At 65.1% G+C, this 115,343-nt stretch carries 107 protein-coding genes and 4 tRNA genes (1 of these 111 running past the window's edge); 44 read left to right on the top strand and 67 right to left on the bottom strand.

Going from position 1 to position 115,343, the window contains the following annotated elements; all coding sequences use genetic code 11:
• The 13 genes from aroB to ACFI9K_RS13500 all read right to left on the bottom strand — a co-directional run.
• Positions 1-673: the 5' portion of a 3-dehydroquinate synthase gene (gene aroB / locus ACFI9K_RS13560; protein ID WP_462663967.1), read on the bottom strand. The gene continues 440 nt to the left of window position 1, outside the view; 673 of the gene's 1,113 nt are visible here — the first part of the coding sequence; its start codon is at positions 671-673; its stop codon lies off the left edge, out of view.
• Positions 674-687: 14 nt separating this feature from the next.
• Positions 688-1,239, bottom strand: coding sequence for a shikimate kinase (locus tag ACFI9K_RS13555; RefSeq protein WP_462663966.1), 552 nt, complete (start codon positions 1,237-1,239; stop codon positions 688-690).
• A complete protein-coding gene (gene aroC, locus ACFI9K_RS13550) occupies positions 1,236-2,423 on the bottom strand; it encodes a chorismate synthase (protein WP_462663965.1) in 1,188 nt (395 codons plus the stop codon). Before aroC ends, ACFI9K_RS13555 begins: the two co-directional genes overlap by 4 nt.
• A gap of 12 nt (positions 2,424-2,435) precedes the next feature.
• Positions 2,436-3,008 carry a prepilin peptidase gene (locus ACFI9K_RS13545; RefSeq protein WP_462663964.1) on the bottom strand — a complete coding sequence of 191 codons (573 nt, stop codon included), beginning with the start codon at positions 3,006-3,008 and terminating at the stop codon, positions 2,436-2,438.
• A 171-nt stretch (positions 3,009-3,179) separates the two neighbouring features.
• Positions 3,180-3,992 (bottom strand): shikimate dehydrogenase, encoded by an 813-nt coding sequence (locus ACFI9K_RS13540; RefSeq protein WP_462663963.1) that lies wholly within the window; start codon positions 3,990-3,992, stop codon positions 3,180-3,182.
• A gap of 1 nt (position 3,993) precedes the next feature.
• On the bottom strand, positions 3,994-5,430 hold the full coding sequence (locus tag ACFI9K_RS13535) for an endolytic transglycosylase MltG (protein WP_462663962.1): 1,437 nt from the start codon (positions 5,428-5,430) through the stop codon (positions 3,994-3,996).
• Positions 5,427-6,002 (bottom strand): Holliday junction resolvase RuvX, encoded by a 576-nt coding sequence (gene ruvX / locus ACFI9K_RS13530; protein ID WP_462663961.1) that lies wholly within the window; start codon positions 6,000-6,002, stop codon positions 5,427-5,429. Before ruvX ends, ACFI9K_RS13535 begins: the two co-directional genes overlap by 4 nt.
• Positions 6,003-6,007: 5 nt before the next feature.
• Entirely contained in the window at positions 6,008-8,677 is a 2,670-nt protein-coding gene (gene alaS, locus ACFI9K_RS13525; protein WP_462663960.1) for an alanine--tRNA ligase, read from the bottom strand.
• A gap of 42 nt (positions 8,678-8,719) precedes the next feature.
• Entirely contained in the window at positions 8,720-10,132 is a 1,413-nt protein-coding gene (locus tag ACFI9K_RS13520) for a replication-associated recombination protein A (RefSeq protein WP_462664069.1), read from the bottom strand.
• Between the two features lie 73 nt (positions 10,133-10,205).
• Positions 10,206-11,375, bottom strand: a complete 1,170-nt coding sequence (locus ACFI9K_RS13515; RefSeq protein ID WP_462663959.1) for a kinase — start codon at positions 11,373-11,375, stop codon at positions 10,206-10,208.
• Positions 11,376-11,532: 157 nt separating this feature from the next.
• Complete coding sequence (locus tag ACFI9K_RS13510) at positions 11,533-12,432, bottom strand: transglutaminase family protein (RefSeq protein ID WP_462663958.1); 900 nt, start codon at positions 12,430-12,432, stop codon at positions 11,533-11,535.
• Positions 12,432-15,185, bottom strand: a complete 2,754-nt coding sequence (locus ACFI9K_RS13505) for a circularly permuted type 2 ATP-grasp protein (RefSeq protein ID WP_462663957.1) — start codon at positions 15,183-15,185, stop codon at positions 12,432-12,434. Before ACFI9K_RS13505 ends, ACFI9K_RS13510 begins: the two co-directional genes overlap by 1 nt.
• Before the next feature lie 126 nt (positions 15,186-15,311).
• A complete protein-coding gene (locus ACFI9K_RS13500; RefSeq protein ID WP_462663956.1) occupies positions 15,312-18,701 on the bottom strand; it encodes a transglutaminase family protein in 3,390 nt (1,129 codons plus the stop codon).
• Between the two features lie 229 nt (positions 18,702-18,930).
• On the opposite strand from ACFI9K_RS13500, the gene ACFI9K_RS13495 reads away from it, so the two are divergent.
• Positions 18,931-20,016, top strand: a complete 1,086-nt coding sequence (locus tag ACFI9K_RS13495) for a hypothetical protein (protein ID WP_462663955.1) — start codon at positions 18,931-18,933, stop codon at positions 20,014-20,016.
• A gap of 75 nt (positions 20,017-20,091) precedes the next feature.
• On the opposite strand, the gene aspS is transcribed toward ACFI9K_RS13495, so the two are convergent.
• Positions 20,092-21,897, bottom strand: a complete 1,806-nt coding sequence (gene aspS, locus ACFI9K_RS13490; RefSeq protein WP_462663954.1) for an aspartate--tRNA ligase — start codon at positions 21,895-21,897, stop codon at positions 20,092-20,094.
• Between the two features lie 169 nt (positions 21,898-22,066).
• Between aspS and ypfJ the strand changes: the two genes are divergently transcribed.
• On the top strand, positions 22,067-22,984 hold the full coding sequence (gene ypfJ / locus ACFI9K_RS13485) for a KPN_02809 family neutral zinc metallopeptidase (protein ID WP_462663953.1): 918 nt from the start codon (positions 22,067-22,069) through the stop codon (positions 22,982-22,984).
• Between the two features lie 9 nt (positions 22,985-22,993).
• On the opposite strand, the gene ACFI9K_RS13480 is transcribed toward ypfJ, so the two are convergent.
• Positions 22,994-24,022: an Rv2578c family radical SAM protein gene (locus tag ACFI9K_RS13480; RefSeq protein ID WP_462664068.1), complete on the bottom strand. Its 1,029-nt coding sequence runs from the start codon at positions 24,020-24,022 to the stop codon at positions 22,994-22,996.
• Between the two features lie 127 nt (positions 24,023-24,149).
• Here ACFI9K_RS13480 and ACFI9K_RS13475 point away from each other — a divergent pair, with 127 nt between their 5' ends.
• Positions 24,150-24,620 carry a DUF3237 domain-containing protein gene (locus ACFI9K_RS13475; protein ID WP_222094889.1) on the top strand — a complete coding sequence of 157 codons (471 nt, stop codon included), beginning with the start codon at positions 24,150-24,152 and terminating at the stop codon, positions 24,618-24,620.
• Positions 24,621-24,630: 10 nt separating this feature from the next.
• Here the strand turns inward: ACFI9K_RS13475 and ACFI9K_RS13470 are convergent, their stop codons facing one another.
• The 3 genes from ACFI9K_RS13470 to ACFI9K_RS13460 are packed head-to-tail and all read right to left on the bottom strand — an operon-like array spanning position 24,631 to position 27,225.
• Positions 24,631-25,287, bottom strand: coding sequence for a hypothetical protein (locus tag ACFI9K_RS13470; protein ID WP_462663952.1), 657 nt, complete (start codon positions 25,285-25,287; stop codon positions 24,631-24,633).
• On the bottom strand, positions 25,259-26,530 hold the full coding sequence (gene hisS, locus ACFI9K_RS13465; protein WP_462663951.1) for a histidine--tRNA ligase: 1,272 nt from the start codon (positions 26,528-26,530) through the stop codon (positions 25,259-25,261). Before hisS ends, ACFI9K_RS13470 begins: the two co-directional genes overlap by 29 nt.
• Before the next feature lie 2 nt (positions 26,531-26,532).
• Positions 26,533-27,225, bottom strand: a complete 693-nt coding sequence (locus ACFI9K_RS13460; protein ID WP_462663950.1) for an MBL fold metallo-hydrolase — start codon at positions 27,223-27,225, stop codon at positions 26,533-26,535.
• A 191-nt stretch (positions 27,226-27,416) separates the two neighbouring features.
• Here ACFI9K_RS13460 and ACFI9K_RS13455 point away from each other — a divergent pair, with 191 nt between their 5' ends.
• Positions 27,417-28,280, top strand: a complete 864-nt coding sequence (locus tag ACFI9K_RS13455) for a peptidylprolyl isomerase (protein ID WP_462663949.1) — start codon at positions 27,417-27,419, stop codon at positions 28,278-28,280.
• Positions 28,277-29,074, top strand: coding sequence for a peptidylprolyl isomerase (locus ACFI9K_RS13450; RefSeq protein ID WP_462663948.1), 798 nt, complete (start codon positions 28,277-28,279; stop codon positions 29,072-29,074). The genes ACFI9K_RS13455 and ACFI9K_RS13450 overlap by 4 nt, the downstream gene beginning before the upstream one ends.
• Positions 29,075-29,143: 69 nt before the next feature.
• On the opposite strand, the gene ACFI9K_RS13445 is transcribed toward ACFI9K_RS13450, so the two are convergent.
• The 12 genes from ACFI9K_RS13445 to ACFI9K_RS13390 all read right to left on the bottom strand — a co-directional run bounded on the left by ACFI9K_RS13445 (position 29,144) and on the right by ACFI9K_RS13390 (position 42,359).
• Positions 29,144-31,465, bottom strand: a complete 2,322-nt coding sequence (locus tag ACFI9K_RS13445; RefSeq protein ID WP_462664067.1) for a RelA/SpoT family protein — start codon at positions 31,463-31,465, stop codon at positions 29,144-29,146.
• Between the two features lie 233 nt (positions 31,466-31,698).
• Positions 31,699-32,256, bottom strand: coding sequence for an adenine phosphoribosyltransferase (locus ACFI9K_RS13440; protein ID WP_462663947.1), 558 nt, complete (start codon positions 32,254-32,256; stop codon positions 31,699-31,701).
• Positions 32,253-33,923: an ABC transporter substrate-binding protein gene (locus ACFI9K_RS13435; protein ID WP_462664066.1), complete on the bottom strand. Its 1,671-nt coding sequence runs from the start codon at positions 33,921-33,923 to the stop codon at positions 32,253-32,255. The genes ACFI9K_RS13440 and ACFI9K_RS13435 overlap by 4 nt, the downstream gene beginning before the upstream one ends.
• 58 nt (positions 33,924-33,981) lie before the next feature.
• Positions 33,982-35,163, bottom strand: coding sequence for a protein translocase subunit SecF (gene secF / locus ACFI9K_RS13430; RefSeq protein WP_462663946.1), 1,182 nt, complete (start codon positions 35,161-35,163; stop codon positions 33,982-33,984).
• Between the two features lies 1 nt (position 35,164).
• Positions 35,165-36,940, bottom strand: a complete 1,776-nt coding sequence (gene secD, locus ACFI9K_RS13425; protein ID WP_462663945.1) for a protein translocase subunit SecD — start codon at positions 36,938-36,940, stop codon at positions 35,165-35,167.
• A gap of 162 nt (positions 36,941-37,102) precedes the next feature.
• Positions 37,103-37,513 (bottom strand): preprotein translocase subunit YajC, encoded by a 411-nt coding sequence (gene yajC / locus ACFI9K_RS13420; protein ID WP_462663944.1) that lies wholly within the window; start codon positions 37,511-37,513, stop codon positions 37,103-37,105.
• A 139-nt stretch (positions 37,514-37,652) separates the two neighbouring features.
• Positions 37,653-38,681, bottom strand: coding sequence for a Holliday junction branch migration DNA helicase RuvB (gene ruvB / locus ACFI9K_RS13415; protein WP_462664065.1), 1,029 nt, complete (start codon positions 38,679-38,681; stop codon positions 37,653-37,655).
• 54 nt (positions 38,682-38,735) lie between these two features.
• Positions 38,736-39,341: a Holliday junction branch migration protein RuvA gene (gene ruvA / locus ACFI9K_RS13410; protein WP_462663943.1), complete on the bottom strand. Its 606-nt coding sequence runs from the start codon at positions 39,339-39,341 to the stop codon at positions 38,736-38,738.
• Entirely contained in the window at positions 39,338-39,955 is a 618-nt protein-coding gene (gene ruvC, locus ACFI9K_RS13405) for a crossover junction endodeoxyribonuclease RuvC (RefSeq protein ID WP_037189428.1), read from the bottom strand. The genes ruvA and ruvC overlap by 4 nt, the downstream gene beginning before the upstream one ends.
• A gap of 106 nt (positions 39,956-40,061) precedes the next feature.
• Positions 40,062-40,820, bottom strand: coding sequence for a YebC/PmpR family DNA-binding transcriptional regulator (locus ACFI9K_RS13400; RefSeq protein ID WP_222094903.1), 759 nt, complete (start codon positions 40,818-40,820; stop codon positions 40,062-40,064).
• Between the two features lie 88 nt (positions 40,821-40,908).
• Complete coding sequence (gene pdxT, locus ACFI9K_RS13395; RefSeq protein ID WP_222094904.1) at positions 40,909-41,511, bottom strand: pyridoxal 5'-phosphate synthase glutaminase subunit PdxT; 603 nt, start codon at positions 41,509-41,511, stop codon at positions 40,909-40,911.
• Positions 41,508-42,359, bottom strand: a complete 852-nt coding sequence (locus tag ACFI9K_RS13390) for an acyl-CoA thioesterase (RefSeq protein ID WP_222094905.1) — start codon at positions 42,357-42,359, stop codon at positions 41,508-41,510. Before ACFI9K_RS13390 ends, pdxT begins: the two co-directional genes overlap by 4 nt.
• A gap of 59 nt (positions 42,360-42,418) precedes the next feature.
• Here ACFI9K_RS13390 and ACFI9K_RS13385 point away from each other — a divergent pair, with 59 nt between their 5' ends.
• Complete coding sequence (locus ACFI9K_RS13385; RefSeq protein ID WP_462663942.1) at positions 42,419-43,063, top strand: nucleoside/nucleotide kinase family protein; 645 nt, start codon at positions 42,419-42,421, stop codon at positions 43,061-43,063.
• A gap of 7 nt (positions 43,064-43,070) precedes the next feature.
• Here the strand turns inward: ACFI9K_RS13385 and pdxS are convergent, their stop codons facing one another.
• From pdxS to ACFI9K_RS13340, 9 genes are all read right to left on the bottom strand, one after another.
• Complete coding sequence (pdxS, locus tag ACFI9K_RS13380) at positions 43,071-44,012, bottom strand: pyridoxal 5'-phosphate synthase lyase subunit PdxS (RefSeq protein WP_462663941.1); 942 nt, start codon at positions 44,010-44,012, stop codon at positions 43,071-43,073.
• Between the two features lie 156 nt (positions 44,013-44,168).
• Positions 44,169-45,194, bottom strand: a complete 1,026-nt coding sequence (locus ACFI9K_RS13375; protein ID WP_462663940.1) for an NUDIX hydrolase — start codon at positions 45,192-45,194, stop codon at positions 44,169-44,171.
• Positions 45,194-46,318: a glycosyltransferase family 4 protein gene (locus ACFI9K_RS13370; protein ID WP_462663939.1), complete on the bottom strand. Its 1,125-nt coding sequence runs from the start codon at positions 46,316-46,318 to the stop codon at positions 45,194-45,196. The genes ACFI9K_RS13375 and ACFI9K_RS13370 overlap by 1 nt, the downstream gene beginning before the upstream one ends.
• Positions 46,315-47,220 (bottom strand): phosphatidylinositol mannoside acyltransferase, encoded by a 906-nt coding sequence (locus ACFI9K_RS13365; protein ID WP_462663938.1) that lies wholly within the window; start codon positions 47,218-47,220, stop codon positions 46,315-46,317. Before ACFI9K_RS13365 ends, ACFI9K_RS13370 begins: the two co-directional genes overlap by 4 nt.
• Positions 47,217-47,900: a phosphatidylinositol phosphate synthase gene (gene pgsA / locus ACFI9K_RS13360; protein WP_462663937.1), complete on the bottom strand. Its 684-nt coding sequence runs from the start codon at positions 47,898-47,900 to the stop codon at positions 47,217-47,219. Before pgsA ends, ACFI9K_RS13365 begins: the two co-directional genes overlap by 4 nt.
• Positions 47,901-47,925: 25 nt before the next feature.
• Positions 47,926-48,468 (bottom strand): ATP adenylyltransferase, encoded by a 543-nt coding sequence (locus tag ACFI9K_RS13355; protein ID WP_222094910.1) that lies wholly within the window; start codon positions 48,466-48,468, stop codon positions 47,926-47,928.
• A 1-nt stretch (position 48,469) separates the two neighbouring features.
• Complete coding sequence (gene thrS, locus ACFI9K_RS13350) at positions 48,470-50,524, bottom strand: threonine--tRNA ligase (RefSeq protein ID WP_462664064.1); 2,055 nt, start codon at positions 50,522-50,524, stop codon at positions 48,470-48,472.
• 101 nt (positions 50,525-50,625) lie between these two features.
• The gene (locus ACFI9K_RS13345; RefSeq protein WP_462664063.1) at positions 50,626-51,057 is read right to left on the bottom strand and encodes a TIGR02611 family protein; all 432 of its coding nucleotides are present in this window, start codon (positions 51,055-51,057) and stop codon (positions 50,626-50,628) included.
• Positions 51,058-51,186: 129 nt separating this feature from the next.
• A tRNA-Val gene (locus ACFI9K_RS13340) sits at positions 51,187-51,258 on the bottom strand.
• 242 nt (positions 51,259-51,500) lie between these two features.
• On the opposite strand from ACFI9K_RS13340, the gene ACFI9K_RS13335 reads away from it, so the two are divergent.
• The 7 genes from ACFI9K_RS13335 (at position 51,501) to ACFI9K_RS13305 (ending at position 53,972) form a co-directional block, all read left to right on the top strand.
• A tRNA-Gly gene (locus ACFI9K_RS13335) sits at positions 51,501-51,572 on the top strand.
• A gap of 17 nt (positions 51,573-51,589) precedes the next feature.
• Positions 51,590-51,660, top strand: a tRNA-Cys gene (locus tag ACFI9K_RS13330).
• Between the two features lie 37 nt (positions 51,661-51,697).
• A tRNA-Val gene (locus ACFI9K_RS13325) sits at positions 51,698-51,772 on the top strand.
• 128 nt (positions 51,773-51,900) lie between these two features.
• Positions 51,901-52,278 carry a hypothetical protein gene (locus ACFI9K_RS13320; protein ID WP_462663936.1) on the top strand — a complete coding sequence of 126 codons (378 nt, stop codon included), beginning with the start codon at positions 51,901-51,903 and terminating at the stop codon, positions 52,276-52,278.
• The gene (locus ACFI9K_RS13315; RefSeq protein ID WP_462663935.1) at positions 52,271-52,978 is read left to right on the top strand and encodes an alpha/beta hydrolase family protein; all 708 of its coding nucleotides are present in this window, start codon (positions 52,271-52,273) and stop codon (positions 52,976-52,978) included. Before ACFI9K_RS13320 ends, ACFI9K_RS13315 begins: the two co-directional genes overlap by 8 nt.
• A 17-nt stretch (positions 52,979-52,995) precedes the next feature.
• Positions 52,996-53,448, top strand: coding sequence for a hypothetical protein (locus ACFI9K_RS13310; protein WP_462663934.1), 453 nt, complete (start codon positions 52,996-52,998; stop codon positions 53,446-53,448).
• Complete coding sequence (locus ACFI9K_RS13305) at positions 53,445-53,972, top strand: N-acetyltransferase family protein (RefSeq protein WP_462663933.1); 528 nt, start codon at positions 53,445-53,447, stop codon at positions 53,970-53,972. The genes ACFI9K_RS13310 and ACFI9K_RS13305 overlap by 4 nt, the downstream gene beginning before the upstream one ends.
• Positions 53,973-53,979: 7 nt before the next feature.
• On the opposite strand, the gene zapE is transcribed toward ACFI9K_RS13305, so the two are convergent.
• Positions 53,980-54,993: a cell division protein ZapE gene (zapE, locus tag ACFI9K_RS13300; RefSeq protein ID WP_222094913.1), complete on the bottom strand. Its 1,014-nt coding sequence runs from the start codon at positions 54,991-54,993 to the stop codon at positions 53,980-53,982.
• Between the two features lie 34 nt (positions 54,994-55,027).
• On the opposite strand from zapE, the gene ACFI9K_RS13295 reads away from it, so the two are divergent.
• The 5 genes from ACFI9K_RS13295 to ACFI9K_RS13275 all read left to right on the top strand — a co-directional run bounded on the left by ACFI9K_RS13295 (position 55,028) and on the right by ACFI9K_RS13275 (position 59,711).
• Positions 55,028-55,816, top strand: coding sequence for a pyrimidine reductase family protein (locus ACFI9K_RS13295; RefSeq protein WP_462663932.1), 789 nt, complete (start codon positions 55,028-55,030; stop codon positions 55,814-55,816).
• A 69-nt stretch (positions 55,817-55,885) separates the two neighbouring features.
• Positions 55,886-57,460: an alpha/beta hydrolase gene (locus tag ACFI9K_RS13290; protein WP_462663931.1), complete on the top strand. Its 1,575-nt coding sequence runs from the start codon at positions 55,886-55,888 to the stop codon at positions 57,458-57,460.
• Between the two features lie 69 nt (positions 57,461-57,529).
• The gene (locus ACFI9K_RS13285) at positions 57,530-58,768 is read left to right on the top strand and encodes a glycosyltransferase family 87 protein (RefSeq protein ID WP_462663930.1); all 1,239 of its coding nucleotides are present in this window, start codon (positions 57,530-57,532) and stop codon (positions 58,766-58,768) included.
• Between the two features lie 27 nt (positions 58,769-58,795).
• The gene (msrB, locus tag ACFI9K_RS13280) at positions 58,796-59,224 is read left to right on the top strand and encodes a peptide-methionine (R)-S-oxide reductase MsrB (protein WP_032403312.1); all 429 of its coding nucleotides are present in this window, start codon (positions 58,796-58,798) and stop codon (positions 59,222-59,224) included.
• 28 nt (positions 59,225-59,252) lie between these two features.
• Positions 59,253-59,711 carry a MaoC family dehydratase gene (locus tag ACFI9K_RS13275; RefSeq protein ID WP_462663929.1) on the top strand — a complete coding sequence of 153 codons (459 nt, stop codon included), beginning with the start codon at positions 59,253-59,255 and terminating at the stop codon, positions 59,709-59,711.
• Here ACFI9K_RS13275 and ACFI9K_RS13270 read toward each other — a convergent pair.
• Genes ACFI9K_RS13270 through hemE form a run of 5 tightly spaced genes read right to left on the bottom strand, consistent with a single transcriptional unit; the run spans position 59,689 to position 65,830 of the window.
• On the bottom strand, positions 59,689-61,983 hold the full coding sequence (locus ACFI9K_RS13270) for a molybdopterin-dependent oxidoreductase (protein ID WP_462664062.1): 2,295 nt from the start codon (positions 61,981-61,983) through the stop codon (positions 59,689-59,691). The genes ACFI9K_RS13275 and ACFI9K_RS13270 overlap by 23 nt on opposite strands.
• Positions 61,984-62,006: 23 nt before the next feature.
• Positions 62,007-62,708, bottom strand: coding sequence for an HAD family hydrolase (locus ACFI9K_RS13265; protein WP_462663928.1), 702 nt, complete (start codon positions 62,706-62,708; stop codon positions 62,007-62,009).
• Positions 62,705-63,400, bottom strand: a complete 696-nt coding sequence (gene hemQ, locus ACFI9K_RS13260; RefSeq protein ID WP_462663927.1) for a hydrogen peroxide-dependent heme synthase — start codon at positions 63,398-63,400, stop codon at positions 62,705-62,707. The genes ACFI9K_RS13265 and hemQ overlap by 4 nt, the downstream gene beginning before the upstream one ends.
• Before the next feature lie 4 nt (positions 63,401-63,404).
• Positions 63,405-64,760 carry a protoporphyrinogen oxidase gene (locus ACFI9K_RS13255; protein WP_462663926.1) on the bottom strand — a complete coding sequence of 452 codons (1,356 nt, stop codon included), beginning with the start codon at positions 64,758-64,760 and terminating at the stop codon, positions 63,405-63,407.
• Positions 64,757-65,830: a uroporphyrinogen decarboxylase gene (gene hemE / locus ACFI9K_RS13250; protein WP_462663925.1), complete on the bottom strand. Its 1,074-nt coding sequence runs from the start codon at positions 65,828-65,830 to the stop codon at positions 64,757-64,759. Before hemE ends, ACFI9K_RS13255 begins: the two co-directional genes overlap by 4 nt.
• A 125-nt stretch (positions 65,831-65,955) precedes the next feature.
• On the opposite strand from hemE, the gene ACFI9K_RS13245 reads away from it, so the two are divergent.
• From ACFI9K_RS13245 to ACFI9K_RS13215, 7 genes are all read left to right on the top strand, one after another.
• Positions 65,956-66,555, top strand: a complete 600-nt coding sequence (locus tag ACFI9K_RS13245; RefSeq protein WP_462663924.1) for a DUF3000 domain-containing protein — start codon at positions 65,956-65,958, stop codon at positions 66,553-66,555.
• A gap of 40 nt (positions 66,556-66,595) precedes the next feature.
• Positions 66,596-67,888, top strand: coding sequence for a ribonuclease D (locus tag ACFI9K_RS13240; protein ID WP_204856508.1), 1,293 nt, complete (start codon positions 66,596-66,598; stop codon positions 67,886-67,888).
• Positions 67,889-67,960: 72 nt separating this feature from the next.
• Complete coding sequence (locus ACFI9K_RS13235) at positions 67,961-69,187, top strand: thiolase family protein (protein ID WP_462663923.1); 1,227 nt, start codon at positions 67,961-67,963, stop codon at positions 69,185-69,187.
• Complete coding sequence (locus tag ACFI9K_RS13230; protein ID WP_462663922.1) at positions 69,184-71,289, top strand: 3-hydroxyacyl-CoA dehydrogenase NAD-binding domain-containing protein; 2,106 nt, start codon at positions 69,184-69,186, stop codon at positions 71,287-71,289. The genes ACFI9K_RS13235 and ACFI9K_RS13230 overlap by 4 nt, the downstream gene beginning before the upstream one ends.
• Positions 71,290-71,401: 112 nt before the next feature.
• Positions 71,402-72,283: an RNA polymerase sigma factor SigJ gene (gene sigJ / locus ACFI9K_RS13225; protein WP_462663921.1), complete on the top strand. Its 882-nt coding sequence runs from the start codon at positions 71,402-71,404 to the stop codon at positions 72,281-72,283.
• Positions 72,284-72,322: 39 nt separating this feature from the next.
• The gene (locus tag ACFI9K_RS13220; protein WP_462663920.1) at positions 72,323-72,826 is read left to right on the top strand and encodes a flavodoxin family protein; all 504 of its coding nucleotides are present in this window, start codon (positions 72,323-72,325) and stop codon (positions 72,824-72,826) included.
• A complete protein-coding gene (locus tag ACFI9K_RS13215; protein WP_462663919.1) occupies positions 72,823-73,572 on the top strand; it encodes an SDR family oxidoreductase in 750 nt (249 codons plus the stop codon). The genes ACFI9K_RS13220 and ACFI9K_RS13215 overlap by 4 nt, the downstream gene beginning before the upstream one ends.
• Here the strand turns inward: ACFI9K_RS13215 and ACFI9K_RS13210 are convergent.
• Positions 73,554-74,213, bottom strand: coding sequence for a DUF998 domain-containing protein (locus ACFI9K_RS13210; RefSeq protein WP_462663918.1), 660 nt, complete (start codon positions 74,211-74,213; stop codon positions 73,554-73,556). The two genes, ACFI9K_RS13215 and ACFI9K_RS13210, sit on opposite strands and share 19 nt — an antisense overlap.
• A 135-nt stretch (positions 74,214-74,348) precedes the next feature.
• On the opposite strand from ACFI9K_RS13210, the gene ACFI9K_RS13205 reads away from it, so the two are divergent.
• Positions 74,349-75,746 (top strand): sugar porter family MFS transporter, encoded by a 1,398-nt coding sequence (locus ACFI9K_RS13205; RefSeq protein WP_462663917.1) that lies wholly within the window; start codon positions 74,349-74,351, stop codon positions 75,744-75,746.
• A 75-nt stretch (positions 75,747-75,821) separates the two neighbouring features.
• Here the strand turns inward: ACFI9K_RS13205 and dxs are convergent, their stop codons facing one another.
• Positions 75,822-77,702, bottom strand: coding sequence for a 1-deoxy-D-xylulose-5-phosphate synthase (gene dxs, locus ACFI9K_RS13200; protein ID WP_462663916.1), 1,881 nt, complete (start codon positions 77,700-77,702; stop codon positions 75,822-75,824).
• A 177-nt stretch (positions 77,703-77,879) separates the two neighbouring features.
• Between dxs and glsA the strand changes: the two genes are divergently transcribed.
• Positions 77,880-79,706: a glutaminase A gene (glsA, locus tag ACFI9K_RS13195; protein WP_462663915.1), complete on the top strand. Its 1,827-nt coding sequence runs from the start codon at positions 77,880-77,882 to the stop codon at positions 79,704-79,706.
• A gap of 37 nt (positions 79,707-79,743) precedes the next feature.
• Here glsA and ACFI9K_RS13190 read toward each other — a convergent pair whose 3' ends face one another.
• Positions 79,744-80,502 (bottom strand): anti-sigma factor, encoded by a 759-nt coding sequence (locus ACFI9K_RS13190; protein WP_462663914.1) that lies wholly within the window; start codon positions 80,500-80,502, stop codon positions 79,744-79,746.
• Positions 80,499-81,134, bottom strand: a complete 636-nt coding sequence (locus ACFI9K_RS13185) for a sigma-70 family RNA polymerase sigma factor (RefSeq protein WP_462664061.1) — start codon at positions 81,132-81,134, stop codon at positions 80,499-80,501. Before ACFI9K_RS13185 ends, ACFI9K_RS13190 begins: the two co-directional genes overlap by 4 nt.
• Positions 81,135-81,423: 289 nt before the next feature.
• On the opposite strand from ACFI9K_RS13185, the gene ACFI9K_RS13180 reads away from it, so the two are divergent.
• Entirely contained in the window at positions 81,424-82,458 is a 1,035-nt protein-coding gene (locus ACFI9K_RS13180) for an ATP-binding cassette domain-containing protein (protein ID WP_462663913.1), read from the top strand.
• The gene (locus tag ACFI9K_RS13175; protein ID WP_462663912.1) at positions 82,455-83,294 is read left to right on the top strand and encodes an ABC transporter permease; all 840 of its coding nucleotides are present in this window, start codon (positions 82,455-82,457) and stop codon (positions 83,292-83,294) included. Before ACFI9K_RS13180 ends, ACFI9K_RS13175 begins: the two co-directional genes overlap by 4 nt.
• A gap of 49 nt (positions 83,295-83,343) precedes the next feature.
• On the opposite strand, the gene ACFI9K_RS13170 is transcribed toward ACFI9K_RS13175, so the two are convergent.
• On the bottom strand, positions 83,344-83,865 hold the full coding sequence (locus ACFI9K_RS13170; protein ID WP_462663911.1) for a CGNR zinc finger domain-containing protein: 522 nt from the start codon (positions 83,863-83,865) through the stop codon (positions 83,344-83,346).
• A gap of 25 nt (positions 83,866-83,890) precedes the next feature.
• On the opposite strand from ACFI9K_RS13170, the gene ACFI9K_RS13165 reads away from it, so the two are divergent.
• Entirely contained in the window at positions 83,891-84,052 is a 162-nt protein-coding gene (locus ACFI9K_RS13165; protein WP_462663910.1) for a hypothetical protein, read from the top strand.
• Between the two features lie 3 nt (positions 84,053-84,055).
• Here ACFI9K_RS13165 and ACFI9K_RS13160 read toward each other — a convergent pair whose 3' ends face one another.
• Genes ACFI9K_RS13160 through ACFI9K_RS13150 form a run of 3 tightly spaced genes read right to left on the bottom strand, consistent with a single transcriptional unit; the run spans position 84,056 to position 88,358 of the window.
• On the bottom strand, positions 84,056-85,042 hold the full coding sequence (locus tag ACFI9K_RS13160) for an iron-siderophore ABC transporter substrate-binding protein (RefSeq protein ID WP_462664060.1): 987 nt from the start codon (positions 85,040-85,042) through the stop codon (positions 84,056-84,058).
• Positions 85,043-85,092: 50 nt separating this feature from the next.
• Complete coding sequence (locus ACFI9K_RS13155) at positions 85,093-86,364, bottom strand: class I SAM-dependent RNA methyltransferase (protein ID WP_462663909.1); 1,272 nt, start codon at positions 86,362-86,364, stop codon at positions 85,093-85,095.
• Complete coding sequence (locus ACFI9K_RS13150) at positions 86,361-88,358, bottom strand: APC family permease (protein ID WP_462663908.1); 1,998 nt, start codon at positions 88,356-88,358, stop codon at positions 86,361-86,363. The genes ACFI9K_RS13155 and ACFI9K_RS13150 overlap by 4 nt, the downstream gene beginning before the upstream one ends.
• Before the next feature lie 177 nt (positions 88,359-88,535).
• Between ACFI9K_RS13150 and ACFI9K_RS13145 the strand changes: the two genes are divergently transcribed.
• Both ACFI9K_RS13145 and ACFI9K_RS13140 read left to right on the top strand, forming a co-directional pair.
• Positions 88,536-89,201 carry a potassium channel family protein gene (locus tag ACFI9K_RS13145; RefSeq protein WP_462663907.1) on the top strand — a complete coding sequence of 222 codons (666 nt, stop codon included), beginning with the start codon at positions 88,536-88,538 and terminating at the stop codon, positions 89,199-89,201.
• Between the two features lie 49 nt (positions 89,202-89,250).
• Positions 89,251-89,910, top strand: coding sequence for a potassium channel family protein (locus tag ACFI9K_RS13140; RefSeq protein ID WP_462663906.1), 660 nt, complete (start codon positions 89,251-89,253; stop codon positions 89,908-89,910).
• On the opposite strand, the gene ACFI9K_RS13135 is transcribed toward ACFI9K_RS13140, so the two are convergent.
• Together ACFI9K_RS13135 and ACFI9K_RS13130 are read right to left on the bottom strand one after the other, a co-directional pair.
• The gene (locus ACFI9K_RS13135) at positions 89,884-90,537 is read right to left on the bottom strand and encodes a DUF3159 domain-containing protein (protein ID WP_462664059.1); all 654 of its coding nucleotides are present in this window, start codon (positions 90,535-90,537) and stop codon (positions 89,884-89,886) included. The genes ACFI9K_RS13140 and ACFI9K_RS13135 overlap by 27 nt on opposite strands.
• 112 nt (positions 90,538-90,649) lie before the next feature.
• Positions 90,650-91,027: an OB-fold nucleic acid binding domain-containing protein gene (locus tag ACFI9K_RS13130; protein WP_094680400.1), complete on the bottom strand. Its 378-nt coding sequence runs from the start codon at positions 91,025-91,027 to the stop codon at positions 90,650-90,652.
• A gap of 177 nt (positions 91,028-91,204) precedes the next feature.
• Here ACFI9K_RS13130 and ACFI9K_RS13125 point away from each other — a divergent pair, with 177 nt between their 5' ends.
• Complete coding sequence (locus tag ACFI9K_RS13125; protein ID WP_462663905.1) at positions 91,205-91,927, top strand: alpha/beta fold hydrolase; 723 nt, start codon at positions 91,205-91,207, stop codon at positions 91,925-91,927.
• On the opposite strand, the gene ACFI9K_RS13120 is transcribed toward ACFI9K_RS13125, so the two are convergent.
• Together ACFI9K_RS13120 and dut are read right to left on the bottom strand one after the other, a co-directional pair.
• A complete protein-coding gene (locus tag ACFI9K_RS13120; protein ID WP_462663904.1) occupies positions 91,909-92,748 on the bottom strand; it encodes a DUF3710 domain-containing protein in 840 nt (279 codons plus the stop codon). The two genes, ACFI9K_RS13125 and ACFI9K_RS13120, sit on opposite strands and share 19 nt — an antisense overlap.
• Before the next feature lie 64 nt (positions 92,749-92,812).
• Positions 92,813-93,274, bottom strand: a complete 462-nt coding sequence (dut, locus tag ACFI9K_RS13115) for a dUTP diphosphatase (RefSeq protein WP_462664058.1) — start codon at positions 93,272-93,274, stop codon at positions 92,813-92,815.
• A gap of 208 nt (positions 93,275-93,482) precedes the next feature.
• On the opposite strand from dut, the gene ACFI9K_RS13110 reads away from it, so the two are divergent.
• Positions 93,483-93,950, top strand: coding sequence for a DUF3093 domain-containing protein (locus tag ACFI9K_RS13110; protein ID WP_462664057.1), 468 nt, complete (start codon positions 93,483-93,485; stop codon positions 93,948-93,950).
• 71 nt (positions 93,951-94,021) lie between these two features.
• Here the strand turns inward: ACFI9K_RS13110 and ACFI9K_RS13105 are convergent, their stop codons facing one another.
• Positions 94,022-94,324 (bottom strand): DUF4193 domain-containing protein, encoded by a 303-nt coding sequence (locus tag ACFI9K_RS13105; protein ID WP_027496891.1) that lies wholly within the window; start codon positions 94,322-94,324, stop codon positions 94,022-94,024.
• Between the two features lie 544 nt (positions 94,325-94,868).
• Between ACFI9K_RS13105 and cei the strand changes: the two genes are divergently transcribed.
• Positions 94,869-95,549, top strand: coding sequence for an envelope integrity protein Cei (gene cei / locus ACFI9K_RS13100; protein ID WP_462663903.1), 681 nt, complete (start codon positions 94,869-94,871; stop codon positions 95,547-95,549).
• A 15-nt stretch (positions 95,550-95,564) separates the two neighbouring features.
• On the opposite strand, the gene ACFI9K_RS13095 is transcribed toward cei, so the two are convergent.
• The gene (locus ACFI9K_RS13095; protein ID WP_462664056.1) at positions 95,565-96,410 is read right to left on the bottom strand and encodes an inositol monophosphatase family protein; all 846 of its coding nucleotides are present in this window, start codon (positions 96,408-96,410) and stop codon (positions 95,565-95,567) included.
• 256 nt (positions 96,411-96,666) lie between these two features.
• Here ACFI9K_RS13095 and ppgK point away from each other — a divergent pair, with 256 nt between their 5' ends.
• Both ppgK and ACFI9K_RS13085 read left to right on the top strand, forming a co-directional pair.
• Positions 96,667-97,488: a polyphosphate--glucose phosphotransferase gene (gene ppgK / locus ACFI9K_RS13090; RefSeq protein WP_462663902.1), complete on the top strand. Its 822-nt coding sequence runs from the start codon at positions 96,667-96,669 to the stop codon at positions 97,486-97,488.
• A gap of 161 nt (positions 97,489-97,649) precedes the next feature.
• On the top strand, positions 97,650-98,978 hold the full coding sequence (locus ACFI9K_RS13085; protein WP_462663901.1) for an RNA polymerase sigma factor: 1,329 nt from the start codon (positions 97,650-97,652) through the stop codon (positions 98,976-98,978).
• Positions 98,979-99,084: 106 nt separating this feature from the next.
• Here the strand turns inward: ACFI9K_RS13085 and ACFI9K_RS13080 are convergent, their stop codons facing one another.
• Together ACFI9K_RS13080 and ACFI9K_RS13075 are read right to left on the bottom strand one after the other, a co-directional pair.
• Positions 99,085-99,444 carry a DUF952 domain-containing protein gene (locus ACFI9K_RS13080; protein WP_462663900.1) on the bottom strand — a complete coding sequence of 120 codons (360 nt, stop codon included), beginning with the start codon at positions 99,442-99,444 and terminating at the stop codon, positions 99,085-99,087.
• Positions 99,445-99,472: 28 nt separating this feature from the next.
• Positions 99,473-100,402: an EamA family transporter gene (locus ACFI9K_RS13075; protein WP_462663899.1), complete on the bottom strand. Its 930-nt coding sequence runs from the start codon at positions 100,400-100,402 to the stop codon at positions 99,473-99,475.
• Positions 100,403-100,635: 233 nt separating this feature from the next.
• On the opposite strand from ACFI9K_RS13075, the gene ACFI9K_RS13070 reads away from it, so the two are divergent.
• On the top strand, positions 100,636-100,830 hold the full coding sequence (locus tag ACFI9K_RS13070; protein WP_032377734.1) for a DUF7455 domain-containing protein: 195 nt from the start codon (positions 100,636-100,638) through the stop codon (positions 100,828-100,830).
• 92 nt (positions 100,831-100,922) lie between these two features.
• Here the strand turns inward: ACFI9K_RS13070 and ACFI9K_RS13065 are convergent, their stop codons facing one another.
• Positions 100,923-102,659, bottom strand: coding sequence for a DEAD/DEAH box helicase (locus ACFI9K_RS13065; RefSeq protein WP_462664055.1), 1,737 nt, complete (start codon positions 102,657-102,659; stop codon positions 100,923-100,925).
• 189 nt (positions 102,660-102,848) lie between these two features.
• Between ACFI9K_RS13065 and ACFI9K_RS13060 the strand changes: the two genes are divergently transcribed.
• Entirely contained in the window at positions 102,849-103,916 is a 1,068-nt protein-coding gene (locus tag ACFI9K_RS13060) for a YihY/virulence factor BrkB family protein (RefSeq protein WP_462663898.1), read from the top strand.
• A 4-nt stretch (positions 103,917-103,920) separates the two neighbouring features.
• Here the strand turns inward: ACFI9K_RS13060 and ACFI9K_RS13055 are convergent, their stop codons facing one another.
• Entirely contained in the window at positions 103,921-104,157 is a 237-nt protein-coding gene (locus ACFI9K_RS13055) for a DUF3039 domain-containing protein (protein ID WP_462663897.1), read from the bottom strand.
• Positions 104,158-104,250: 93 nt separating this feature from the next.
• On the opposite strand from ACFI9K_RS13055, the gene ACFI9K_RS13050 reads away from it, so the two are divergent.
• From ACFI9K_RS13050 to ACFI9K_RS13040, 3 genes are all read left to right on the top strand, one after another.
• A complete protein-coding gene (locus ACFI9K_RS13050) occupies positions 104,251-104,622 on the top strand; it encodes a DUF3099 domain-containing protein (protein ID WP_222094952.1) in 372 nt (123 codons plus the stop codon).
• A 34-nt stretch (positions 104,623-104,656) separates the two neighbouring features.
• A complete protein-coding gene (locus tag ACFI9K_RS13045) occupies positions 104,657-106,150 on the top strand; it encodes a DUF7782 domain-containing protein (protein WP_462663896.1) in 1,494 nt (497 codons plus the stop codon).
• A 192-nt stretch (positions 106,151-106,342) separates the two neighbouring features.
• Positions 106,343-107,314, top strand: coding sequence for a sigma-70 family RNA polymerase sigma factor (locus ACFI9K_RS13040; protein ID WP_032377730.1), 972 nt, complete (start codon positions 106,343-106,345; stop codon positions 107,312-107,314).
• 125 nt (positions 107,315-107,439) lie between these two features.
• Here ACFI9K_RS13040 and ACFI9K_RS13035 read toward each other — a convergent pair whose 3' ends face one another.
• Entirely contained in the window at positions 107,440-110,172 is a 2,733-nt protein-coding gene (locus ACFI9K_RS13035) for a bifunctional acetate--CoA ligase family protein/GNAT family N-acetyltransferase (protein ID WP_462663895.1), read from the bottom strand.
• Complete coding sequence (locus ACFI9K_RS13030; RefSeq protein ID WP_462663894.1) at positions 110,165-111,433, bottom strand: acetoin utilization protein AcuC; 1,269 nt, start codon at positions 111,431-111,433, stop codon at positions 110,165-110,167. The genes ACFI9K_RS13035 and ACFI9K_RS13030 overlap by 8 nt, the downstream gene beginning before the upstream one ends.
• Positions 111,434-111,618: 185 nt before the next feature.
• On the opposite strand from ACFI9K_RS13030, the gene ACFI9K_RS13025 reads away from it, so the two are divergent.
• Both ACFI9K_RS13025 and galE read left to right on the top strand, forming a co-directional pair.
• On the top strand, positions 111,619-112,305 hold the full coding sequence (locus ACFI9K_RS13025) for a metal-dependent transcriptional regulator (RefSeq protein ID WP_032377729.1): 687 nt from the start codon (positions 111,619-111,621) through the stop codon (positions 112,303-112,305).
• A 46-nt stretch (positions 112,306-112,351) separates the two neighbouring features.
• Entirely contained in the window at positions 112,352-113,344 is a 993-nt protein-coding gene (gene galE, locus ACFI9K_RS13020; protein WP_462663893.1) for a UDP-glucose 4-epimerase GalE, read from the top strand.
• 5 nt (positions 113,345-113,349) lie between these two features.
• On the opposite strand, the gene ACFI9K_RS13015 is transcribed toward galE, so the two are convergent.
• Complete coding sequence (locus ACFI9K_RS13015; protein WP_462663892.1) at positions 113,350-114,465, bottom strand: DUF4192 domain-containing protein; 1,116 nt, start codon at positions 114,463-114,465, stop codon at positions 113,350-113,352.
• 150 nt (positions 114,466-114,615) lie between these two features.
• Entirely contained in the window at positions 114,616-115,296 is a 681-nt protein-coding gene (locus tag ACFI9K_RS13010) for a DUF5642 family protein (protein WP_462664054.1), read from the bottom strand.
• Between the last annotated feature and the right edge of the window lie 47 nt (positions 115,297-115,343).

Here is a 115,343-nt window from a genome sequence, read left to right as displayed (position 1 = left end):
TGACCTCGACCGATCGCTTGATCAGCTCGGGAAGAACGTCACCGGTCGGATCCAGAGCCGCCGCCGGATCGGCCTCGATGATGTCCAAGATCGTCGGATCGGCGATGAAACCGGTCTTGATGACCTCGGCCAGGCCCGAGACGATCTCGTTCTTGGGCACGGTTTCGAGGGTGGCGAGGTCGATCAGAACGGCAGCCGGTTCGTGGAAGGACCCGACCAGGTTCTTTCCGGCGTCGGTGTTGATGCCGGTCTTGCCGCCGACGGCCGCGTCGACCATGGCGAGCAACGTCGTCGGGACGTGCACGATCCGCACCCCGCGCATCCACGTCGCCGCCACGAATCCGGCCAGGTCGGTTGCAGCTCCGCCGCCGAGGCTGACGATGGCATCGCTTCGGGTGAGACCGATTCGGCCCAATACTTCCCAGCAGAAACCCGCCACGGCGAGGTCCTTACCGTCCTCTGCATCGGGAATCTCGATGCGGTGTGCGTCGATTCCCTTCTCCGCCAGGGCTGCTCGTACGGCCTCGGCCGTCTCGGCAAGCGGTGGCTGATGGAAAATCGCCACCGTGGTGGTTCCGGCGAGCTCGTCGACGAGATCCATCAACAGACCTCGACCGATGATCACCGGATACGGATCGGCGCTCTCGACCTGGACGCGCACTGGCTCTGTCATCGAATCACCTTCATCTACTGGGGGTTTTTCTCGTTCACGTCGCGTGCGGGCACGGGCGCGATCGCAGTCAGCCTCGAGACCAGCTGGCCCACCACGCGGGCGGGGCTGCGACTGTCGGTTCGTACTCGCACCGTGGCCACCGACCGGTAGAGAGGTCGGCGGTGGCGCATCAGTTCCTGATACTTGGCGCGGGGATCGGGGCCGGCAAGGAGCGGCCTGCTCGTATTGGCCCCCGTACGCCGAAGCCCTTCTGCCACACTGATTTCCAGGTAGACCACCCGGTGCTGCGCCAGCAGGGCCCGAGTGGATGCAGACAGCACAGCGCCACCTCCGAGTGAGACGATGCCCTCGTGCGAGGCGAGAGCATCCGCCACTATGCGCTCCTCGATCTGCCGAAAAGTCGGCTCGCCGTCGCGGGAAAAAATGTCGGTGATAGTGCGCCCGGTCTCTCTCTCGATGGCGACGTCGGTATCGAGAAGGTCCAAGTGCAGCGCCTGCGCGAGTCTCCTGCCGATGGTCGACTTACCTGCTCCCGGCGGTCCGACGAGGACCGCGTACGGGCTCATCGTGGGGGTCGGGCGGCGGTGCCCTTCACGTAGTGGTCGACGTTGCTCGTCGTCTCCGCCAGCGAATCCCCACCGAACTTCTCCAGCGCTGCCTGAGCGATCACCAGGGCAACCATGGTCTCGGCCACGACACCGGCGGCCGGAACGGCGCAGACGTCGGAGCGCTGGTGAATGGCCACCGCTTCGTCACCTGTCGTCATGTCCACCGTTGCGAGCGCGCGCGGGACGGTGGAGATCGGCTTCATCGCCGCCCGCACTCGTAGTGCCTCGCCGTTGGTCATCCCGCCCTCGATCCCGCCCGCCCGGTTGGTCGAGCGCAGTACCCCGTCCGGACCCGGCTTGATCTCGTCGTGGGCGACGCTGCCGCGGCGACGCGCAGTCTCGAAACCGTCACCGACCTCGACACCCTTGATGGCCTGAATTCCCATCAGCGCGGCGGCCAGCCTGGCGTCGAGTTTGCGTTCGCCCGAGACGAACGAGCCGAGGCCGACAGGGAGTCCGTGCACGACGACCTCGACGATGCCGCCGAGCGTGTCGCCGTCCTTCTTCGCTGCTTCGATCTCGGCGATCATCGACTCTTCGGCGGCCTTGTCGAAGGCGCGGACCGGGGAAGCGTCGATCGCGTCGAGGTCGGTGCCTGCAGGCGGTGGACCGACGTAGGGATCGGATGCTCCGATCGAGATCACATGGGAGACGACGTCGACACCGAATGCCTGCTTCAGGAAGAGCCGCGCGACCGTTCCGATGGCGACCCGGGCCGCGGTTTCGCGCGCGCTGGCCCGTTCGAGAACCGGGCGCGCATCGTCGAAGCCGTATTTCAGCATCCCGGAGAAGTCTGCGTGTCCTGGGCGCGGGCGCGTCAGCGGCGAGTTGCGCGCCAGATCGGCCAGCACGGTCTCGTCGACTGGATCGGCGGACATCACCTGTTCCCACTTGGGCCATTCGGTGTTTCCGACCTCGATTGCGACCGGCCCGCCCATGGTGCGGCCGTGCCGCACCCCGCCGGTGAGCGTGACTTTGTCCGCCTCGAACTTCATTCGGGCCCCGCGACCGTAACCGAGGCGACGGCGGGCGAGTTGAGAGGCAATATCGTCCGAGGTCACCTCGACTCCCGCGACCATTCCTTCGAGAATGGCGACGAGAGCAGGTCCGTGGGATTCTCCGGCAGTTATCCAGCGCAGCACCCGGTCATCTTTTCACGCCGCAGCGCCCGCAACTGCCAGCAGGGTGGCCACACACATGGACGGCCCGTGCGCGATCCGCGCTCGCCGGTGTCCGAGGACCATCACAACCGATCCCACCACGGCCGTCGCCAGTGGTGCCGCGAGCGCCGCGACCACCCAGCCCTCCGCACCACCGAGAGATGCGACCGAACCCACCGACCAGGCCAGCTTCACGTCCCCGGCACCGAATGCCGACGGCTCGAGCAGGTGCACGAGAAGGTAGATCGCGAACAGTACGACTCCCCCGAGCAGCGCTTGCGCCGAATCGGTGAGGACGAGCGCCGCCGTCACCGCGATTGCGCCCGGAACCGTCAATCCGTTCGGTAGCCGGCGACACCGCAGGTCGACGGCGCTCAGTGCCACGAACCACCAGGTGAGTAGGCATATCGGCACCACGTTCGTGGACCCGCCGAACCGCCACCAGACCCAGCCGGTGGCAACCCCGGACAACAGAGGAAGGTATCGAGGCTCCCATCGCACCAGGCCGGAGCGCATCACGACCCCGACAACACCGCCGACCAAAGACGCCGCACACAGACCGAACATGGCCCGAAGCGTCGCATCTCGTCAGTGGCCGACTACGACGAAATCCCTGGCCGAACATCGGCCTGTGGACAACTCGTGGCCTGTGGACAACTCGAGTCCCAGTGAACAGCTCGGGGCCTGGGACAACTCGGGGCCCGGGACAACTCGGAGCCCGGGCAAACCGAGCAGCGCTCACTCGGTAGTGGTCAACGCGGCGCGCATGACGCCCCGCGGTGCCGGCCGGCCGGTGAATTGTTCGACCTGCCCGAACGCCTGCTCGAGCAGCATCGCCAAGCCACCGACGACGGTTCCCCCCGCCACCTCGACCGCAGCTGCGAGCGGGGTCGGCCAGGGATCGTAGATCGCGTCGAGTACCACCGGTGCATGGGCGAGATCCGTTGCGATTGCCGCGGCTCCCGCCGCGGGAACGGTACTGACCAGGACAGCGGACGCGCCCGCGATATCGGCGAGCCGAGGGTCGGTCATGTGCACGAACTCCGCCTGCAGACCGGCGGCCGCGGCGCAATCGAGAGTGTCGGACGCCCGATCGGCAGAGCGCGCAACGACGGTGACGGCGGCAGCACCGAGACCGGACAGTGCAACGATCGCCGGTCGCGCCGTTCCCCCAGCTCCGACCACGGTGACTGCGCGGCCGGTCAGGTCGAGCACCCCGGCCCCACGCAGGGCACCGATGATCCCGTCGACGTCGGTGCAGTCGGCACGCCAGCCCGACGCCGTGCGCACCAAGGTGTTCGCCGAGCCGGCCAGCACTGCCCGCTCGGTGCGCTCGGTCGCGTAGTTCAGAGCAGCGACCTTGCCCGGCATCGTGACCGAGACGCCGACCCATTCGGGCCCGAAGCCGTCGAGCATGCCCGGTAGCTGTTCCCCGGTGCACTCGATTCGGTCGTAGGTCCAGTCGTCGAGGCCGAGAGCGCGGTACGCGGCGCGGTGCAGAAGCGGCGACTTCGAGTGTGCGACGGGGCTTCCGAGTACTGCGGCTCGCACCTCAGCGACCGCTGTCGAGGAAGCCCGGCTCGACCTTCCCGATGTTCGCGAGGTGCTCCTCGTAGCTGCGAGTGAACAGCGTCTCACCAGCAGCGTTGATGGTCACGAAGTACAACCAGTCGCCCTCGGCGGGTGCCTCGACTGCTTGCACCGCACCGATGCTCGGCGAGGAGATCGGGGTGGCCGGCAAACCTTCGCTGGCATAGGTGTTCCACGGGGTCACCCGCGCCCGGTCGGCGTCGGTGGTGGCCACCTCGGTCGTGTCGAGCGAGTAGTTGACCGTCGAGTCGAACTCGAGTTTCTGCGGCACGGCGAGCCGGTTGAGAATCACCCGGGCCACCTTGCTGAAATCCTGCGGCAGGGACTCCCTCTCGACGAGAGATGCAGCCACCAGAGTGTCGTACGGAGTGAGTCCGGAGTTGGTGCCCGCGGTGAGAATCCCGGTGTCCTCGTATCCGGCGGCACTCTCGGAGACCAGCTGCTTCAGGATGTCGGCGGGTGCGGCACTGGGGTCGAAATCCCAGGTCCCCGCGGCGATCAGGCCCTCGAGCTGACGATCGCGATCCGGCACTCCCTCGACCCGATCGGTGGCCCACTCGGGAACACCCAGCGCCGCCGGATCATCCACCGCTCCCGCTGCGTTGAGGTCGTCGTAGCTCACGCACACGGGCGTTCCGCTACCCGTTCTGTCCACGCAGCTCGCTTCGGAGATCAGGGTGTAGATGCCCTTCTTGACGGCACCGGTGTTGACGTCGCGTGCGTCGTGCAGCTGACGTCCCTCCGAGATGACCATGTTCCCCACCCGGGAGGCAGGATCGACCAGTTCACTCACTGCGCGCTGGGCAGGCACGTTACTGGTGAGGAGATAGAAGCCCGGCTGGACCGAGGTGATGGCGTTGTTCGCGATCGCAGCTTCCAGGAACGCTCCCGAGCTGGCGACGACACCTTTCTCCTCCGCTTCGGTACCGATCTGTTGGGCGGTGTCGTTGGGATGCACCTGAATCACCACGCCGTCACCCGCCGAGCCGGCCGCGAAGTCTGCGTTCGGGGTGGTGCGATTGCTGAACTTGTTCACTGCGAAATACCCTCCACCCGCCACTGCGACGATCAGCAGCAACCCGAGCACCGACGCCACGATCCGACCACGACGCTTGCGTGTGGACGCGGCACGGTCCTTGCGGCTCGCCGAGCGGCTACGGCCGACCCGGTGTGGTTCCGCCTCGACGTCGGAATCGGAGCGCGCCGGGCGATCGCGTTCCCGATCTACCCCCGAAGCAGGTGTGGGATGCGGTTCGTGCCGTCGCGGCGGGCGCGGACGGCCCTGCATACGCCGATCGAACTCGCTGCCCTCGTCCACGCGATACCCGATCGGATCGGTGTGCGCCTCATCGGAGCGCGCGTGTCGCCGATCCCGATCGAAGGACCCATGGTTGTTCACTCGTCGACCTCCGTCGATCCTGAATTCGTCCCTGCGTCGTTCGAGACCGTGCCATCGGAGACTCCACGATCGGCAGCACTGCGATCGGCCACAGCACGGCGCTCGTCCAGCCACCCCTGCAATATCGCCACCGCCGCCGCCTGATCGATCACCGAACGTTGGTTCTTGGCCCGCACCCCGCTGTCCCGTAGTGCACGCGACGCACTCACGGTAGTCAGTCGCTCGTCCGCCATTCGAATCGGCACGTCGCCCAGCCGTCTGTGCAGGGAACGACCGAACCTCTCCGCCGCGTCGACTGCACTTCCGCGTTCGCCGCGCAACGTCCGCGGCAGTCCGATGACGACCTCGACGGCCTCGTACTCGGCGACGATGTCCGCCACTCGGGCGACGTCCGGTGCGTCGGGACCTTTGACCTTGGACCGCGCCACCGTTTCGACAGGTGTCGCAAGAACACCGTCGGGATCGGACGACGCGATGCCGATACGGACGCTGCCGACATCGATGCCGATGCGGCGGCCGCGGCCCGGATCGTCGACGCCGGGTCTGTCGGGGCCTCGCCCCTGATTCGGCACGACGGTCAGTGGGTGGTGAGTTCGGTCAAGCGCGCCCGGGCGGAGTCGATCCCCGAGGCGATTCCCGCCACGTCCGAGCCCGAGCCCTGGGCGAGTTCCGGCTTGCCGCCACCTCTGCCGCCGATGCTCGGGCCGAACGACGCCACCAGTTCACCGGCCGCAATGCCGGCTTCCTGTGCGGCCTTGTTCACCGAGACCACGAACGGAACCTTGCCGCCGACCGTGCCGAACAACACGACGACTGCCGGGTCCGTGCCGAGCCGCCCGCGAATGTCGGTGGCCAGTGTGCGCAGATCATTGCCGCCGACACCGTCGGGTGCCTGCGCGACGACTGCTCGAACGTCACCGAATCGTTCGGCCTTGCCGACGTACTCCCCTGCCGAGGCGAGTACAGCCGCGGCCTTCACCGACTCCAGTTCCTTCTCGGCAACGCGAAGACGCTCGACGAGGTTCTCGATGCGCGCCGGAACTTCCTCGGACGGGACCTTCAACGACGACGCGACGCCGGCCAGCAGTGCGCGTTCCTTGGCCAGGTAGCGGTAGGAGTCGAGGCCGACGAAGGCCTCGACGCGGCGCACTCCCGAACCGACGGACGATTCGCCGAGGATGGTGACCGGGCCGATCTGCGACGAGTGTTCCACGTGTGTACCGCCGCACAGCTCCATGGAGAACGGCCCACCGATCTCGACCACCCGTACTTCGTCACCGTAGTTCTCGCCGAACAGCGCCATCGCGCCCATCTTCTTGGCGCTGTCGAGATCGGTCACCATGGTGTTCACCGCGAAGTCCGAGCCGACCGCGTCGTTGGCGACGTTCTCGATATCGTCGCGCTGCGCGTCCGACAGTGCGCCCTGCCACGAGAAGTCGAACCGCAGGTACCCGGGCTTGTTCAACGACCCCGCCTGAGTTGCGTTGGGCCCGAGTACCTGTCGCAGTGCCGCGTGCACCATGTGGGTGCCCGAGTGCCCCTGGGTTGCACCCTTGCGCCATGCGTGATCCACGTCGACGTGGACGGTGTCGCCCTCGGTGATCTGGCCGGTGTCGACCACCGATTTGTGAGTCCACACCTTCTTGGCGATCTTCTGCACGTCGTTGACCTTGACCTCGAGGCCAGGAGCGGTGATGGTGCCGATGTCCGCGATCTGTCCACCGGATTCCGCGTAGAGCGGGCTGCGGTCGAGAATGATCTCGACACTCTCACCGGCGACCGCCGTCGGAACGCGAACACCGTTCGAGATCAGAGCCAAAACCGTTGCCTCGGAACCGAGTTCGTCGAACCCGGTGAACTCGGTGGGCGAACTGTCGACGAAATCTCGGTACACCGTGAGGTCGGCGTGTGCATGCTTACGAGCGCGGGCGTCGTCCTTGGCTCGGTTACGCTGCTCGGCCATCAACGACCGGAAGCCGTCCTCGTCGACCGACAGCCCTGCCTCGGCGGCCATTTCGAGTGTCAGGTCTATCGGAAAGCCGTAGGTATCGTGCAGCGCGAACGCTTCGGCACCGCCGATCTTCTTCGCGCCCGACGCCTTGACGGCTTCCGCCGCGCCCTCGAACAGCCGCGAACCGGAGGTGAGGGTCTTGAGAAACGCCGTCTCCTCCCCCACTGCGACGGTCAGGATGCGGTCGAAATCGGTGACCAGGTTGGGGTACGACTCCGCCATCGTGTCGCGAACGACGGTGACGAACTGCGCCATCGTCTCGTCGGGTGCTCCGAGGAGTCGGGCGGACCGGACGATGCGGCGCAGCAGACGCCGCAGCACGTAGCCGCGGCCGTCGTTCCCTGGATTGACTCCATCGGAGATCAGCAGCGCGGCGGTGCGTGCGTGGTCGGCAATGACACGGAACCGGACGTCGTCGTCGTGGTTGCTGCCGTACCTGCGTCCCGAGAGCTCTTCGGCCTTGGCGATCACCGGACGAACGAGGTCGGTCTCGTAGACGTTGTCGACGCCCTGCAGCAGAAACGCGACGCGTTCGACGCCCATGCCGGTGTCGATGTTCTGCTTCGGCAGCGGGCCGAGAATCTCGAAGTCGTCCTTGCTGATTCCCTGGCCGCGTTCGTTCTGCATGAACACGAGATTCCAGATCTCGATGTAGCGGTCCTCGTCGGCTTCGGGACCACCCTCGACACCGAACTCGGGGCCACGGTCGTAGTAGATCTCCGAGCACGGGCCACAGGGTCCCGGAATGCCCATGGACCAGTAGTTGTCGGCCATTCCGCGACGCTGAATCCGCTCGTCGGGCAGGCCGGCGATCTCCTTCCAGAGCTCGATCGCCTCGTCGTCGTCCAGATATGCAGTGGCCCAGATGCGTTCGGGATCGAAGCCGTAACCGCCGTCCTCGACACTGTCGGTCAACAGAGACCAGGCATGCTTGATCGCGTCGCGCTTGAAGTAGTCGCCGAACGAGAAGTTGCCGGCCATCTGAAAGAACGTGTTGTGACGGGTGGTGATGCCCACGTTCTCGATGTCGAGTGTGCGGACGCATTTCTGGACACTCGTGGCAGTTTTGTACGGCGGTGTCTGCTGGCCGAGGAAGAACGGCACGAACGGAACCATGCCCGCGTTGACGAACAGCAGGTTGGGATCGTCGAGAATCAACGACGCACTGGGTACTTCGGTGTGTCCCGCCTTCACGAAATGGTCGAGGAAACGCCTGCGGATCTCATGGGTCTGCACTGATACAGGTTAGCGTCCGAGCCCCTGTGCCGACTCGAGGGCCTATCGGCCTCGGACTATCCGCCGTAGTTTGCCCACCCTGGTCGCAATTTCGCGCTCGGCACCGTGCTCGGTGGGCTCGTAGTAGTTCACCCCCACCAGTTCGTCCGGTGGATACTGCTGACCGAGCACACCGCCGGAACTGCTGTGCGGGTACTTGTATCCGACGGCATTGCCCAAGCCCTGGGCTCCCTTGTAGTGACCGTCACGCAGATGCGGCGGTACCGACCCGGACTTACCGGCCGCGACGTCGGCCATGGCCGCACCGAGTGCCGCGATCACCGCACCCGACTTCGGCGCGGTGGCCAGGTGGATGGTGGCCTGGGCCAGCGCCAGCCGCGCCTCGGGCATGCCGATCATCTGCACGGCGCTCGCCGCCGCGGTGGCCGTCTGCAGTGCCGTCGGGTCGGCCATCCCGATGTCCTCGCTGGCATGCACCACCAGCCGTCGGGCGATGAACCGCGCGTCCTCACCCGCAGTGATCATCCGCGCCAGATAATGCAGTGCAGCATCGACGTCCGATCCTCTGATGGACTTGATGAACGCACTGATGACGTCGTAGTGCTGGTCACCGTCACGGTCGTACCGCACCGCAGCCTTGTCCACACTGGCTTCGACGGTAGCCAGGTCCAGCACGCCGTCGGTCGCCGCTCCTGCCGCCGCTTCCAGCGCAGTCAGCGCTCTGCGTGCGTCTCCGGCGGCGAGCCGGACCAGGTGGTCCATCGCGTCCTCGGCAATGGTCACCGCCCCGTCCAGACCGCGAGGGTCGTTCGCGGCGCGGGTCAACAGCAACTCGATGTCCTCGGTCCCCAACGGCTGCAACTGCAGCACCAGCGAACGCGACAACAGGGGCGACACCACCGAGAACGACGGGTTTTCGGTGGTGGCCGCCACCAGCAACACGATTCGATTCTCGACGGCGGCGAGCAACGCGTCCTGCTGCGTCTTGGAGAACCGGTGCACCTCGTCGATGAACAGCACGGTCTGTTCGCCCGACAGCAATCGGCGTCGTGCGAGCTCGATGACGCTCCGCACTTCCTTCACGCCTGCCGACAGGGCAGACAGAGCCTCGAACTTGCGTCCGGTGGCTCCGGAGATCAGCGACGCGAGTGTCGTTTTGCCGGTACCCGGCGGGCCGTAGAGCATGACCGACGAGGCACCGGACCCCTCGACGAGCCGCCGCAACGGTGCACCGGGAGCCAGTAGATGGGACTGTCCGACCACCTCGTCGAGACTCGTCGGACGCATCCTCACCGCCAGCGGTGCATCGGGCCTGACGTACGTCGAGGTCGGACGCGACTGGGCACTCGTCGTCTCGGCGATGTCCGTGTCCGGGTGTTCCGGGGCGTCGAAGAGACCGTCACCGGAGTCATCGCTGGTCGAGCCACCGCCGCCCGAGAAATCGCTGCCCGACAGGTCACTTCCGAAGCCGCCACTCACCGGTCGAACGCTACCGACCGCGCAGCGGAGAACGCGAACGACCGTCCGGCTATCGCTCCCACTTGGCCCGCAGTGCGGCCACGACCGACGCCGCGTACTCGGCGATTCCGGTCTCACCGGCCCTGTCCGCGCTGTCGGTCAGCGCCGCCCACCTGGAAACGAGTGCCTGCGACCTCGGAACCGAAAGATGGTGGGCCCTCGCCGCGGCGATTCGCGTGTGGTCGTCGGGCAGGAACCAGTACGTCGTCAGCCAGACCCAGATCAGCCGTGCATCGAGAATTTTGCTCGCCAAGGCGGTGTCGTCGGCCAGCGCCGGCCAAATTCCGACTACCTCCGCACGCCATGCGTCGATCATCGCCTGCTCACGGTCGTGTGAGAGGTCGAAGCTGCACAGGCACCCCGGAAACGAGGCCAACGCGTAGGTGATGTCGAGGGTGGCGTCGCGAAATCCGCCCCACTCGTAGTCGAGAAAACGGACACCCTCGTCGTTGACGATGATGTTGTCGGGACACAGATCGGACGGGCTGAAGGCGCGGAAGGCCCCGTGTGCGAAGAGTCGTCCACTGCGCGACACACGATCGAGGAGGGCATCGGGGGTTCGCCCGACCCCCGCCAAGCCGGCCAACAGTTCGGGAACCTCGGCAAGCGCATCGGGAATCTGCGCAGAGATTCCGTCCGTGGTGTCCGGTTGCCCGACGCGACGCAGAAGCGCTGCGAAATCGTCCTCGCGGCCGACGGTGGCGGCATGCATTCGACCGAGCGCCTGTGCCATCGCCATCAGCGAATTGGTCACTGCCGACTCGTCCGAGTTCCGCAAAAGGGTCGTGATGGGACTGGCGTCACCGAGGTCGCTCAGTACGAGCAGCCGCGCGTCGAGATCGTAGGCGTGCAGTTCCGGCCCCGGCCTGCTGTCGGTGGCCAGAGCGTTCGCGAACTGGTACGAGGCCGCCTCCCGCAGGAAGGCGCTGGAACCAGCGATGTCGGCCAGTTCGGTGTGCAGCTCCGACTCACCGGTCACGTCGCGCACCTGCTTGAGCACCAGGGTGCGGGGAAGCTGAAAAGGGTTCTCGGAGACCTTGACTCGCAGAACGATCGCTTGACCGCTACCACCGAGATTCACTGGGTCGATCAGCGTCACCGGAGCTCCGGTGCGCTTGGCCAGGAGGCGCTGCGCTGCTGCTACAACCTCTGATACTGGGTCTGCAAGTGTTGCGGTCATCGATGTCCAAGCTACCTGTTCGTTGCGATCTTCTGTGCTGTGTCGATGACTACGAATGGGACACGATTGTCCGTTTTGTGGCTTTTCGCACGTCACATCCCCAGATTCGACCAGATGGTCGGTTACCCCCCCGAACCACCGAATTATGCAGGGTCCGCTACAGCGGTGCAACGTCGACCGATACGGCGATCGTGCTTTCCTCCGCCTCGGTGTAGATGACTCCGCGCAGCGGTGGCACATCGGCGTAGTCGCGCCCCCATGCCACCGTCGCGTACCGCTCGTCGACCAGCTGGTCGTTGGTGGGATCGAAGGCGAGCCACCGATCGTTGGGCATCCACACCGCAGCCCACGCGTGGGTCGCATCGACCCCGATCATCCGCTCCTTACCGGGCGGAGGTTCGGTCGCAAGATATCCGGACACGTACCTCGCGGCGAGACCCTGCGACCGCAGGCAGGCAATGGCCAGTCGAGCGAAATCCTGACACACGCCCGAACGCGCAGCGAGCACATCGACCACGGTGGTCGAGACCGTCGTGGAGCCGGACAGATACCGGAAGTCGGTGAAAATGCGATGCGTCAGATCGACGACGACCTCCGCCAGCGGCCGACCGGGCCGGAAGCTGGGCGCGGCATACGCCCGCACCTCCTCGGTGATCTCCGGAACCGGAAGATCGAGAGCGAACTCCACCGCGGACGCCCGGGCCGAATCCACCGACACGGTTCGGTCGAACAGCGCCATCCGCGCGGACTCCCACGGCGCGGTCGCCGGCCACGACGTCGTCTCGTCCACCGGCCGTGGATAGACCTCCACCAGGGAGTCCGCCGTCACCACCAGCTTCTCGTGATCGTGAGTCACGTGAAAGTACACGTCCTCGTTCCCGTAGACGTCGACCCCGAAGGACTGATCGGTCGGCGGCGGTTCCACGGTGACGGACTTCTCCGCACAGTGTTGCCCGTCCATGTCTCGCGGCGCGAGAAAACCGCGACCGTACGACGAGGAGACGCGATCGGAATAGGTATAGGTGGTGATGTGCTTGATTCGGTACCGACGACTCATCACCGCACTCCGTTCGCAGTTCGAATGGTGGAGCTGCCCCACAGCGGCTGCGTACCACCCGGCAGCGACATGTGCGTCGCGAGAACGACTCGGGACAACTCTTCGAGGGAATCGTGAATGCCGTCCACCAACTCGATCAGGTCCACACGGCGACCGTGGGCGTCGACCGACTCCAGATCACCGGGATCCACGCGCCGCAACCGCACCCGCATCTGCTCGACGAGTTGCTCGGGCCGGGACGTACCCGAGGCGTCGGGCAGCGATCCCAGGTCGTCGCGCAGGCGATCGAGCTGATACACCAGCGCGCGAGGATTCCCCTCGTCGAACAGCAGCAACTGCGCCACGGCCGCCGGACGTGCCCGGCCGCTGTTGCGTCGGCGGTAGATCACCGAGGACTCGGCCGCCGACAACACCGAATCGATGACGGCCTGTTCGGTGGACGGGGTGCGGGCATGGCTCAGTGTCGCCGACAGCAGCGCCGTCAGTTGCAGACCACGTTCGATTCGTTTGCCGGCGTCCATCAAGTACCAACCGGCATCTCGAACCATCGACTCCGATGCCAGTCCGGACACCGCGAGCAGACCCCGCAGCACGCTCGACTGCGACGCGGCCAGCTGAGCACCGTTGTTGACCGGGGAGTCCGCCAATTCTTCGAGCGCGGTGTCGATTCGATTGAGCACCGCCCAGGTGTCGTTCGAGAGCTGATCGCGCACCGCGCGCGCCGCCTGCTGCATTCGATCCACCGATTGCGCCAGCGATCCGAGGCGTCCCGCAGAGAGCATCAGTGACCGCATTTCCACGATCGCGTCGGCACGGGTCTTCTCGTCGAGGAAGCCCGGTTCGGTCCGCGAGACCTCGGTGACTGCTTCGAGGAGGATCGGCAGGCTCTCGCTGCCCTCCAACCACGGCATCGAGGAATAGTCCTGATCGCGTTCGCGGGCCGCGATCAGCAAGCGGGTCATGTCCTCGGCACGCTCGGTGTAGCGACCGAACCAGAACAGATCGCCCAACACACGAGGTGAGCTGACCACATCGACGTTGGACGCGGCGTACTGCGGCAGCTCCTCCACCGTCGCGGGCGGCGTGTGCGGCGCAGAATCGGCCGGTGTCACTCGTTCCAGCGACTTGACCCATACATCCTTGGAGGCCACGGTGATGAGCGGTTCGGTGACCGGAGCCGTGATCACCACCTGCCCCAATCCACCACGCATCGGGGTGTACCCGCCGCGCTGCGCGACCGTGAACAGTCTCATGCCCACCTGGGCGGGAGCGACCGCCGACTGCTCCCCCGTTCCCCCGCCCAGCGACGAGCCGACCGGGGCGAGCGAGAACTCCGGCACCTCCTGACCGGTCCACTTCCACGGCTCGGCAACGATCCGATCCCACAGGTCACCGGCCTCGGCATCGGTGAGATCGTGTCCGACCACCGTCCGACGCGACGTGGTGGAGCGCAGAACCAGAGAACGCAAGCGAGTACCCATGTGCGACAGCTGTTTCGGGTCGCCGCCCCAGTAGGTGGTCACAGAATCGAGTAGCAGATCCTGGCCCAGGAGCGCCGTGCTCAATGCGGGCAGCAACGTGACCAGGGCCGGGTTCTCGAGCACCCCGCTGCCGAGAGTGTTGACCACACTGACGGCACCGCGCCGAAGCACCTCGACGAGCCCGACCACACCCAGATGCGAATCCGGGCGCAAGTCCAACGGATCCGCGAACTCGGCGTCGACACGGCGGAGCACCACATCCACCCTGCGGAGCTTGCCCAGCGACCGCATCCACAGACAGCCGTCCCGCACCACCAGATCGGCATTCTCCACCAGCGGGAAGCCGAGAACCGTGGCGAGATAGGCCTGATCGAACGCTGTCTCGGAGTGCGAACCGGGGCTCAACACCACCACCACCGGATCCTCGGCCGACGCGGGCGCAGCATCACGCAACGCCAATCGCATGGCACGAGCAAACGTCGACAACGGCCGGGGATTGCTTTCCTGGAACAGCTCGGGCATCGCCCGCGACATCACCCGTCGATCCGCGAGCGCATACCCCACGCCCGACGGCGCCTGCGTTCGATCGGCCACCACCCGGAACTGGCCGTCGGCTCCCCGAGCTACGTCGGCGGCATGCATGAACAGTTGATGTGGACCCGGAACGGTGATTGCATGCGCCGTCCGCAGATAGCCGGGGTTGCCGAAGATCAGCTCCGGCGGAATCAACCCGCGACGAACGGTCTCCTGGGCACCGTAGATATCGGTGAGGACCGCGTCGAGCAACATCGAGCGCTGAACCAAACCTGCTTCCAAACGGTCCCACTCGTCGGCCGCGACCACCAGCGGAACGCTGTCGAGACCCCACCGAACTGCACTGGGCGCGAACTCCGCGCCGCCGGCCGGAATGGGGTTGTACGTGATGCCGTGGTCGTCGACGAGTCGGCTGACCCGTGATTGCAAGGACTGCATGGCACCCGAGCCTGCCTCGAGCATCCCGTCGATCAACCCTGCCCAGTGCGGCCGCACACCGTCGTCGGAATCGAGCATCTCGTCGAAACGATTCGCCCGTCCCATCACAGCCTCACGCCGACCGCGGTACTCGAGCCACGGCGGCGCGGCTGTATTCCCGACGTCGTCGTTCCGGCCGGCTCCAACCGAACCCGTTTCGTTCCGGCCGGCTCCACCCGCAACAGGTTCGTTCCGGCCGGCTCCACCCGCAACAGGTTCGTTCCGGCCGGCTCCACTCAAGGTCGTATCCACGGGCACCATCGAGCCGTTGTTCCTTCCATCGGTCGAACACACTCCGACGCCGTGCGAGTCGGTTCCCGGGACTCACCCGATGCGCGTCGGACCGGGATCGCTACCGGTCGACTCGTTCTCCTACGCACGCTCGTGTCACGGTGTGTGAACTCCCGTCCGGCGCAGGTCGAGCATGCCGGGGGCAGTGACATCGATCGCCTGTCGAGCGTGTATCTCGAGCAATCTTGCTACGTCCACCTTCCCCGAGGTGAACCCACCCTCCTCGAACCGACCGTTCCTTCGTGCTTCGGCCTCGACGGAATTGACGGGGGGACCGTCGTAGGACCGCCCACCGGGGTGCACCACGTGGTACGAGCAACCGCCCACCGCGCGTCCGGTCTGCATCTCCACGAGGTCGAAACGCAGCGGACTCTGTACCTCGATCGTCGGGTGCAGCGCGCTCGGCGGCTGCCACGCGCGATATCGCACCCCGGCAACCTGCACGTCCTGACGATCGGTGCGAAGCAACGGCACCGGCACCCCGTTGCACGTCAACAGGTATCGACCCGCGTCGGCACCGGCCACCTGAACCTGGATCCGCTCCACCGAGGAGTCCACGTACCGTGCCGTTCCCGAGGACGTCGACTCCTCACCGAGGGTGTTCCAGGGCTCGATCGCCCCTCTCAGTTCGATTTCGGCGTCTCCGACCACCGTGGTCCCGATTCGCGGGAACCTGAACTCTGTGAACGGGTCGAGCCAGCTGGTGTCGAAGTCGATCCCGTGATCACGAAGGTCCTCCACGACGCGGCCGATGTCGTTGATGACGAAGTGCGGCAGCATGTACCGACCGTGCAGGTTTGCGCCGTGCCGGATCAGAGGTGCGCGAAGCGGTGTGTCCCAGAACCGGGAAACCATGGATCGCACGAGCAGCGATTGCACCATTGCCATCTGATGGTGCGGCGGCATCTCGAATCCGCGCAGCTCGAGCAGGCCGAGCCTGCCTCGGGTGGAGTCGGGACTGTACAGCTTGTCTATGCAGAACTCGGCACGATGGGTGTTCCCGGTGATGTCGGTGAGCAGGTGACGTAGCGCCCGATCGACCACCCAGGGCGAGGCAGATCGATCCGCACCGGTCAGTCGCTCGATTTCACTGAACGCAACTTCGAGTTCGTAGAGCGACTCTTCGCGACCCTCGTCGGCACGAGGTGCCTGCGACGTCGTTCCGATGAATCGACCCGAGAACAGGTATGACAGCGACGGGTGACGCTGCCAGTGCGTCAGCAGTGACACCAGCAGGTCCGGTCGTCGCAGCACCGGCGAGTCGACGGGAGTGATCCCACCGAGGGTGATGTGGTTGCCGCCGCCGGTGCCCCGAGTGGTGCCGTCGTTGTCGAAGCCCTCGGTACTGAGCCGCGACTTGCGAGCCTCGAGATACAGACGTTCCATGAGCTCGTTCTGTTCGGCCCACGACGACGTCGGTTGAACATTGACCTCGATCACACCGGGATCGGGTGTGACGGTCAGGGTCTGGATACGCGGATCCGAGGGCGGACCGTAGCCTTCGATCACGACCGGCGTATCGATGGTCGAGGCCGCCTGCTCGACTCGAGAGACGAGGTCGACGAAATCGTCCAACCGATCCATCGGCGGCATGAAGACGTGCAGAACGCCGTCGCGCACCTCGGCAACCAGGGCAGTGACGGCGGTACCGCCCACCCCGGACGCTTCGTTCACCAGGTGGGCGTATCGGGATTCGGCCGGGTTCACCGCACGTGGCGGTTGCTGCGTCAGTTGTGGGGTCGGGAGATCCGGGGTCGGCGCGGTGGGGTCGGACGGGTTCTCGACCGGACCACCGTCCCAGGAGATCGCGCGGAGCGGTAACCGTAGTCCGGCGGGAGAATCGCCCTCCAGCAACACGATTCGACCTCTGCGCAACTTCCAGTCCGCGCTCTCCCAACCGGAGCCGTCCTCGGTGCGCGATATCGGCAGCACGAAGGCCGCCGGCTCGTCCGTGCTGGCGTCGAGTCGCTCGAGCAATTTTCTTCTCGCGTCCGCGGAATCCGCACCGGGTTCGAGATCGTCGGAATCGGCCGGCGGATCGCCGTAGGGCTGACGCACCAGATCCAACAGCTTCACGAGTGGGTCCTCGTACGCCGGGCGCGCCTGCGAGGCAGGCAGACCCAGGCCCTCGACGAGTCGGTCGATCAGGTCCTGCGACGCAGAGTTGTCCACTGGATCCGGACGCAGATCGTCTGCCACCCACGGATCTGCGATCAGATCGGCGTCGTGCCACAGGGCCTGGCCGTCGGTGCGCCAGAACAGTCCCACCTGCCACCGCGGCAGCGGCTCGCCGGGGTACCACTTACCCTGACTGCGCTGCACCAATCCGTCCGGTGCATAGATGGTCCGAAGACGTTCGGCCAGCACACTGGCCAGCTTCCGCTTGTGGGGGCCATCGGCCGTGGTGTTCCATTCCGGGGCTTCCTGGTTCTCGATGGCAACGAACGTCGGCTCACCACCGACGGTCAACCGGATGTCCTGATCGTGCATCCGCTCGTCGATCTTGCCGGCCGTGACCTTGATCGATTCCCACTGATCGGCCGTGTACGGCAACGTCGTTCGAGGATCCTCGTGAACGCGGACCACAGTGTTCGAGAAATCGAGTTCGGCTTTGCACTTGCTGGTCGCACCGGAGATCGCCGCCGCCGTGGACGGGTGTGGCGTCGCAGACAGCGGGATGTGCCCTTCGCCTGCGAACAGACCCGACGTCGGATCCATCCCCACCCAGCCTGCCCCGGGCAGATATACCTCGGTCCATGCGTGCAGATCGGTGAAGTCCTCGACAGGGCCGGACGGACCGTCCAACGACTTCACGTCCGACGACAGCTGAACGAGGTAGCCGGAGACGAAGCGCGCGGCAAGTCCCATCTGTCGCAGCACCGACACCAGCAGCCACGCCGAGTCGCGGCACGACCCCACAGCGGACGTCAGCGTGAGATCGGGCGTCTGCACCCCGGGCTCCATCCGCACGGAGTATCCGACGTCGCGCATGACGGCCTGGTTCGCCATGACGAGAAAGTCGATGGTGCGCAACGATTCTCCGCGCTCGACGACGGCTGCCTGCAGCTTCTCCACCCACGTCGAGACCACCGGGCCGGGGCCCGAGCCGGCCTTGCCCTCGTCCACCGGACGTAGGTACGGCTCGAGGTCGGGAAGATCGTGCTCTTCGTACGCGAATCCGAAATGCTCGGCCCATTCTTCGACGAAGAAGTCCAGTGGGTTGATCGACGCCATGTCTGCGACGAGTCCGACCGTGATCGACAGATGGTCGGTGCGCTCGGGAAACACCACTCGAGCCAGAAAGTTGCCGAAGACGTCCTGCTGCCAGTTGACGAAGTGTTCGGCGGGTTCGATTTTCAGCGAGTACGCCTCGATCGGTGTGCGCGAGTGTGGTGCGGGGCGCAACCGAATTTCGTGCGGGAAGATCTTGACTGTGCGGTCGAACTGGTAGCTGGTTCGGTGTTCGAGTGCAACCTTGATGCCCACGGCGAGCCCCTCGTGATAGTCCCGGTATGGGTGGAACACACAACCCTAGTGGGGCAGGGCCGGGTGCGCTCGACAACAATTCGCGACCGAAGGGCGCGGGCCGGAACATTTCCGACCCCGCGGCCGTCCAAACGTCGACTCCTTGACACACCGAATTGTCTACGGTTCGCTCAGCTTCGAAAATGCGGACGAATCGTCGACGTACTACGCCAGACATGAAGGGTAAAACGTGAGTGAAAACCCGCCCAGTGGACCGCAATACGGTGGCGACCCCAACCCGGACCAGCCGGACCTGAACAAACCGCCCACGCAACCCGGTGGCTATCCCCCTCCCGGTCAATACCCACCGCCGGGAGGCGCACCGGGTGGCTATCCCCCTCCCGGCGGCTACCCCCAACAAGGCGGCGCACCGGGTGGCTATCCCCCTCCCGGCGGCTACCCCCAACCAGGCGGCGCACCGGGTGGCTACCCTCCTCCCGGCGGTTACCCACCCCAGGGCGGCGCGCCGGGCGGATACCCTCCACCTCCGGGCAATTACCCGCCACCTCCCGGCAACTACCCACCGCCTCCAGGCAACTACGGGAATTACGGCAACCAGAACTACGGCCAGGCACCGATGGCACCCAATCCCGGTCGCCTCGAGGTCGGTGCAGCGCTGAGCTACGGCTTCGACAAGTTCAAGGCCAACGTCGGACCATGGCTGGGAATCACCGCAATCGTGTGGGCCGTCGGCGTGGCCGTGTTCCTTTTCACATTCGCGTCGACCCTCACTGCCGCGATCGCGGCCGCCGACCGAGGTGAAACCGCGGCGGTCGCCACGACGTCCGGCGTGTTCATCGTGGTCACGGCCATCGGGACCTTCGTGTCGTACTTCGTCAACGCAGCATTCGTACGTGGAGCGTTGGACGAAACCGGCGGCCCCGTGAAGCCGGCGTTCGGACGTTTCTTCCAGCTCACGAACATCCCCCAGATTGCAGTGCTGGCGTTGATCTGGACGGTGGTCACTGTCGTACTGTCGTTCATCCCGTTCCTGGGAACCCTGCTCACCATCGTGTTCGGCTTCCTCCTGTCCTTTTCGCTGACATTTCTGCTCGATCGAAACGAGCAGGCAATCACCGCGATCAAGTCCAGCTTCGACCTCACCGTGAAGAATTTCGGACCACTCGTGTTGCTCCTGCTCGCACTGGCCGCAATCAACATCGTCGGCGGATTGCTGTGTGGCCTGGGTCTTCTGGTGACCATTCCCGTCTCGGTGATCGCCATCAACTACGCATACCGAGTCCTCACCGGCGGACCGTTGTCCGCAGCGCGCTGACGACACCGCTCCACAGAGACGAATGTCCCCGTAACGCTCGGCGTTACGGGGACATTTGCGTTCGTAGGCGAACTCTTATGCGTCGACCGCGGTCTCGGGTGACGTCGGAGCCTGTTCCTTCTTCTCCGGCTTGAAGTCGACGCCGGACTCCTTGCGCTGCTGCGGCGTGATGGGTGCCGGAGCATCGGTCAGAGGGTCGATGCCGCCGCCCGACTTCGGGAAGGCGATCACTTCACGGATCGAATCGACCCCGGCGAGCAGCGCAGTGATGCGGTCCCAGCCGAAGGCGATTCCGCCGTGGGGAGGAGCGCCGTAGCTGAAGGCATCGAGCAGGAAGCCGAACTTTTCCTGCGCCTCTTCCTTGCCGATGCCCATGATCGCGAAGACTCGTTCCTGAATGTCCTTGCGGTGGATACGAATACTGCCGCCGCCGATTTCGTTGCCGTTGCAGACGATGTCGTAGGCGTACGCGAGTGCGGATCCGGGGTCGGTGTCGAATGTGTCCATCGACTCCGGCTTCGGCGAGGTGAACGCATGGTGCACCGCCGTCCATGCACCGGAGCCGACGGCTACGTCGCCGCTGGCGGTGGCGTCGGACGTCGGCTCGAACAGCGGAGCGTCGACGACCCAGACGAATGCCCACGCCTTGGGGTCGATGAGGTCGAGCTTGCGGGCGATCTCGCCGCGCACCGCGCCGAGCAGTCCGCGCGAGGCCTTGACCGGTCCTGCGGAGAAGAAGATCGCGTCACCGTTGTTCGCGCCGACATGAGCGGCCAGGCCGTCGCGCTCGGCGTCGGTCAGGTTCTTGGCGACCGGACCGCCGAGGGTGCCGTCCTCGCCGACGAGAACGTACGCGAGTCCCTTGTGTCCGCGCTGTTTGGCGAACTCCTGCCAGCGGTCGAGCTGCTTGCGGGGCTGTGATGCGCCGCCCGGCATGACCACCGCACCGACGTACGGAGCCTGGAAGACGCGGAAGGTCGTCTCCGAGAAGAAGTCCGTGCACTCGACCAGTTCGATGTCGAATCGAAGATCGGGCTTGTCGGAGCCGTAGCGGCGCATTGCCTCGGCGTAGGTGATCCGCGGAATCGGCGCGGTGAAGTAGTGCCCGACGAGCTTCCACAGCGACGCGAGGATTTCCTCGGCCAACAGGATGACGTCGTCCTGGGTGACGAAGCTCATCTCGACGTCGAGCTGAGTGAACTCGGGCTGACGATCGGCGCGGAAATCCTCGTCTCGATAGCAGCGGGCGATCTGGTAGTAACGCTCGATACCACCGACCATCAGCAGCTGCTTGAAGAGCTGCGGGCTCTGTGGCAGTGCATAGAAGCTTCCCGGCTGCAGACGCGCAGGAACGAGGAAGTCGCGTGCACCCTCGGGGGTGGATCGCGTCAGCGTCGGCGTTTCGACCTCGACGAACTCGTGGTGCGCGAGCACCGACCGGGCCGCAGCGTTGACGTGCGAACGCAGCCGAATGGCATGTCCCGGTCCTTCACGACGCAGGTCGAGGTAGCGGTACTTGAGTCGCGCTTCTTCGCCGGGCTGATCGTCGAGCTGGAACGGCAGCGGCGCGGCCTCGGACAAGACCTCGATCTCGGAGGCCTCGACCTCGATCGCGCCGGTGGGGATCTCGTAGTTGGCGTTGCCCTCGGGACGACTCTCGACCTTGCCGGTCACCTTCACCACGTACTCGGCGCGCAGTCGGTGTGCCTGTTCGAGCGCAGCACCATCACGGAAGACGACCTGGGACACACCGGATGCGTCACGCAGATCGATGAAGATGACGCCGCCGTGATCTCGTCGACGGGCCACCCATCCCGTCAGCGTCACGGTTCGGTCGACGTGCTCGGGGCGTAATGAGCCGGCGAGGTGGGTGCGCAGCACGGGTGTCCTTTCGAGAAAAATCCGCTGATCGTGTTGTTCGATCCTCGATCCTACGGAGCACATCGCCGCAGAAGGAAACGAGATCCTGTCCGGGCATGCGAAGCTAAGGCCGACAGTGGCGGTATCGGTTCGCATCACGGATGCGCGCTCGGCGGAGGGGAACTCCAGGATGACGTTCAGAGAAGGCTCGCAATCGGAACCGGGCCGGGTTTCCGTCGGCGGTAGCGGGGGCGGCGGTGGACGCGGCAAGTTGGCCATCGGCGGCGGCGCGGGCGGCTTGGTGGTCATCGTCCTGGCCCTGTTGTTCGGCGGCGATCCCGGTGCGATTCTCAACCAGATCAGTGGCGGGGACAGTTCGGCCGGCCAGAACGACTCCGGGTCGTCCGGAACGCTGGATTGCAACGTCGCACAGGCGAACAGCAACGTCGACTGCCGAATCGACTTCACGGTGGCGAGCCTGGACACGGTCTGGGAAGCACAACTGCAGAATCAAACCGGTGTCGCCTACGTGCGGCCCGCGGTGAATTTGTTCTCCGGTGCCACGAACACCGGGTGCGGCAACGCGACCAGTGCCGTCGGGCCGTTCTATTGCCCGGCCGATTCCACCGCATATTTCGACACGAGCTTCTTTCAGGTTCTCGTCGATCAATTCGGCTCGAGCGGTGGGCCGCTCGCGCAGGAGTACGTCGTAGCGCACGAGATCGGCCATCACATCCAGAACCAGCTGGGCGATATCGGGCGCGCGCAGGCCGATCCGCAGGGACCCGAGTCCGGTGGCGTCAAGGTGGAGTTGCAGGCCGACTGCTACGCGGGAATCTGGGCGCACTACGCAGCCGAGACTGTCGACCCGGACACCGGTGTCCCGTTTCTCGAACCGCTGACCTCCACCGACATCGACGACGCTTTATCTGCCGCGTCGTCGGTGGGCGACGACCGTATCCAGCAGGCGTCGACCGGCCGGGTCAACCCCGAGGGGTGGACGCACGGCTCGTCCGCGCAACGACAGGCCTGGTTCACCGCGGGATACGAGTCCGGACAGGTCTCGGCCTGCGATACGTTCTCGGCGCGCGACCTGAACAACCCCTGATCGCACTGCTCAGAACAGCGTGAGCGCCGGCCCCGAGGTTGCCAGCGCATGGGGCTCGGCCGGCTCGTTCGCGGGCAGCGAGCGAGTCTGCTCGGACGCGAAACCGTAGGTGTCGAGCAGCGGATCGATTCTCGCTTTCAGCCACTGCTTGTACTCGGTCGGCACGTACGCCCCGTGCCCGTAGAGCTGACGGTATCTGCGTACCAACGCCGGATGCTCCTTCACCAACCAGCTCATGTACCAGTCCTTGGTACTCGACCGAAGATGCATCGGTAACGCCGTCACCGTCGTCGCGCCGGCGTCCGCGAGCGCCGCAATCAGACCTTCGAGTTGTTTCGCTCCGTCGGTGAGGAACGGAATGACCGGTGCCACGAGCACACCGCAGTCGAGTCCCGCCTCCCGCACGGCGCGGATGAGCTCCAATCGCGCTCTCGGACTCGGTGTTCCGGGTTCGAGCTGTTTCTGCAGGTCCGCATCGTGGATTGCCAGACTGATGCTCACGTGTACGTCGACCTGCTGAGCGGCCAGGGTCAGCAAGGGCAGGTCGCGGCGCAGCAGCGTGCCCTTGGTCAGGATCGAGAACGGGGTACCCGACTCCGTCAACGCTCGAATGATGCCGGGCATCAACCTGTATCGGCCCTCGGCGCGCTGATAGGGATCGGTATTGGTCCCGAGCGCGACCGGCTCACGCTTCCACGAGCGACGCGCAAGCTCTTTGCGTAGGACGGCCGCTACGTTCGTCTTGACGACGATCTGCGAGTCGAAATCGTTGCCGGAATCGAGGTCCAGGTATTCGTGTGTCGGCCGGGCGAAGCAGTAGCGACAGGCGTGCGAACATCCCCGCATGGGATTGACGGTCCACGAGAACGGCACCTGCGATTCACCCGGAACCTCGTTCAGGGCACTCTTGCACAGGACTTCGTGAAAGGTGATGCCCTCGAACTCCGGGGTCTGCACGCTGCGGACGAGCCCGGATCGTTCCAGTCCCGGGAGCGCGCCGTCGTCCGCGGCATCGAGAGTCTGACCGGCCCATCGCATGGACACAGTCGAACATTTGTTCTATGCGGTGTCAAGGTCGATGCAGCTCCCCCGCATCCCCACTCGGGTCCGGCAGCCGGCAACCGATAGCGTAGGACCCGAAGTCGATCCTAGGAGTGCATCGCACGTGACCGCCCCGAACACACCGACCCTCGAACCCATTCTGCGCCTTGGCCTCACATTGGGACCGGCAATCGAGATCGGTTCGGTGCCCGAAGGCGAACGAGTGGTGACCACTGTCCTCGGCGGCGCCGCACCCGGCCCCGATATCGAGGGCACCTTGGCTGCTCGATCGACCGTCGTGAGCGTCACCCGATCGGACGGGTGTACCGAGTTCAGCAGTGATCTCGTACTCGAACTGACGACCGGCGGTTATCTGTCGCTCGACTATCGCGGGGTTCAGTTCGGACCGGCCGAGGTCATCGACGCACTGAACGATCCCGACCAGGAAGTGGATCCGGCGACCTACTACTTCCGTGGCACCTTGCGAGTGTCGACGGCTGTTCCGAAATTCACGTACCTCAACCGTGCCCTCGTCGTCACCTCCGGCTCACGATCGGCCGAAGCCGTGGTCCTCGACGCGTTCCTGGTGACCTGAGAACGACCGCTCACCCGAGTAGCTGTGCGACTTCGCGGTCGGTCAGCGTGGCATGCGGGGTGCGTCCCTTGCTCCGAACGAGTTCGATCGCCCGGTAGAGGGGTCTCTCGTCGAGTCCGGCGTCACGCGCCTCGGCGCGAAGTTGGTCCACCAGGACCGACGCGATTGCCGCCGCAGGAACGAGTGCGGTGGTCCACAGGGAATCGGCGAGGGTACGCAACGCCAGTATCGGCAGTTCGCGCCCACCGCCCTTGGTGTAGAGCGCCAGTGGGAGGACTATGCGAGTGCGACCGTCGTAGAGTCGCAACGAGATCTGATCGATTCCGGCCGTGCGAATCGTCAGCTCCGCCGTCATCACTTCCGGCATCTGCAGTCGGCGCGTGCGCACGCCACGTGCGCACAGTTGCGGACCGTCGAGCCACACCTGCCGCCGCAGACCCAGCCAGCCGGACAGCGCGGCCGGTCCACCGACGACCATTCCGACGAGAACTGCCACCCACGACGGAACGAGCAGAGCCAGGACCACCGCAACCGCGATCCCGATCACCAGCGAGCCGACCATGATCTTGCGTAAGCGTGGCGCGAGAAACTCCGCCGAGACCAGGTCGAGGGCTACCGGCCCCGCCGATGGCCGAGAGTCATCGGCCAAGGTGCGCTCCGAGGACATCGACCACGTCGGCCAATGCAACCGTCTCCTGCTCGCCGTTCGAGAGATCTTTGACCACAACCGATTCCGCCGATAGCTCCTGCTCACCCAACACGAGCGCGTAGCGGGCCCCCGACCGATCGGCCGCTTTCATCGCCCCTTTGATGCCGCGATTTCCGTAGGCCATGTCCACGGCAATTCCACGCTCACGCAGCTGCGCTGCGATATCGACGATGGACAGTTTGGCTGCGGAACCCATCGGGATGCCGAACACCTGGCACCGAGAGGTGCTCCCCGCCGTCTTCCCCTCCGCAGCCAGGGCGAGGACAGTGCGGTCGACGCCGAGCCCGAATCCGATACCCGACAGCGCCTGTCCGCCCAGCTGCTCCATCAGACCGTCGTAGCGACCGCCACCGCCGATGCCGGATTGCGCTCCGAGACCGTCGTGTACGAACTCGAACGTGGTCTTGGTGTAGTAGTCCAGCCCGCGCACCATGCGCGGGTTCACCAGATACGGAACGTTCATCACATCGAGATAGGCCAGCACCTCGTCGAAGTGCGCCTTCGCCGAGTCGGACAGGTGATCGAGCATCAACGGTGCATCGGCGGTCATCTCGCGTACCTCGGGCCGCTTGTCGTCGAGAACCCGCAGCGGGTTGATCTCGGCCCGTCGACGCGTGTCCTCATCGAGAGGAAGGGCGAACAGGAACTGCTGCAACAACTCTCGATACTGCGGGCGGCACGTGTCGTCGCCCAGCGAGGTGATCTCCAGACGAAATCCGGTGAGTCCGAGAGCTCGGAAGCCGGCGTCGGCCACGGCGATGACCTCGGCGTCCAATGCCGGGTCGTCGATTCCGATCGCTTCGACACCGACCTGCTGCAATTGCCGATACCGCCCTGCCTGCGGGCGCTCGTAACGGAAGAACGGTCCGGCGTAGGCCAACTTCACCGGGAGTGCGCCTCGATCCAAGCCATGCTCGATCACTGCCCGCATGACCCCTGCGGTGCCCTCGGGACGCAACGTCACCGACCGATCTCCGCGATCGGCGAACGTGTACATCTCCTTGCTCACCACATCGGTCGACTCCCCGACCCCGCGGGCGAACAGCCCGGTGTCCTCGAAGATCGGCAGCTCGATGTGTCCGTAGCCGGCGGTGCGGGCTGCCTCGAGCAGCCCCTCTCGCACGGCAACGAACTCGGCCGAGTTGGGGGGAAAGTAGTCGGGAATGCCCTTGGGCGCAGAAAAGGTGGTCGGCTTGCTCACGCTCACAGCTTCCCTTGCTCGGGGTCGCCGAGTCCAACGAGGAATGGATTGGACGCCCGTTCCTGACCGATCGAACTCTGGCCGCCGTGTCCGGGCAGTACCACGGTGTCGTCGCCGAGCGGCAGCAACCGGCTCGCGATGGACCGCAGGAGCTGGTCGTGGTCACCGCCGGGTAGATCCGTCCGACCGATCGACCCCGCGAAGAGGGTGTCTCCGGTCAGCGCCAACGGAACCGCACCGTCCGGACCGTCGGCCCTAGCGAGAAACACCACCGAACCCTGGGTGTGCCCGGGAGTGTGGACCACCGTGAACTCGATTCCGGCGAGTTCCAAGACGTCGCCGTCGGCGATGTCCACCACCGTCTCCGGTTCGCGGAACTCGATGTCACCCAGCACTGCAGCCAACGCCGGCCCCGTCCCCTTGACCGGGTCCGAGAGCATGTACCGATCCTCGGGTGCGATGTGAGCAGCGATGCCGTACTTTGCGCAGATCGGCTCGGCCGACCACGTGTGATCGAGATGGCCGTGCGTGAGCAGTACTGCGGTGGGGGTGAGCGAGGACCGCGTCAGAAAGTCGATCAGCGGATCCGCGGCGTCCTGGCCGGGATCGACGACGACGCACTCGGACGCGTCGTCCTGGGCCAGGATGTAACAATTCGTCTGAAACATGCCTGCGGGAAATCCGGTGACGAGCAAACCAATCGCTCCTAAAGGCTGAGGCCGAAGTACCGAACAAGCTTAGTGGGGCTGTTCCGATCGGGTCCCCCCAGCATGCTCTCAGGCAGTGATGGCACACTCGCGTTGGCCGATTTTCGGCCTGTCACCACACGATCGGTCCGTGTACTGAGCGGGCGAGGTCGATTTCGGACAAGCGGGAGGAACACGAATTGCCCAGCAACGAGCAACGGCGCGAGGCTGCCAAACGAAAGCTCGAACGCCAACTCGTACGCCGCGCGGAGCGAGCACGGCGTCGTAAGCAATTGACGATCGCAGGTTCCATTCTCGGTGTCGTCGCAGTCGTGGCCGTCGTGTCGGTCGTGTACGTGGTGACCCGCGGTGACGACGATGCGACCACCGCTCAGGAATCGACGACGTCGGCACCCGCCGACTCCCTCATCGCAGCAGGGCGCTCGGAGCCCTTGCCCGAGACGGTGAACTGCTCCTACCCCGCGGCGGCACAGCCTGCGGCGAAGGCGAACACTCCCCCGCGCACCGACAACGTCCCCACCAGCGACGAGCCGTTGAGCTACAGCATGACCACGACTCAGGGCAACATCGGCTTGAGTCTGAACAACCCCGAATCGCCGTGCACGGTGAACAGTTTCGTCTCGCTTGCCAACCAGGGCTACTTCGACGGCACCACCTGTCACCGTCTGACCACGGGCGCCGGCCTTCAGGTGTTGCAGTGCGGCGATCCCACGGGTACCGGAAGCGGTGGACCGGGGTACCAGTTCGCCGACGAATTCCCCACCGACACCTTCGCCGAAGGCGATCCAGCCGCGCAGACACCGATCGCGTACCCGCGCGGCACGCTGGCCATGGCCAATGCGGGGCCGGGCACCAACGGCAGCCAGTTCTTCCTCGTCTACGGAGACTCCGAACTGCCTCCGGCCTACACCGCGTTCGGCACGATCGACGAGACCGGCCTCGCCACCCTCGACGCGATCGCAGCCAAGGGCGTGCAAGGTGGCGCATCCGACGGGGCACCCGCCGAGCCCGTCGACATCACCACCATGTTGAGCGACCTGTGAACCGCACCTCCGTCCTCCTGATCGGGATCTCCGCTACCGCGCTGGTACTGGCCGGCTGCTCGAGTTCGGCCGAGCCCGCGGCCCAGCCCGCAGGAACCTCGTCGACGACGGCTTCGACTCCGGCGGCAACGACGACGCAGCGGCCCGCACTGGACCTGTCTCGTTTCGGCGCACTGCCGGCCGTGCCGCAGCCGGCGACCGACACGGTGTCCTGCTCGTATCCGGCGCAAACGCCGGCCGCGAAGGAGGTGAATCCGCCGCCCGTCGACAATGTCGACGTGTTCGGCACCGTCGACGTTGCCCTGACCACCAGCCAGGGCCCGATCGATATCACGCTGGACCGAACGCAAGCACCGTGCACGGTGAACAGCGTCGTCAGCCTCGCCCAGCAGGGATACTTCGACGGTTCCCCCTGCCACCGGTTGACGACGTCGCCGGGTCTGGAAGTACTCCAGTGCGGCGATCCCTCCGGATCCGGTCGCGGCGGACCCGGCTACAGCTTCGCCAACGAGTACCCCACGACGGCATACACGGCTGATCCCGACCAGGCGGAGAATCCGGTGGTGTACCCACGGGGGACGCTCGCGATGGCCAATGCCGGTCCCGATACCAATGGCAGCCAGTTCTTCCTGGTGTACGCCGATTCCGTGCTGCCGCCGCAGTACACGGTGTTCGGCACCATCTCCGAGAGCGGACTGGAGACCCTCGACGCCATCGCGGCGGGAGGGGTCACCGGAGGCTCGGAGGACGGTGCGCCGGCCAACCCGGTGATCCTGGAATCGGCGACCGCCTAGATCGCGATTCGAACGACGAGAGGGTGAGCAGAGATACTCTGCTCACCCTCTCGTCGTTGTCGGGGTCTGTCAGGCAGCCGAGGTCAGCCGGTAGACGTCATAGACGCCCTCGACGTTGCGGACCACATTGAGCACGTGACCGAGATGCTTCGGATCGCCCATCTCGAACGTGAACTTGCTGATCGCAACCCTGTCTCCCGAGGTGGCGACCGATGCCGACAGAATGTTGACCTTCTCGTCGGCCAGCGCCTTGGTGACATCGGAGAGCAGTCGGTGCCGGTCGAGTGCCTCGATCTGAATGGCTACCAAGAACACCGAGGACGCCGACGGGGCCCACTGAACCTCGATGAACCGCTCGGACTGTTCCTCGAGCGAACGAGCATTGGTGCAGTCGGTGCGGTGCACGCTGACCGAACCGCCGCGGGTGACGAATCCGAGGATCTCGTCTCCCGGCACGGGAGTACAGCACTTAGCGAGTTTCGCTACGATACCGTCCGCACCGGTGACCAGCACCCCGGCATCACCGACCTGGCGAGGCCGGGTGGGAATGGTGGACGGGGTCGACCGCTCGGCGAGCTCTTCCTCGACATCGCCGACACCACCGAGATGAGCAACCAGACGCTGCACCACGTGGCGAGCGGACACGTGATTCTCGCCGACCGCGGTGTAGAGGGCCGAGACATCGACGTACCGCAGTTCGTGCGCAATGGTCGACATCGATTCGGCATTCATCAACCGCTGCAACGGTAGTCCGCCTCGACGGACCTCCTTGGCGATGGCGTCCTTGCCGGCCTCGAGTGCTTCCTCGCGGCGTTCCTTGGCGAACCACTGCCGAATCTTGGTCTTCGCTCGCGGCGATGCAACGAAACCCTGCCAGTCCCGGCTGGGCCCTGCAGTGGCAGCCTTGGAGGTGAACACCTCGACCACTTCACCGTTGTCCAACGTGCGTTCGAGCGCGACCAGACGACCGTTGACCCGTGCGCCGATACAGCGGTGGCCGACCTCGGTGTGTACCGCATAGGCGAAGTCGACCGGACACGAACCGGCAGGCAGGGTGACGACGTCGCCCTTGGGTGTGAAGACGAAGATCTCCTTGACCGCAAGGTCGTACCGCAGGGACTCGAGAAACTCTCCGGGATCCGCGGCTTCACGCTGCCAATCGAGCAGCTGGCGCATCCACGCCATGTCGTCGACTTCGGCGTTGTCCTGAGAGTGCTTTCCCTTGGTTTCCTTGTATCGCCAATGCGCCGCGATTCCGAACTCTGCCGTCCGGTGCATATCGCGTGTCCGGATCTGCACCTCGAGGGGTTTGCCCTCGGGCCCGATCACCGTGGTGTGCAACGACTGGTAGACGCCGTAGCGCGGTTGCGCGATGTAATCCTTGAAGCGGCCCGCCATCGGCTGCCACAGCGAGTGCACGACGCCCACAGCGGCGTAACAGTCGCGAATCTCGTCGCACAGGATGCGCACGCCCACCAGGTCGTGAATATCGTCGAAGTCGCGACCCTTGACGATCATCTTCTGGTAGATCGACCAGTAGTGCTTCGGTCGTCCCTCTACGACTGCGCTGATGCGCGACGCGGCCAGTGTCGCGTTGATCTCGGCCCGCACCTTCTCGAGATAGGTGTCTCGGGACGGTGCCCGATCTGCGACGAGGCGCACGATCTCGTCGTACTTCTTGGGGTGCAGGATGGCGAACGCAAGGTCCTCCAGCTCCCACTTGACGGTGGCCATTCCGAGCCGATGCGCGAGCGGCGCAATGACTTCCAGGGTTTCCTTGGCCTTGCGGGCCTGCTTCTCGGGCGGCAGGAACCGCATGGTGCGCATGTTGTGCAGTCGGTCCGCCACCTTGATGACGAGCACCCGCGGATCTCGCGCCATCGCGATGATCATCTTGCGAATGGTCTCGCCTTCGGCCGCGGTTCCGAGAACCACCTTGTCGAGTTTGGTCACCCCGTCGACGAGATGGGACACCTCCTCGCCGAACTCCTCGGTCAGCTTGGCGAGCGAATACCCGGTGTCCTCGACCGTGTCGTGCAGCAGTGCCGCGACCAGCGTCGTGGTGTCCATCCCCAGCTCGGCCAGGATGTTGGCCACGGCGAGCGGGTGAGTGATGTAGGGATCACCGGATTTACGCATCTGCGACGCGTGCAGTTCGTCCGCGACATCGTAGGCGCGCTGCAACAACGCGAGATCGGCCTTGGGATACAGCTCGCGGTGCAGACTGACGAGAGGTTCGAGAACCGGCTTGACGGCGGCGCTACGCCCGGCGGTGATGCGGCGTGCCAGACGGGCCCGCACCCGCCGCGAAGCCGACGTCGGCACCGGTGCCGAGTTGCGCGCGCCGGACGGTGCCTGCGCATCGTCGGCAACCGATTCACGAGAAGACACCGGTTCGACGGCCGGAGAGGTAACTCCGGACGCAGCATCGTCCTTCGGCGCTACCTCGACGCCGGTCCGATCGGAGACTCCTCTTGGATCGGCGACGTCGGACCGTTCGGGGACGGCCGGTCCATCAGGCAAGGGCTGATCGATGTATCGGGTCACTCTCATCACCTCCTGCCACGCGCTCCACGCTGTCGCCGGACGCATCCGGAGAACGCATTACGTAGAGACTTTAGTCCTCATACTCGCACCAGGCAGGAGAGCGGGTAGTCACTGCATCTCTCACGGCCGCCCAGGGCCGCAATTTCGAGAACAACGGCAGCCCCGACTATCACCGCACCCTGATCTGCGAGCAGCCGAGCGGTCGCCTCGACCGTTCCGCCCGTCGCCAGCACATCGTCGACCACCAGCACCCGTCGGCCGGCAACCTCGATCGCCGTCGGGATCTGCAACTCGGCGGTGCCGTATTCGAGATCGTAGGATCGCGAGTGCACCGGGGGCGGGAGCTTTCCGGCCTTGCGCACCGCCAGCACCCCACAGCCCAGCTCCAAGGCCACACCGGCACCCAGCAAGAATCCGCGCGCGTCGATTCCGGCGACCAGGTCCACCCCGTCGAAACCGTGCGCCAGCTCGGACACCACGCTGCGCAATGCCGGGCCGTCGGCGAACACCGGTGTCAGGTCGCCGAAGCGCACACCGGGAACGGGAAAGTCGTCGACCCACCGCGTCAGCCGAGTCACGGCATCGGCGGCGCTCGGCCTGTCCACCGCGTCGCTTGTCTCTACCGAGTCGTTCATCGCAGAAGCACCCACCGATCCATGTTCCATCCGGCACCGGCGGCTGTGGGGTTGGGCAGCACGTCCTGCATGCCCTCGCTCACGACGGTGGTGCGTGGTTCGTTGTACAACGGAAGAGACGGCATGTCGTTCCACAGGATGTTCTCGCCTTCGGTGGCGAGTGCGAGGACGCGCTCCGGGTCGACGGTCACCGCCAACTGATCGACGATGGAATCGATCCGGCCGTTGCTGTAGCCGCCGACGTTCACGCCGCTCCCCGTCCGCAGCGAGTATCGCGCGAGCGCTCCGCCGGCCGACCCCGACGGCCCTGGCAGTGAACCACTGCTGCCCAGGACCGCGTCGACCGCACCGCCGCGCAGGGCGGACGGCGTGAAGTCCGGTGAGCTCGCATCCACGATCGTGATTCCCGCGGCCGCGCAGTCGGTCGCCATGCGGCTGACCTCCTCCGCGCGGCGGGCATCGGGCCCGCGGTAGCCGACGCGAACGGTCAGCGCGCTCTCGCCTGCGGTGGCAAGTTCCTTGGTCGCCCGGTCCAGGTCCGAACGCCGGTACCGATCGCCCACCACGGTGGCGACCGCCGGATACTCGAGGGTGTCGAGTTGGACCAGTCGGGAATCGACGAGGCCCGAGCCCAGCCCGGCCGCCGGAGCCGGCGATCCCGGATGTCCGAGCGTGTCGAACAGATCCGATCTCGGGATGCACGCGGCGACCGCTCGCCGTGCATTGGCGTCGGCCAGCACACCCTGCGTTGCGAACGTCAACTGTTCGACGCCGCGCGACGGCTCGTCGCTGGTCACGAATCCCTCCGCCGCACCGAGGTCGACGGCACCGGCACCGTGGTCGAGTACGTCGAGCGAGCCGTCGGCCACCTTTGCAGCCACGTCGGTGCCCTTGGGCCAGACGACCACCTGCTCGGTCTCGGGCGGAATTCCCCACCAGGCCTCGTTCGCGACGAGAACCAGACCGCCGTCGGCGGTGTACGAGTCGACCCGATACGGCCCGGCCGAGGGCAGTAACGACGTGTCGATCGAGCCGGGTGTCAGCGTCCACCCGGTGTTCCAGAATTCGGCGATGCGGCTCACGACGTCGTTGTCGCCGGCCAGGATGGGATCGACGACATTCGGCACTCCCGCCGCGCGAGCCGCGACGTGTGCGGGCAACAGATCGGTGGCACCGAACAGCGCGCGCCAATTCTGGTAACTGCGCCCGGGGGCGAACACGACCGTGGCTTCCTTGCCCCCGGGGACGCAGTCGATGCGTTGGATGTCGGAGTATCCGGCCGAGGACGCCGCGTCGAACATGGGCTCGTCGGTGGCGAATCGGCCACTGTTCGCCGCCCAGGCCAACACCAGGTCGTCGCAGGCCATCGGTGCACCGTCGGAGTACTTCGCCGCCGGCGCTATGGAGTACTGCACGGTCAACACGTCACCGGGAACGATTGCCGTGGTCCCGATGTCGTTGTCCGACAGCGCATCTCCCTCGGGCCCGAGGTAGCTGAAGCCTACCTGCACGCGAGTGAAGGCCTGTCTGGCTCCCGATGCCGCGCCGTCGACCGTTCTCGCGTTGTACGTGTCGACGACGTTGTCGAACGAGTAACCGATCGACGGAACCTTGTCCTCGGGTGACGAACACGCGGTGATGGACACCGCCGCGACACCAGCGGTCATCAGTGCCGCGCTCCACCTGCGTTTCACGTGCAGTCTCCGTCCCAGTCGGGGGTGGTTTCTACCGCCGCTTCTTGTTTCGCTTTCCGGTGGGCCGATTACCCGGCTGCGGGGTCGACGCCGTGCTGGTAGTCACACCGACGGCCACCGGTTCGGGAGCCAGTCCGGCCGCGCGGGCCGCGGCATCGGCACGCTTGGAGTGGACCTTGCGTGTGTGCGCAGCGACCGGGCCCCACTTCTCCTTGAGCGTGACCAACAGCGGAGTAGCGAAGAAGATGGACGAGTAGGCGCCGACGATCATGCCGACGAGCTGGACCAGAGCCAGGTCCTTGAGAGTGCCGACGCCGAGCAGCCACACCGCGACGATCATCAGCGCGATCACCGGCAGGACACCGATGACCGTGGTGTTGATCGAGCGCATCAAGGTCTGGTTGACCGCCAAGTTCGCTTGCTCGGCGTACGTCTTTCGGTGCAGGTTCAAGATTCCGCGGGTGTTCTCTTCGACCTTGTCGAACACCACCACCGAGTCGTACAGCGAGAAGCCGAGAATTGTCAGCAACCCGATGACCGTCGCCGGGGTCACCTCGAATCCGACGAGCGAATACACGCCTGCCGTGACGACGAGGTCGAACCCCAGCGCAGCCAGAGCTGCGAACGCCATGTCCCGTTCGTATCGAACGGCAATGTAGATGCTGACGATGACCAGGAAGACCGCGAGCGCGATCAGCGCCTTCTGCGTGATCTGACCTCCCCACGTCTCACTGACGTCGGACACGCTGATCGCATTGGGGGTTGCAGTGCCGCTGTTGTCCTGAGGCTGGAAAGCCTGGAACAACGCCTGTCGCAAACTGTCCACTTGACCGGGGTCGAGAGCCTCGGAACGAATCTGCACCGTCGCGGCAGCGCCGGAGCCGACCGTTTGCACCGACACGGGCGGCATACCCAACGAGTCGTCGTAGACCGTTTCGACCTGCTCGGTGGAGATGTTGTCCGCCGCCGGCAAGGCGATCCTGGTTCCGCCCTCGAAATCGATGCCGAGTGTGAATCCGCGAACCAGGAAGCTCAGCAGACACACCAGCACGATGACACCGGTGAGGATGTAGTAGAAGCGCCGACGGCCCACGATGTCGAAGGCGCCGGTTCCGGTGTACAGCCTGGACAGCCAGCTGTGCCTGGGCTGCGTGGACTGATCGACACTCGAGTCGTCGAGGGGCGATGGGGTCGACGTGGTCGTGTTCGACATGTCATGCCTCCTTCGACGGCGCGGTGCCGGTCTTGACGGCGAGCGCCTTGTTGGCTGCACGCTTGCGTTCGAGCGCGATCTGCTGGACGGCACCGAGGCCGTTGACGGACGGCTTGGACCAGAACTTCGACTTGGATGCGAGGTACACCAGCGGCCAGGTCACCAGCACCACGACGACGATGTCCAGAATGGTCGTCAAACCCAGAGTGAACGCGAAGCCGCGGACCTGACCCACCGCGAGTACGTAGAGCACTGCGGCCGCGATGAAGCTGACCGCGTTGCCGGACAGGATCGTCTTGCGGGCACGTGCCCAACCGCGTGGTACTGCCGATCGGAAGCTGCGACCCTCACGAATCTCGTCCTTGATGCGTTCGAAGAACACCACGAACGAGTCCGCCGTCATACCGATTCCGATGATGAGTCCGGCGATGCCTGCGAGGTCGAGGGTGAAGCTGATCCACCTGCCCAACAGAACGATGATCCCGTAGACGACGAGACCTGCCAGTGCCAGAGACAGGGCGGTGAGCAGGCCCAAGGCTCGGTAGTACAGCAGGCAGTAGACCAGCACGAGCGCGAGCCCGATGGCTCCAGCGACGAGGCCGGCTTCCAACGAGGCCAATCCCAGTGTGGCCGAGACGGTTTCGGCCTCGGAGGACACGAAGGACAGTGGCAGAGAGCCGTACTTGAGCGTGTTGGCCAACTCCGACGCGGACTGCGCGTTGAAGTTGCCGGTGATCGACGTGGCACTGCCTGCGGGTGTGGCACCTTGAATCACCGGCGCGCTGATCACCTTCGAGTCCAGCACGAATGCCGCCTGCTTCTGCAGGTTGGCCGCGGTGAACTGGGCCCACGTGTTGGAACCCTCGGAGTCGAAGCTCAGGCTCACCTGGAACTGGGCCTGCTGGCTGTCGAACCCGGAGGTGGCGTCGGCGATCTGCTGACCGTCGATGATTGTCGGTCCCAGCAGGTAGACAGCAGTTCCGTCAGTCGAGCACGCGACGAGGGGTAGCGCCGGATCGTCGTTGCCCGCGAGGGGGTCGGCGGCGTTGCAATCGAGCGACTGCATCGCCAGCTGCTGAATCTGTTGATCCTCACTCTGCCGCAGCGTCTTGGCGTCGGCGATCTCCTGAGCAGCGCGATCGGCATCGGACAGCGATGCGTCCGCGGCAGGATCGTCCGTCGCGGGGGCCTCGGTCGCGGGGGCGTCCGTCGCGGGAGCAGGCGTCGGATCGACCGTCGACGGATCCTGAGCCGGGAACACCCGGCTCTGAGGCGCGGCCGGTGCCGCTGGATCTGCAGGAGCAGCCGGATCTGCAGGAGCAGCGGGCGCGGCGGGATCTGCAGGAGCGGCAGGATCGACCGGCGCTTGCTGCGACCCTGCAGCCTGGCCCGCCGACGGGGCAACCGATCCCACGACGGGTCGGATGAACAGGCGAGCGGTCTGGCCGAGAGTGCGCGCCTGAGAACTGTCGTCTCCCGGCACCGTGATCACCAGGTTGTCACCGTCGACGACCACCTCGGACCCCGTGACACCGAGACCGTTCACTCGCGTCTCGATGATCTGCTGCGCCTGCTTCAGGCTCTCCTGGGTCGGCGCGTTGCCGTCGGGAGTCCGCGCAGTGAGCGTGACGCGGGTGCCACCCTGCAGGTCGATTCCCAACTTCGGCGAGGGGTCTTTGTCTCCGGTGAAGAAGACCAGGGCATACACCGCTGCCATCAGCACCGCGAAAACGGCGAGATAGCGGGCGGGACGCACCGGTCCGCTGGAAGGTGCCACGGTGTGTGTTTCTCCTCTGAGGCGATGGAAAGTGTCGGTTCCTGCAGGGCCTGGCGGCTCGTGATGTCAGCAGAGCGCGGTGCGATTGTGCACCACAAGGGTCACCGCAGACGAAACCGCTGCCGGATTCTGTCTCCGACAGCGGTTCGAATCAACGGTCGTTCACTCTTTTTCCAAACGCTTCGACGTCTGCTCGACCGTCTCGTCAGGCCCACCGACATCGGCCTTGTTCAACGACGGTCCCGGAGTCGCGCTGGAGTCGAGGGCAGCGATGTCGGCCTCGGCGGTGGTATCGGACTCGGTGTCGTCGAAGTCGGACTCGTCGGGCAGTACCTCTCGCACCACGGCACGGGACCAGGTGGTGATGACACCGTCGGCGATTTCGAGGTCGATCGTGTCGTCCTCGACCAGTACCACGCGGGCGTACAGACCGGCTGTGGTGACCACTTCGTCGCCGACCTTCAACGAGTCCTGCATCTCCGTGGTCTTGGCCAGCACCTTCTTCTGTCGACGCGCATTGAGAAAGAGCGGTACCAGAAGGGCCACGATCAGCAGCGGAAACAGCAAATCCATCGGAAGGTCAGTCCTCGAAGCTCGGGTGAAAAATCGTCATTGTCTCGTGCAGGAACGCCGCGGACGCGGGTCTCGCAGCTACCCAGTGTGCCATCACCTGGAACCGGTCCGGTCCGAACATGGGCGTGTTGTGCCCGATTCAGTCGAATAAGCCCTGCGCAGCCTCGGTGGACCGGACCGAGATTCCACCCACCGCGAGGTCCGGCGGCGGTGTCAAGCCGAGGTGTTGCCACGCGGTGGCAGTTGCGACGCGACCTCGCGGCGTGCGGGCGATCATGCCGGCACGCACCAGGAACGGCTCGCACACCTCTTCGACCGTCGAGGGCTCCTCACCGACCGCCACCGCCAGAGTCGACACCCCTACAGGTCCGCCGCCGAAGCTGCGGATGAGGGCGCTGAGAACAGCTCGGTCGAGTCGGTCGAGTCCGAGTTTGTCCACGTCGTACACCACCAGGGCGGCTTTGGCCGTCTCTCGAGTGACCGTGCCGTCTCCTCTGACGTCCGCGTAGTCGCGGACTCGTCTGAGCAACCGGTTCGCAATGCGCGGCGTGCCGCGGGATCGGCCGGCGATCTCGGCGCATCCGTCTCGGTCGATCGGGACACCGAGAATTCCGGCCGACCGCATGAGAATGCGCTCCAGTTCATTCGGCTCGTAGAAATCCATGTGCGCCACGAATCCGAATCGGTCGCGTAGTGGACCGGTCAGAGCACCCGACCTGGTGGTCGCACCGACCAGGGTGAACGGGGCAACCTCGAGCGGAATGGACGTCGCTCCCGGGCCCTTGCCGACGATGACGTCGACGCGAAAGTCCTCCATCGCGAGATACAGCATCTCCTCGGCCGGGCGGGCGATGCGATGGATTTCGTCGATGAACAGCACGTCACCCTCGACGAGGTTGCTGAGCATGGCGGCGAGGTCTCCGGCCCGCTCGAGTGCCGGACCGGACGTGAGCCGTAGCGATGTTCCCAGTTCGGCAGCGATGATCATCGCCATGCTGGTCTTGCCGAGCCCCGGAGGACCGGACATCAGAATGTGGTCGGGAGTTCCCCCACGCATCTTGGCACCGGAGAGCACGAGCTGGAGCTGCTCACGGACCCGAGGCTGACCGATGAAGTCGGTGAGATTCTTCGGACGCAGGCTCGTCTCGACATCCAGATCGTCGGACATGGCGTCCGCACCCACCTGGGATTCTGCGAACTGGTCGTCCTCGTTCACGTCTACCTACCTGGATTTTCCGAGGTACGCCAGCGCCGACCTGAGCGCAGCCGATGTGGTTGCCTCGGGCTGCTGGGCGAGTACCGCGTCGGTGGACTCCTCGGCCTGCTTCGCCGGAAAACCGAGTCCGATCAACGCCTCGACGATCTGATCGCGCACAGAATTTCCGGCACCCGATCCCGGTAGAACCGAGTTCGCGGCGCGGCCGACCACCGCGTCCACCTTGTCCCGCAATTCGACGACCATTCTCTCCGCGCCGCGCTTGCCGATTCCGGGAACCTTGGTGAGTGCGCCGATATCGCTGTCCGCCAACGCGGTTCGCAGCGCATCGGGTTCGTGCACGGCGAGCGTGGCCATCGCGATACGTGGCCCGACCCCGGTCACGGTCAGGAGCAACTCGAACAGCTCGCGCGATTCCTTGTCCGGGAAACCGAAGAGCGTCTGCGAGTCTTCCCGCACGATCATGGTGGTCAGGAGGGTCGATTCACTTCCCCGGTGCAGCGTGGACAGCGTCGCCGGAGTGGCGCTGACGCGGTATCCGACGCCCGCGGCCTCGAGCACCGCATGATCGAGTGCGATGTCGATCACCGAGCCTCTGATCGATGCGATCATCGTGCGCCCGCCTCTTTCTTGGCCATCTTCTCGATTCTGCGTGCGACGACGGCGCGCGCTTTGCGCTCCTCGGCCAGACGCGCGTCGTACTTGCGCTTCTGCTCCGCCGCCATGGCTTCCGCCTTGGCCATCCGCGCGATCATCGGAGCACGCCAGCAATGACAGATACCGAGCGCGAGCGCATCGGCGGCGTCGGCCGGAGTCGGCGCGGTTTGCAGACCGAGAATACGCATGACCATCGCTGTGACCTGGGCCTTGTCGGCGGATCCATTGCCCGTGACCGCCGCCTTGACCTCACTCGGGGTGTGAAAGCAGACGTCGACGCCGCGCCGGGCCGCCGCCAGCGCGATCACCCCACCGGCCTGCGCGGTACCCATCGCGGTGCGCACATTGTGTTGTGCGAACACCCGCTCGATGGCCACCACGGAGGGCTTGTGCGTGTCGAGCCAGTACTCTGCGGCCTCGGAGATGCGCAACAGGCGCTGCGCGAGATCCATATCAGCGGGAGTTCGGACCACGTCCACGTCGAGCGCCACGACCGTGCGGCCCACGCCTCCCTCGATCAAACTGAGCCCACACCTGGTGAGACCGGGGTCGACACCCATCACCCGCACGCCACCACACCTTCCGCTTACGAACTGTTGTTCGATAGCGTAGCGGAGCGGACCCGCGGATCAGGGATACGACACCCGGCCTGTTGGCTCGATCGAAATCGAGTGGTCAGTCCTCGTCGTCGAGCTCGGCCATGACCTCGTCGGACAGCTCGACGTTGGACCAGACGTTCTGCACGTCGTCGCTGTCTTCCAGGGCGTCGATGAGCTTGAAGACCTTGCGCGCACCGTCTGCGTCGACCGGAACGCTGACCGACGCCTGGAAGCTGGCCTCGGCCGAGTCGTAGTCGATTCCGGCGTCCTGCAACGACGTACGTACTGCGATCAGGTCGGTCGGCTCACTGACGATCTCGAAGGTGTCGCCGTTGTCGTTGACTTCTTCGGCACCGGCTTCGAGTACGGCCATCAGGACGTCGTCCTCACTCTGACCGTTCTTTTCGAGGGTCACCACACCCTTGCGCGAGAACAGGTACGACACCGATCCCGGGTCTGCCATGTTTCCGCCGTTGCGCGTCATCGCCACGCGAACCTCGCCTGCGGCGCGGTTGCGGTTGTCGGTGAGGCACTCGATCAGAATCGCCACACCGTTGGGGCCGTAGCCCTCGTACATGATGGTCTGCCAGTCGGCTCCACCGGTTTCTTCGCCTGCTCCGCGCTTACGGGCCCGCTCGATGTTGTCGATCGGAACCGAGGTCTTCTTCGCCTTCTGGATGGCGTCGAAGAGAGTCGGGTTGCCCGTGGGGTCACCGCCACCCGTGCGGGCCGCCACCTCGATGTTCTTGATGAGTTTGGCGAAAGACTTGCCGCGTCGGGCGTCGATCACCGCCTTCTTGTGCTTGGTGGTGGCCCATTTTGAGTGGCCGCTCATGCGATAGAGCCCCTTCCTGCTCGAAATCAGTGTTGTCGACTTTACTCGCCCGGTACCGCGCTCGGGACCGACCTGCTCCGGACGAGTCCTAGTGGTGGCGCACCATGTCCACGAAGAGTCGGTGTACGCGATCGTCTCCGGTGACCTCGGGATGAAAGCTGGTCGCCAGCACCGAGTTCTGTCGTACGGCCACCACCCGACCGGCAGCCGGTCCGTGAACGACAGCGGCGAGCACCTCGACGTGTTCTCCGACCCGTTCCACCCAGGGCGCCCGAATGAACACCGCTCGCACCGGCCCACCCTCGATGTCCACGACGTCGAGATCGGTCTCGAAGGAGTCGACCTGGCGACCGAAGGCGTTACGCCGCACGGTGATATCGAGGGCGTCCAGATGCCGGGCGTCGGGCCTGGTGTCGAGAACTTCGGACGCCAACAGAATCATCCCCGCGCACGATCCGTAGGCGGGCATGCCTTCGCCCAAGCGAGCACGCAACGGGTCGAGAAGATCGAACACACCGAGCAGATTGCTCATGGTCGTCGATTCGCCGCCGGGGATGATCAGCCCGTCGATCTGCGCGAGTTCGGCCGGACGCCGCACGGTGACTCCATGCGCGCCACTCGACTCGAGTGCGGCCAGATGTTCGCGAACATCGCCCTGCAGTGCGAGAACTCCGATGGTCGGAGCACTCACTTCACACCGAAGGGATCGACGTGCTGCTTCGAGGTGTCCCTCTCGAAACGCATCAATCCCTCTTGCACCACCGCTGCGACCATCCGACCGGAGGTATCGAAGATTCGACCCTGCGCCAGTGCTCGCCCGAAGTCGGCGGACGGCGACGTCTGGTCGTAGAGCAACCACTCGTCCGCCCGGAACGGCCGCAGAAACCACAACGCATGATCGAGTGACGCCGTCTGCGTGACAGCATCCGGATGCGGCACCTTGGCCGACCCGATGAGCGTCATATCGCTCATGTAGGCCAGAGCGCAGACGTGGAACACCTGATCGTCGGGCAACGTGTCCCGGTAGCGGAACCACACCCGTTGTTGCGCGGCGAAACTCGGATGCTTGACGGTCTGATCGTCGGGAATGAGACGGATGTCCCACTCGGACCATTCCTTGTAATAGGAGGTGTCGTACTCCGCCAGAGTGGTGGGATCGGGCAGTGTTTCCGGACCGACGACCTCGGGCATGAGGTCCTGATGCGAAATGCCGTCGTCGTCGCCGTGGAACGAGGCCGACATCGTGAAGATCGCCTTACCGTCCTGAATTCCGGTGACTCGGCGGGTGCAGAACGACCGTCCGTCGCGGATTCGATCCACCATGAACACGGCCGGTTCGTTCGGGTTGCCCGGCCGCAGAAAGTAGCCGTGCAGCGAGTGCACTCGAAACTCCGGTGCCACCGTGCGCACTGCGGCGACGAGAGCTTGGCCTGCGACCTGACCGCCGAACGTGCGCGGCAGACGACTCGGGAACGTGCGTCCCCGATAGATGTCGTTCTCGATTCGTTCCAATTCGAGAATGTCCTCGATGCTGGCCATGGCTGGTGTCCACCTTTCTGTGACAACGGCTCAGGCTAACAATGAATGGAGCAGGCAAGATGGTCGGTGTGGGTCAACCTGTACCGATCTTTCCCGATCTCCTCGTGGAATCGATCGTCGATTCCTGCCCGATCGACACTCGCACGATCGTCGTGGTCGACGGTGCCGATGCCGCGCAGCCGGTCGAGTTCGCCTCGCGCACAGCAGAACACGCCCGCTCGCGCGGACGTTCGGCCGCGGTGGTCGATCTGCACGATTACGTGCGCCCGGCATCGATTCGATTCGAGTATTCACGCCACGACGAATTGAGCTATCGCACATTGTGGTTCGACTACGACGCCGTGTCGCGAGAGGTGATCGCACCATTGAGGACCGGTGGCGCAGGCCACTTCCTGCCCCGGCTATGGGATGAGGCGACCGATCGATCGGCGCGGGCACGCACCGTGCCGGCCGCGCCGAACGAAATCGTGCTCATCGCCGGGCCCATGTTGCTCGGGCGAGGCCTCGACGTCGACCTGTCGGTACACCTTCGCCTGTCCGAGACTGCCCTACGGCGTAGAACCGATCCGGCCGAGGAATGGACCTGCGAGGCCCTGATGACGTACTACGACGGCCTGGATCTGTCGGATCGTTCCGCCGGCCGGCCGGATTTCACGGTCCGCTGGGACCATCCGAGCCGTCCGGCCTTTGAACGTCGGCCCTAGAAGCGAGTCACCAACCGCGCTCGGCGAGCCGGTGCCCGACGGGCAGGTCGTCGACGTTGATGCCGACCATCGCCTCACCCAGGCCACGCGAGACCTTCGCGAGGACGTCGGGGTCGTCGAAGAACGTGGTGGCCTTGACGATCGCCTCGGCGCGCTCCTTGGGGTTGCCGGACTTGAAGATTCCCGATCCGACGAACACGCCCTCGGCACCGAGCTGCATCATCATCGCAGCGTCGGCGGGAGTGGCGATGCCTCCGGCGGTGAACAACGTGACCGGCAACTTTCCGACACGTGCAACTTCGACCACCAGGTCGTACGGAGCCTGAAGTTCCTTCGCCGCAACGTACAGCTCGTCCTCGGGAAGCGACGTGAGGCGGCGAATCTCGTCGCGAATCTTGCGCATGTGCGTCGTCGCGTTCGAGACGTCTCCGGTACCGGCCTCGCCCTTGGAACGAATCATGGCTGCGCCCTCGGTGATTCGACGGAGCGCCTCGCCAAGGTTGGTCGCACCACACACGAACGGAGCGGTGAAGTTCCACTTGTCGATGTGGTTGGCGTGGTCGGCCGGGGTGAGCACCTCGGACTCGTCGATGTAGTCGACCCCCAGGCTCTGCAGTATCTGAGCCTCGACGAAGTGCCCGATGCGCGCCTTGGCCATCACCGGAATGCTCACCGAGGCGATGATGCTGTCGATCATGTCGGGATCGCTCATACGCGACACCCCACCCTGAGCGCGGATGTCGGCGGGAACGCGCTCGAGAGCCATGACGGCGACTGCTCCGGCGTCTTCGGCGATCTTGGCCTGATCGGCAGTCACCACGTCCATGATGACGCCGCCCTTGAGCATCTCGGCCATTCCTCGCTTGACGCGGGCGGTGCCGATTCCGTTCTCGCCGGATCCACCGTCGACCGATACCGCGGATGTGTTCGAGGCGTGTGGGGTACTCAAGCGAAACTCCTGTGTTGTTCGACGCTCTGGCAGCGCTCCGGGCTGATAGGTGCGAGTGCGCATGGCGCGATGTCGCGCCCAGAACGATAGGCCTCGACACGTGCGATTCCCATAACCACTTGGCGATTGCTGGACTGCTCGAAAGGGTCCAGATGCCTACCTGATGGCGCGCACGTCCGGATCACCACGTCGAGCGAGAGCCACATTGACCTCGTCCAGGAGTTCGGCCAGGTCCTGGGGGTAGACGTTCTCGCCGAGCGCGCTCAGCGCTCGAATGTCGGACTCGGTGCACCACTGGTGCCCGGTCACGGTCCGGCGCTCGAAATCGGTGAAGCCGGCGCTCTGCGGCTCGAACTCCTGCGTTCGGTGGGCGAAGAACAGCTCCTCGGATCTGATCAGCGTTCCGTTGAACGGGAACGTGGCAACTCGTCGCCACAACGGTCCACGTAGATCGGCTGCGACCACACGCAATCCGGTTTCTTCGTGCACTTCTCGCACCGCTGCCTCGCGGAGCGTTTCACCCTTCTCCACTGCCCCACCGATCGTGAACCAGAAGAAGGTATCGGGCACGGTCGGATCGTGTCCGCGCAACAGCAGTACGCGGCCGCGCTCGTCGAGCAACACCACCCGCGCCGACGTGCGCGGAGTGGCGCGATTCTCGCTGCCGAACGTCGCGCCGGCAGAACGTTCCGCAATCTCGAAGTACGCCGGCAGCGCTGCTGTTCCGCCGAGATGCAACCACCGAACCGGTCGACGGACGCGCAACGCCAGTGTGTCGCGGACGGCATCGTTGTGGAAGCGCCGCGCGATCAGAACGCGGGCCTCGGCGTCTGCCAATTCCGCAACCAGTTGTGGGGGAAGCGCATTCGGTTCGACGACAGCGAGTGCCATGGACACCGCATTCTCGGCTTCCTCCCGCTGTGACCGGTCGGCTCGCTCGGCTCGATCGGCCAGCGCGGCAAGTTCTCTGCTCGACGGTGCCGAGTCGCGGGTGGCCGCGGATACCGCTCGCGCGACGACGGCGCGACGGGCGAGTGCGGCGTCGAGGGACTGCCAGGCCAGGTCGGTACGCACGTGCAGGCGATCGAGTCGGTTCGCCGTCCCGTAGGCCCAGAGACCGATGACGAGGATCAGTACTGCGATCAGCCCCAACACCAGGATGGTGACGGCAGAGAGTGTCATCAGGTGGACGCTCGTACTTTCTGACCGCCGAGCGTGACCGTCTCGTAGACCCGCAGGATTTGCTCGGCCACGACGGGCCAGTCGTAGGCAGATACAGCCACCGACGCGGCGTCGACCAGTCGGTCCCGGACGGAGTCGTCGGACAGGATCGAGGTGACGGCCAGGGCGAGGGCATCGGAGTCGTCGATCGGAACCAGCAGTCCGCAGGTGCCGTCCTTCAACACCCGACGGAAGGCATCGAGTTCGCTTGCCACGACCGGTGTTCCCGCTGCCATCGCCTCGACGAGCACGATGCCGAAGCTCTCACCGCCGAGGTTCGGGGCGCAGTAGACATCGGCGCTGCGCATCGCGGACGCCTTGGTCGCATCGTCCACCTGTCCCAGGAAGGTCAGGTGCGACGCGAGTGCGCCTGCCTCCTTGCGAAGCTTGTCCTCGTCGCCCCGTCCGACGACGAGAATTTCGATGTCGGGATGCGATTCCACCAATGCGGGCAGAGCACCGAGCAGAACGGCCATTCCCTTGCGCGGTTCGTCGAATCGGCCCAGGAAAAGCACGGTACGGCCCGCACGCGGATAGCCTTCCAACACTGCGGCATCGGCGAACGCCGGCACGTCGACGCCGTTGGGGATTTCCACCGCATCGGATCCGAGGGCCTCGACCTGCCACCGCCGAGCGAGTTCCGACACCGCGATCCGGCCACTGATCTTCTCGTGGTACGGGCGTAGGACACCCTGGAACGTGCTGAGCACCAAGGATTTCGTGGTGGAGGTGTGGAAGGTCGCAACGATCGGACCGTCCGCGGCTTTGAGGGCCAGCATGGACAGACTCGGCGCGTTCGGTTCGTGGATGTGCAGCACGTCGAAATCGTTGTCCGAGATCCACTTACGGATGCGCGAATAGGTCACCGGACCGAATCGAAGGCGCGCGACCGAACCGTTGTAGGGAATGGCGAGTGCCTCACCGGCCGACACCACGAAATCCGGCAACTCGACGTCGTCCGACGCCGGAGCGAGAACACTCACTCGATGCCCGCGCTCGAGGAACACCTCAGCCAACTGCTGCACGTGCGCCTGCACCCCGCCGGGAACGTCGAACGAGTACGGGCAGACCATACCGATCTTCACGCGCCCTCGATTCGCGCGCGACGCTCGGCGGACCAGTCGCTCATCCACAACGGTTGCAGCATGTGCCAGTCGGCCGGGTGCGCTCGGACACCGGCGGCGAAATGATCGGCCAATGTCTGTGTGGCCGAATCGATTCCAGCAGAGACATCCACTGCGGGTGAGATATCGAAGCCCCAGCCGTCACCGTCGAAATAGCCGTGCACCGGCAGCAGCGTCGCGCCGGTGTCGATCGCCAACTTCGCTGCCCCCGCGGGCATGCGCGTCGGTTCGCCGAAGAAGCTCACCGGCACGCCATGCTTGGCGAGGTCGCGTTCGCCCAGCAGACACACGACCTTGTTCTCGCGGAGCCTCTCGCTCAGCGCCTTCAAAGGCGGCTGCTCACCGCCACTGAGCGGAAAGATCTCGAAGCCGAGACTTTCCCGATAAGCAACGAATCGCTGATACAGCGACTCGGGCTTCAGGCGCTCGGCCACTGTGGAGAGGCCGCCGTGCTTCCGCACCAACCACATACCGGCCATGTCCCAATTACCACTGTGCGGCAGCGCCAGCACAGCACCCTTGCCCGTAGCGAGTGCAGCTTCGAGATGTTCTTGTCCGTTGACACATTCATCGATGACGGCTGCCTGTGCGGCCAGATCCATCGACGGCAACCGGAAGGCCTCCCGCCAGTAGCGGGCGTACGAGCGGACGCTGTCACGAATCAATTCGTCGGGCACCTCGCCAGGGCTGGTTCCCAGTACCCGAGCGAGATTGCGTCGCAACTGATCCGGACCACCGTTCCGGGTGGCCGCGATGTCCGCACCGCGATCGAAGAGTCCTCTGGCCACGCCTTCCGGCAACGATCGGACCAGCCGCCACCCGGCGGCGTACCCGAGGTCGCTGGCCCTGTCGGAGAGATTCACGACGCAGCCACGTCACCGTCGCCGGTGGATGGAGTGGTGGGCGGCACGATGATGTCGCGAGCCCCGTCGGATCCACGGACCGCCAGTACGCGCTGGAAGACGGTCACGATGCTCAGGGCAGCGAGAATCCACATTGCCGGGTAGATGAGGCTGTCGAGCCATGGAATGTCGAAATGGCGACCGACCCCGGTGAACCCGGCCCCGACGAGGACGATGACGAGTCGATCGGGACGTTCGATCCAACCACCGTCGGCCGAGAGTCCGCTGGCCTCTGCGCGGGCCTTGGCGTACGAGATGACCTGTGAGGTGACCAGGCAGATCAGCGTGGCCACGAGTAATGGCTTGTTGTCCTCGGAATAGACTGCCCACCAGGCGAGTCCACCGAAGATCGCGCCGTCGGCCACTCGATCGCAGGTCGCGTCGAGCACGGCCCCGTACTTGGTGCCGCCGCCCCTGGCCCGTGCCATGGCGCCGTCGAGCATGTCGAAGAGCACGAACAAGGTGATGACGATCGAACCCCACCACAGGTAACCGGCGGGGAACATCGTCACCGCTGCGGTGACGGTGACGACGGTGCCGATGACGGTCACCGAGTCCGGGGTCAGTCCAGTGCTGTTGAGAGCGCGCCCGAGCGGGGCGGTCACCTTCGACACCGGCGCACGGCCGAAAATGCTCAGCACGGCGCATGCTCCTTTCGCCGGTGGTTCATTCGTTCCAGGCCGACGCGAGCAGGGATCTGGTGTCGCGAAGCAACTGCGGCATCACCTTTGCGCCGCCGATCACCGTGATGAAGTTGGCATCGCCACCCCACCTCGGCACGATGTGCTGGTGCAAATGCTCGGCAAGTGATCCGCCGGCCGCCGCACCGAGGTTGAGGCCGACGTTGAAGCCGTGTGGACTCGACACTCGCTTGATCACGCGAATCATCTGCTGGGTGAAGGCCATCAGTTCGGCACTCTCGGCGGGCGTGAGGTCCTCGAGCGCCGCGACGCGACGGTACGGCACGATCATCGCGTGCCCGGGGTTATACGGGTACAGGTTTAGCACCGCGTACACCGACTCGCCACGCGCGACGACCAGTCCGTCCTCGTCGCTCATCTTGGGGATGTCGGAGAACGGCTCACTCGACTTGGCCGACGCCTGGGGGGCCTCGGCGATGTAGGACATCCGGTGCGGAGTCCACAATCGTTGCAGCCGGTCGGGTTCACCCGCACCGGTGGCGACGATCGACTCGTCCTGGTCGGGCATGTCAACTCACTCCACTGGTGTGCACGAGGTCGGCGGTCGGTGATGCGTTGTTGCGCTGAGAGATCCACTCGGTGATCGTTGCCACGGCCTGCGCAACAGAAACACCGTTGACCTGAGTTCCGTCACGGAATCGGAAGCTGACGGCACCTGCCTCGACGTCGCGTTCGCCGGCGAGCAGCATGAAGGGTACCTTCTGCGCGGTCTGATTGAAGATCTTCTTCTGCATCCGATCGTCACTGGCGTCCACCTCGGCCCTGACGCCGTGCTTCTTCAGCTCCTTCACCACCGCGAACAGATGGTACTGATGCACCTCGGCCACCGGAATGCCCACGACCTGCACGGGCGCGAGCCAGGCCGGGAAGGCACCGGCGTAGTGCTCGGTGAGTACACCGAAGAACCGCTCGATCGAACCGAACAGCGCGCGGTGAATCATCACCGGGCGTTCCTTCACTCCGCCCGAGGCGGTGTATTCGAGCTCGAAGCGTTCGGGAAGATTGAAGTCGAGCTGAATGGTCGACATCTGCCACGTGCGACCGAGCGCATCCTTGGCCTGCACCGAGATCTTGGGTCCGTAGAACGCGGCCCCGCCCGGATCGGGCACGAGATCGAGACCCGACGCCGCTGCGACCTCGGCAAGGGTGTTGGTCGCTTCCTCCCAGACCTCGTCGCTACCGACGGACTTCTCCGGGTTGCGAGTCGACAGCTCCAGGTAGAAATCGTCCAGTCCGTAATCTTTGAGCAGGCCGAGCACGAATTCCAGTGTGCTGGTGAGCTCTCCGCGCATCTGCTCGCGAGTGCAGAAGATGTGCGCGTCGTCCTGCGTCATGCCGCGTACTCGGGTGAGACCGTGAATGACGCCGGACTTCTCGTATCGATACACCGAACCGAACTCGAACAGGCGCAACGGCAACTCGCGGTACGAGCGGCCGCGGGAGCGGAAGATGAGGTTGTGCATCGGGCAGTTCATCGGCTTGAGGTAATAGTCCTGGCCGGGTTTGCGTACATCGCCGTTCTCGTCGAGTTCGGCATCGAGATGCATCGCCGGGAACATGCCGTCGCGGTACCAATCGAGGTGACCGGAGACCTCGTAGAGATGCCCTTTGGTGATGTGCGGAGTGTTGACGAACTCGTAGCCCTCTTCGATGTGCCGCTGGCGCGAATAGTTCTCCAACTCGTTGCGGATCACACCGCCCTTCGGATGGAACACCGGAAGGCCGGAGCCCAGCTCGTCGGGAAAGCTGAACAGGTCCAGCTCGGATCCGAGCTTGCGGTGATCGCGGCGCTCGGCCTCGGCCAGGAGTTCCAGATGCGCATCGAGTGCCTCGGTGGACTCCCACGCGGTTCCGTAGATGCGCTGCAAGTCCGCGTTGTCCTGGTTGCCACGCCAGTACGCAGCCGAACTGCGAGTGAGCTTGAAGGCAGGCACGTACTTGGTGGTGGGGATGTGCGGGCCGCGGCACAGATCGCCCCAGATGCGCTCGCCGGTGCGGGGATTGAGGTTGTCGTATGCGGTCAGTTCTCCCCCACCGACCTCCATGACCTCCGGATCGTCGATTCCGGACTTGTCGTCTATCAGCTCGAGCTTGTACGGCTCGTCGGCCAGCTCCTCGCGGGCCTGCTCCACCGACTCGTACACCCGACGCGAAAACCGTTGTCCCGCTTTCACGATCTGCTTCATCTTCTTCTCGAGGGCAGTCAGATCCTCGGGAGTGAACGGCTGCTTCACATCGAAGTCGTAGTAGAAGCCGTCCTTGATGAACGGTCCGATGCCCAGTTTGGCGTCGGGAAACAGCTCTTGAACGGCCTGCGCCAGCACGTGCGCCGCCGAATGCCTGATGACGCTTCGCCCGTCCTCGGTATCGGCCGGAACCGGCTCGACCTCGGTATCGGACTCCGGAGCCCACGACAGGTCACGGAGCTTTCCCTCGGGATCCCGCACGACGACGATCGCCTCGGGCCCCTTGTTGGGCAGTCTGGTATCGCGGAGCGCCGTACCTGCCGTCGTTCCTGCCGGCACCATGATGCGGGCGGGTGGAGCGCTGGCGACAACGGGCATGCTCACGGCGATGTACTCCTCGATCGGTTCTTCGGGCCAGGAAGGCCTCCGACAGCCTATCGGCAACGAGCCCGTCGTCGGCCCTCAGCGCGGCGCGTTCGTCAGATCGGACTGTCCAGCCATGTCCAGTCGAGTCCGATCCAACCACCGACCAGTGCAAATGTGCCGAGCAGCCATAGCGTGGCGAGCACAACGACCGTCGTGAAGAGCAGGCCGAGTCCTTTGACGACGATCGACTGCTTCGAGAACCACGCCATGAACGCGTCGTATCTCGCGCGAACGAAGCGCAGCGCGCTCTTGGCCCACTCGAATTCCGAAGCCAGAATGCCCAGACCGGCGAAGACTATCAACCAGCCTGGGCCCGGGTAGGGAATGGCCAACACTCCCAACACCAACACCAGGGTGCCGACGACACCGACGGTGATGCGGTAGCCGAGATCGAGAGATTTGTTCTCGGCGATACGAGCCCGGAAGCGTCTGTGCTTTGTCGCCAGCTGCTCGGCCGGGCCATCGGCGTCGGCCGCGTCGGTCACGGCGTCCGGTGCAGTGTTCTGTCCGTCCGCCTCGCGGGACGTCGATCCGTCGGTGCTCACCGAGTCAGGTTACCGGGCCGAGACACGAAAAAGCCCGCACCGACGAGCGGTGCGGGCTTTGTTCGTCTGTGGTCCCGGCTGGGATCGAACCAGCGACCTTCCGCGTGTGAAGCGGACGCTCTTCCACTGAGCCACGGGACCGAACGAGGCAAAACATTAACACGAGGTGCCGCGGCGAATCGAATCGCCCGCCCGGGCATCGAACGCACCCTCACGGTGGTTCGAGAATGATGTCCCGTCACTGGTTTCACATCGTTCACAGGGGTCGATTCGCACTAATCCGTGGCTGACCACGTGATTTGTGGGTTTCACTCCCGTTGGGTTAATGTTTCCCCCGCACCACGGAGACAACGACTGCCCAGCAGTGAGCGCCTCCGAGGTACGCGGATGTGGCGCAGTGGTAGCGCATCACCTTGCCAAGGTGAGGGTCGCGGGTTCGAATCCCGTCATCCGCTCGAGGGTCTCGACCCATGGTGGAGTGGCCGAGTGGTGAGGCAACGGCCTGCAAAGCCGTGCACACGGGTTCGATTCCCGTCTCCACCTCGCTAGTGCATCGATTGCAGAATCGATGCGAGGACATGCGCGATTAGCTCAGCGGGAGAGCGCTTCCCTGACACGGAAGAGGTCACTGGTTCAATCCCAGTATCGCGCACCACTGTCAGACAGATCAGGCCCCCTTTCGAGGGGGCCTTTTTTGTATGTTCCAGTAATCAATTGTGGTGATTCGCGCCATAGGAGTGCACAGTAGAGACGACGCACACACTTCGATGGAAGGACACATACGTGTCGGACGATGCTCGAAGCACAACCACGAACGACAATCCCACCGACGAAACCGCCATCGACGACACCAGCAACACCAGCAACACCGACGAAGAAGGTGGAGGCACCGAGCTCGAAGTCGACGACGCCACGCTCGAGGAAGCGAAGAAGTCGGTCGAAGGGTTGGACGATCGCTATCGGCCCGGTGCCAGGCCCACCGTGGCGCTGCCGGGAACGAACGGCACGGTTGCCGGGACGGCGTTCGCCGACATGGTCGACGACAACGGCGAGCTGGTGGATGCCGACGACCAGGACACCGCAGACAAGACTGCAGGGGACGAGACGGCCGGAGACCGCGAGAACACCGACGAGAAGGTAGTTTCCGCGCACGATGCCTGAACACGGTGTTTCCGACGCCCCCGCCGAAGTCGAACTCGGCGGGGGCGTCGCCTTTCTGCATACGCCCCCGACAGCGTCCCGGGGCGGCCTCGCTCTTACCCACGGCGCGGGCGGCAACTGCAATTCGGTTCTGCTCCAGAAGATTGCGTCGGTATGGGCGGCGGCCGGCTTCACTGTCCTGCGGTTCGACCTCCCGTTCCGAGTGCGCAAGGCCAAGGGTCCGCCGCATCCCTCACGCTCGGAGGAGGATCGGCTCGGTATCGCCGCGGCAGTCGACCGCGTGCGAGCGGAAACCACGGGATTCATTGCGTTCGGTGGCCACTCGTACGGTGGCAGGCAGGGGTCGATGATCGCGGCCGAACGTCCGGGTCTCGTCGACGGACTCGTTCTCACTTCCTATCCCCTGCACCCACCGGGAAAGCCCGACAAGCTTCGTACGCAACATCTACCCGACCTTCGGACCCCGACTGCCGTGCTGCACGGCACGAAAGATCCGTTCGGCACCACCGCAGAACTCGAAGCAGCATTGGCCCTCGTCCCCGCGGCAACCTTGCTCGTCGACATCGAGGGTGCCGGCCACGATCTCGCCCCGGCGAAATACGACGCAGCGTCTCGAACACTCGCGGCTGCCGTCTCCCTGTTCGGCACCTCCTCGTCCGATCCGTCGGTCGTCGTCCCGCCCTTCGACCCGTCACGCTGAAGTGGTGTACTGAAACTATGCCAACCTGGGGATGGTTCATCGTTGCGCTGGTCCTTATCGACGCTGCGGTACTCGCGGCGTGGTTTCTCGCTCGCCGAAAGCCGGACGACTCCGGTGCGACTTCGCGCAACCTGCAGTTGGTAGGACTGGACGACGGTGCCCGCGCAGAAATTCACCAATTGTTGGCCGCCGACAAAAAGATTCACGCCATCAAGGTCTTTCGAGAGCGAACGGGTGCCGGATTGCTCGACGCGAAGAACGCAATCGAATCGATGCAACGCGGGGCCGCGTTTCCAGCGCCGAAGACGATTCTCGATGCAGCAAGTTCGGGTCCCGTGCGATGGGACGACCTGCTCCCCCGGCTGACAGCACTCAAGACGGAGGGCAAAGCGATCGCGGCGATCAAACTGCTGCGGGATCGAACCGGCCTGTCGTTGCGCGATGCCAAGAAAGCGGTCGATCAGCTGTGACCGTTCGTGAGGCGGCTTCGGCAGACGCGCGTCGAGTTGCGGATCTGGCCGCACTGACCTTCCCCTTGGCCTGCCCGCCGAAAACTCGACCGGACGATATCGCGAATTTCGTCTCGAAAGTGTTGTCGCTCAGCAATTTCGAGAGTTACATCGCCGACCCCGACAGGACCGTTCTTATCGACGAGTCAGGCGATGCAGAGATTGTCGGTTACGCAATGCTGGTGTTCGGCACTCCCACCGACTCGGGCATCCGCTCGGCACTCACTCACGAGCCGACCGTCGAGATCAGCAAACTGTACGTCCGACCCACCGAGCACGGCGGCGGAGTCGCCTCCCGCCTGATGGCTTCGGCCCTGGACAGTGCGCGCCGACGCGGCTGCAAGGGAGCATGGCTGGGGGTCAACCAGCAGAACGCACGAGCCCAGAAGTTCTACGCCAAACACGGATTCGAGATCGTGGGCACCAAGACCTTCGTCGTCGGTGTACAGACACACGACGACTACGTCATGCAGGTGCCACTCTGACCTCTGTTCAGCCGACAGCGGCGAAACGCGACAATGCCAGCAGACGCGACGTGGCGCGCAGGTACTTCTTGCGGTAGCCGCCGGCCAGCATCTCCTCGGTGAAGATCTCGTCGAGCTTGCCGCCCGAGGCCGTCACCGGAATGCCTGCGTCGTAGAGGCGGTCGGCGAGGACGACCAGTCGCAGGGCGATGGCTTGATCCGATGCCGGGTGCACGTTCTTCAGGAATACCGCAGGAACACCGTCGAGCAACTTGCCGTAGCGGGACGGGTGCAGCGTGCTGAGATGGGCGAGCAGCTCGTCGAAATCGTCCAGGGTTGCGCCGTCCACGGTCTCCGCGCGCTCGACGAGCTCGGATTCGGACGTGGGCTCCGGGGCCGGGGGCAGATCACGGTGTCGGTAATCGGGACCGTCCACGCGGACGGACTCGAAGATGGAACCGAGCTTCTTGATCTCTCGCAAGAAGTCCTCTGCGGCGAAGCGGCCCTCACCGAGCTGACCGGGCAGGGTGTTCGATGTCGCGACGATGGAGACTCCGCGCTGCGAGAGCTCGGAGAGCAGACGCGACACCAACATCGTGTCGCCCGGATCGTCGAGTTCGAACTCGTCGATGCAGAGCACGCTGTGGTTCGAGAGTTCTTCGAGGGCCTTGTTGAAGCCGAGCGCTCCGACCACGTGGGTCAACTCGACGAACGTGCCGAATGCCTTCGGCTCGGGAACGCTGTGGTAGATAGAGGCCAACAGGTGGGTCTTGCCGACGCCGAAACCACCGTCGAGGTACAGCCCCGCACCCGTGGCCGGGGTCTTCTTGCCGAAGAGTCCGCGCTTGCCTTTGCCGCGGATCTTCTGCACCTTGTTCGCGAACTCCTCGGCCTTCGCGACCGCAGCAGCCTGCGTCGGCTCCTTGGGATCGGGAATGTAGGAGGAGAAACTGACGTCGTCGAACATCGCCGGCGGGACCATCTGCGCGATCAGCTGATCGGAGGGGACCACGGGATTTCGGTCGACAAGGCGTGCGGGCATTTGTCGAGCGTAACGACGTGGTCTGATCTCTCTCATGCAGCTTCTCGATATTGGGACCTACTTCACATCGGCACAGCCGGCCGAGTCCGTACCCGCCGTCGGGTCGGTTCTCGACGACGATGCGCTCCGAGCCCTGTACGCCTACCCGGCGCACCCGGACCGACCGTGGATCCGGACGAACTTCGTCGCCAGCATCGACGGATCCGTCACTGCGAACGGTGCGTCCGCCGGCCTCGGCACCCCCGCGGACGCACGCTTGTTCGGGATCCTGCGCGAGTTGTGCGACGCCGTTCTCGTCGGTGCAGGGACTGCCCGCGCCGAGAACTACGGCGGAGTCGCACTGTCCGACGAGGCGATCGCTCGACGCAAGGCGCGCGGACAGGCACCGACTCCGACGATCGTGGTGGTCACCGCCTCGGGTTCTATCGATCCGAAGTCCCGATTGCTCGTCGACACCGTGGTGAAGCCCGTCGTGGTCACCTCGTCGGCAGCGGACGGCACCACCCTGTCCGCGCTTCGAGCCGCCGGCGCAACCGTGATCGACGTCCCCGGTGAATCGGTGAGCACGAACGACCTCGTCGATTCTCTGACCGACCTCGGACTCACGCGCATCCTGTGCGAAGGCGGACCTGGCCTGTTCGGGCAGCTCGTGTCCGACGGCGCGGCAGACGAGCTGTGCCTGACGATCTCTCCGATGCTCGTCGCCGGCGAGGCAGGCCGCATCGCCCATGCCGCCGGCGCAGCCGACACGCCGATGGACCGAGTCCACGTGCTGGGCGACGAGGACGGCACGTTGCTGACGCGCTGGGTGCGCGGGTCGTGATCACCCAGCGGCGCGCATCGTGACTGAGGGCGCGCGCGGCGCGGGCCGAAAAGTCGATAGCCTCGCACGGTGACGCAGAAACGTTCGTTGCTCGCCGCCGTCGTGGTCCTCGCCGCGACGTGCGCAGCGTGTGGTGCCGGTCCGTCGTTCCGACCCGACGTTGCGGTGGAGCAGCGATCGCCCGGCCAGCCGGCCGAATCCTCGGAAGAAGCGCTGCCGGAACCTGCCGCGCTCGCTGTCCCGACCACAGATCTCGCGTGGGCGGATTGCACGGGCACCACCCTCGGATCGTTCGGACTCACCTCCACCACTCCCGGCCTGATACTCGAGTGCGCGGAGTACGAAGCCGACGTCGATGCCAGTGGGCAGATGTTCGGCACCTTCGCTGTCGGTGCGTTGCGAGCCCGACTCGACAGGACACCCACCGATGCGGGACCACTGGTGTTCACGTCCGGTTCGGATCGGTCCTCGACGGCGACGTTGGCCACGATGGCCGCCGGTCCGCTCTCGACACTGTTGGAAGCTCACCCCGTCGTCGCAGTGGATCGACGCGGTATCGGCCGATCCACCGCCATCGACTGCATCGACGACACCGTCCAGTCCCCTACCAAGGCCGCCGTCGACGCGCTGGGGCAGTTCACCAGATCCGATGCCGACTCCGTGGACCGAGCCGTCGACGCCGGTCGGGACGCCACCATCGAGTGCACGGACACACTGCAGCCGCAGGAACTCGCTTTCGGCACCACCTACGCCGCGGACGATCTCGACCGACTCCGTCAACTCTGGGGTGTGGATCGGATCGGCTTGATCGGATCCGGCAACGGCGCACTCACCGCGTTGGCCTATGCCGCGAAGTTTCCGGACAACATCTCGCGTCTGATTCTCGATTCGCCGCCCGGGGTCAACACCGATCAGATCACCCTGGCCGAGCAACGGACTCAAGGAAATGAAGCCGCTTTCGCGGCGTTCGCGCAACGGTGCGTTGCGCTGAACTGCTCACTCGGGAGCGATCCGACGGCCGCGGTGGCCCAGCTGCTCCGACGCGCCGCCGGCGGGGAGTTCGCCCCGCTGTCCACTCACGAAGTTCTCGACGGCATCACCTTCGCGCTCGCGTCGACCGCAGGGGACGCGTCGTCGCGGGCCACCGACCTGTCCACGACGCTCTCCGCAGCAGCGGGATCCGACACTGCGGCGCTCTCGGCCCTGGCCGAACGAGGTACCGATGCCTACGGCACCGACGGTCAGTTCGTTTCCCGCTGTACGGACGGACAACAGTGGCCGTCGCCGCAGGGCGTCCGCGATCTGTCGTCTCAGTGGACCGATCGCTATCCGATTTACGGCACCGACGCTGCTCTGACCGCACTGGTGTGTTCCTCCTGGCCGACGGCACCGTCGATCCCGTTGCCCACGTCCCTGGGTGTTCCGGTACTGGTGCTCTCGAACGCAGGCGACCCCATCGTCGGCAACGGCGGGCTGTCCTCGGTCACGGGTCTGGTCGGAGCAACGGGTACGGCAGTGGCGTCGGCAGGCTGGCAGGGCAGCGGGCATCCGAGCCTCGGCGGATCGCAGTGTCTGCAGAGCGCCGCGGTGAACTACGCACGTGACACCGTGCTCCCGACCGACGGCACCGTCTGTCCGGCCTGACCCGGGCAACGACTTTCGGCGCGGGGTGTCCTTTCTCTGCCGCGGCACTGTCTCGGGTACCGTTCGCGGGTGTCACTTAGCTTTCTGGAGCCGCGTACGGGGCGGACGACCGCCGAGGTAATAAAATACGCCCTGTGGCCCATCGCCATCATGACCATCATCCATCGGGTGGTCATCAAAGCTGTCAACGGCGATATCACCAACGACTTCAATCCCGTGTACAGCGCAGCTCTGGCGTTTCTCAATCGTCAGCCGGTGTACACGGCGAATTTCGACTCCGTCGATCCGCACTACCTTTATCAACCGAGCGCGACGATGCTGCTCTCCCCCATCGCCGTCATCGACCCCGAGCGGTCTCGCTGGCTGTTCATCATCGCCAGCACCATCGCCATTCTGCTCGCCCTGTACATCCTGCTGCGCATCTTCGGGTTCCGGCTCGATTCGGTTGCCGCTCCCGCCCTGCTCCTCGCCGCATTCGTCAGCGAAACGGTGACGAACACCTTGGTGTTCACCAACTTCAACGGCTTCGTCCTGCTCGGCGAAGTGGCCTTTCTGGGGTTTCTGTTGCAGCGCAAGGATTTGTCCGCGGGTGTCGCCATGGGACTGACTCTGGCGGTCAAGCCGATGCTCGCACCGCTGCTTCTGCTTCCACTGATGACCCGCCAGTGGAAGGTGTTCATCACGTCGATCGCTATTCCGGTGGTCATGATGGCCATTGCCTGGCCACTGTCGGTGGATCCGATGAACTTCATCGATCGCACGCTGCCGTACCTGCTGCAGACCCGCGACTACTTCAACAGTGCCGTGGTCGGTAACGGTAAGTACTACGGTGTTCCCGAACTGCTGACCCTCGGCATTCGCGTGGTCCTGGGAATCATGGTCCTGGTGTCGCTGTGGCTGCTCTACCGATACTGCCGACAGGACCGTCTGTTCTTCTTCGCGACCACCTCGGGACTGATTCTCACCGCACACTGGCTGCTGGGCTCGCTGGGCCAGATGTACTACTCGATGATGCTCTTCCCACTGCTGATGACCGTGGTGCTCAAGAACTCGCTACTCCGCAACTGGCCCGCGTGGCTGGCGATCTACGGTTTCATGAACTACGACCGTTGGCTGTCGGGACGATGGATCGAAACCGGTCGCGCGCTGGATTATCTGCGGACCACGTTCGGGTGGGCACTGCTGATCGTCGTCATCTTCGGTGTTCTCGTCGGGCGGTATCTCGCCGCGCGAAGCGAAGGACGACTGGACGACGGAATCGAGCCGAGCTACCTCCTGCCGAGCGCACCACCAGCGAAAACGGCATAGCCCGACAAATCGTATTAGCGTGTGAGCATGAGTTCAGCAACCGACAACAACTCCGCTCCCGCCGTCCAGCTCACCGACGCGCAGTGGCGCGAGAAGCTGACCCCCGAGGAATACGCGGTGCTCCGCCAGGCCGGTACCGAACGCCCGGGCGTCGGCGAGTACACCGACACCACCACCGAAGGCATCTACGAGTGCCGAGCCTGCGGAGCCGAATTGTTCCGCAGCACCGAGAAGTTCGAATCGCACTGCGGCTGGCCGTCGTTCTTCGACCCGGCCGACAGCGACGCCGTGATCCTCAAAGAAGACACCACCCTCGGAATGCGCCGCGTCGAGGTGATCTGCCGTAACTGCCACAGTCACCTGGGCCACGTGTTCGAGGGCGAGGGCTACCCCACGCCGACCGACCAGCGGTACTGCATCAACTCGATCTCGTTGGTACTCAAGCCTGCATCGTGAGAAGCTCTGCTCGAGCCATACTGTGAGTATGCGCACTTTCACCTCACCAGAGCAGATCAAAGCGGCAGTCGGCGAAGACCTCGGCACCAGCGATTGGCTGCAGATCACCCAGGAACGGGTGAACACCTTCGCCGACGCCACCGGCGATCACCAATGGATTCACGTGGACATCGAGCGGGCGAAGAAGGAAAGCCCGTTCGGCGCGCCGATCGCACACGGATTCCTGAGCCTGTCCCTGGTGTCGATGCTCAACTGGCAGATCTACACCATCGAGAACACCAAGCTCGGAATCAACTACGGTTCCAACAAAGTTCGCTTCATCAACCCGGTGAAGGTCGGTGCCCACGTACGTCTGCAGAGCACCCTGACCTCCGTCGAGGACGCGTCGGGCGGTGCCTTGCAGATCGTGACCACCGGAACGTTGGAGATCGAGGGCGAGGACAAGCCGGCACTGGTCGCCGAGATCATCTCCCGAGTGGTGTTCTGACCTTCGTCAGCACAGGTGGATCGAACGCGGTGATCGGCGGCAGTGCATCGCCGTAGCGTTCGATCTCCACCAGCACATGCTGCCCTGTGCATCCGCGCGACAGCGACGACGCCCCGTCGTCTGCGGTGAGTACGTTCACGCTGCCGTGCTTGCACATCGATCCGGGATCGGCCGGATCGACTGGGTCGTACCAGGCACCCGTGGACAGCTGGACCACCGATTCCAGCATCGCATCGTCCAGAACCACGCCGGCCAGACACGAGCCCCGGTCGTTGAACACGCGCACCACGTCACCGTCCGAGAGCCCTCTGGCCGCGGCCGCGCACGAGTGCATGCGGATCGGCTCCCGACCCCGGATCTTGGAACCTCGGCTCACCGCACCGTGATCGAGCTGACTGTGCAGCCTGGTACGAGGCTGATTTGCGATCAGGTGCAACGGAAACTGTTCGGCCCGTGGCCCCCCGAGCCATTCCTGCGGCTCGAACCACGTCGGATGCCCACGGCAATCGTCGTAGTCGAAGCCCGCCACCGTCGCCGAATAGATTTCGATCTTGCCGCTCGGGGTGCGCAGGGCGTTCCCGACCGGATCGGTTCGAAAGTCCTCGAGAAACGTCAGATCGTCCTCGGTCTGCATCCGAAACGAACCCGCACGCCGGAAGGCGTCGAACTCGGGCGTCTCGACGCCGCCCGCGCGCAGGTATCCACGCCACTGGCCGTACAGGTGCTCGAGCCACTGTTCGGACGTGCGCCCCTCGGTGAACTGCTGCCCCACACCGAGTTTCGTGGCCACCTCGGCGAACGTGTCGTAGTCGTCACGCGAATCGGCGTACTTCGAGGTGGCCGGCTGCATGGCCACGAGCAACGGATCGTTGCGGGTGCAGCTCAGATCGGAGCGCTCCAGCGACGTCGTCGACGGGACGACGATATCCGCATGCTTGGCCATCGGAGTCCAGTACGGATCGTGTACTACGACCGTGTCGGGCCTGCCGAAAGCACGGCGCAACCGTCCCAGATCCTGGTGATGATGGAACGGGTTACCACCCGCCCAGTAGACGATCTTGATGTCCGGGTAGACCAAATGCTGACCGTCGTAGTCGAATTCGCCACCGGGGTTCAGCAGCATGTCCGAGACCGCCGCCACCGGAATCAGGTCCGGAACAGGGTTGATGCCCTGAGGCAGAGTCGGCAAGGGATACGGCACCGGAGCGAGACCGGGTTCGTTCATCGAACCGTAGCCGTGTCCGAATCCTCCACCGGGCACACCGATCTGCCCCAGCATGGCTGCCAGCGTGATTCCCATCCACGGTGCCTGCTCGCCGTGCCGCGTCCGTTGCAGGGACCACGTGACGGTGACCATCGTGCGTTTCGACGCCATCTCCCGCGCGAGCTCGGCAAGGACCGACGGCTCGATGCCGCAGATTTCCGACGCCCACTGCGGCGTTTTGGGGATGCCGTCCATGACGCCCAGCAGGTATCTCTCGAACTCCGGGTAGCCCTCGCAATAATTGTCGAGAAACGCTGTGTCGTGCAGCTTTTCGTCGGCGAGTACATAGGCAAGTGCCAGCATCATCGCCACGTCGGTGCCGGGTCGCGGCGCGATCCATCGGGCATCACCGCTCATGTCGTCGCGCAGCGGACTGACGGTGACGATCTGTCCACCGCGGGCGCGCATCGCATCGAGCGAGCCGACGGTCGGGTGATCCGACGTTCCGCCGTGATTGATGCCCGTGTTCTTCACCGGCACTCCGCCGAAGGCCACCAGAAGTTCGGTGTGCGCGGCGATCACGTTCCAGGACGTGGAGCGCGAGAACATCTTCCAGTGCGCGCCGAGCACGTGCGGCATGATGACACCGGTGGCACCCAGGGAGTAACTGTGCACCGACCGGGTGTATCCGCCGATGCAGTTGAGAAATCGGTGCACCTGACTCTGCGCGTGATGAAACCGTCCGGCACTCGCCCAACCGTACGAGCCACCGTAGATGGCGCTGTTGCCGAATCGTCCGATCACTCTGCGCAATTCACCCGACAACAAGTCGGTCAGCTCGTCCCACGAGACCTCGACGAACTCGTCACTGCCACGGTGGTCGGTCGGCCCCGGACCCTGCTCGAGCCAACCCCTGCGTACCGCAGGCGCGGTGATGCGCGACCGATGGGTCACCGATCCGACGAGGTTGCCCAACACCGGGGACGGGTTACTGTCCGAGACTTCGGGACGAACGGCGGTGACATCGCGTCCATCCGACTCGGCACGGAACATCCCCCAGTGACCCATATGCTGTGCGCCGGGCACCTCGGTCACCGAATACCGAACTCGTGCAACGCCTTCAGTAGAGCATCGGGGCGCTCCGATGTCGGCACGGGATCGACGAGCGCGAAACTGCATCCGATCGCGCGCGCCGCACCGTCGGCCTCGTCGCTGTCACCCACCATCAACGTCACCGCCGGTTCGACACCCAGTGCCGCCACTGCATGACGGAAGATCTCGGGCTGCGGTTTGACGTGACCTACCTCGAACGAGAGCACGAACTCGTCGACGTACCGGTCCAAGCCCCGCGCGGTGAACGCCGGACGTATGTCGAAAGCGATGTTGCTGAGCACGCCGACCCGAATGGACTGCGCAGCAAGCTTTGTCAGGACCGCTTCGGTATCCGGGTACGGGGTCCACGAATCGGCGTCGATCACACGTCCGTAGACCGATTCGGCCTGTTCGAGAATCGTCACACCGGACTTGTCGAGCACGTGCAGGTAAGCCTGCCGGTGAAGTGCCGGATCCAGGTCTCGATTTCGCCACGCATGCCGCGTCACTTCGTCGAACTCGACCGTCTCCCCCACCGGCGCGGTCATGCGTCGCATCAGTTCCGCGGCTCCGGCACCGTCGACCGGGGTGCCGTCGGCATCGTGAATACCGTCGAACCAGGTCGGATCCTCCTCGAGCCGGAACAACGTGCCCGAGAAATCGAACAGGACGGCTGCGACGGTGGCTGAACCCGTCGTCACGGCAGTGATTCGACGAGCGCGTCCACCTCGACCCGCGGGCCTGTGAAGAACGGGGTTTCCTCGCGCACGTGTCGCCTCGCCTCGGTGGCACGCAGGTCTCGCATCAGGTCGACGATTCGATCGAGTTCGGGGGCCTCGAACGCGAGGATCCACTCGTAGTCACCCAACGCGAACGACGGCACGGTGTTGGCGCGCACGTCCTTGTAACCACGCGCCGCCATGCCGTGATCGGCGAGCATCGTCCGACGCTCGTCGTCGGGCAGCAGGTACCAGTCGATCGACCGAACGAACGGATAGACGCAGATGTACGCGCCCGGATCCTCACCCGCGATGAACGCCGGAACGTGACTCTTGTTGAACTCCGCAGGGCGGTGCAGGGCGGTGTTGCTCCAGACCGGAGTACTGGCCTTGCCCAGCGCGGTGGTGCGACGGAAGTCGGAGTAGGTGGCCTGCAGATCCTCGATGCGCTCGGCGTGCGTCCAGACCATGAAATCGGCATCGGCCCGCATGCCGGCGATGTCGTACACACCCCGCACTGCGACGCCCTTGTCTTCACGGCCCTCGAAGAAGACCTTCGCCTCCTTGGCTGCTGCGGCCCGATCGTCGCCCAGAACGCCGGGCGTGACCTTGTAGACCGAGAACATCAGATAGCGAAGTGTCGAATTGAGCGCTGAGTAATCGAGGCGTGCCATGGCCCTATCGTGCCACTTCGATCACTCGGGCGGCAGCAGTGGTGGCGGACGCAATACAGGCGGGTACCCCGACGCCGCGCTGCCAGGCTCCGGTGACCTCGAGACCGGGTAGATCGGCGACGCCGGATTCCACCGCGGCGACGCGATCGAGGTGTCCGGGCGCATACTGCGGCAGTCCGCCCGGCCAACGTTGCACTGTTGCGGCCAGAGGCCGCACATCGATGCCCGCCACCGTTCGCAGATCGTTCGACGCCGTCTCGATCGTCTCCTCGTCGGATCGCTCCGAGGCGGCGGAATCGCCGAACCGGCCCAGCGAGGCACGCAGCAGTACTGCTTCGCGCGTACCCAGATGGGGCCACTTCCGGCTGGACAACGTGAACGCCTTGACGTCGAGGCCGGCGTCCGTTGCCACCAGGATCCCCGAATTCTTCGGCAGCTCGGTTGCTTTCGGAAAGGCCATCGCCACCACGACCGACGACGCCAACTCGATACCGAGCGCAGCCGCCGACGACTCGGGTGCCACCGCGGCGATCAGCCGACCGAGAACGGGCGCCGGTACCGCCAGGATGACGCCGTCGACGACGCCGACGCCATCGACGAACCACCCACTCGCCTCACGTCGTACCTCTCCGACGCCGGCGCCGACTATCGTGCGGGCGTCGGTCGCGGCGGTCAGCGCGTCGAGCAGTACGCCGTAGCCGTCACGCAGCCCGCCGAAGACCGGTCCCGGCGACGGCGTGGGAAGGGCCGCCAGCACTGCCTCGGTCAGGTTCGGCGCGCCGGCATCCAGCGCCGCTGCCAGTGTCGGCAACGCCGCCCGTACACCGATCGAACTCGCCGAACCGGAGTACACGCCGCCGAGCAGGGGGTCCACCGAACGGCTCACCACCTGGGAGCCGAACCTGGCCCCCACCAGATCGGCGACGCTGACATCCGAACCCACGGTCCACGCGAAGGGCCGCGCGGTCTCGGTCTCGATGAGGTGCAGTTCTTCGGGGTCCACCAGATCTCGCACGGAATCGGCCGAGGACGGTATGCCCATCAACGTCCTGACCGGGAGGGGATGTGTTCGGCCACCGGAGAACACCAGTGGACGCGCCGACGACGGGTGCACCAGCTGATCCGACAGACCCAGTTCGGCGAGCAGAGCCGGTACTTCCGGACGACGACCGATGAACGCTTCCGCGCCCACATCGAGCGACTCGGTCCCGACGTCGGTGGTCCGCAACGTCCCCCCGAGGCGATCGGACGCCTCGACGAGAGTGATCTCCGCAGCGGGACCACAGGCCTGCCGGAGGCGATACGCCGCGACCAGGCCGGAAATCCCGCCGCCGACCACGGCGTAGCGCCGCACCGTCACAACGAATGCACCAACGAGACCACCCGGGTCAGAATCTCGGGATCGGTATCCGGCAACACGCCGTGGCCGAGGTTGAAGACGTGCCCACGCGCACCGGCCGCCACCGCGCGGTCTGCTTCGGCGGCGATGCGTCGAACCTCGGCCTCGACGGCATCCCAGCCGGCGAACAGCACCGCGGGATCGAGATTTCCCTGTAGCACCTTGCCGCCGCCGACACGGTGAACGGCGTCGTCGAGCGGAATCCGCCAGTCGACACCGACCACGTCGGCACCGGCCTCACCCATAGCACCGAGCAACTCGCCGGTACCGACACCGAAGTGAATCTTGGGAACGCCTGCCGAGGACACTGCGTCGAACACTCGCGTCGAATGCGGCAGCACGTACTCGCGGTAGTCGGCCAGCGACAGTGCACCCGCCCACGAGTCGAACACCTGCACCGCGTCGACTCCGGCGGCCAACTGAGCCTGCAGGAACGTGATCGTCGTGGTCGCCAGCGCGTCCAGCAGGGCATGCCAGGTGGCGGGATCGGAGCGCATCAGCGCTTTGGTCTTCTCGTGGTTACGACTGGGGCCACCCTCGACCAGGTAGGACGCCAAGGTGAAGGGTGCTCCGGCGAACCCGATCAACGGAGTGCTTCCCAGCTCACGAGTGAGAATGCGGACGGCGTCGGCCACCGGCTGTACCTGATCGGCAGTGAGAGTGGGTAGCGCCGAGACGTCGGCAGCAGAGCGCACCGGGTTCGCAACCACCGGTCCGGTGCCGGCAACGATGTCGAGATCGATGCCCGCCGCTTTGAGCGGAACGACGATGTCCGAGAACAGGATTGCCGCATCCACATCGTGTCGACGGACGGGCTGCAGCGTGATCTCGGCCACCAGATCGGGCCGGAAGCAAGAATCCAGCATGCCGATGCCGGCGCGAATCTTCCGGTATTCGGGGAGGGATCTGCCGGCCTGACGCATGAACCACACCGGCCTGCGCGAGGGCGCGTCACCGGCGATCGCGGCCAGGAACGGCGCGTCCGGAAGTTCTCGACGGGCTGGGGGTGCGGAGTGCGCTTCGGCGTTCATCGGCTTCCATGCTGCCACGCGTCGGGAAACCCCCCGCCACCAAGGGCGACACACCGACGTCGGTTCCATCACGGCTCGGCGCGCCTCCGCCGCAGCGCAACGTGACGCGTCTAACGTCCGATCACGTGACCGAACCCGAATCCACCGCCGAACCTGCGCCTTTCCGCGCCGCCATCGACGCGATGCATCGGGCCCAGGTCCACCCGGCGATAGAAATCGGTCCCATCCGGCCGCCACAGCGACTCGCCCCGTACAGCTACGCGATCGGGGCCGAAGTCAAACACGCGGACTCCGAGCAGGTCGACGAACAGAGCGACGGCGACGCATTCGGCCGCTTGATTCTGTTGTACGACCCCGACGGTGCAGAAGCCTGGAACGGGACGCTTCGGCTGGTCGCCTACATTCAGGCGGACGTCGACGAATCCCTGGCCGAGGATCCCATGCTTCCCGAGGTCGGCTGGAGTTGGCTGGTCGACGCACTGGAATCCCGGGCCGAACCGCTCAACGCACTCGGCGGCACCGTCACCTCGACCAGTTCGGTGCGTTACGGCGACATCGCCGGTCCCCCCAAGGCCCATCAGCTCGAACTTCGCGCCTCATGGACGGCGACGTCCGAGGACCTCTCGACGCACGTCGAAGCCTTCTGCGAGGTACTCGCGTACGCGGCCGGGCTGCCGCCCGCGGGGATCACCACCCTCGGTCAGCGCAGTTCCAGCCGGACATAGTCGCCGGACCCACCGACCGTAGGGCCTAGAGTCACTGTCCATGTCAGCCGAGACTTCCCCCGACACCACGTCGGACGACTCCACGTCGGACGAGCAGGTCGACGAGCCGGTAGCCGTTCCGTTGCTCGCCCCTGCCGACGGCGTGCCCGACGTCGTGGACACACCGGACGCCGTCGTGGCGGCTGCGAGGCTCCTCGCCGCGGGTCACGGGCCACTCGCGGTCGACGCCGAACGTGCGTCGGGCTTTCGGTACTCCCAGCGCGCGTATCTTCTGCAATTTCGCCGCCGCGGTGCCGGGACCGTGCTGCTCGACCCCATCCCGGTCGCCGGAGATCTCGCTCCGCTGGCCGAGGTCATCAATCCACTCGAATGGGTGCTGCACTCCGCCGATCAGGACCTACCGGGGCTGGCCGAACTCGGGTTGGTCCCCGCGACGCTCTACGACACCGAACTGGCCGGCCGCCTGGCCGGTTTCGACCGCGTCGGGCTCGGCGCAATCGTCGAGAGAACCCTCGGCCTGGCCCTGCAGAAGGGGCACGGCGCAGCCGACTGGTCCACCCGGCCTCTACCCGACACTTGGCTCAACTACGCGGCCCTCGACGTCGAGGTCCTGCTCGAGCTGCGTGATGCGATGGCCGTCGAATTGGAAGCCCAAGGCAAAACCGACTGGGCAGCACAGGAATTCGCCCACATTCTCTCCCTCGGCCCACCCAAACCCAAGACCGACCGGTGGCGTCGAACGTCGGGGATACATGCGATCAAATCTCCCCGCACCCTCGCCGCAGTCCGTGAACTGTGGACCACGCGAGACGAATTGGCAGCCAAACGGGACGTGGCACCGAGCCGGGTCCTGCCGGACTCCGCGATCGTGGCTGCCGCGACCGCCGATCCGAAGACCTCACGCGAGCTCGAGCAACTACCGGTGTTCGGCGGTCCTCGCCAACGTCGGTCGTCACGGCTGTGGGCCTCGGCACTGACCCGCGCGCGAGTGTTGCCGACTTCCGAATTGCCATCCATGGCAGCGTCTTTCGACGGTCCACCACCGGTCAATCGATGGGCCCGTCGCGATCCGGACGCGGCGGCCCGGCTCGCCGACGTGCGAGCTGCGATGACCGAACTGAGCGAATCGGTATCGGTCCCGGTCGAAAACTTGTTGATGCCGGATCTGCTGCGACGACTCGTGTGGGATTGGCGAACTCCCGACGACGGTCTCGATCCGGCCGAGATGATCGACGCCCGGCTGACCGAGGGTGGGGCTCGTCCATGGCAACGCTCGCTGGTGGTGCCGGTTCTGGCGAAGGCACTGCACCCTTCCCAAGTTACCGACGAGTAATACCCGCTACAGTGGGTGGCACGTCCGGGTACCCGGGCGAGTCGTCCGCATCTGTCGGGAGGATCGAAAAGCGTGTCTGTACCCGCGTCCACCAGCTCACAGAGGAATGTTGTCTTCGTCGACGGCATCCGCACCCCGTTCGGCAAGGCAGGCCCCAAGGGCATGTACGCCGACACTCGCGCAGACGACCTCGTCGTCAAAGCAATCCGCGAACTGCTCCGTAAGAACCCCAACCTTCCTCCCGAGCGCATCGACGAGGTCGCGATCGCCGCGACCACGCAGACCGGCGATCAGGGCCTGACCATCGGCCGCACCTCCGCTCTGCTGGCCGGACTCCCCCGCAGCGTCCCGGGATTCGCTATCGACCGCATGTGCGCGGGCGCGATGACCTCGGTGACCACCACCGGATCGGGCATCGGCTTCGGCCAGTACGACGTCGTCATCGCCGGCGGCGTCGAGCACATGGGCCGCCACCCGATGGGTGAGGGCGTCGACCCCAACCCGCGCTTCCTCGCCGACAAGCTCGTCGATCCCAGTGCACTGGTGATGGGCAACACTGCCGAGAACCTGCACGACCGGTTTCCGAGCATCACCAAGGACCGCACCGACGCCTACGCCGTGGCCAGCCAGAACAAGTACGACGCGGCCAAGAAGGCCGGCTACATCGCCGACACTCTCGTACCCGTGGCCACTAAATCCGCAGCAGGATGGGGCCTGGCCACCGAGGACGAGCCACCCCGTCCCGGCACCACCATCTCGGACCTCGCCAACCTCAAGACGCCGTTCCGCCCCGCAGGCCGCGTCACCGCAGGCAACGCCGCCGGACTCAACGACGGTGCCACCGCCGCGATCCTCGCCGGTGAGGACACAGCACACGAGCTCGGCCTGAACATCGGCATGCGGATGGTCGGCTTCAGCTTCGCCGGCGTCGATCCCGCCGTCATGGGTATCGGTCCGGTTCCCGCAACCGAAAAGCTGCTCGGCCGAACCGGATTGAGCATCGAGGACATCGGCCTGTTCGAGATCAACGAGGCCTTCGCCATTCAGGTTCTCGCCTTCCTCGAGCACTACGGCATCGCCGACGACGACCCCCGCGTGAACCAGTGGGGCGGGGCCATCGCGTGCGGCCACCCCCTCGCATCCTCGGGCGTTCGCCTTATGACGCAGCTCAGCCGGCAGTTCGCCCAGCAACCCGATGTCCGGTACGGCCTGACGACCATGTGCATCGGACTCGGCATGGGCGGAACCGTCATCTGGGAGAACCCCAATCACGCTGACTACTCGGGAGCAGCCAAATGAGCGACATCACCACCGCGTTCGAAGACGAGGTAGTCACGAACGCGTTCACCAAGATCGTGTCCGTACCAGGGCTCGACGGCTCCATTGCACTGGTGACCCTCGACAACGGGTTCGACCACACCAAGCCGTCGACATTCGGTCCCGGCGGCCTCGCCAAGTTCGACGCCGCCCTCGACGAGGCATTCGCTGCGAACCCGGTGGCCGTCGCCGTCACCGGCAAGCCGTTCATCTTCGCCGTCGGTGCAGACCTCAACGGTGTGCCGAACATCAAGACCAAGGACGAGGCACTCCAGATCGGGCAGCTCGGCCACAAGGTCTTCCGGCGCCTGCGCGAGTCGACAATTCCGACGTTCGCCTTCATCAACGGTGCCGCTCTCGGCGGCGGCCTCGAAGTGGGATTGCACTCGCACTACCGCACGGTTGCCGAGAACGCGGCCGCGCTCGGCCTACCCGAGGCGTTCCTCGGCCTGGTCCCCGGATGGGGCGGAACGCAGTTGCTGCCCAACATCATCGGAGCATCGAACGCAGTCACCGTCGTCATCGAGAACGCGCTGAACCAGAACCGCGTCCTCAAGCCGCAGCAGGCACTCGACCTCGGTATAGCCGACGCCCTCTTCGGCGGTGCCGACTTCCTCGAGCAGTCACTGGCCTGGGCAGCTCAGGTCATCAAGGGTGAGATCACCCCGGCCCGTCCCGAGATCGATCGCGGGCAGGCCTGGGACGACGCCATCGCGCGTGCGCGGGGCATCGTGGCAGGCAAGACCGGTAATTTCGCGCCGGGCCCGGTCGCCGCCGTGGATCTGCTCGAGCTGGCGAAAAACACCGACATCACCGATTCCGCTTCTCTCGACACGGCTTTCGCGGCCGAGGACGACGCACTGTCGACCCTGTTGGTCAAGGACGAATTGCGGGCCGGCCTGTACGCCTTCGATCTGGTGCAGAAGCGTGCGAAGCGTCCCGCCGGTGCGCCGGACAAGTCCCTCGCCCGCAAGATCTCCGGCGTCGGCATCGTCGGTGCCGGCCTGATGGCCAGCCAACTGGCGCTGCTGTTCGTCCGCCAGCTGAAGGTGCCGGTGATTCTCACCGACATCGATCAGGAGCGCATCGACAAGGGCGTCGGCTACGTACACGGTGAAATCGACAAGCTGCTCGGCAAGAAGCGTCTGTCCCCCGATGCCGCGAATCGGCTGAAGGCGTTGGTGTCCGGCTCGATCGACAAGTCCGCCTTCGCGAACACCGACTTCGTCATCGAGGCCGTGTTCGAGAACCTGGACGTCAAGAAGAAGGTGTTCGCCGAGGTCGAGGAATTCGTCTCCGCCGACACCATTCTCGCGACCAACACCTCCTCGTTGTCGATCACGAAGATGGCTGCGGACCTGAAGCACCCCGAGCGGGTCGTCGGCTTCCACTTCTTCAACCCCGTCGCGGTTCTTCCACTGCTCGAGGTCGTCAAGGGCGAGAAGACCGACGACGCCACTCTCGCAACGGCATTTGCTACCGCGAAGACGCTGAAGAAGTCGGCCGTCCTGTCGGCCGATCTGCCCGGCTTCGTCTTCAACCGGCTGGTCACTCGCGCGTCGAACGAGATCATCAGCGCAATCGACGAGGGCACCCCGTTCGATGTGGCGGACGGCGCAGTGGGCGAACTCGGCATGCCGATGAGCCCTCTGACCTTGCTTGCCCTCGTCGGACCGGCGGTTGCTCTGCACACGGCCGAAACCCTCGCCGAGGCGTACCCGGAGCGGTTCAAGGACTCCGCCGGGTTCCGTGCACTCGTCGAGGCGAAGAAGCCCGGCGTGTGGACCTACGGACCCGAGGGCCAGGTCGTCGATCCCGAGGTGGCAGCACTGTGGCCGCAGGGTGACTCGCCGTCGACGGCCGAGCAGGTTCTCGAGCGGACCCGCAATGCCTTTGCCGACGAGATCAAGATCATGCTCGACGAAGGTGTCGTCGCAGCGGCCCAGGACATCGATCTCTGCTTGCTCCTCGGCGGCGGCTTCGGATTCTGGAACGGCGGTATCACTCCGTACCTGGATCGCAGCGGCGCGTCCGAGGCCGCAACCGGTCAGCGTTTCCTCGCGCCGGGTGTAGCCAGCGTCTAGCTCTGCCCGCCGAGTTCGAGGTTATGGACGAATTTCATCGCATTTTCGTCCATAACCTCGAACTCGACAGCGACTGGTCCCACTGTCGCAGGGTCGTCTAGTTTCGAACCCGATGACCACCCGTACAGAACATGACGCAGCCGCCGACCGGGATCACCTGATTCGAGTCGGCTATCGCATGTTGGGCTCGTACAGCGAGGCCGAGGACGCAGTCCAGGAAGCATTCGTACGGTGGTATCGGCTCAGCGACACCGAGCGCGCCGTGATCTACATCCCCCTGGCGTGGATGACCCGTGTCGTCAGTCGCATCTGCCTGGATGTGCTCGGTTCTGCGCGCGTACGTCGTGAACAGTATGTCGGTCAATGGCTGCCCGAACCCGTGCCCGACCGAGACACATCGCTGACGTCTGCCGACCCCGCCGATCGAGTTGCTCGAAACGATTCGGTGAGCTTGGCTCTGCTGATAGTGATGGACTCCCTCGGTCCGGCCGAACGAGTGGCCTTCGTGTTGCACGATGTGTTCGGGTTGCCGTTCGACGAGATCGCAGTCACCCTGGATCGCTCTCCCGCCGCTTGTCGGCAACTTGCATCCGCCGCGCGCAAGCGCGTTCGGGATCCGCGCGCTCACGACAGCGACCCGGCGGAACACGACCGACTCGTGCGTGCGTTCGCGGCGGTGTCGAGCAGCGGGACTCTCGCGGAACTGACCGCCGTTCTCGCGCCTGAGGTTTCGCTGATCAGCGACGGCGGCGGAAAGATCACCGCCGCACGCAATCCGATTCTCGGCTCCGACCGGGTGGCACGATTCATCCGCGGAATCACCGCGAAGTCCACCGAACTCGACGGGTCGATAGAGCCGGTGAACGGATCGTCCGGGATCGTCTTTCGGCGCGCCGGTACCGTCTTCGCCGTTGTCGGTTTCCGTGTCGCGGGCGGCGTCGTGGCGAACGTATGGATCGTGCTGAACCCGGACAAGCTTCGGCACTGGGACTGAACACACAGACATTTACGCGGGCTGCGTCGTCAATAGATCATGAAGCCGAAATCCAAGAGCGTGATCGTGTGCGTATCCGGTCCGCACCACAACACCTGGAGAATTGCCGAGGCCATCGCCGATGGTCTCGGTGCCGAGGTCAGAACACCGGACCAGACAGACCCCGCCCGCATCGCGGAATACGACCTGGTCGGATTCGGATCGGGCATCTACTTGGGCAAGCACCACCCCCAGTTACTGTCGTTCGTGGCGTCCTTGCCGAACGTGGACCACCACAGGGCATTCGTTCTGGCAACCAGCGGATTCGCCGAATCTTCGCTGCATCGATTCTCCCGTTCCCTCACGAAGTCGTTGCACAGCAAAGGCTTCGACATTTCGGATACATTCTCGTGCCGAGCCAAAGACACCTTCTTTCCCTTCGCTCTCTTCGGCGGAATCCGACAAAGCCGTCCGAACGATGCCGATGTGCGACGCGCTCGACTGTTCGCCGAGAATTTGAGAACGACGCAGGCGAGCCCGACTTCGATCGGGGATATTCAATGAAGCTGGCCGTAGCAGGTGGAACAGGAACCGTCGGAACGCATGTCGTCGAAGTAGCACGTATGCGTGGGCACGAGGTCGTCGTGCTCTCGCGATCGGCGGGCGTGGATCTCATGAGCGGCAACGGACTGGCCGACGCCATCGCCGGGGTCGACGCCGTCGTCGATGTCTCGTCGACGCAGACCGTCTCGGCGAAGGAGTCGACAGCGTTCTTCTCCGCCGTCACCCACAACTTGTTGGCGGCCGAGATCGAGGCTGGAATCGGCCATCATCTGGCCCTGTCGATTGTGGGAATAGACAAGGCCCCGCACGCATATTACGCCGGAAAGGTGAAGCAGGAAGGCATCATTCGAGCCGGGACAGTGCCGTGGACGATTCTTCGAGCCACGCAATTCCACGAATTCGCCGGCCAGATTCGCGCTCAGATGTCGTTCGGTCCGGTCAGCGTGATCCCGAAGATGGTCTCGCAACCGATCGCTGCCCGCGAGGTTGCCGAACGGCTGATCGATCTGGCGGAACACTCGCCGGCGGGCCGAGTGGCAGACCTCGGTGGACCACGTGAAGAACGTATGGCCCAGATGGTGCGGCGCTACGCCCGTGCTGCCGGTGCGCGAGGTCTGGTGCTCGAACTACCGGTACCGGGCGCATACGGCCGGGCAATGCGAGACGGAACGCTGATCAACGCGAACGATTCGGATCACGGTCGGCAGACGTTCGATCAGTGGTTGGATCACGCGAAACCACGCTGACCGATCGGGCGCAGGGCAGCCACCCCGACCACCCCCATCCACACGAACACCGGCCACAGTGCTGCCCGTTCCCACAGACCCCCGTAGTCGCTGCTGTTCGCGGTGACGAAAAACGCAATGGATGCCGCGACGGTCGCAATGCCCAGGATCGCTGCACTGACCGGAATCCACCGAGGCGTACCGAATGCCCTGGCTGCGAACAACAGGGCAATCGGCAACGCAACGAAGGACGGCGTCGACACCAACACATGCAATTCGAGGTCGACGTCGAGGGGCACCAGTCCCGTGCCGATCGAGCCGAGCCCACCGACGACGAAGAGCCACCGAGTCAGTGTCGAGCTCCTTCGCTGCGGCCAGGTTCGCCGCGACAGAACCGGCCCCACCACGAGCGCAAGACCGAACACGACGAATGCGCCGTTCATCCACGCGTGCAGCGGAGAGCAGACCGCGACAGGTCCGAACGGGTAGTCGATATCGGTGCAGGTAGTAACCCCGAGATCGCTGATCGTGTTGTCGATCAGGCTGTACGGGCTGGTCGGTGTGAAGGCCAGTACGACTTCCAGGACCACGTATACCGGTTGAATCGCGAGAAGGGCCCAACCGATACGGTTCGGGATCGACAACTCGCCGGTGTCGGACATATCGCCCATTCTCCCGGACATGCCCCATCGCGAACTGCGCTTTCGACCGATTCCACACACAGCCGGACGCTGCGAGGACGATGATGGCGATCGATCACCACGGACGCTGGTCAACCCCGAAAGCTGGTTCATGCCATGACGCAACCGACCGATCGGCACACCGCGAAGGTCATCGGAGTCACCATCGCCGCAGCAGTCGGCGGCTTTCTCTTCGGATTCGATTCCTCCGTGGTGAACGGTGCGGTGGACTCCATCGAGGAGAACTTCGCCCTGTCGTCGTTCGTCACCGGCTTCGCGGTGGCCATTGCACTTCTCGGCTGTGCGGTAGGCGCCTGGTTCGCAGGCCGCCTGGCGGACAGCTGGGGCCGCAAGAAGGTGATGTTGCTCGGCTCCGCATTGTTCACCATTTCGTCCGTCGGCTCCGGGTTCGCTTTCAGCGTGCCGGATCTGATGCTGTGGCGAGTGCTCGGTGGACTGGGCATCGGCATCGCGTCGGTGATCGCACCCGCCTACATTTCGGAGATTGCTCCGGCTCGCTATCGCGGTGGATTGGCATCGTTGCAACAGCTGGCGATCACCGTCGGCATCTTCGCCGCTCTGCTCTCGGACGCAGTGTTGCAAAATGCGGCAGGCGGGCCGTCGAACGATCTGTGGTTCGGTCTCGAAGCCTGGCGATGGATGTTCTTGGTCGGCGTGGCACCCGCTCTCGTCTACGGGTTTCTCGCCACGCTCATTCCCGAGTCACCCCGATACCTCGTCGGCAAACATCTCGACGAGGAAGCGGCACGCATTCTCGGTGAGATCTCCGGAGAAGTGAACCCGGACGAGCGGGTCAAGGAAATTCGTCTGACCCTGCGGCGCGAGTCGAAGTCGTCGTTCGGCGATATTCGCGGACCCGCGTTCGGCTTGCAACCCATTGTCTGGGTCGGCATCACGATGGCGATCCTGCAACAGCTCGTCGGAATCAACGCCATCTTCTACTACTCGACGACGCTGTGGAAGTCCGTGGGGTTCAGCGAGAATCAGTCGTTCGTCACCTCGGTCATCACCTCCGTCATCAATGTGTCGATGACGTTCGTGGCAATCCTTTTCGTCGATCGATTCGGCCGTCGCAATCTACTCATGATCGGCTCGATCGGAATGTTCGTCGGCCTCGTACTCGCGGCCGTCTCGTTCACTCAGGCGGTGGGCAGCGGCGATCAACTGGAACTGCCGTCGCCGTGGGGCCCGGTCGCGCTGGTCGGTGCCAACTTGTTCGTCGTCTTCTTCGCCGCTACCTGGGGACCGATCATGTGGGTGATGCTCGGCGAAATGTTCCCCAACCGAATGCGCGCCGTTGCACTCGGTATCAGTACGGCGGCCAACTGGGTTGCCAATTTCGCTATCACCCTGGCATTCCCGCCGCTGTCCGACACTATCGGACTCGGATTCATCTATTCGTTCTTCGCGTTCTTTGCAATCCTGTCGTTCTTCTTCGTCAAGTACAAGATCAGGGAGACCAAGGGAATGGAGCTCGAGGACATGGTGATCTGACCTGCCCAGGTTCGTCCTAGCAGGTCTGCGGAGCGAGGAGGGCCGCTGCCCTTCGACACGGCGAGTGCCGAGAGGTCAGAGACTCTTGACCCAGTCCGACACCCGCTGCACGATGTCCTCGCACGTCAGACCGAGCTCGTGGTGAATCTGATCACGCGACGCGTGGTCCAGAAAACGTTGCGGCACACCGAGATCCCGGCACGGTGTGTCGACGCCCGCTCCTCGCAGAGCCGCCGACACAGCAGAGCCGATACCGCCGTGCAGACCACTGTCCTCCACCGTGACCACCATTCGATAGTCCTCGGCCAGCTTCAGCAACGACTGTGGAACGGGAAGGACCCAGCGCGGGTCCACGACGGCCACCGAGATTCCGTCGTGTCGAAGTTTGGCCGCTGCGTCGAGGGCGAGAGAGCCGAACACGCCGACCGCGACGATCAGCACGTCACCTGTCGCATCGGAAGGCTCGGTCAACACGTCGACGACACCGTCGAGTCGTCGCACGGCCGAAACGGTCTCGGTCACTGCACCTTTCGGGAACCTCAGGGCCGTGGGTCCGTCGGACGTCGCGATTGCCTCGGCCAGCTCTTCTCGGAGGGTCTCGGCATCTCTCGGCGCGGCCACTTTCATGCCGGGGATTATGCCGAGCAGAGACATGTCCCACATGCCGTTGTGACTGGCACCGTCGGCACCGGTGACACCCGCGCGGTCCAGAACCACGGTGACCGGTAGTCCGAGCAATGCCACATCCATCAGCAACTGATCGAACGCACGGTTGAGGAAAGTCGAGTAGATGGCGACCACCGGATGCATCCCACCGAGTGCGAGCCCGGCGGCCGATGTCATTGCATGCTGCTCGGCAATACCGACGTCGAACAAGCGATCGGGGAATCGGACACCGAACGCGGCGAGTCCGGTGGGTGCCGCCATCGCCGCAGTGATCGCAACGACGTCGTCGTTCTGTTCGCCCTGCTCGATGAGCGCCGCCGAGAACACCGAGGTCCAATCCGGTGCCGACTTCGATCGAGCCAGTCCGGTCGCCGGATCGATGACTCCGGTGGCGTGCATCTGATCGGCAACGTCGTTTTCGGCGTGGACATAACCCATGCCCTTGCGCGTCACCGCGTGCACGATGACCGGCCCGCCGTATGCCTTGGCTCGACGCAGTGCCGATTCCATGGCGTGCTGATCGTGGCCGTCGACCGGCCCCATGTACTTGATGCCCAAATCGGTGAACATCACCTGGGGACTGAGCGCGTCCTTCACCCCGGCCTTCATGCCGTGCAACATCCGGTACGCGGTCGGCCCGACGACGGGCACCTTGCGCACGATGCGGCGGCCGTTGTCCAGAATCTTCTCGTACTCCGGCTGCAGCCTCAGCGCTGCCAGATGATCGGCGAGTCCGCCGATGGTCGGGGCGTACGAGCGGCCGTTGTCGTTCACGACGATGACCAGGGAGCGGTCGCGGCCGGCGGCGATGTTGTTGAGTGCTTCCCAACACATACCGCCGGTGAGCGCACCGTCGCCGACGACGGCGACGACGTGCCGATCGGACTCGCCCTTGAGGGCGAATGCCTTGGCCAAGCCGTCTGCGTAGGACAGGGAAGCCGACGCGTGCGAGGACTCCACCCAGTCGTGTTCACTCTCGGTACGAGACGGATAGCCCGAGAGGCCGCCCTGCTTGCGCAGGGTGTCGAACAAACCGGTACGACCGGTCAACATCTTGTGGACGTAGGCCTGGTGACCGGTGTCGAAGATGATGGGATCGCGCGGCGAGTCGAAGATTCGGTGGATGGCCAACGTCATCTCCACCACGCCCAGATTGGGCCCGAGGTGCCCACCCGTGGCGGACACCTTCTCCACCAAGAATGCGCGGATCTCGCGAGCCAGCTCGGCCAGCTCCGCACTACCGAGGCCACGCAAGTCCTCGGGCGTCTGAATTCGCGCTAGGACACCCAACGAGATCGCTCCCTCCGGCCGAAAAAACACTGGACAATTCAGTCTACGGAGTCGCTGTCCCCGCGCTGCTCCGCCCAGCGTGGTGTCGGTGACACTACCGCCGAACACCGAGGTGCCCCAGATCAGCCGCCCCTAACCTCGACAGTGATATACGGGACACCACATACAGTGACGACCATGAGCAACGTCGTCGATGCCATCCTCTGCCGAGTTCACCAATTGTGCAAAGACGACACGACCGGTGCGGTGGCGGATTACATCCCCGAGCTCGCCGCCGTCACGCCGGACGGCTTCGGGATAGCCCTGACGACCACCGACGGTTACGTCTACGAAGTAGGCGACACTCGCCTCCCCTTCACGATCCAATCGATTTCCAAGCCGTTCACCTATGCGCTGGCGCTGGCCGATCGCGGACTCGACGCCGTCGCCGACAAGATCGACATCGAGCCGTCCGGCGAGCCGTTCAACGAGATCAGCCTCGACCCCGTCACCGAACGACCGCGTAACCCCATGATCAATGCGGGTGCGATCACCTCTGCCTCCCTCATCGCCGGACGTTCTCCGGAGGATCGTTTCGAGCGGATTCGCACCTCTTACTCCCGGTATGCAGGGAGGTCCCTCACCTTCAACGACGCCGTCTACCGTTCCGAGGCGCGCACCGGAAATCGCAATCGCGCGATCGGGTACATGCTCCGTTCGTTCGACATCATCGAGCACGACCCGGAGGCGGCAGTCGACCTCTATTTCCGCCAGTGCTCGATAGACGTCACGGCCGCGGACCTCGCGATGATGGCCGCAACCATGGCCAACAACGGCGTCAATCCGCGCACGCGAGAACGTGCTCTGGCACCTGCTCTGGTCGAACGGGTGCTGTCGGTGATGACGACCTGTGGGATGTACGACGGCGCAGGCGATTGGGTAGCGCAGGTCGGCATGCCGGCCAAGAGCGGAGTCGGTGGAGGGATTCTCGCGGTACTGCCGGGACAGATGGGAATCGCCGTCTACTCGCCGCGGCTCGACCCTCACGGAAACAGCGTGCGCGGGGTCGCTGCCTGCCGGGAACTCTCCAACCGCCTCGAACTGCACTTCCTCCATGTCACCCGAGCGGCGAAATCCTCGATCCGGCGTCGCTACATACTCACCGAGGCACCGTCGCGCAAGAGGCGCTCCGACGTCGAGCAGGCCACCCTGGCCGCGGTGGGAGACCGCGCGCGAGTGTACGAACTGCACGGCGACCTACTCTTCTCCGGCGCGGAGACCGCAGTCCGGGAAATCGGAGATCTGGATCGCGAACTCGACGCCCTCGTGATCGACGTCCGCGGGGTCGACGAGGTCAGTGCCATTGCACGCACCATGTTCGAGGACCTTCGTCGGGACCTGGCCGAACACGGCTGCGTGGTGTGTCTGGTGGATCCCCGAGCGATCATGGGACACACGACGTCGAGTCTCGACCCGGCCGACCCGGCGGGCCGGGTCTATTCGAGCCTGGGGTCTGCCATTCAGTGGGCCGAGAACCTTTTGCTCGACCAATACTGCGCAGGTCTGCGCCAGCCCACCGAGATCACACCGGCCGAGCACCCGTTGCTCGCCGGGTTGTCGACTCTCCAATACGAGGCCGTGAGCCGGTATCTGGAGAAACGGCACTACGCCCGCGGCGACGTCATCGTTCATCAGGGTGACGCGGCGGCAGGGTTGTTCCTGATGCTGCGCGGAGAGGTGACGTCGACGACCGTGTCGGCCGACGGCGGTACGCATCGGATCACCACTCTGTCGCCGGGAATGAGTTTCGGCGAGATGCCACTGCTGATGGAAGTGCCGTTCCTGCTCGACATGGTGGCAGACACACCGGTGGACCTCGTGGTGGTGTCGGTACCTCACTTCGAGGCGCTGACCCGGGACGCACCCGAGGTCAAGCTTGCTCTACTGGAAAACCTGGCCACCGGTGCGTACGGCCAGATGGCGGCAGTGATCAGAACGCTCGGGCGGTTCGACATCGGCATCTGACACCGAAAGTCGAACCACCCGAGCGAATGTGAATGTGTCAGGCACCCAGCGTCAGCATCGTGAGCACCTCGGTGGGTTGCGGCGACCCGCCGGCGGGCTCGAGTGAGAAGGCGAAGTTCGTCGATGCCCCGAGACCGTCGACCACTGTTCCCTCCTCCGAGGTGAGCTGATCATCGGTCACGACACCTGCCGAACGAGGGGATCCCTCGACGAACCACATCTGATAGACCTTGCCGGACGGCGGCTCGGGAACGCCGTCGAGCGAGACCACGACTGCGTTCTGGGACAGCGAGTACGACACCGTCGCCGAACCGCCGCCGGGGAAGTCCGCCGAGGTCTGGCGAGCATCCGGTGCCGCCACGATCTGGTCGGCCTGAGACGGCTGGGCATCGTTGCCCATCGTCTGGGTGACAACCACGACACCGCCGACCGCGACGGCCACTGCAGCCGCCGCCGACACCATCGAATAGCGCCAGGACTTGGAGCGCTCGCGCCGATGTCGGTGCAGCGGAGTTACATTCGGCGGTAGCTTCCGCACCGTCGGCTCCTGGTCGCTCGAGGCGATCCGGTCGAGTACCGCCCGGCGCACTCGGTCGGGGGCAGGCGTGGCGTCGACCGCTGCAGCCAACGCCAGGGTTTCGTGAATCTCGCCGACGAGGATGTCGAACTGAGCACGCGCGGTGTCGTCGACGCGCATCCGTTCGGTCTCGATGTCGCGTCGTTCTGCTTCGGTGATCGCGTGGAGGGCGTAGATCTCCGCGTTCTCGATCAGTCTTTGCCGTGACGATTCGCTCATTGCGGGACCACCCCCAAACATGTCTTCAATTTGATCAATCCGTCTCGTATGCGCGATTTGATGGTAGGAACGGCGACCCCGAGCCGCTCCGCAACTTCGCGATAGGTGTACCCGCTGTAATAAGCCATTCGTACCGACTCGCTCTGCGTATCGGTCAGAGTTTCGAGACAGGCCACCACGGCCTCCGACTCGAGCCTCTGCGTCACCGTCTCGAGCACCTCGTCGTGTTCGGGGGTGTGACTGACGGCGCCGTACGCCGCCTCGCGGTCGGTCCCCGACTGCTCACTGCGCACTCGATCCACGGCCCGGCGGTGAGCCAGCGTCATGATCCAGGCGAGCGGACTCCCCTGGTTCGGGTCGTAGTTCGGTGCCGCGCGCCAGATCTGGAGGAATACCTCCTGCGCCGTCTCCTCGCTGTATCCCGGGTCGCGAAGCACGCGCAGCACCATGCCGTAGACACGTGCCGACGTGGCGTCGTAGAGATCGGCGAAAGCTGCTCGATCACCTTGCGCAACGGACGCCATGAGCCGACGTAGCCGATCGGTCTCCTCGGCCCGCAAATTCTTCAATTGCGGACTGGGGACGGCGCAGATCGCGCCCTCTTCTGCGTATCCCTCGGCAGCGTCGGGCATCGGGTCACGGCCGGCATCCGAAGATCCGGACAACGGCGCGCTCATCGAAAGGTCGTCCCAACAGACGGGTTCATGATCGAGTTCATCGAACACGACACTAGTGGTCATAGTGCTCTCATATCGAAACCTCCGCGTTTTCCCGCCGCGGTACATATTCGGAACAAACCGCCGGGAGGATGGTTCCGGTTCGATAATTCGTTTGCGACGGGCTGGACCGCGCTTCATCCTTGGTGGAGAATCGGACAATCGTGGGTAATCGGGCGATAGGCCCACAGGAGGATCGATAAACATGGCGGCCATCGAAACACTCGGTCTCATCAAACGATTCGGGGCGAACACAGCCGTGGACGGCGTCGATCTGTCCATCCCATCCGGTGGGGTCTACGGAGTCCTCGGGCCGAACGGTGCAGGCAAGACCACGACGATCCGGATGCTGGCCACCCTGCTCCCGATCGACGGGGGCAGCGCGCGCGTGTTGGGGCACGACGTGGCCAGCGAACCCGAGGCCGTCCGCCGAAAAGTCGCTCTCACAGGTCAATTCGCCTCTCTGGACGAGGATTTGACCGGTACCGAGAATCTGGTTCTGCTGGGAAGGCTGCTCGGGTACTCGCGGCCCGCCGCGAGGTCGCGGGCGGAGCAGTTGCTGACCGCGTTCGATATCGCCGACGCGGGGCCCCGCCAGGTCAAGACCTACTCCGGCGGCATGCGCAGACGAATCGATATCGCCGCCAGCATCATCGTCACTCCCGAGTTGATCTTTCTGGACGAACCCACCACCGGACTCGATCCACGCAGCCGAAACCACGTATGGGAAATCATCCGGGCACTGGTGGCGGGCGGGACGACAGTGCTCCTGACGACCCAGTATCTCGACGAAGCCGATCAATTGGCCGGGCGTGTCGCGGTGATCGACCGCGGCAAGGTCATTGCCGAAGGAACGACGGGCGAGTTGAAAGCGTCGGTGGGCTCGAACTCACTGCACCTCCGGGTCCTCGACGTCGCACACCGATCCACGGCTGCACTGATTCTGCGGGATCTGCTCGGCGACACCGTCACCGAGGATTCGGATCCCTCGACCGTCACGGCGCGCCTCGAAAGCCCGACACAGGCTGCGCCCGTGCTCCCCGCACTCGAGACAGCGGGTATTCCGATCGCGTCCTTCACTCTCGGCCAACCGAGCTTGGACGAGGTGTTTCTTGCGCTCACCGGGCACGAGGCGGGAGTGGAGCCTGCGGGAACGACCCGAAGGGCGGGAGTGGAGTCTGCTGAAACGGCCCGCTCTGCCCGTTCCGCAACCGAATCCGAACGAGAGGCCGCGTCATGACTGACGAAGCCCAACAGTCGACGCCGCGCGCGGCGACCATCATCGATGTGCTCGGCGCTGCCGGGCCTCGTCCCGCGCCGCCCTCGTCGCTGTCCACGTCGTTGAGCTTCGGTTGGCGGGCACTGCTCAAGATCAAGCACGTGCCCGAGCAATTGTTCGACGTGACGGCGTTCCCGATCATGTTCACGCTGCTGTTCACGTACCTGTTCGGCGGCGCGCTCGCCGGGTCGACCGACGCGTACATCCAGTTCTTGCTTCCCGGCATCCTGGTGCAGACCGTGGTGATGATCACGATGTACACCGGCGTCACGATGAACAAGGACATCGAGAAGGGTGTGTTCGACCGTTTCCGCTCGTTGCCCATCTGGCGTCCGTCGCCGCTGGTCGGTGCGCTACTCGGGGATGTCGTTCGGTACACACTCGCGTCGGTGATCGTGCTGATCCTGGGACTGGTCCTCGGGTTCAGACCTCAGGGCGGTCTCGTCGGCGTCGTCGCGTCGATTGCGCTTCTGTTGGTGTTCTCGTTCTGCCTGTCCTGGATTTGGACGATGATCGCCATGATCGTGCGGACCGAGGCTGCGGTGATGGGCGTGTCGATGTTCATCCTGTTCCCACTGACGTTCGCCAGCAACATCTTCGTCGATCCCAACACCATGCCCGGTTGGCTTCGTGCCTTCGTCGACGTCAACCCGGTCAGCTTCTTGGTGACGTCTCTGCGCGGCCTGATGCAGGGCGATGTCGACACGGGTCAACTGGGAGTGACGCTGGCGCTGTGCGCTGTTCTGCTGGCGGTGTTCGGACCGATCACGATGCGGCTGTACAACCGGAAGTCCTAGCGCCGCAGTTCTGCACGGCCACAGTGCAACCCAGAGACACTTCGGCCGGTCAGGACGCCGATCGGGCCCGATGCCTGCGCACAGCGTCACGATTGGAACACACCGTTCCGCAGTATCGCTGCGTGCCCGTTCGGGACGTGTCGGCGAAGGCGCGTGAGCAGTCGGCCGCGGCGCAGCGAGCGAGGCGAGACATGCCGCGGCCCGTCAGATGCAACGCGGTGCCGACACTCACCAAAGCCCGGATCACGCCGCCGAGGGCAATGTTGGGATCGCGGTAGTGCATGTGCCACCCGTCTCCCGCATGGTCGGTCAACCTCGGGTAGGCCGACGCTTGCGCCAGTAGGACGTTGAGCGCCTCGGCCCGGCCGGACTCCGTATCTGCGTCCACGACACGCGCCCACCGCCTCAGGAAGTCGAGAGTGTCGACCAGATCGGCGTCGGTTGCCGTCCAATCGGGTACGAGACCCGCGTCGACGCACCGTTCGCCCAGTTCGGTCGCCGATGTGGGCGGCGAATTGAGCAGATCGATGCCGAGTTTTACCGCATACTCGCCGTAAGGGTTGATGTGCATAAGACCATTACAGCACAGTGGGGACATGCACACGGAACACACAGCACATGCCTGGACCACCCACTCCACCCATCACACGAGCGAGGGGCTCGTCGCTTACCAGGGCTGCTCGTGCGGTGCTCAACGCATCGTGTCGGTACCTATCGAGAGCTTTGCACCGGTCGCCGAGGTGGCCCGAAATGCCTGACCGTCACTCCAGAGTGCGCGCCACCCGAGGCACCACCGTGTCGAGGGCATAACCGATCGACAGTGCCGAGTTGGTCGAGTACGACTTGGCGATCACCGGGTCGTCGAACACGATGGAACGTCCATCCGCAACCGCGGGAATCCGTTGGAACAAGGGATTGTCGGTCACCTCCGACGGCGATTTCTCGATCGGAAACACCACGAGTAGGTCGGCGTCGAGAAGATCGAGCTCCTCCCCCGACACCGGAACCGAAAACCCCTTCGGCTCGAGCGCATCGATGGTCGGGCTCGTGACGAACCCGAGCTTCTTCATGAACTCGAGCCGACTGTTGGACGAGATGTACGCCCCGAATCCGGTGCCGCTGTAGGCACCGACGACGACCGTTCTGCCGGCGAATTCGGGATGGGCAGCGGCGGCGGCGGCGAATCGATCGGAGATCCCGGCCAGTAGCGCGTCACCGTCTGCGGGTCGTCCGAGAGCGGTCGACACCATGGTGACCTGCTGTTCGAGAGACGTCAGATAATTGTCCGATCCCTCGGGTACGCCGAGGGTGGGTGCGATGGCCGACAAGGTGGCATATCTGTCCGCGTCACCCGAGCTCTTGGTATCGAGGATCAGGTCCGGTGCCAGCGCGGCTACCTGCTCGTAGGACGGCTCCTGGGTACCGATGACCTGCGGCGGCGCATCGTAGAGACCGTCGGCCCACGGCCCGACGCCGTCGCCGCCGAACGCCAGCCAATCGCTGGCCCCGATCGGCGAGACTCCCAGTGCAAGTGCAGTTTCGGCGTCGCCCCACCCGAGCGCCACGACGCGCTTCGGAGCACTGTCGATGGTCACCGCGCCGAACTTGGTCTGCACGGTGGCGGGGAAGGCTCCCGACTCGGCCGACTCTGCGGTCGGTTCGGACGTCTCGTTCGCGTCCGAACTGCACGACACGACAGCAGTCAAGGACACAGCGAGGACAAGGCCGACGACGATCGCGTTGCGCATTCTCACACCGACGACGGTACGACACCGGCTCACCCTTTGGTAAGCCAACCCTACTTACGCACCAGGTGTCCGATGCACTCCACGTGACTGGTGAGGGGGAAGGCGTCGAAAGCGCGGAGGTCGGCGAGCTCGTACCCCGCGGCACGGTAGAGACTCACATCTCGCGCGAACGACGCCGGATCGCAGCCGACGTGCACCACCGAACGTGGGCCTCGGGCGGCCAGGGCGTCGATCACGTCGCGGCCGGCACCCGCGCGAGGTGGATCGAGCACCGCCACCGCCACCGGGTCCGTCAACGTATCCATCGAGCGCTCCACACGTCCCGGAACGAACGAGACCTGAGTGAGGTCCGCCAGAGCGGAGCGCCCGTCCTCGGCCGCTCGGCGGGAGAACTCGACGCTCGTCACAGATCCCTCCGGCCCGACCTCGGCGGCGAGCGCCGCTGCGAACACCCCGACACCGCCGTACAGATCCCACGCACCGTCACCCGGCGACGCGCCGGCCCAGTCCGTGACCACGTCCGTGTAGACCTGGGCGGCTCCCCGGTGGGCTTGCCAGAAACCGGTGGCGTCGAGTGTCCAGGCCCGGTCCGAGACGTATTCCGTCACCCGCCCCGATCCGATCACCGCCTTCTCCGGTCGCGACCGAGACGACGCTGCCCGGCGCGCCGATGCCCCGCGGCGTCCGGACGATCTGCGCCCGGTGGTCGAGAGCTGAGCCGGAGCGATCTCCACGACGTGACGTGCACCGTCGCCGTCGAGCACTACCTGCAGTTCGGCACCCGGCCGCCACTGCTGATCCGACAGTCCGTCGAAAGCGACCGGATCCATTTGAGGGCAAGACAATTCGTTGACTATCGAGCTACTGCGATACCGGTGATAGCCGGGCCGGCCGCCTGAATCGACGGCCAGTCGCACACGGGTCCGCCACCCGGTGCCGTCACCGGTTCCCGGCAGTTCCTCGACGCGTATTTCACGCTCGACCCCGGCAACGCGCCGTAATTGCTCGGCCACGACCGAGGCCTTCAGTCGACGGCCTGCGTCGGTAGTGGCATGGGAGTAATCGCAGCATCCGGAACCGCCCGGTCCGGCGATGGGGCAGCGCGCATCCACCCGGTCCGCGGACGCAGACAGGATCTCCACGGCATCGGCTCGACAGAACGATCCGCCTCGGTCCTCGGTCACCCGGGCAACCACTCGCTCTCCTGGCAGACCGTGACGAACGAACATCACCCGGCCGTCGTGGCGAGCCACGCAGAATCCCCCGTGCCCCGGTGCGCCCAGTTCGACCTCGAGCAGCAGGCCGAACCAGCTCTCGGTCACTTACCCGCCGGGGGCTCGTAGCCTCGACGAGACGCCCCCGGTGCATTGCCGAGCACCTCACGTTTGGCCTTCTCGGAAGAACGCAGCTGCCAGGGCACGCTGGTGACCATCACTCCAGGCTGGAACAGCAGTCGAGACTTCAGACGCAGCGCGCTCTGGTTGTGCAGAACCTGCTCCCACCAGTGCCCGACGACGTATTCGGGAATGAAGACGGTGACGACGTCGCGGGGCGAGTCGCGTCGAACGCGCTTGACGTAATCGAGGACCGGTTTGGTCACCTCGCGGTAGGGCGATTCGACGACCTTGAGCGGTACCGATACGTCGCTGGCCTCCCATTCGCGCACCAGCGCGCGGGTATCGGCTTCGTCGACGTTGACGGTCACCGCCTCGAGGTTGTCGGGTCGGGTCGCTCGGGCGTAGGCCAGCGCGCGCAACGTCGGCATGTGCAGCTTCGACACCAGCACGATCGAGTGTGTGCGGCTGGGCAGAACTCCGTCCCACTCCACGTCCTCGAGCTCGCGCGCCACGGTGTCGTAGTGCTTCCGGATCATGCGCATCAGCACGAAGATCGCCACCATGGCGACGATCGCGATCCATGCACCTGCAGCAAACTTCGTGATCAACACGATCACGAGCACCGTCCCGGTCATACCGAGACCGACGCCGTTGACCACGCGCGACCGGTGCATCCGACGACGCTGATCACGGTCGGTCTCGGTGGACAACAACCGAGTCCAGTGCCGAACCATGCCGGTCTGGCTGAGTGTGAACGAGACGAACACACCCACGATGTACAGCTGGATGAGCTTGGTGACTTCCGCGCCGAACACGACGACGAAGACGATGGCGGCACCGGACAGGAAGAGGATTCCGTTGCTGAACGCGAGGCGGTCTCCGCGGGTGTGGAGCTGCCGCGGGAGATAGCGATCCTGCGCCAGCACCGAACCGAGTACCGGGAAGCCGTTGAACGCGGTGTTGGCCGCGAGAACAAGGATGAGGGCCGTGACGGTGGTGATGAAGAAGAACCCGATGGGGAATCCGCTGAAGACTGCCTCCGCCAGCTGCGCGATGAGCGTCTTCTGTTGGTAGCCCTCCGGTGCTCCGACCAACTGGTAGTCGGGGTCCATGGCGTATTTGATACCGATCTTCTGCGCGAGCACGATGATGCCCATCAACAGCGTGATTCCGATCGCACCGAGCAGCAGCAGCGTTGTTGCCGCGTTACGAGACTTCGGCTTCTCGAACGCGGGCACACCGTTGCTGATGGCTTCGACTCCGGTCAGCGCCGCACATCCGGACGAGAACGCCCGAGCGACGAGAAATGCGAACGCGATGCCGTACAGGTGCGAGTCCTCGGCCTTCAGATCGAAGGCCGCCGACTCCGCATGGATGTCGTCGCCGAGTACGTAGACCCGGAACAGGCCCCAGCCCAACATCAGCACCATGCCGCCCATGAAGGCGTACGTCGGGATCGCGAACGCCGTACCGGACTCCCGGATGCCGCGAAGATTGACAGAGGTGACCAAGACGATGGCCACCACCGCGAACAGCACCTTGTGCTGGGCCACGAACGGGACGGCCGACCCGATGTTCGACGCGGCCGCCGAGATCGACACCGCCACGGTCAGCACGTAATCCACCAACAGCGCGCTGCCGACCGTCAATCCGGCCGCGGGACCGAGGTTGGTGGTCGCGACCTCGTAGTCGCCGCCGCCCGATGGATACGCGTGCACGTTCTGCCGATAGCTGGCCACGACGACGGCCATCACCACACAGACCGCGAGACCGATCCACGGCGTGAAGGCAATTGCCGAGATACCTGCGACGGACAACACCAGAAAGATCTCTTCGGGGGCATAGGCCACCGACGACATGGCGTCGGAGGCGAACACCGGCAATGCGATTCGCTTGGGAAGCAACGTGTGACCGAGCTTGTCGCTTCGGAACGGCTTACCGAGCACTAGCCGCTTGGCGGCAGTCGAGACCTTGGACACGGACAGAAGCGTAGGCCGTCCGCCTGCGGCCGTCTCAACCACGCGCCCGAAAGTGACGTGCCGAGCCCACCCCCGGTCGATCCAGCGACGAATCCCCGATACGTTGGTGCACGCCTGCACGGCGTGGCAGTGTCGATCCTGCGTGGTCGACAATCGAGATCGGGACGGAGCTGGGCGTTGTACGTAGTTGTGATGGGGTGTGGCCGCGTCGGCGCATCGCTGGCCGGGGCGCTCGAACGCATCGGCCACGAGGTAGCGATCATCGATCGCGACGAGTCTGCCTTTCTGCGCCTCGATCCGAGCTTCGGCGGACACCGTGTGGTCGGCATGGGATTCGACCGAGATGTATTGGTGAGCGCGGGAATCGAGAAGGCCGAGGCTTTCGCTGCGGTGTCCTCCGGCGACAACTCGAACATCATTTCGGCGCGCGTCGCACGGGAGACTTTCGGAGTGGACAAAGTGGTGGCGAGAATCTACGACGCCAAACGCGCCGCTGTCTACGAGCGCCTCGGAATCCCCACCGTTGCCACGGTCCCCTGGGCGACCGACCGTCTTCTGCACAACCTGCTGCGCGACGATCCGACCACCAAGTGGCGCGATCCTTCCGGCAGCGTGGCCGTCGTTCTTCTCGACTTCGACGACGGGTGGATCGGCAAGAAGCTCTCGGTTCTCGAAGAGTCGACGCGTTCGCGGGCAGCCTTCGTCATCCGATTCGGCGTCGGCTTGCTACCGGACAAACGCACCGTCATCCAGGCCGGCGACGAGGTGTACGTCGCCGCCGTCTCGGGCACCGTCGCCGAGGCCATCGCGCTGGCGGGCAATCCGCCGCCCTCGGACGACTGATGTCTGCTCACACGTACCACTCCTCCCCCATCGACCCGAACGGGAAGCCATGAGAGTCGCCATCGCCGGTGCCGGCGCAGTCGGCAGATCTATCGCACGCGAGTTGATTCGCAGCGAGCACACCGTGATGCTCCTCGAACGCAAGCTGGACCACGTCGACAAGACGGCGATACCGGAAGCCGAATGGGTACTGGCCGACGCATGCGAGCTGAGCTTGCTCGAAGCCGCCCATCTCGAGAATTACGACGTCGTGATCGCCGCCACCGGCGACGACAAGGCCAACCTGGTGCTCAGTCTGCTGGCCAAGACCGAGTTCGGCGTCGATCGTGTGGTGGCGCGAGTCAACGATCCACGCAACGAATGGCTGTTCGACAGCGCCTGGGGTGTCGACGTCGCCGTATCGACACCGCGCATGCTTGCGTCACTGGTAGAAGAGGCCGTCTCGGTCGGAGACCTCGTGCATCTGATGACGTTCCGCAAGGGCCAGGCCAATCTCGTCGAGATCACCCTGCCCGAGAACACCCCGCTGGCAGGCAAGCCCGTCCGCAAGCTCCAACTGCCCCGGGACGCGGCGCTCGTGACGATTCTGCGTGGCGGTCGAGTGATCGTTCCCCAGCACGACGATCCGCTCGAGGGCGGCGACGAACTCCTTTTCGTCGCGGCCAAAGAGGTCGAGAACGAACTACGTGCTGCGGTCGGCCTCGTCTGACGGCAACGCGTCGCCGGTCCGGTTCGCGCTCGATGCACTGTCCAGCGCGCGATCGGCCTGGCGAACCGCCCACAGCGTCACCAGCAGTGCTACTCCCGTCAGTGGCCACCCCATCGCGATGCGCGCGACGGCAAGCCAGCCGGTCTGGTCGGAGTCGTAGAGCTGCGACTGAACGATGTAGCGGGCGGCGAACACCGATGCCCAAGCGATGGTGGCGACGTCGTAATAGCGCACCGCCGACCGGTCGTGACGCCACGCGGTTCCCTTGCCGTTCAGATAGCCCCAGATGACACCCACCAGCGGCCAACGGGCGAGCACCGACAGCACGAACGCCCCGCCGTACACCAGCGAGGTGTAGATACCGAACAGGAAATAGCCCTTCGCATCACCCGTGCGATAGGCGATGAATGCGCAGATGCCGACACCGAAGAATCCCGAAATCGCGGGCTGAATTGGACTGCGCTGAATCAGCCGCCACACCAGAACCGCGGCGGCGACACCGAGCGCGGACCACAGGGCCACGCCGAGACCGAAGTAGCTGTTGGCCGGAACGAAGACGATGACCGGCAACGTGGAATAGACGAGGCCGCTCAACCCTCCGAGCTGCTCCAGAACAGTAGGAGCCACTTTCTCGGCGACGTCCGGCGTCGGCGCATCGGCGGCACGTTCCGGCGTCGTGGGGGGCGGCACGGCATCGTCGCTGTTGGTCACGACAACGAGAGTGCCATATCGGCTGCGGTCAGCTGTCGTCGCGCAGTTCGTAGTACGGGTTGTAGACGATCTTGCGTCCGTCGCGTTCGCCTACCCGGCCGCGTACCAGAACGGTCTTGCCCGGCTCGATGCCGGCGATCTTCCGGCGGCCGATCCACACGAGCGTCACCGCATCGGTGCCATCGAAGAACTCTGCCTCAATGTTCGCGTTGGCGGCCTTCGAACACGCCTCCACGCTGCGCAACCGACCCAGCATGGTGACTTCCTCGCCTCGCGAGCAGTCACATGCGCGTCGAGCACCGGACGCTTCGGAGGATTCGGCCATCTCCTCGGCGTCGAGCTGATCGATGTCCTCGGTCAACTTTCGCGTCAACCGGCGAAAGTATCCTGCGGCAGCGGGTGCCATTGTGCTCTCCAGCGGTGTCGGTAGTCGATGAATCGTTCCGCAGGCTCCACTCCTGAGAGCGATGCGGCGACGTGGGGGTTTGCCTCGTCAGGGCGGGTACTTCGCCACTGTAGACCCGAAGTGTCGCGCTGACCAACCATCGCCACGCCCGCGACGGAAGGCGTGCACAATCAGGTCGTGCACAGCCGACTCGACACCCTCACCGCGGTCGTTCTACCTGGTACGGGATCGGACGCCCGGTTTGCCGAAGACGCATTCTCGGCAGCGTTCGCCGGTGTGGGATTGACCACCATCGCAGTCGAACCCGATCCGACCGCTGTGGTCGAGAGTTATCTCGTTGCGCTGAACGCGGCCACGCGCGCACACGGCCGGATAGTCGTGGCGGGAATCTCGCTCGGTGCCGCGGTCGCAGCGCGATGGGCCTCGGTCAACCCGGCAGCAACCGCAGCACTGGCGTTGGCGCTTCCGGCCTGGACGGGCGACCCGGCAGGCTCTCCTGCGGCCCTGAGCGCCGAGTTCACTGCCCGCTCGCTACGCGAGGTGGGGCTCGATGCCGTCACCACGGCCATGACGTCGTCGAGTCCCGAGTGGCTCGCTCGCACCCTGCGGCGATCCTGGGCGGCTCAGTGGCCCGCCCTTCCCGACGCGTTGGACGAGGCCGCACGACACCGGAGCCTCGAACTGGGTGAGCTAGCGCACATCGATCTGCCTGCCGTCGTCGTCGGCGCGGTGGACGATCCGGTACATCCGATCGAGGTGGCGCAAGACTGGGCACGAACTTTGCCGAACTGCGCGCTCAGAACGGTGACGCTGGACATGATCGGCCTCGACGCCGGTTGCCTGGGGCGTGCGGCGGTCGACGGTCTCGACCGACGGTGGCCTCAGCCGCCCAGTTGCTGAATCGCTGAACCCGACGCGCCGCGTCGTGGCGCTCGATCACGCTCGGCCGCAGTCGGATCCGGTACCGGATTCTGCTGCACGTCCGAATTCGGTTGTGGTGCGCCGGATTCACCCGAGGCGACCTGAGGCTGCGGAGCTTGCTGAGCCGCTTGCTGTGCAGCCGCCTGCTGTTGGGAGGCAGCGGCGAGTTGCTCGGCCAACACCTGCGGCAGCACCACCGGCAGCGGGGTACGCACGGGATGCGGGTCGGTCCCGCGGTCGACCACGGTCTGCCGAAGAATGGTGTGGGCGAGCTGCACGAGCGGTTGCCCTTCGCTCACCGCACCGGACGGCCCGGCGAGCACACAGCGGACCATCCATCGATAGCCGTCGACTCCGATGAAACGAAGATCGGCGTTGGCTGTGACGCCGTGCAGTTCACGTCCCCATGGGCCCGTCTCCACCGTCGTTTCGGCTTTGTCGTTGCGCAGAGATGTTGCCAGGTCCGCTGCCACCTCACGCCACTGTCCGGGCGACTTGGGCGCCGCGTACGCGGCGATGGTGATGCGACCGAACTGGGTGACGATGTGGACTGCCTGCGGGCTACCCGCCTGGGACATCTCGACCTGGAGCTGGCCGCCCTCGGGGAGCGGAATCAGCACCGAGCCGAGATCGAGACGGGTTTGCGCGACAGTCTCTCGGTCCTGACCGAGGTCCCCGAGATCGTGGGGACCGTCGGAATCGGTGTCTGCGGTCTCGTCGTTCTCGACGCCGCCGACGAATGCACCCGCATCGGGCTCGGGGGCACTGCCGGCGTCGTTCTTCTTACGCCGTCCGAACATGTTCAGCTCTCTTCTTCTCGTTTGCTTCCACGATGCCTGCCACCGACAGGTGCCGTGGCGGAACTCACTTCTTCAGACTCGCATGACCGCCGGTCGAACCGTGACCGCCGTCCCCTCGAACGGTGTCGTCCAGCTCGTCGACCTCGACGAAGGTCACCAGCTCGACTCGCTGCACGATCAGCTGGGCGACGCGATCGCCCCGGTCGAGCACGATCGGGGTGTGCAGGTCGTGGTTGATCAGACAGACCTTGATCTCGCCGCGGTATCCGGCATCGATCGTCCCCGGAGTGTTGACGACCGACAGTCCCGATTTGGCTGCCAGACCCGAGCGCGGATGAATCAACCCGACGGTTCCGAGCGGAAGCGCGACCGCTAATCCGGTTCCCACCAACGCACGTTCGCCCGGTGCCAGCGTCACCGGAGCAGTGATTCGTAGATCGACCCCAGCGTCACCCTCGTGCGCACGGGTAGGGATCGGCAACTCGGGGTCGATCCGGCGCACACGCACCTCACCCTGCACCGACAGGGGCCCTATCGGGTCCGATGGTCGGCCGGTCGATGGTGCCTGGACACTCTCGGTGACTTCGTCGCTCACGTCGAACGAGACTACGCTGGCCCGCTCCCGTCACCGGGTGGCGACTACCCTGGTACTCGTGACTGCAGATCGACAGACCGAACCCACGAACTCGGAGTCCGCCGACTCCGCTCGAACCACCGGAACTGCACACTCGGTTCTGTACTCCGAGCGGCTGTGGGTGCCGATCTGGTGGTGGGCAGCCGGCGCTGGGATAGCGGTGCTGCTGGCTGCAGAAATTCACATGGGCGCACCGGGCATCCGGGCATGGCTGCCCTACGTAGTGCTGCTGCCACTGATCGGTTGGGCGCTGTTCGCGTTCAGCAGGCTGCGCGTGGAGGTCGTGGCACCGAGCGGTACAGCCGACGTCGAACTGCACGTGGGCAAAGCCCATCTCCCGCTCGCTGTCGCAGCCAAGGCGGCCGTCGTGCCTGCGACAGCAAAAAGTGCGGCGCTGGGCAGGCAGCTCGATCCGCTCGCCTTCGTACAGCACCGCACCTGGGTGAAACAGATGGTGATCGTGGTTCTCGACGACGCGGACGACCCGACGCCGTACTGGTTGGTCAGTACCAAACGGCCCGAAGCGTTACTGGCCGTTCTGAGTGCTCACGGAGTCGAAGCGCGCTGAACCACGGCGGTTCGACTCGAGCCAAACAACGCACAGACCCGAGCCGATCGATCAGGCCTGTGCGGACCGGATCATGCCGCGCAGTCGCGGCACATCAGTACACCGTTCGCGTCGCTGGCCAGACGGCTCCGGTGATGAACCAGGAAGCAGCTCGAGCAAGTGAACTCGTCCGCCTGCTTGGGAACCACTCGAACGGAGAGTTCCTCACCGGAAAGGTCCGCACCCGGGAGCTCGAACGATTCCGCGGTATCTGATTCGTCCACGTCCACCACTGCGGACTGGGCCTCGTTGCGCCGAGCCTTCAGTTCTTCGAGCGAATCCTCCGAAACATCGTCGGACTCTGTCCTTCTCGGTGCGTCGTAGTCGGTTGCCATTGTTCTCGTACCCCTCATCTTCGTGCGTGTGTGTGGTGGAAGCTGCCGATGTGGTCGGCTTGTGGCCGTCGGCTGTGGAGAGGGCGCTTGCTCACTCCCACCGATGTTCGTATCTGTTCGACTCGTTCGTCGTCGCGCGGTGCCCGAAACTACACCCGGTAGTTCCCAGAACTCACCGGTTGAAACCCGATCGAGACCTCGCTCACCTGATCGACAGTGCACCGGCGTCCAATTCTTGAAGCACCGCGGCCGCCAGACAATAGCCGAAGCCGGTCGCAAAGTTGAAACCGAATCGCCCATGAGTCCGGTACCCGCTTGCACGCCGCATCAACACCGCGATGGTCACCTTCATTCCACGACCCGGCGATGGCGTCGCAGTGCCGGTTTCGAGCGCCGAACCGGGGTGTCAACTCGGCCTCCGAGCAGACACACGTCGAGTGTGCTGCCGCCCGGTTCCGCGGGCATCTACAGTAGGCACCGCGTCGGAGTGCACCGACCCCGTGACCGTTCTCGGCGGCAGCCGACGGAAAGGCGAAGATCAACCGTGGTTTCTCTGATCACCGAAGGCCATGCGGCCGACGATCGAGGTCGTCCGTTCCGTCGACGCCGAGCATTTCCCATTCTCGCCGTGTTCACGGTGCTGGCGCTGCTGGGCGTAGTCGTCTGGGTCAAGGTCTTCACTACCGCCGAGGCCACGTCGGCCACCGCCGAATGCAACACGCCGACCACTGCGGCCGCTACCGACGGCACGCAGCCTGTGCCGCTGGGCGAGGAAGTGGACCCCGCCACGTTGCTCGACGTGGAACCGGCCGCCCTGTCCGCATCGAAGGTGCGAGTCTTCAACGCCAACGGTGAGCGCGGGCAGGCCGCCCTGGTGGCCGCACAACTCGTCGATTACGGTTTCGCGAGCGCACCGGACGTACAGGTCGGCAACGATCCGGTCTACGTCGATCAGAACATGCAGTGCCAGGGCCAAATTCGGTTCGGTCCGGCAGGCGTTGCCGCAGCGAGTTCGGTGTCGCTGGTCGCACCCTGTGCCGAGCTCATCCAAGACTCCCGCACCGACGACTCGGTCGATCTGGCACTCGGTACCTACTTCAGTCAGATCCAGCCCAACGACGACGCCGAGGAAGTGCTGCGCACGCTCAAGAGCACAGCACCCGGAGCAGAACCTCAGCCGCTGGACCCCAGCCTGCTCTCGGCCGCACGCGAATCGCGCTGCTGACCGCAGACTCGACCGTCAGCCCGGAATCGGATCGAGAGCGCCGGCGCTACGCAATGCGGCCACGAATGCGTCCGAGATCCCCGGGGCCATCGCCACGGTCGCGGAGCCGTGCGCACTCGTCGAATTTGCCGCAGGCAACCGCACCACCGCTCCGGCCTCGGCCGCGATGAGCGCACCCGCAGCCCAATCCCAGGGGCTGAGCCCATGCTCGAAGTGGGCGTCGACCGCTCCGGAAGCGACCATGCACAGGTCGAGTGCAGCCGACCCGATCCGGCGGATGTCTCGGACCTGAGGCAGCAGTTCGGAAATGATCGCGCCCTGCACAGCCCGTCGCCCCGACCCGTAACCGAATCCGGTGGCCAGCAACGTCATCGACAGTGTCGTGACGTCCGAGCACCGAAGCTGCTCCTGGGCTCCGTCGGCCCCTTCGACGGTCGCACCGCGCCCCTGCGCCGCGGAGTAGACGAGCTCCCGGGCGATATCCACCACAGCCCCCGCCACACTGACACCGTCGATCTGAGCGGCCACCGATACCGCGTAGGCCGGGATTCCGTACATGAAGTTCACGGTCCCGTCGATCGGATCCAAGACCCACCGCACACCATCGAGGGAATCGTCCTCGGTGCCTTCCTCTTCCCCCAGGATGGAATCGGAAGGCCGCAGCTGCGCCAGCATCTCCCGCAGAACACGCTCGGTCTCGGTGTCCACGACGGTCACCGGATCCGTCGGCGTGCTCTTCGACTGCACCGCGGCGGCGCCATCCACACTCGAACCGCCACCGAACACTTGAGGTCGCCGGGTTCGCACGTGCTCGGCAGCGCGCATCGCGACCCGAACGGCGACCTCACGCAAGACGTCCACGTCTCGCGTGTTCGATCCGGTACCCGCCCCTTCGGGCTGGACCGATGTCTGCGGCAATTGCGCACTGGCGGTGTCGTTCTGCGAGGCGTCTGGTGTCGGCACACCTACATCGCAACACATTGTGGCGGCGGAACACCACCGCGGCGACTCACCGCTCACGTCGAGGTGATGTCGCGATCCCACGAACGTATGGGAACGGCACTATTGTTCGGAGGCGACTACACACGGACTCGAACGGGCCAGGAGCGGCAACCACATGACACAGGCAGGTTCGGACACCACCACCGGCGCAGCAGCGCGCCGCGGATTCGGCGTCGACGTCGGCGGCAGCGGTATCAAGGGCGGAATCGTCGATCTGATCACCGGGGAACTCATCGGCGACCGCTACAAGATCGAGACACCCCAGCCGTCCACTCCGGACGCCGTCGCGCGCACCGTCGCTCAGATCGTCGAGCACTTCGAGTGGACCGGCCCGGTGGGCGTCACGCTCCCCGCCGTCGTGACCAACGGCGTCGCACGCTCGGCCGCCAACATCGACAAGTCCTGGATCGACACCGACGCGCGAGCACTGTTCGCGAAGGCGATCGGGACCGAGAACATCACAGTCCTCAACGACGCCGATGCAGCCGGTATCGCCGAGGACAAGTACGGCGGCGGCAAAGGCAAGGACGGTGTCGTCGTCCTGCTGACGTTCGGCACCGGTATCGGCTCTGCGGTGCTGCACAACGGCGTACTGCTGCCGAACACCGAATTCGGCCACATGGAGATCGGCGGCAAGGAAGCCGAGCACCGCGCGGCGTCCTCGGTCAAGGAGAACCAGGGACTGTCGTACAAGGAGTGGGCCAAGGAGGTCTCGAAGGTTCTCGCGACGTTCGAGGCGCTGCTGTGGCCGGATCTGTTCATCGCCGGCGGCGGAATCAGTCGCAAGAGCGAGAAGTGGATTCCACACCTGACGAACCGCACCCCGGTGGTACCGGCGACCTTGCTGAACACTGCCGGAATCGTAGGGGCGGCACTCGCCGCGGACACCGCAGTCCCCTCTGCGGAAACCGGCACATCCGCTGGATCGGCGGACTGACACGCGGTGTCGCCACCCACGTTGGACGAGGGTCGGTAACAAACTCCTGAGAGGTCGTTACAATGGTGTGTGCCGGTGCGCAGCCGGCCCGAATCCGAAGACCTCTCCGCCGGAAACAACTCTGGCGTGACGCCGCACGACTTCGTCACGAAAGGGCGTACGTGGCAGCCACCGATATCCGTCAGACCGTAGATTCCGAGACCGAGTCTGCGGCACCTGCACCCGCTGTCAAGGCACCCGCTGCGAAGGCACCGGCGAAGAAGGCTCCGGCGAAGCGCGCCGCAGCCAAGAAAGCACCGGCGAAGAAAGCCGCAGCAAAGAAGACAGCTACCCCCGCCACCGGGGACGACGCCGATGAGAGCGCACCCGGAATCGAGGACATCGACATCTCGGAAGGCGACCTGGCTGCGGCCGCCAACGATGTCGTCGAGGTCGTCGCCGCCGGTGACGACACCGAAGAGGACGCCACCGCCGAGCCGACCGCCGAGGACAAGGCGTCGGGTGACTTCGTCTGGGACGAGGAAGAATCCGAGGCTCTGCGTCAGGCGCGTAAGGATGCAGAGCTCACCGCATCTGCAGACTCCGTCCGTGCGTACCTCAAGCAGATCGGCAAGGTCGCCCTCCTCAACGCCGAGGAAGAGGTCGAGCTCGCCAAGCGCATCGAGGCCGGACTGTTCGCAGTCGAGAAGATGCGTGAGTCCGCGGAGAAGGGTGACAAGCTCCCCGTCGCCCAGCGGCGCGACATGACGTGGATCTGCCGTGACGGCAACCGCGCGAAGAACCACCTGCTCGAGGCAAACCTCCGACTCGTCGTCTCGCTGGCCAAGCGCTACACCGGTCGCGGCATGGCGTTCCTGGATCTGATTCAGGAAGGCAACCTGGGTCTGATCCGCGCGGTCGAGAAGTTCGACTACACCAAGGGCTACAAGTTCTCGACGTACGCCACCTGGTGGATCCGTCAGGCCATCACCCGCGCCATGGCCGATCAGGCCCGCACCATCCGTATCCCGGTGCACATGGTCGAGGTCATCAACAAGCTCGGACGCATCCAACGTGAACTCCTGCAGGATCTGGGCCGCGAGCCCACCCCGGAGGAACTCGCCAAGGAGATGGACATCACACCTGAGAAGGTGCTCGAGATCCAGCAGTACGCTCGCGAGCCCATTTCGCTCGATCAGACCATCGGCGACGAGGGCGACAGCCAGCTCGGCGACTTCATCGAAGACTCCGAGGCAGTCGTCGCCGTCGACGCGGTGTCGTTCACGCTTCTGCAGGACCAGCTTCAGTCGGTGCTCGAGACCCTCTCCGAGCGCGAAGCCGGTGTGGTCCGTCTTCGCTTCGGCCTCACCGACGGACAGCCCCGCACCCTGGACGAGATCGGTCAGGTGTACGGGGTCACCCGTGAGCGGATCCGTCAGATCGAGTCCAAGACGATGTCCAAGCTGCGCCACCCGTCCCGTTCACAGGTGCTGCGCGACTACCTGGACTGAGTGACCCGATTCATCGAACGAAGACCGTCGATCCTTGCGATCGGCGGTCTTCGTCGTCCGGCGGCAGTTCGCCACTGCGACGTCCGAAGCACATTCACGATCTCCGTCACATCGTCGGCACCGTGAAGGCTCCGTCCGGGCCGGGCCGGTAGTCGAGCACCGCTGTCACGGCTGCGATCTGTAGCGGCCCGTACAGATGTGGAAATCGCATGGACTCGGGATCGGACGGCACGCCGGGTTCCCATCGAACGGGCGCACCGAGTCGAGCTGGATCCAGCCGGAGCAGAACGAGATCGTCTCGCCCCGAGTACAGCCGAGTTGCAGGCAGATGCACCTGCTGGGGCGTCGACAGGTGAACGAAGCCCACCTCGCCGTACGACTCCGGCGTGTATTCGACCTGCCCGCGCATCGACAACCACTGCGCTGCAGTACAGATGTGAACGAGGTCGTCCTGCTTACTGGTCACGACTTCATTCTGCCGGGCGGAAGCGCGGTCAGGGCGGCGGAACGTCGACAACGCCGCGATCTCTGGCGGATGGCAGCCCACCGACGACGACCGCCGCGATGACAGCCACGATTCCGACGGCCTCGAGCACCGTGGGAATCTGGGTCAGGACGACGGCACCGACGACCGTAGCCGTCGCCGGGAGAAGTGCCAGCAACAACGCGAACTTGGCCCGGCCCACCCGCACCAGGACGAACTGATCGAGAACGTACGGAACCACGCTCGACAGCAGTCCCACACCCAGTCCCAGAACCCAGATGCGCCAATCCCCCAGCGCATTCGCGTGAGCCACCGCAAACGGTCCGAACAACGGCACTGCCAGAATCACCGATGCAATACCGAACCCGGCCGCCATGTCGTCGAGACCCTGACCCGCATCGGCAACGGACTTGCCCAGGACGATGTAGGCCGCCCACAGTGCCGCCGAGCCCAGCGCGAACGCGATACCCACCAGCCCCACTTCGCCGCCGTCGAACTGGGCCGATGCAATGGCACCGACGCCCAAGACGACGAGAATCAGCGCCCCCACGTCGGCCGGCTTCCTCGACCCGGCTGCGGCGACGGCGATCGGCCCCAGAAACTCGATGGCCACCGCCGCGCCCAGCGGTAGCCGGGCAATGGCCTCGTAGAACATCGCGTTCATGCCGATGGTTGCACCGCCGAACGCGGCTGCCGTACAGAGTCGCCGCACGGACCACGTGCCACCCACACCAGCGCGGTGCCGCCATGGTCGCCGCCAGATCACCAACACCAGAGCCGCGCCGAAACCCCGTAACCACGCGACCGCGGCCGGATCGACGGTATCGAACAGGAACACGCCGATCGCCGCACCGACGTACATGCACACCGCGCCGATCACGAACAGCGACGGAATACCCAGCTTCGATGCGCCGGACAGCGAATGAGAAGTCGAAGCCACAACGGCGACCTTACTGCCGCGACTCGCTCCGAGCCGTGTCTGCTGTCAGCGAACAGATTTCATGGCGTTCCAGCTCGTAGGGCATGTTTCGTGTTAGTGACAACACAAAGAAACGCGCTCGGGAACAACGCATGACCGCCATACGTCTGACAGAGTGAACGAACCGCGCCATACCGACGCGGCGGACCGGCCCCAGGCGAACGGGACAACCCGCAAGCCAGTACGGAGGAGTCATGCCCGGAACATTGACCAGCCCACAATTGACAGCAGCGGACCGGTGCGACCGGTGCGGTGCAGGGGCTCGCGCGCGCGTCGTGCTCTCGACCGGTGGAGAACTTCTCTTCTGCGGTCACCACGCCGCCGAGCACGAAGCCCGATTGCGTGAAGTGAACGCAACGGTGATGACCGAATCGGACTCCACGGTGTAGCCCACCCAGACGTCGGGGGACACAGGTTCGCCACAATCGAATCTCACGAAAGAACGGACGGTCGCGAGACCGTCCGTTTTTTCGTGCGCGCTCTACATCTTCCGCAACTGGGCGATCCGCTCGCCCAGTTGATCCGCCGATGCCATGGCCGTCGGCGGTCCCCCGCAGATGCGTCGTAGATCGCCGTGAATCACTCCGTGCGGCTTTCCGGTGCGGTGGTGGTACACCGCGACCAAACTGTTCAGCTCACGCCGCAGGCCGGCCAGCTGACCCGCGCTGGTAGCTCGGTCGTTGACGACCGGCGGGGCCGGAACAGCCGGTCCCGCAGCCGGCTTGTCGATCTGCTCCTGCTGACGCTGACGCAACAGGTCCCGCATCTGCGTGGCATCGAGCAACCCGGGTAGGCCGAGGTAATCGGCTTCCTCGTCGCTGCCCGAGAACGTCGCCGTTCCGAACGAGGAGCCGTCGTAGATGACCTGGTCGAGCTCGGCGTCCGCGCCCAGCGAGGTGTACGCCTTCTCCTCCTCGCCCAGTTCGTCCTTCTGCTTGTTGGCATCGGCCAGTAGCTCGTCGTCGAACCCGTCCTTCTCGCGGTGCGGCTTTCCGAGAATGTGGTCCCGCTGCGCCTCGAGTTGAGACGCCAGATCCAGCAGAACCGGTACCGACGGCAGGAAGACGCTGGCCGTCTCCCCCTTACGACGCGAGCGAACGAACCGGCCGATCGCCTGCGCGAAATACAGCGGAGTCGACGCACTCGTCGCATAGACACCGACGGCAAGTCGAGGAACGTCGACGCCCTCGGACACCATGCGCACGGCGACCATCCACCGCTGGTCGCTCTTACCGAACTCGGCGATTCGAGCGGAGGAGGTGGGATCGTCCGAGAGCACGATGGCCGGTGTCTCCCCCGTGATCACCTCGATGAGCTTCGCGTATGCCCGCGCCACGGTCTGATCGGTTGCGATCACGAGCCCGCCTGCGTCGGGCATTCCGCCCGCACGTAGCTGAGCCAAGCGGGTGTTGGCCGCCAGCAACACTGCGGGCATCCAGTCGCCCTGGGGGTCGAGCGCTGTCCGCCAGGCCCGTGCGGTCTGCTCGACGCTGAGCGGCTCGCCCAGTCGGGCGGTGTACTCCTCGCCGGCGCTGTCGCGCCACCGCGCCTCGCCGGAATACGCGAGGAAGACGACCGGTCGAACGACGCCGTCGGCCAGCGCGTCGGAATACCCGTAGGAATGGTCCGCCTTGGACCGCATCAGCCCGTCCTGATCGGGTTCGTAGTTGACGAAGGGAATGGGGCTGTCGTCACTACGGAACGGAGTACCGGTCAGTGCCAGGCGTCGGGTGGCGTCGCCGAAAGCCTCGCGGATGCCCTCGCCCCAGCTCTTCGCGTCACCGCCGTGGTGGATCTCGTCGAGGATGACCAGGGTCTTGCGGGCCTCGGTGCGCACTCGATGCTTGAACGGGTGGGAGGCGATCTGTGCGTACGTCACGACCACGCCGTGGTAGTCGCTCGAGGTCTGACCGGTCGAGTTCGAGAAGCGCGAGTCCAAAGCGATCCCCACCCTCGCCGCCGACTCCGCCCACTGGTGCTTGAGGTGCTCGGTGGGTGCCACGACGGTCACCTGATCGACCGTGCGATGGGCCAGCAACTCCGCAGCAACACGCAGCGCAAAGGTTGTCTTACCTGCGCCCGGCGTGGCGACGGCCAGGAAGTCCTTGGGAGAGGCCACCAGGTACTTCGTCAGCGCACGCCGCTGCCACGCACGCAGCGGCGCTCCCCCGTTCACGGGTGCAGCTGCCTGCTCGGTCGGTGGTGTGGGATCGAACATGTCAGCGCTCACTGGCCGCCGGTTCCTGGCATCGATGTAGTTCCTCGCGCTCTCGGTAGCCCTGCAGTGTCCGCGGAGGAGCCTATCGCTCCACACCGACCGATCCCGCATCGCTGGGGTGAATCGGACGCGACACGGCGGGTCGGTCGTTAGGCGAAGACGCCATCGGTCAGGAATGCTGGAGTGACCATGACTGAGTCAACAGGGGTTACGCCGACACCGGAACGGATGTCGGCGAGAAAGCCGATACGTGCGGCGTGGAGAGTGACGCTCCGCACCCTGAGCAAAGCGTGGGACGACTCGATCTTCAGCAAGGCCGCTACGGCGGCATTCTGGCAGACCCTCTCGCTGCCGCCCCTCCTACTCGGTGTGCTGGGCAGCCTGGGATTCGTCGGCGGATGGTTCGGGCCCAACACCGTCGGCATCATCGAGTCCAAGATCATCACTTTCAGTAACACGCTGTTCAGCAGCAGCGTGGTCGATCAGATCATCGCGCCGACCGTCCGAGACGTCCTCGCGCAGGGTAGCGGCGAGATCGTCTCGGTCGGGTTCCTGCTCTCGCTGTGGGCCGGCTCGTCCGCGATCTCGACGTTCGTGGACTCGATCGTCGAAGCGCACGGGCAGGCCGACGCCCGAAATCCGGTCTGGCAGAGGTTCTTCGCGCTGCTGCTCTACGTGGGGTTCTTGATCATTGCGGTGTTCGTGCTCCCACTCGTCGCACTCGGACCGGTGTACGTCCAGCAGATCTTGCCGGACTCGTGGATCACGGTCGGCAGCGAACTGATCGATTTCTTCTACTACCCCGCTGTCGGTCTGCTTCTGATCATCGGTCTGACCACCCTGTACAAGCTCGCTCTGCACACCTCGTTGCCATGGCACCGACTGCTCGGTGGAGCGCTGCTCGCAGGCGTGTTCTTCATGATCGCGAGCGCCGTGCTCCGCCGGTACCTCACCTGGGTGACGAGCACGGGGTACACCTACGGCGCACTCGCCACGCCGATCGCATTCTTGCTGTTCACGTTCTTCCTCGGCTTCGCCGTCGTTCTCGGAGCCGAGTTCAACGCCACGATCCAGGAATTCTGGCCCGCCAGAGCAACCCGAATGGACCAGATGCGCGAGTGGATCGCAGCACAGGCGGCCGCCGACGAGAAGCCCTCGGGACCCATGTCGGCAGTTGCTCGAAAGCTCGCCACAGGACCGATCAAACTCGCTGGAGATCGTGCGCGTGCCGACCGCCCCGAGCCCACCGCCGAATAGGTCGTCACTCGCCTTTCTTGAGGCCCTCGTAGATCTCCTTGCAGTCGGGGCACACGGGAGATCCGGGCTTCGCGGACTTGGTGACAGGAAACACCTCACCGCACAGCGCGACCACATGTGTACCCATGACGGCGCTCTCGGCGATCTTGTTCTTTTTCACATAATGGAAGAACTTCGGCCGGTCGTCCTCGGTGGTCTCGTCCGGCGCGATGTCGGGACGGTCCTTCGTCTGAGTGCTCATGAACACAGATTAATCCGTGGATCGACAGCGAGGGGTAACCGGTTCCACAGCTCGTCGTATGCATTCTGTGAGCGGTAGTGCCACAGTGGAGTTATGACGAGAACCCCAGGGTTCGACGGCAGCGCGTACAGCGACTCGCCGGATGGGCCTGTCCTGATCACCGAGGCACAACAGTCGGTCGAGGAGCAGCACAAGAAGCGTGTACGAAAGTACATGTTCATCATGTCCTTCAGAATCCCGGCGCTGGTGTTGGCTGCCCTCGCCTACGGAATGTGGATGAATCCGTGGATCTCCATGGCGATCGTCGGCGTGTCCATTCCGCTGCCGTGGATGGCGGTGTTGATCGCCAACGATCGACCGCCGCGCACGAAGGACGAAATGAGTCGGTACGACTACCGAACGGTCGACAAGCCTCAGTTGGAATCGAGCAATCACCGCGTGATCGAACCGGGCGACGACGACTGACACCGGTCGAGGCTCCCGGTGCGACACTTGCGTGGTGACCGCACCCAGAGCCCTTCCCCCGCTGATCGTCGCCTGTGCACTACTGCGGCAGGCGTTCGAGCGAACCGGGTACGACGCAGACGGCATCCTGACCCTGCTCGGAGACGATGCGCACGCCGCACTCGGACGCAGTGAGCCGGTTCCGGTGCGCAACGCCAGCCGAGGTTCCGGCCCGTTGGGCGTCCTGGTGCGATTGTTTCTCCTCGTCGACGACTGCCCCGAGTCCGACGTTTCCGAGGCCATCGCACCTTTGAGCGTGGCTGATGCCGTCGAGGCCGGGATCCTTCACCGTTCGGAATCCTCGGTGCGGACACTGCTCGACATCCGGCCGCTCGATGCCGGACACGGCACTCGGTGGATCGTCTCGGACCCGGACGGCAGCATGCGCGCCGCCGAGACCGCGGCCGACCACGTACTGGGCGTCGGCCAAGCCTCGCTGTCACTGCTGCGGGGAACCCCCACGTCCCCGGTGTCGACCGTTCTGGACGTGGGAACCGGCTGCGGAGTTCAGGCCGTCCATGCCCGCGGCTATGCCGAGCATGTGACCGCCACCGACATCAGCCCGAGATCGATGGACCTTGCTGCGGCGACGATGGCGCTCAACGGCCTGGAGGTCGAGTTGCTGCACGGGTCGTGGTTCGAGCCCGTGGCCGGGCGCCGATTCGATCGCATCGTGGCCAACCCGCCGTTCGTCGTCGGGCGCGCCGAAGTGCAGCATTCCTACCGCGATTCCGGGCTCGATCTCGACGGGGCGAGTGCGTTGATGATCGGGCAGGCCCCGGAGCACCTGGCCCCCGGCGGCACTGCCGCCATACTGGCGTCCTGGGTCCATATCCGCGGCGAGGACTGGCGCACGCGAGTTGCGTCGTGGCTGCCGGCGCACGGAGTCGATGCCTGGGTGGTCGAACGCGACGTCGCCGATCCCGCTCTCTATGTCGGCACCTGGATGCGCGACGGCGGCCTCGATCCCCGCGATCCCGACGCGGCCGCGGTGGCGCAATCGTGGCTCGATCATTTCGCCGACGCAGACGTGGAAGGCATCGGCTTCGGCTTCGTCTATCTGCGCCGGACGGATGTGCCGACCGATCTTCTGGCCGAGGAGCTCACTCATGGGTTCTCGGACCCTCTCGGCAACGAGTCGATCGATTACTTCGCACGGTTGGATTGGCTTCGCGAGCACGACATTCTGGATTCAGTGCTCACTCTGGACTCGAATACGGCACTCGAACGTGTCTACTTGCCCGGCGAGGACGGGTGGGCTCCGGTGGCGGTGCGGGTTCATCGCGGCAACGGCCCGCAGTGGCAGCACGACATCGACGAACTCGGTGCTGCGCTGTTGGCCGGCCTGCGGCCGGATGGCCTGCCGGTCGGCGAACTGGTCGAGTTGCTCGCTGCTGCGCACGACGAAGACCCCGACGAACTGGCAGCGCACGCGGTCACGATGATGCAGGGACTCGTACGCCACGGCCTGGTTCGGCCGGTTTCGTGAACCGACCGCGCAGTGCCCCGCGCAGTGCCCCGTGCGGGGCCTCGTTCCCGCCCGTGTCAGTTCTCAGCAACTTCTCAGGACAACCTTGACGTATTCCCTGGTCACGCGGGTATCAGGAGGATCGGCGTGGGAACTTATCGGAGTCTCCCGAGCGTTGAACTTTGTGAGACACCACCGACCAGGAGGCAAGTCATGACCAGCCCCAGCACCACGATTCGTCCACGGCCCACCGATGCCGATCTGGACGCCCAGAGCCCAGCAGCCGATCTCGTTCGCGTGTACCTCAACGGTATCGGCCGTACGGCATTGTTGACGGCTGCCGAAGAAGTCGACCTCGCCAAGAGGATCGAGGCTGGTCTGTACGCCAAGCAGGTTCTCGAGAACACCAAGCGTCTGAGTGCGGTCAAGAAGCGCAACCTGGCCATCATCGTTCGCGACGGCAGCGCTGCACGAAGCCACCTGCTCGAGGCGAACCTCCGCCTGGTCGTGTCACTTGCCAAGCGCTACACCGGCCGCGGAATGCCTCTCCTGGACCTGATCCAGGAGGGCAACCTGGGCCTGATCCGCGCGATGGAGAAGTTCGATTACGCCAAGGGCTTCAAGTTCTCCACGTATGCCACCTGGTGGATTCGGCAGGCCATCACCCGCGGCATGGCCGATCAGAGCCGCACGATCCGGCTGCCTGTCCACCTGGTCGAACAGGTCAACAAATTGGCCAGAATCAAGCGCGAGCTGCATCAGCAGTTGGGCCGCGAGGCCACGGACGAGGAGTTGTCGAGCGAATCGGGCATCGCGGTGGAGAAGATTGCCGATCTGCTCGACCACAGTCGGGATCCGGTGAGCCTGGACATGCCTGTCGGCAGCGACGAGGAAGCACCTCTGGGCGACTTCATCGAGGACTCGGAGGCGACCTCGGCCGAGAACGCCGTCATTGCCGGCCTCCTACACAGCGACGTCCGCGTCGTGCTCGGCACTCTCGACGAGCGTGAGCAGCAGGTCATTCGACTTCGCTACGGCCTGGACGACGGACAGCCTCGCACTCTCGATCAGATCGGGAAGCTCTTCGGACTCTCTCGCGAGCGCGTACGCCAGATCGAGCGCGAGGTGATGGTCAAGCTTCGCCAGGGCGACCGCGCCGAGAAACTGCGGTCCTACGCCAGCTGATCTCGACCACCGACCGGTGGAGCAGCGGTGAACATTCCTGTTCGCGCCACCTCACGCGGTAGCCGAGTCGACGTTCCTCCCCCGGACGTCGGCTCGGCTTCCGCCGTTTCGAAGCCTGTCTCGTTCTAGCGCAGCCGGCGAGGGCCGAGATCTGCCTTGGTCGGTTCGGGCCCGATCCGCACGCGCGCATCGATGATCTGCGCGCCGTCGGCGGACGCCAGCACCGGCTCGCAGGAAATCTCTCGGATATCCGGGATGTCCTCCGCCAGTGCGGATATCCGCTGGACCAGGTCGATCAGGGCCTGCTTGTTGACAGGCACGGCATTGCGATAGCCGGACAGTAGCGGTGCCGCCTTCGGCGCGTCGATCAATTGGGCAGCTTCGTCCTCGGTCAGCGGAAGTACCCGATACGCCCGGTCGCCCAACAGGTCCGAGATGACTCCGGCCAGGCCGAACGAGATGAGCGAGCCGAACGACGGGTCGTCCTGAACCCGTACGACGCAGCCGATTCCTTTGACTGCCATACGCTGCACGTGCAGCAGCGGCTCGCCCGAATCGGCCGCCAGGTTGCGGTACGCCACTCGCACCGCGGAGGCGTCGGCGATGTCGAGGCGAACTCCTCCGAGATCGGGGCGGTGCCTCCACCGCTCCCCTGTCGCCTTGACGGCCACCGGATACCCCAGTTCGTCGGCTGCAGCCGCGGCCTCGTCCTCGTCGGTCGCGACGCGGAACGGCACGACCTCCACTCCGTAACAGGCCAACAGTTCGGCGGTCTCGAAATCCGAGAGCCAGCGTCCCCCGCTGCCGGCCGAACGCCAATGCTCGACGAGCCCCTTGGCCGTCTCCGGGTCGACGCTCTTGGGCCGCACCGGATTCGACACCGGTCGTGCACGCCACGACGAGTAACGCCACGCCGCCGCCAGAGCTGCAACCGCCCGTTCCGGACTCGAGTACGAGGGCACCGAACCACGAATCGGGTGACCACCCGGTCCGCGCACGGCCAGGACGTCGGGAATTCCCTCGGCGGCCAGAAAGGTCGACAGCACAGGTTTGTCGGAGCCGCGGACTGCGTTGCCCAGAGCCGTCGCGAACGGTTCTACCTCCACGGCAACCGGGGGTACGAACACGACGATGACGGCGTCGATGTCCGATGCGGCCAACGCCGACGCGATGGCCTCGGCGAAACTCTCGGGGCCTGCTTGCGGGCCGACGTCGATCGGGGTGCTCGCGTGCAATCCCTTCGCCCGTGCAGCATCGACCGCCAGCACGCCGAGCGCCGTCGAGTTGCCCACGACGGCGACCCGAGGTCCGGCCGGCAGAGGCTGGTTCCCGAACAGCACTGCGCAGTCGAACAACTCGGAGATGGTGTCGACCTGGATGACGCCGGCCTGCGCGAACAGAGCGCGCACGATCGAGTCGTCGATGTCGGCACCGATCGCATGAGCGGGCGGGACGGCTCCGCGTCCGCTCTTGACGGCGATGATGGGTTTGCTGCGGGCTACTCGGCGTGCGATTCTGGTGAACTTTCTGGGGTTACCGAAGCTCTCGAGGTAGAGCAGGATCACCTCGGTTGCCGGGTCCGAGTCCCAGTACTGCAGCAGATCGTTGCCGGAGACGTCCGCTCGGTTGCCGGCCGAGACGAAGGTCGACAGACCGAGTCTGCGGTTGGCCGCCTCGTCCAGGATCGCGATACCGAGCGCGCCGGACTGGCAGAAGAATCCGACGTTGCCCGGAGTCGGCAAATGCGGGGCGAGCGTGGCGTTCAAGCCGAACTCGGGGTCGGTGTTCGCCACTCCCAGTGCGTTGGGTCCGATCAATCGCATGCCGTGCGCCCGTGCGGCGAGCACCAACCTGCGCTCGCTCTCCTGCCCCGCGGGCCCGGTTTCACCGAATCCGCCCGACACCACCAACAGTGCCTTGACCCCCTTGTCCAGACAGTCGTCGAGCACCGCGTCGATGGCGTCGGCCGGAACCGCTGCGATCGCGAGATCGACCGGGTCGGGGATGTCGTGGACCGTGGCGTAGGCACGAACGCCGCGGACCGATCGGTGGTCGGCATTGACCGGGTAGACCGGGCCGGTGAAATTGCCGGCCAGCAGGTTGGCGAGCACGGCATTGCCCACCTTCGAGTTGTCCGTCGACGCTCCGATCACGGCCACCGACCGTGGACTGAGCACGTTGCGCACGCTGCGGGCCTCGGCGGCACGCTCACGTGAATTGCGCACCGACAACAGCGCTTCGCTCGGATCTATGGCGAATTCAAGCCGCAGCACCCCACCCTCGAAGGACCTGCTGACCTGGTAGCCCGCCTCCCGGAACACCGTGACCATGTTCCGGTTCTCGGCGAGCACCTCGGCGACGAACATCTTCACCCCGTTCTCGGCTGCAGCCCCCGCGAGGTGTTCGAGCAGGATCGGTCCGAGTCCACGACCTTGGTGGGAGTCGGCCACCACGAAGGCGACCTCGGCGGAGTTTCCGTCGCCCTCGGGCAGACGTTCGTAACGTCCGACCGCGATGATGTCGTCACCGAGCACGGCGACGAACGCAACGCGGTCGTGGTGGTCGACAGTGGTGAAGTTGAGCACGTCGCGCTGGGGCATCGTGGGGTACGGCCCGAAATATCGGAGGTACCTCGTCCGCTCGGACAGCCGCCCGTGGAAGGCGACGATCCGGTCCGAATCCGACGGCACGATCGGGCGTAGATGTACGACGCCACCGTCCGAGGTGAGTACATCGGCAACCCAGTGGCGTGGGAACGAGGTTTCCGCACGCTCTCGTGCGAGGTCCTGAGCTGTGGGCTCGGCGGGGGGTTCACCGGACGAGGAGGTCGGTGACGGGGTGCCGGTCGGATCAGTCACGCGGGTCCTCCGGATCGAGTCCGAGCAGCGGAAACACTGCCCTACGGGTGGCGATGATGGCCGAGTCCACGCGTTCGAGGGCCCTGTCGGTGCCGTCGGTCCCGGCGAGAGATCCACCGGGCCCGTCCCACGCGGGAAAGTCGACGTCTCCCCCGTCACCCATGGTCTGCGGAAGATCCACGCTCGGTGCCATCGTCCGCACCCGCTCGCGCCAGGTGTCCGGCAGTGCCGACGTCGGATCGACCTCGCGGCCGAGCGCGGCGGCGATGAGGTACGTCCACGACCGCGGGACGACACGCACGAGGCCGTACCCTCCGCCGCCGACGGCCAACCATCTGCCCTCGCAGTGCTCGTCGGCAAGGTTGCGCATGGCGAGGAACGCGGCATTCTGGCCGTCGACAGTCAAAGCGAGGTCAGCGAGGGGGTCTTCGCGATGGCTGTCGACACCGCATTGACTGACGATGATCTGGGGCCGGAACGCTCCGACGGCACCGGGCACGATCGCGTGGAACGCGCGCAGCCACAGCCTGTCTGCAGTGCCGGGTAACAGAGGAACGTTGATGGAGGTTCCCTCACCGCGTTCGGTCCCCACCTCGGTCGACCACCCGGTGTTCGGCCAGAGCGTCGCCGGGTGCTGGTGCAACGAGACGGTGAGCACTCTGGGGTCGCCGAGAAAGGCCGCTTGGACGCCATCTCCGTGGTGCGCATCGACGTCGATGTAGGCGATTCGGTCGTACCCGTTGTCCAGCAACCACGAGATGGCGATCGCGGCGTCGTTGTACACGCAGAAACCCGAGGCCCAGTCGGCCATGGCGTGGTGCATACCGCCGCCGATACTCACCGCGCGTCGGGCGCGGCCGGACGCGATTTCGCGGGCCGCGGCCAGAGATCCGCCGGCAAGCATGGCACTCGCCTCGTGCATCTGGGGAAACACCGGGTTGTCGTCGGAGCCGAGTCCGTGGACTACGTCGTCGGGGTCGCGCAACGCCGGACCCTGGGACGGCGCTCGTTTGACGGCGTCGATGTAGGCGCTGGTGTGAAACCGGAGCAGTTCGGAATCCGGTGCGGCGACGGGCTCGACGAGTTCGACTCCGGCGAGCACCCCGATATCGGTGGCAAGTGCCATGGTCAGGTCGAGCCGAGTGGGGTTCATCGGATGGTCGTCACTCCACCGGTAGCCGAGGTAGTCCTTGCTCCAGACGACGATGTCTTCGGGACGGTTCGGGATGTACTCGGCGGCGCGTGTCGCCTTGTCAGACATACGGACAAAACTACGTTGTCGGGTGGGATGGTGTGGCACGGTTCCGGTGTTGTCCTTCATGTCCCCCTGTGAGAAGCCACGGGAAACGACGAGCACCGTTGTGGTGCGCCGCGCTCGTGCCAGTTGGGTGCAGCGCCGATTTCGGGGCGCTGACGGTAGGATCGAGCCCGACGAAGGGGTTGAGTGTGAAGGATCTGGTCGACACCACGGAGATGTACCTCCGGACGATCTACGATTTGGAAGAAGAGGGTGTGATTCCGCTTCGCGCGCGAATCGCCGAACGGCTAGAACAAAGTGGTCCCACCGTCAGCCAAACCGTTGCGCGCATGGAACGCGACGGCCTGCTGTCCGTCGCAGGAGATCGGCACCTCGAGCTGACCGAGAAAGGTCGCAGTCTGGCAGTTGCCGTCATGCGTAAACACCGCTTGGCGGAACGGCTGCTGGTGGACATCATCGGTCTGCGTTGGGAAGACGTACACGCCGAGGCGTGCCGTTGGGAGCACGTGATGAGCGAGGAAGTCGAGCGTCGTCTGGTCGCCGTGCTGAACAACCCGACCACATCGCCGTACGGGAACCCCATCCCCGGGTTGGCCGAGCTCGGTCTCGGTCAGTCGACCCTTGCACCCGAGGCCCTCATCCGTCTCACCGATGTGCCGGTCGGCCAGCCGACCGCAGTGGTCGTACGCCGTCTGGCCGAGCACGTTCAGTCCGATCCCGAAGTGATCGCCCAGCTTCGTGAAGCGGGCGTCGTTCCCGACGCGCGGGTTACAGTCGAGGCCAAGCCCGGGTCCGTCACGATCACCGTGCCAGGACACAGCGGTGTCGACATATCCGACGAAATGGCGCATGCCGTCCAGGTGAAGAGGGTCTGACCTCACACTGCCGGCTGCGCCGCGAGCGTGTGAGGGAGAGCGAACAGTGAAGCTTCTGGTTACCGGTGGTGCGGGGTACGTCGGCAGTGTGTGTGCAGCCGTGCTCCTCGAGCGCGGCCACGAGGTGGTCGTCGTGGACAACCTGTCCACCGGGAACCGGGACGCTGTGCCCGGCGCTGCCAGATTCGTCGAGGGCGACGTCAAAGACGTGGCGTCGGAGGTGCTCGGCGGCGGCGGGTTCGATGCCGTACTGCACTTCGCTGCTCAATCGCTCGTCGGCGAGTCGGTGGTGGCACCGGACAAATACTGGACCGGAAACGTGGTCACCTCGCTGGCGCTGCTCGACGCAATGCGGGCGTCCAAGACTCCGAAGCTGGTGTTCTCCTCGACCGCAGCCACCTACGGCGAACCCGAGAAGACGCCTATCACCGAGGACGCCCCTACCCGGCCGACCAACCCTTACGGTGCCACGAAGCTCGCGATCGACCACGCCATCACGTCGTACGCGTCGGCCTACGGTCTCGCCGCCACCAGCCTGCGGTACTTCAACGTCGCCGGTGCCTACAACGGTTTCGGTGAGAATCGCGTCGTCGAGACCCATCTGATCCCACTCGTACTCCAGGTCGCGCTCGGGCAGCGCGAGAAGATTTCGGTGTTCGGCACCGATTGGCCAACCCCCGACGGCACGGCCGTCCGGGACTACATTCACGTCGCAGATCTTGCGGAAGCCCACATTCTTGCGGTCGACGCAGCGCAGCCGGGTGAACACACCATCTACAACCTCGGCAGCGGCACCGGTTTCTCCGTACACGAGGTCATCTCGTCCTGTGAGAGGGTCACCGGCCTGCCGATCGCCGTCGAACACGCTCCTCGGCGCGCAGGCGATCCGGCCGTTCTCATCGCCTCCAGTGCCCGAGCGATGCAGGAGCTGAAGTGGTCGCCGGAGTTGACCGATCTCGATCGCATCGTGGCGGACGCCTGGGCCTTCCTGCAGCAACTCGGCGCTCGGTCGCATGCCGCGCACCGACCCGGGTCGTAACGCCGTCACCGTCGCCCGAACGGATCGCCGGGTAGGCGGACGCCGCATGCCCGCGCGCACGCGAATCCACTTTCGGCGACTTCACGAACCAGTTCGGGACCGGCTCCGGCACTGAGCGATCTGTCCAGCAATCGCGCCAAGCTGTACTTCCCGTCCGCCTCCAAGGCCGCGTCGATCGCGATACGGGCCATCGGTCCGTCGCCGCGAACATACGCACTGAAAGCCAGAAGCGTTGTAGCGATGGCTCTTTCGCGCCTGGGCAGCACACGCGCGATCATTGCCCAGAATTCTTCGACGAACCCCGCATCGTCGCCGAGCGTCAATGCGAGCAGTGCGTCGCGAACCTGAACCACACGGATCGCCACGGCAATCCGAGCGATGTCGACCGGGTCCAGTTCCGTGTCGTACGGTGCCCGTGCGAGATACGCCAGGACCGTCGTCAACTCGTCGGTGAGGGTACGTCCTCGGTCACGCCCCCAGTGCGAGATCTCAGTCGCGACGGCCGAAAGCGTGTGCTGGGCACCCGGCGCGATGGTCTCGGCCAGTTCACCCCTGGATCGTCGCACGGAGTAGCCGTCGAGCACCCGGGCGACGGTCAACGGTGACGTCGACGGGTCGGACATCCGGCCGTGCCGCTGCGGCCCGCAGACCGACCACCACGCGGCGGAATCGGCGATCTCTGCCGCCGCGAGGGCTGCGCTGAGCTCTATCCCGAACGATCCGAGGGTGGTGACCAGCTCCTCCACCACGGCCTCGACGTCCAGCAGATGGGCATCTCGCACGGCGCGGTCGAGACGGTCGTCGACGAACACCGCAATGACAGCGGGGATGTTCTCGGATGCGCAGTAGCCGGCCAGATAACCGATGACGTCCAGCATCTCCGGTGTGGCCCTGCTGCCGCCCCCGGCGCGCCGATCGATGTGCTCACCCGCCAGCACCAGGTCGTGGCGCATCGTGGGACCGACGCTCGCGCCGCCGTCCCTGACCGCGATCAGCACGAGAGAACGGTGGGGATGGAATCCGAGCATTGCCGGTACCGCTGCCATCAGATCGCTGGAGTCGCCGAGTCGCACGCGGCGGCGAGGGTCGGCATTGTCGTAAGAATCGGTCGGTGTGTACATGACCACAAATCCTCGCGGCACTGTTCGGCCTCAGCTCCGCGCGAGCTGGGCCTCCGTGCTGCCCTGTGGAGGACGAGGGTCCTGTGGATGAAACGTGCCGGGCGCGTCGTCGTCGAGCGGTCCCTGTCGGCGCATTCTGCTAAGCGCTGATCATCCCTGCTTCACTTTCTGCACCGCCGCGGTGAACAGCTCGTCCAGAGTCATCGCGTCGGGCGTCTCCGAATCGAACGACATGAAGGTGGCCGCCACCCGCACGTCGTCGATCTGTGCCATGAGCGTCAACATCGACTGGGTGACAGCGTCACCCCCGGTTCCCGACGCCACCGTCTGCCGGACGGCCAAGGTGTCGTCCGCATCGATCGGAGGGGCAGGAGTCAATGTGGAGGTCACCGTCGAGGTGGCACCGGACTTGGTCGCAGTCACCTCACCGCACTGCTCGAGCTGCTCTTTTCGCGCCGACAGTGGTTCGTCGACAGCGGTCAACTCGATCGAGATGGTGGACCGGCTGTCGTTGTCGGTGCCGACGATCATGGCCGTGCCGGTGGGGCCGAAATCCTGATCGGAAGGCTTACACCCTGCTGGGCTGACCTCGGCACCGGCCGGTATTCCGCTGAGGTCGGGAGCAGCCTGCGAGATGGCCTGCGGGGGCAGGACCAACGCGTCGTACGGGGCCGGGAAGCTCGCCGGGTCGATCAGCAGAGTGTTCAGATCCGTATCGGACGGCACCGCTGAGGTACTACCGGCACTGGGCTCGGCGGTTCCGGTGACGGTGGAACTGCACCCCACCAGCACGAGCGCTCCGATCGCCGCCGACGTGGCAGCGGTGGTCAGGCGGATTCTCCGTGCGGCGCGGCTCACGTGGTGTCCTCTTCGGGGTC

The organism is Rhodococcus sp. PSi06, from assembly GCF_054960675.1.
This window is presented reverse-complemented; position numbering and strand designations above follow the sequence as displayed.

Bases quoted from the DNA above. Each gene is read 5' to 3' on its own strand.
- ACFI9K_RS13140 (WP_462663906.1), top strand. From the start codon at position 89,251: ATGAGAGTCGCCATCGCCGGTGCCGGCGCAGTCGGCAGATCTATCGCA.
- ruvB (WP_462664065.1), bottom strand. From the start codon at position 38,681: ATGTCCGACGATCTGGATGTCGAGACGAGCCTGCGTCCGAAGAATCTC.
- secF (WP_462663946.1), bottom strand. From the start codon at position 35,163: ATGTCGAACACGACCACGTCGACCCCATCGCCCCTCGACGACTCGAGT.
- ACFI9K_RS13055 (WP_462663897.1), bottom strand. From the start codon at position 104,157: ATGAGCACTCAGACGAAGGACCGTCCCGACATCGCGCCGGACGAGACC.
- ACFI9K_RS13160 (WP_462664060.1), bottom strand. From the start codon at position 85,042: ATGCGCAACGCGATCGTCGTCGGCCTTGTCCTCGCTGTGTCCTTGACT.
- yajC (WP_462663944.1), bottom strand. From the start codon at position 37,513: ATGGATTTGCTGTTTCCGCTGCTGATCGTGGCCCTTCTGGTACCGCTC.
- ACFI9K_RS13050 (WP_222094952.1), top strand. From the start codon at position 104,251: ATGACGAGAACCCCAGGGTTCGACGGCAGCGCGTACAGCGACTCGCCG.
- ACFI9K_RS13310 (WP_462663934.1), top strand. From the start codon at position 52,996: ATGCCAACCTGGGGATGGTTCATCGTTGCGCTGGTCCTTATCGACGCT.
- ACFI9K_RS13505 (WP_462663957.1), bottom strand. From the start codon at position 15,185: ATGGTGCCCGTGGATACGACCTTGAGTGGAGCCGGCCGGAACGAACCT.
- ACFI9K_RS13060 (WP_462663898.1), top strand. From the start codon at position 102,849: ATGACTGAGTCAACAGGGGTTACGCCGACACCGGAACGGATGTCGGCG.
- ACFI9K_RS13440 (WP_462663947.1), bottom strand. From the start codon at position 32,256: ATGAACGACTCGGTAGAGACAAGCGACGCGGTGGACAGGCCGAGCGCC.
- ACFI9K_RS13175 (WP_462663912.1), top strand. From the start codon at position 82,455: ATGACTGACGAAGCCCAACAGTCGACGCCGCGCGCGGCGACCATCATC.
- ACFI9K_RS13435 (WP_462664066.1), bottom strand. From the start codon at position 33,923: ATGACCGCTGGTGTCGCGGCGGTGTCCATCACCGCGTGTTCGTCACCC.
- ACFI9K_RS13040 (WP_032377730.1), top strand. From the start codon at position 106,343: ATGACCAGCCCCAGCACCACGATTCGTCCACGGCCCACCGATGCCGAT.
- ACFI9K_RS13390 (WP_222094905.1), bottom strand. From the start codon at position 42,359: ATGGCCAGCATCGAGGACATTCTCGAATTGGAACGAATCGAGAACGAC.
- ACFI9K_RS13185 (WP_462664061.1), bottom strand. From the start codon at position 81,134: ATGCCCGACGCTGCCGAGGGATACGCAGAAGAGGGCGCGATCTGCGCC.
- ACFI9K_RS13230 (WP_462663922.1), top strand. From the start codon at position 69,184: ATGAGCGACATCACCACCGCGTTCGAAGACGAGGTAGTCACGAACGCG.
- hemE (WP_462663925.1), bottom strand. From the start codon at position 65,830: ATGAACGCCGAAGCGCACTCCGCACCCCCAGCCCGTCGAGAACTTCCG.
- ACFI9K_RS13015 (WP_462663892.1), bottom strand. From the start codon at position 114,465: ATGTACACACCGACCGATTCTTACGACAATGCCGACCCTCGCCGCCGC.
- ACFI9K_RS13165 (WP_462663910.1), top strand. From the start codon at position 83,891: ATGCACACGGAACACACAGCACATGCCTGGACCACCCACTCCACCCAT.
- ACFI9K_RS13275 (WP_462663929.1), top strand. From the start codon at position 59,253: ATGCGCACTTTCACCTCACCAGAGCAGATCAAAGCGGCAGTCGGCGAA.
- ACFI9K_RS13515 (WP_462663959.1), bottom strand. From the start codon at position 11,375: ATGACCGCAACACTTGCAGACCCAGTATCAGAGGTTGTAGCAGCAGCG.
- sigJ (WP_462663921.1), top strand. From the start codon at position 71,402: ATGACCACCCGTACAGAACATGACGCAGCCGCCGACCGGGATCACCTG.
- ACFI9K_RS13210 (WP_462663918.1), bottom strand. From the start codon at position 74,213: ATGTCCGACACCGGCGAGTTGTCGATCCCGAACCGTATCGGTTGGGCC.
- glsA (WP_462663915.1), top strand. From the start codon at position 77,880: ATGAGCAACGTCGTCGATGCCATCCTCTGCCGAGTTCACCAATTGTGC.
- ACFI9K_RS13120 (WP_462663904.1), bottom strand. From the start codon at position 92,748: ATGTTCGGACGGCGTAAGAAGAACGACGCCGGCAGTGCCCCCGAGCCC.
- ACFI9K_RS13030 (WP_462663894.1), bottom strand. From the start codon at position 111,433: ATGTCTGACAAGGCGACACGCGCCGCCGAGTACATCCCGAACCGTCCC.
- msrB (WP_032403312.1), top strand. From the start codon at position 58,796: ATGAGTTCAGCAACCGACAACAACTCCGCTCCCGCCGTCCAGCTCACC.
- ppgK (WP_462663902.1), top strand. From the start codon at position 96,667: ATGACACAGGCAGGTTCGGACACCACCACCGGCGCAGCAGCGCGCCGC.
- ACFI9K_RS13070 (WP_032377734.1), top strand. From the start codon at position 100,636: ATGCCCGGAACATTGACCAGCCCACAATTGACAGCAGCGGACCGGTGC.
- ACFI9K_RS13130 (WP_094680400.1), bottom strand. From the start codon at position 91,027: ATGGCACCCGCTGCCGCAGGATACTTTCGCCGGTTGACGCGAAAGTTG.
- thrS (WP_462664064.1), bottom strand. From the start codon at position 50,524: ATGCCCGTTGTCGCCAGCGCTCCACCCGCCCGCATCATGGTGCCGGCA.
- ACFI9K_RS13240 (WP_204856508.1), top strand. From the start codon at position 66,596: ATGTCAGCCGAGACTTCCCCCGACACCACGTCGGACGACTCCACGTCG.
- ACFI9K_RS13355 (WP_222094910.1), bottom strand. From the start codon at position 48,468: ATGCCCGACCAGGACGAGTCGATCGTCGCCACCGGTGCGGGTGAACCC.
- ACFI9K_RS13555 (WP_462663966.1), bottom strand. From the start codon at position 1,239: ATGAGCCCGTACGCGGTCCTCGTCGGACCGCCGGGAGCAGGTAAGTCG.
- zapE (WP_222094913.1), bottom strand. From the start codon at position 54,993: ATGCCCGCACGCCTTGTCGACCGAAATCCCGTGGTCCCCTCCGATCAG.
- ypfJ (WP_462663953.1), top strand. From the start codon at position 22,067: ATGACGTTCAGAGAAGGCTCGCAATCGGAACCGGGCCGGGTTTCCGTC.
- ACFI9K_RS13205 (WP_462663917.1), top strand. From the start codon at position 74,349: ATGACGCAACCGACCGATCGGCACACCGCGAAGGTCATCGGAGTCACC.
- ACFI9K_RS13385 (WP_462663942.1), top strand. From the start codon at position 42,419: ATGGTCGGTGTGGGTCAACCTGTACCGATCTTTCCCGATCTCCTCGTG.
- ACFI9K_RS13295 (WP_462663932.1), top strand. From the start codon at position 55,028: ATGCAGCTTCTCGATATTGGGACCTACTTCACATCGGCACAGCCGGCC.
- ACFI9K_RS13170 (WP_462663911.1), bottom strand. From the start codon at position 83,865: ATGCACATCAACCCTTACGGCGAGTATGCGGTAAAACTCGGCATCGAT.
- ACFI9K_RS13315 (WP_462663935.1), top strand. From the start codon at position 52,271: ATGCCTGAACACGGTGTTTCCGACGCCCCCGCCGAAGTCGAACTCGGC.
- ACFI9K_RS13470 (WP_462663952.1), bottom strand. From the start codon at position 25,287: ATGTCCTCGGAGCGCACCTTGGCCGATGACTCTCGGCCATCGGCGGGG.
- ACFI9K_RS13220 (WP_462663920.1), top strand. From the start codon at position 72,323: ATGAAGCCGAAATCCAAGAGCGTGATCGTGTGCGTATCCGGTCCGCAC.
- ACFI9K_RS13215 (WP_462663919.1), top strand. From the start codon at position 72,823: ATGAAGCTGGCCGTAGCAGGTGGAACAGGAACCGTCGGAACGCATGTC.
- ACFI9K_RS13190 (WP_462663914.1), bottom strand. From the start codon at position 80,502: ATGAGCGAATCGTCACGGCAAAGACTGATCGAGAACGCGGAGATCTAC.
- ruvA (WP_462663943.1), bottom strand. From the start codon at position 39,341: ATGATCGCATCGATCAGAGGCTCGGTGATCGACATCGCACTCGATCAT.
- ACFI9K_RS13105 (WP_027496891.1), bottom strand. From the start codon at position 94,324: ATGGCAACCGACTACGACGCACCGAGAAGGACAGAGTCCGACGATGTT.
- ACFI9K_RS13480 (WP_462664068.1), bottom strand. From the start codon at position 24,022: ATGCGATGGGCCGGTCAGACTCTCGATGCCGCGGACGACGGCGCGCTC.
- ACFI9K_RS13065 (WP_462664055.1), bottom strand. From the start codon at position 102,659: ATGTTCGATCCCACACCACCGACCGAGCAGGCAGCTGCACCCGTGAAC.
- ACFI9K_RS13270 (WP_462664062.1), bottom strand. From the start codon at position 61,983: ATGGGTCACTGGGGGATGTTCCGTGCCGAGTCGGATGGACGCGATGTC.
- hemQ (WP_462663927.1), bottom strand. From the start codon at position 63,400: ATGGCACGCCTCGATTACTCAGCGCTCAATTCGACACTTCGCTATCTG.
- ACFI9K_RS13375 (WP_462663940.1), bottom strand. From the start codon at position 45,194: ATGACACTCTCTGCCGTCACCATCCTGGTGTTGGGGCTGATCGCAGTA.
- ACFI9K_RS13545 (WP_462663964.1), bottom strand. From the start codon at position 3,008: ATGTTCGGTCTGTGTGCGGCGTCTTTGGTCGGCGGTGTTGTCGGGGTC.
- ACFI9K_RS13510 (WP_462663958.1), bottom strand. From the start codon at position 12,432: ATGAGTCGTCGGTACCGAATCAAGCACATCACCACCTATACCTATTCC.
- ACFI9K_RS13400 (WP_222094903.1), bottom strand. From the start codon at position 40,820: ATGAGCGGCCACTCAAAATGGGCCACCACCAAGCACAAGAAGGCGGTG.
- ACFI9K_RS13180 (WP_462663913.1), top strand. From the start codon at position 81,424: ATGGCGGCCATCGAAACACTCGGTCTCATCAAACGATTCGGGGCGAAC.